Origin of the sequence: Photobacterium ganghwense, from assembly GCF_003025595.1 — a bacterium.
GTDB classification, from domain to species: domain Bacteria; phylum Pseudomonadota; class Gammaproteobacteria; order Enterobacterales; family Vibrionaceae; genus Photobacterium; species Photobacterium ganghwense.
Window position 1 is genome coordinate 1 of sequence record NZ_PYMI01000001.1, and the last position, 115,343, is coordinate 115,343.

Here is a 115,343-nt window from a genome sequence, read left to right on the forward strand (position 1 = left end):
CCCTGTAGTTGTTCAGTAATTTGGTTCAGTTTGTCCATTGCCTTTCCTTTTACGCTGCTAATTGCCATTGTTCGTAGTGCTCGCGGGCTGCCATTGCGCTGGCAATCTCGCGGTCAGTCGGTTCCCTTGGTGGAGCAAGTGGGTCTCTAAACACGCTTTGCCAGTACGCCCTTCGGTCTAAGTGGCGCAGGTATTGGCCTGCGTATTCCGATTGGGCGACGGCTCTGGCTTCGGTGACGCTGTCGGCTAACTCGGTTTCGTCGTCAACCAGGGTCATGCCCCAGCCCCTCGCACCGGCAGCCCACAGCAGAAAATCAAAGGCTTTTTGCTCGGCCTGCTCGCCGTCAAATGCCATGCAAAATACGTTTTTGGTACTGGCGTGCACCTCACGGCTTTTTATCGCCTTGCGGGTTGCCCGCATTTGGTTCTCAAGCCGGATAATACGGGCGGTCAGCTTGTTGATGGCCTGTTCGTCCTGTTTGGCTTGTTTCGCTATGGCTTTCGCCTTAATGGTTTGGTCTAGCTGTTTTTCCAGTCGCTTGAGGCGGCGGTTAATGGGCTTGCGCCATTGCTCTAACCGGTAGCCACACTCTTTGATAATTGCGGCCATGTTGTCGGCCTGAAAACTGGCGATACATTCCCACGCCGGAGCGCGGCTGCATCGGGCGATGTTGTAACGGTTGCCACGAATCAGCCCCTGGTCGGCGTTTTCGCCTTTGGCGGCATAGCCCACGGCCTTGATGATGTAACTGCCGGCAGCCATCGGTTTTTTGATGCGCTCCAGGTGCGCGAACCCTTTGCCCCACAGATTTTCGAGGCGCAGCGCCCAGGCTGGAAACAAGTTTTGTGGTACCGCCCAGTTCAGCAAAACGTGAACATGCGGGTTTGGCTCGCCGTCGTCATTGGCCGGACACTCCGCCACCCAGATGTAGTGGAAATCGGCGGCTTCACGAGTGGGACCAAACTCACTCGGCTTGCTGTGGCCAGGTATGCGCTTTTCGGTCAGCTTGGAATATTTGGCACCGGATTCGGCGTCGATTTCCTGTGTGTGGTTGGCTACCCAGCCGCGCTGGTACATTTTCTTTGCACCATCAAGGAAACGGGACACCTCTTTGCCGATGGTGGTTTCGGCGGTTTTGGTGATGGTGAACAGCTTTTCCGGTTTCAGGAACGTCGGTGTGTAGGCTCCGGCAATCATGCCGTCGGCATTCATCACTTTAACCGTGCCATCATCCAGAATATCGACGGTCGCTGCCGGGTCGTCGGCGGTGGTGTCGATGTAGCAATAGGCACCGGCAATGTGCGGGACACACTCGGCCATGTTGCGGGTAATCAAAACCGGTGTATGGTCGCCGTTTACGTCATCGGCCTCGACCATGCTGGAGAAAATGCGGGCGCGCTCGGCCTGGCTGAATGTCAGGGTCAGGAAGGTGCAGAACCCGCCGTGACAGGTCGCCACGTAGGCACCCGCCTCAAAGATTTTACTGACGGCGCGCTTGGTCAGTTTCTCGGTGAAACGCTCGCCTTGCTGCGCATCCGGCGCGGCACTGCTCGGCGTCTGGGTGTAATACTGGATTTTGCGCTGTCCTGACCAGTCGCGTTTCATCAGGCGAACCACGTTTGGCGTGATAGTTGGCTCGGCCACCTTGGATTTGCCTTTTGGCGGCAGAACGCGGGCACGGTTTCCGGCCTCAGTCAGCCCATACAGCGTGTCATGGTTGTAGTAAGCCTCAGAGCTTCCCAATTCGTCATCACGCGTTTCTAGCTTGCGCTGCTGCGCCATCAGGCGGTTTAAACTGGCCTGTTGTGGGTGTGTCGGACTTTTGCGCCCTTGGACAAGCCTATTGTTTTCGGCACTGCGTGCCGCCGCTTCGCGGAGGTGTTCGGCGTCAATCTTCGGTTGTGACGCCGCGTGCTTAACCTGCTCGCGAGCAAAGAACACATTCAGCTCATTGAGGTTATGCAAATGGTTGCTTTTCTGGTTTTTGGAACCTAAAAAACCAGCTTCATAGCTGGCTAAATTCTTTTTGGTTCGGTCAGCGGGTTGAACGGCACCCGCCACGAATAAGAGATCGTTATTTGAGAGCATCGACAATACCTTGCAAAAAGCAAAAGCTGCCAGGAAGCATGACGAGGTGCGCTCCATGATTTGTAACTAAGTCATGTGCTTGTTCCTGAGTGATAAGCTCAAACCCCTCAACGTTTTCAATATCTGCCCCTTGGGGGGCAACGAATACTTGAAGGATATTCCCAGGCCATACGACCTTACCGAATGCGGCGCAGGGTGCTGATGTGACGATCATTGCGTTACCTCTAACAGTTCACGGCGGCTTTCCGCTGCATCATTAAGAAATTGAGCCGCTAGGCGACGTTCACCGGCCAGACGGTAACTGCGCGCCAGTTGGATGCTGGCGCGAATATCATTTTTCAGAAGTTGGTAAAGGTTCATGTTCATTACAGGCCACCCATCACAGTGACAGCCTGACGAAACGCGGCAAAGATACGGCGAAACTCGGCAGCATCCGATAGAAAGAACGCCGCCCCTTCATGATCACCTTTGCGGCGCATGTCCTTGGCAATGCTCAGTGAACGGAAAAACTCCTGGCGGGCGTGATTTGCCATGTATTCAGCGGTGACAGATTTATCCAGCGGAATAGAAACCTCATGCAGCGGCATGAAAGAAACCGCCGCCCCCGAAGGGGCTTTGGTCACTCGCTTGGGGAACTGAGTTAAGGTGCTCATAGCGCACCTCCTGAAATCCAATCGAAAGAGAAAACGACATAGCCGCCTTGCTGGGCAAAATCGGTGATGTATTTGATTCGAATCACCAGGTAGCGTTTTCCATCATTTAAACGGACACGATCACCCACCTTGAAATCACGGTCATTCTTTCGAATCTCAAACGTTTTATCGCCATCCAGAATGGCTGTTAGGTATTCGGTTTTGATTTTCAGGTCATGCAGTTTCATGCAACACCCCCTTTTGCCAGTACGGCGCGGCGGGCTTGAATCTGGAAGGTGCGGCTGTAACGGAAGTCAGCACAGCCTTTCGGCAGTTGCTTGTTTGTGTTCTTCGGCTTAACGGTCGTTACGCGCAGTTGTTTGAATTGCTCTTTCAGTTTGGCGAGATGTTGCAGTCTGTCCATGTCTGTATCCCCATACAAGCAAGTGTGTGTTTTGTGCGGGGAATAGCATCTGTCAACATCGTTTCGACGTCAACATCGCTTCAACTATGGTTTTGATCATTTTGATCGCCTAGAATTTAACAAATCAAAGGGATTCAACGGGCTCGGTATGACTTACACAAATGAACTATTGGATATGGTGAAAGACAAGTATAGTCTGGAGTCAGACTACAAACTTGCTCAAAAAATAGGTGTAAGTCGTTCTCGCCTAAGCAAATGGCGAAATGAGTTAAATTCGATGGACTGGGATGTGGCTTTTAAGATCGCCGATTTGCTTGGAATGGACGATCAAAAAGTTGTCTATGGTCTGCTCGAAGACAAGTACGAAAATACAAGACTTATCAACGCTCTATGCGAAGGACGCCCCGCTTAACCGGGGCGTTTTCATATCGGCCATACTATACATAATGCGCACTGAAGCTTCGGATTGTTAAACGCCAGAATCCCAGCCATACCAAGGGCTAAAACACCGTTATTTAAGGTTTTTCTTGTGGTGCGCACTCGTAGTTTGATGAATATCATTCCTAAAGCGGTGTGCCGGTACGCTCTAACGTGGTTACGCCACAGCCGTTTCGTGGTGGTCGCCGCATGACACAGCCCCAGCAGCAAACTGTGACAAAGGAAAAGAAAAAGGAAGTCAGGAAAGCCCAAGCTAAACGTGCGAGCCGAGCATCACCACCATAATGGCTAATAAGCAAAAATGAGAAAGCGTGCTATTTTTAAAATTGTAAATAACATGATATCTCGATTTAATTAACAGTTGATACAGTCCAAGCCATGAACTTCACTTTAGCTGTTAATAAAGGCCCCTTACCGGGGCCTGTTTTTTACTTTTGTTTTTTGTGGAAATCGAGCAATAGAAACAGCGCTGGAATAAGTGAGAAAAAATAGATAAACCCAGCGAATTTGATAATGAAAATCAATGCGATGCTGAAGGTATCCGGTATTCCTTTTTGATACTCCCAGCTAACAATGACTGTTGCTATACCGACCCACCATACGAACAAAAAGCAAAAAGGCATTTGGCGTTCCCTCGCTTTTTATTTGACATTGCCTACAAAGATAATCCATCTTCTAACGAGATGGTGGCATATTTTATGGGGAACGTGAGTTGAAGTTCAATTAGTGCTTCTATTTATTTTTTGTCTCCTGACTCCCACTCTAATTTCATGATCCGCTTCTCATGCAATTGCAGCATTTCCTTTAATTCGCCCAACACCGATTCATGGGCTTTGACGGCGCGGAACAGCAGATAACACATGATGAGAGTTGGAGGTGTCACCCCCAACTCAGCAAACAGCTTGATGAGCTCTCGCATACAAAACCGTGTCAAACAGGCCGCGATGAGTGCCGCCGCAATGGTCGGAATCAGGCCGCCAATTTGCGCGCATTTTTCACCGATAGTGACCTGGACTAACTCGCTGTGCCGGTTATAAGACTAGCTGCCATGATTTTTCGTGTTTCGCGAGGAATATAGTCAAAGGGTGACAGTGTCACTATTGGATTGTATGCTTTATCCCGTAAGCTGTTTGAGGAAAACTCTTCATCCAAGGCTCCGTGGAAATTCAGATTTGTGAGGTGGCGTGCTGATAAATATCTAGTGGGTAATGCAACCGCTTTGCTTTTAGCTAAACTCTTTTGGTCCAATCTTGTAGCATTCTCTGTTTTCCAAAAGGCACTTATCAAACATCAGCGATTAGTTATGTAAAAAATGCCAGGTACAAAAAAGCCCGCTTAACCGAGAGGTTTACGGGCTTTGGTCGTTGTGATATGAATCACGGAGTTCAGTTCAGTAGTTGATAAAACTTCCTGAGTATAAATTGTCTTAGTTCGTCTTCTTTACCGCTTGATACAGACTGCAACCACATAAATTGTGACTTGGTGGACATTTTCAGGAAAGCACATGAATCGATTTTATTCTCGCTAGGTACGTTGATAAAAGCTCTTTCAAGAGAAGTTTGTATGGCAGAAGAGATAAAAATATTTGTCGACTCTAGGTAGTCGTCCAGTTTTGACAGATCTTCCAATGGTAAGCGAGACTTCCTACTCATGTATAACGTTTATAATTTTATTTTTGTTTCTAAACCAGCATTGTAAACCTTATAAAATTTAATGACAATGCAATTAATGTTGCTTTGCTTAACACTGACTCTGACCCTCACCTATCCTAATCACTTATCAGCACTTGATTTAGCATTTGTGACACCGTGACATTTTAAAAAATTACGGAGCATATATCCTATGATGCTGACCTCTTCTTGAAGGACCAACCTATCTCCTTAATTGACAGTGATTAAACGGGCTGTGTTTCATGGGTATTGGAACAACAGTGCTCACAGAGTGCTGCGTTTTGATAAATTTTTCTTGCATGTTCGCTGGCCACATGACTTGAATCAAAATAGCCGACACAAGTTATGCTTTCCGGAGAAGGTAGATGTAGGCAATCATTTCTATGTACTTCATGAATTTTAGTGTTTCTTTGTGGCTTATCACTTACAAAATATACAGAATACGTCATTTCTTACACCATATAACGTTCGATGACACTACTATTATGGCTCGGTAAACATGAAGGAATGATTACTTGCTTCAGAGAAACGTCTAAGCAAAAACTAATTTGTAAACTCTGCCAATGCTTCCATCGCTTCTTCTGCTCTCTGGCTTGGAACAAAAATATGATCGTGGTAATACGCGGCAATGACATTTGCACTGATACCCCGTTCACTTAGTTTTGATGCAACACTCGCGGTAAGCCCTACGGCATCCAGGCTTGAGTGAACGGTTAAAGTGATCATTTTGTATGTACTAGAGAAGAAAAGATCTTTATCTTCAGCCACATTTTTAGGAAGGATGATAGTTAACCCCTCTTTTTCCAAGAATGTCGCAATGGGTTGTAATGCCAACATTTCGGACAAAGTGTTTGGAACTGAACAAAAAACATATTCTTGAGGTTGGAGTTCCGGTGATAAAGACTTGAGTAACGATTCTAGCTCTAGAATTCCAGACATTGACATCCCTCTCTTTTTGCAAGACTTTGTATAAGCTAAAACACTATTCACGTTTTTCAAAGAAGTTTATTTTTTTCTTAAAACAAAAGTTATAGTGCATTAGGTGATATGTTGAAATTTATAATTCGCAATTTGCGAACCTCAAAAAAACATAAGCATCTGTTTTAAAAGGATAATATTTCTGGCCAAAATATTGCTTTAAGAGCTATATGGCTAGAAAAGGATTACGGTATATAAGGATGAGACATAAGATCAGTAAGTCTCTAATGCTTCTACTAATACTCATTCCAATGGTGCTATCGGATATGACAGTGCCAGGTAGTCACGACCAATTAAATGAGAACATAATGGATGCGTCTCAACTGTCGAATAACAATGTGTTTAAACATGTTTCCAATAGTTCTTTTATTGAAAGTCAGCGTGAAGAGTTTACTCAACTCTCAGATCTGTATGCCACCTTACAGCAGAATGAAGTCAGAAATGAACAATTGCTATTTGGTGAATCAAATAGCGCTTCTTTACTTCCCTTACCTGGTTTTTTGTTCGATACAGCCACCAGCAGTGGTACTCCTTTAATTCAATTACCTGTCATACAGTTTATGTTTCCTTTTACTGTCTCCGACTTTCTACCACAGATGTCCAATCAGGTAGGAAATATGTTTAATCATCAAAGCCACACTTCCACCGGAATCCGCTACTCTGCTTCAATAGGTAATAATCTTGCAGCAGCAGCCCCCTCACTTTCAGTATCTCCAGCGCAATCCAGCTCGGTGAACTCAGGTAATATGACATTGAGTGGCGTGGGAGGCAGCACTGCTTCACCACAGCAAATGCAAGAGGACCCTGACCAAAACGAGGCTCAAAATAATAATACAAATACCAGTTCCAGTAGTAACGAGGCTAACTATAATAAACCAGCTCCGAGTGGTAACGAGAGCAGCACGGCAGTATTACCATTAAACGAACCAATAATCACAGCGCAATCTACCCCATCCCACAAGGTGTCTAATGTTCCAGAGCCTCCTTCATGGGTACTATTTCTTTTTATAGTGATGTACATTCTTATTCAAAAAATTAATTGTTACCACGTCACTACCCTGTTACGGTCAAAGCCTAACAAAAGGCCAAGAAATTTATAAAAAACAGTCATGCCCTTTCATTTATCTGCTAATAAATCTCTTATCTTCGATGGATTAGCCTTTACTGATGATTTCATGATTAAGTGGTGGTTATAGATAAACCCAAGTTATAGTGCATTAGATATTTGTGAGTGGGTTTGGGTCACATTTCTTCTGCTCAAATTTGAGCATTTGGTTAATAATCCTCCTCCAGATAGCTTATGATTAGAAAACGGTTGTTAGTTGTTTAAGGGATTCTGCATGAGCCGCTTTCTGATTATTGAAGACAATAAGATGATGACGCATATTCTGGCGCAATTGTTACGTAAGTCGACAAAGATAGAAAAGTTGCTTTACGCCACTACTGCGCAGCAAGCATGTAGTCAGCTTAATCGGTTTGAATTCGACTGCATTTTTTTAGATTTAAACCTCTCCAAGCCATTGGATGGTATTGAGGTGCTTGAATTTATTCACTCCCACCAGCTACAGATTCCCGTAGTAATAGTCAGTACTGATAGTGAAATGGACGTCGTCAAACAAGTGATAAAGTACAATCCAAGTGATTATCTGGTGAAGCCGATTTCTCTGCAAAAAGTAAAAAGGTGTATTGAAAAGCTTCGCCAGTCTCGGCAGGTTTATTTACTGGGCTAAACTACTCTTATCTATTTTATGTTCACTCTTTTTCACTGTGTAGTCAGCTTCTTAAATGACAGCTTAGAACCATCAAAGATAAGTTTGGATAGTAAAGATTTGGCATTTTCCCCTCCATTCACATCAAACAACACGCCACATTGATTTGCATTACCAGACTTCACAATGTTCTTTGTCACTCCAGACAAACGATACGGTTCCCCGCTCGACGGATGAACCACCCGAATGCTAAGCGGCATTCCTGGCGAAAATTGCGGGCCATGAAGCTCTGTCAAAAAACAGCAACCACTGCTTGATATATCTTTAAGCTCAACAGTCAGCTTTCTGCTCCCTAGTTGAATTATCCCTGTTAGATTCACTTCATAACGTGGCTCCTGACGCAATTGCGTCAGTGTGGCCGAGACAGGAATATCCACTACGACTAAACGAACAGGGTCTGTCACGAGATGCTTAATACGTGTTTTAAGAGTGATCTGAGCACCTTCCCCATGCTCCGAGATCGCTTTAATAGTTATCCAGTATCCCTGTTGAAAGAATTCTTCGCACTCGATTTTCGATATTTTTGGAGGCGCCAGATAAATCCGGTCAAGACCATCCGACCCGATGAACGTGGTTTCAGTCCGGTACAAATGCCCTAACGGAGTTTTAACGCTCACCATAACATCAGAGCCATGACGAATCATTTTTACACTTTTCAGGCCTGGTGCGTCTTCCTCTCGCGCTCTATTGGCCAGAATTTTTTGTTTCAACATTTCCGCTTGTTGATTCATGCTAAGCCCTATGTTTTTACTCTCCGTATTCACCGATTTTAATATTAGCGGTTCCCTATTTACAATCTGCTTACTTTTATTTCTGAGCAAAAAGACATCAATTAAACATCGTTGACTCCTTTCCCGCTGTAGCTTGTGATATCACCGACGAGGTAATTTGATTGCATTCTGTATTTCATCGATTTTTACCAACCCTCATATAAAGCTATCTTTTAGTTGAATAAGATAAAAATATAAATGACAATGCTATCAAACAAAAGCAATACAATAACTTATGGCAATTACAATTAGAAACATTGAAAAACATGCTTATATGATTGAAGAGCTAAAATCTTTAACAGAAAGCAATGTCACGACAAAAGCCTTAATCAAAGGTGGCTATTTAGCCGTCGAGTTAGGAAAGACCTTGGAGGAAGAACGAAAACAGCGGCTTCTTGCCGAAGAAAGGCTCTCTGCTCTGCAGAACAAAATACAACAATATCTCGTAAGCCAAGCTGCACTGGTTGATGCCGTGAATACAGCACCCGGCAAAACCCAAGACTAAATATTTGACGATGAGTTACCCTGATTAGACCATTCATCATTTGTTTTCGTCATATACAATGAACACTCCAAAGCATTCCCATAACCTTTTGCAGAATTTGCAGGTTTTACAGCTCTTGCTTTCTAGAGGTCATTTACAGCCTCTGTTTTACCCTGGCAGTGATACCCATATGAAAAGAAACCAGTAAATGATTTTGTAGACCGTCAATATACTCGGGTGAAACTTCAAAGCTTCACCCGAACGATGTCACCCAGACGCTTATTTGATAGCTTTAACGACCAGCTCCGTGAACCCAGTTTGATTGTCCAGCTCACGACTGAAGCTCAGGTTACGATACTCGGCAAGACAAATTTCTGCCGTAAACGAAACTAGCGTTCCTTCCAGCAAGTGGCCTCCATACATCTTACCTTGCTTGTCAGCGACGGATATATGTAGGTGAACATGCTCGGGGGTTAATGTGCCGGACAGTGTCAATATTTCCAGAGGCCCGTCTAAAAGTAATGAATCTGCCTCATTCGCTAACCTAATCGTCGCGGCAGATAAGCAACCGACACCACTCAGTAAAGACCCGGCTTGAATCCCCGTTTCCTGAACATACTCTAAAATGGCATTACGTAAATCAGCACCTTGGGTTAGCCTGAAAGCATGCGGAATTAACATATGAAAGTGACCTCCCTGAAAGTCAGCCAATGCACTCACAAATTTAATCGATGAAAAAGGCTTCCGAAGAAGCCTTGATAACTCACCCATTGTAACGCCCTAGAACCAAAGACGCTCAGACATAATCACGTAGAAATATGAGTAGATTGCGCTATGCGCGTTTACCTGAACGTTTTTTGCTACCGCCAGAGTATGGAAATACGTTATGAACGCGTTGTTTAACTTTCGCGGGTACGGTTTTCGAAAAAACCAGCTTTGTGGTGAAACGGTTCTTGTAGACTTTGATTTTCCCGCTGAATGGCTGCTTATGAGCGATATCTTTACACCCATTCAGAAAACCAGCCGGAATTGTGCCTTTCTGTTTGGTGAGCTTACCGTCTTCAAACTCCATCACCATAACCGGGCGGTCTTTAAACACCAGAATAAAAACGACAATAGCCAGAACGATGACATATTCCATAGTGCACTCCCTATAAAAACACGGACGCGTTCAGTACATCGTATTCTGGGTTAACCAACAATTCTTCAGGTAAGAACACCATCTAATGGTATGAACGCAAAGTAATCTCAAATCAGTCGAGATTCAGCAACTCGTGCAGATCCTGTTTCAGGTCATGCACCTGACGACTTGCCATCTCAGTTTTACTGGACTCACTTAACAAGTATTCGATAGCATCTGACAAAGTACAGTCTAACTCACGGGATTTTTCCGCCAGTTTTTCCCATACCCGGTAGTCCAGGTCGATAGATTTCTTCCGCGTATGAACCTGCTCAGCATTAAAATGTCGCTTACGCTTGGCACGGATCGCTTGCTTCAACTTGTTGTCTAGCTCCGGTGACATATGCTTATCAATCCACTTCAGCACTCGAGTCGGTTCATGCTCGATAGCAAAAAGTTCATTGATGGCAGCCTCTGCTTCACTGGTATCGATATAGCTGGTAATGGCTTCGCCTTCCTTCCACTTCTTAACCAGATACTTCCATTTCCAACCGGCTTCCAGATTTTCAAGCTGCTGATATTTCATAGTCGTCAGAATATCTCAATATGTCTACACTTAAGAGTGACAGTGTAACCTCAGTGTATTAAAAGCACAATTCTTTTCGGTTTTAAGCATTTGTTTTTAAGCCAGTCTCGCCTGACCTGCAAAACAGCTAAATAACATCACGTCACCGCTATTATGCGGCTATTGATTCCATTATACTGCTGTCTTTTTCACACTAACGATAGAAAAGCACAAAGCCTATGCATGAAGAAACCTGGCGTACGATGAGCCCAGATTATTCCCCGTACCACGCTATTTTAGCGCAGTATGACGATCTCTCCCCCGCTGTAACAGGAACGCTGCAAGATCGCCTGAAGGATGCTGTACGCCGGTTTACTGCTATTGAGCTACAACCTCGAGTGCTTTGCATTACTGCACCCGATAACAAAGTATATCGCGATTATGTCATTGAGCTGATTAATTTAACGGCACCTCAACGCGACGAACCACCAGTGATTGTAGCGGGTGAAAATGTTACTGAGCTAAACTTGTTTGGCGCGGTCTACCCGCCTGAAGATGGCAATACGATGGCCAAACATCAGGTTAAGCATGGTTTAGTACATCAAGCTCATAATGGCTATCTGGTACTATCGATTGGGGCGATTTTATCAAACCCCGGCTTGTGGCCACGACTGAAAAGCATACTAATGAATGGCCAACTGGAATGGCAGCCATCAACGAATAAGAGGCTCTACCCACTGCCACCAGCAGAATCACTCAATATTAAGCTGGTTCTTATTGGCGATCGTTACCTCATGGCTGAGCTTGAAAATGCGGAACCGGATATCTCTTCCGGATTTAGCATGTACGGTGAATTTGAGCAGGACCTGCTGCTTAGCGAAGATAATCTGCCACAATATATGGCTTACCTGAAAGCCATCATCACCAATGCATCTCTACCGGACTTGGCTGACCAGCAAGCTCTGGAAGCCGTAATGAAAACTGGCGCCCGCTATGCCGAAGATCAGGAGCGTCTTCCTCTATGTCCTATCTGGCATCTCAGTTTGCTGAGTGAAGCCAGCATTGAGTCTCAGGGTGCGCCGATTACGGCAGAGCATATAAAAGCCTCACTGAAGGCCCGTGAGTATCGTGAATCCTACCTGCCGGAACGCGCTATCGAAGATATTCATCACGGTCAGGTATTGATTGACTGCCAAGGCCAAGAAATCGGCCAGGTCAATGGCTTGACTGTGGTTGAAGTGCCGGGTCATCCCCGTGCGTATGGCGAGCCGGCACGAATTTCCTGTGTTGTCCATTTCGGTGACGGGGATATTTCCGATGTTGAGCGTAAAGCAGAGCTTGGCGGTAACATCCATGCCAAAGGTATGATGATTATGCAGGCTTTTGTCAGCACAGCACTGGATTTGGACCAGCCGCTGCCATACTCCGCGTCCATTGTTTTCGAGCAGTCATACTCTGAAGTGGACGGAGACAGCGCATCGCTGGCTGAATTGTGCTCTTTAGTCTCAGCTTTGGCTATGCAACCTATTAATCAGCAAATTGCCGTGACGGGTGCGGTCGATCAGTTCGGCCGGGTGCAGGCTGTAGGTGGTTTAAACGAAAAGATCGAAGGTTTCTTTAAAGTGTGTGCCTATCGTGGCCTGACCGGTACCCAAGGTGTCATTTTACCGAAAACTAATTTGACTAACCTATGCTTAAATGACGATGTACTTGAAGCCGTAAAAGCGGGTCAGTTCCATCTGTGGGCTGTCGAAAGTGTTGATGATGCTCTGCCATTATTAACCGGTAAAGTGTTCCGCAGTGACGATATGGAAGCCGACACCCTTCTGGCCCGAATTGCGGTCCGGATTGATCACTTCCATAACGGCGATCACGATAATGAAGTCAATTGGTTATCGCGTATCAAAAACTGGTTTGTCCAGAACTGATCCGAGTTGTATGGCGTACATGTGTAAGCTAAATTGCCAGCATACTTTTTAAGGAGCTTAAAAGTCTGATGAAACGCCAACAATCTTATAACTACGACGAACTTGTTGCCTGTGGTAAAGGTGAGCTTTACGGTCCTGAATTCCCTTCACTGCCATCTGACAATATGTTGATGATTGACCGTATTCTTACTATCACTGACGAAGGTGGTGAGCACGGTAAAGGCTTCATCCAAGCAGAGCTAGATATTCGTCCTGACCTGTGGTTCTTTGATTGCCACTTTAAAGGTGACCCGGTAATGCCAGGCTGTCTGGGTCTGGATGCTATGTGGCAGCTGGTTGGCTTTTTCCTGGGCTGGGCTGGCGGCGAAGGCAAAGGCCGTGCGCTGGGTGTGGGTGAAGTGAAATTTACTGGCCAGATCCTGCCGGAAGCGAAAAAAGTCACCTACGAAATTCAGCTAAAGCGTGTTATCAATCGTAAGCTGATTATGGGTGTGGCTGATGGTCGCGTGCTGGTTGACGGCAAAGAAATCTACGTAGCGAAAGATCTGAAAGTCGGTCTGTTCAAAGACACGTCATCATTCTAATCAAGATTACGCTTACGAATAATAAAGAAAGGTCGCCCAGGGCGGCCTTTTTTGATCTCTGCTCTCGAAAAAAGTGACATCGTCACATGTAATACTACCGACTCTGCTAGCCAATGGGTTAACAAAGCAGGAAAAATGGCAATCACGCCCAACCTATCAATAACATACAGACCATAAAATACAGTCGGCAAAAACAGTCCATATGTGACAGCGTCACCCAAGTGCACACCTCTTCTTCAAATACTACTGAATGATTGGATGATGAATGATTGGCTGAAAGTCTGAATGTATTTGGAAAATACCCAACCTAGCGCCTCAGAACCAAGAAGCACCAACGAAACGACAGATAAGAAGTAGCAGATATGATAGAGCCCCTATTCCTGGTAGGGGCTCGATAAGGGTGATAAGACGGAGGGATTTATTTATAGAGGCCAGATTGCAGATCTTGTCTTGCTTCTCGCCAGCCACCTAGCCAATTCGTACGGGCGTCCGTAGCATGATACGGACAATCTTCGCTGGAGCGACCATTAATACCAGCTTTATAACCTTGCGATTGAGCGCGTTCCAGGCGATCCCGCTTTTGTCTCTTCATAGTTCGATCCTCATCCTTATCGGTTCAGTCACTACTATTGCATAATGATGGAGCTTTTGTGACTCCACTATTAAGAATTGGCCAAACAGACTTTCAAATCAACCCTTGAAATGAAACAGGCTCACGATTTGTGAGCCTGTAGAAGTTTTGCGCAATATTTACACAAAAATCACTTGCGACGACGGAACCCTAACCAGCCTAGCACTGTCAAAGCCAATACACCCAAGCTACCACCGCCAGAACGTTCGATTGACGCTTCCTGCGTAGGACGTGACTCAACCGACGGAGATTGTGCTGCGTCAATTGGTACCAGTTTAACCGCAACAATACGCTCGACATTTGACGCGCCGCCCTGACAGAACGACTCTTTCGTCAAATCATCGTAACCGCCTTCACATTTGTAAGCCGTCGCTGAAATGACACCCGCATCATTGATACCTGTAGCTTCAAAGATACGGTATTGATTCGCGACATCGCCTTTCACAACGCCATCGTTGGTCAAGTCATCCAGCAGATACACATCGCCCTTCTTCAGAGCAGCTGAACCAGGAATGTCAGACATTACATATGTAAACGCACGCTGGCGACGGAATCGGCCATCAACCTGGTTGACAGACTCAGCATCCAGACGACCAACAATCTGATCATTGTTGTTAATTGCCGCTGCGTAACCATTCGCACCTTTGAAGAACAAAGATGAAATGCTGCTATCCAGGAACGTTGGGCTAGCACTTGGGTTGTTATTGTCATACACAAACATACGTTCAGAGTATGAACGGTTATCAACAAGGTAATTCTTCGCGACACCGATTACCTTGTTGTTTTCATTCACGTCGGTCGCGATGCTGTAAGTCAGCTTACGCTCGCCGCCCCCGTCTTCGATATCCAGCCCAGGGATAATCTTACGGGTGAATGACTCGCTGCTGGCGGTTGTTGAACCATCTGGCAGTTCCCATACAGAAGCACGAATCGCGTAGTAATCTTTATCCGCTTCATCGATGGACGTCTTATCAATAGAGTCAGTCGTGAAACCAACCACCACTGGCTTGCCGGAAACCAGAGCAACAGCACGCGCACCTGCTTGATAGCTGCGATCGTTATTATCAGGGTCAAGCGTGCGATACTCCAATTCAGGATTCCCTTTAGCTACCCGTTTTGACAATAGATTTGCTTCAGTGTTGTTGGCAGAAGAGCCATCAACAGTCCAGAAGACCGCGTCATTAGCAAAGACGGACAACTGGCACTCTTTAGTATTGTAGAATTGTTCTAGTTTACCTGGGATCAATTCATCACAGCCACGGAATGCGCTATCACTGAAGGTCGGGTCACCACGATCACTGCGGTTATTTGGCACCTTCAGATCAGAATCATCAAAGTCACTGGGTGCAAAAGAGGCACTGCCCACCACCAGTAGTTTTCCGTCAAACTCTACCGCATCAAACGCCAGAGACTGACCTGCAGTTTTGGTCAGCTCGTTGGCTGAGCTAACCGCTCCCAAGCTCAATGGCGAACCGTTAACGTTCACAAAGCCACGTTTGGCAAATTGACGAGCATAGCGGCCGTCTTTACCAAAATACGCACTGCTGGCAATACCCAATTCGTAAGGCTGACCACTCAGATTACCTACGTGAGTCACCACAGAATTCGAAGTCTCTCGGTCAGCAACCAGATCACCCAGCGCTGCGGATGCGGAATAATTAGCGGAATCAGACGCAAAAGTCTCAACCACGCTAAACTGGTTACCATTGGTCAGTAACGCCTGTGAGTTTGCATAGAAGTTTTTAGTCCAGGCTTCTTGCTCACGAACTAAACCACCCAGCCCGGAACGGTCACCAATGTCATTGGTGTTATACCCCTTTCCGTAAAATTCGCTGCGCGCCCATGTATCACAGGTATTCGGCCCTAGATTGCGATCACAGTAACGGTACAGGCGATCTTCATCGTTGATCTCCTGATAGTTATCGCTGATGAACGGAACCACATCACGCATGCGAAGACCTTCAGCCCCGAAACGGCTTTCGCCGAAGACCTGATAGTTATCACTGCTACACCCGCCGCTGACAAAACAGTTTTCACCGTCAGCAGAAGGACTAATACCCTGACCATGATATTCAATCTGGCTGCGCGCTTTATTTTGATCTACATTCTCAGGGAAGTAATCGCGACTTGCGACAGTCGGGTCTGCGTCAATTTCTACAACCTTATAAACGGCCGCATTTGCACTTGTGGCACCGGCGATCAGTATCGCCAGTGTAGATAGCTTCAAGGTGTTATGTTGCATTAAGATTCCTTTTGCATCGCTTCAAGTTCTTCCCAACGTTCAAATGCCTGCTCAAATTCCGCTTCGGCATCAGCTAAACGGGCCAGGACCGCTTGGGTATCATTTTTGACGTCCTGGAAGAAGGCAGGATCATTGATTTTTTCCTGCAAATCAGCAATTTCATTTTCCAGTTGTTCAATTCGTTGCGGCAGGTCTTCCAACTCTTTCTGCAATTTATAAGAGAGCTTCTTAACATTGCGGGGGCGATCAGCCTGACGCTGTTTGTTGTCTTCTTTCTTCTTCGCAGTTTCAATTTGAGCCGCTTGTTCTTTGGCTCTCTGGCTGTGCGAATTGGCACGCTGTTCCTGAGCGTCATGGTAACCACCGACATATTCTTCAATGACACCATTACCTTCAAAAATCCAGCTGGTTGCGACTGTGTTATCCACAAACTGACGATCGTGGCTCACCAACAACAAAGTACCTTGGTAATTGGCAAGTATATCTTCCAAAAGTTCCAAAGTTTCAATATCTAAATCGTTGGTAGGTTCATCTAGCACCAACAGGTTGTTAGGCTTCAGGAACAACTTGGCCAGTAACAGTCGGTTTTTCTCGCCGCCGGACAAGGCTTTTACCGGTGTACGTGCACGTCGCGGATGGAATAGAAAATCCTGCAGGTAGCCCAGTGCGTGGCGCGTACGGCCATTAACGGTCACTTCCTGTTTACCATCTGCCAGGTTATCCATTACCGTTTTTTCCGGGTCCAGCACTTCGCGGTACTGATCGAAATACGCGACTTCCAGCTTGGTACCACAGTGGAAATGCCCCTGGGCTTGCAGATCGCCCAACATAATTTTCAGCAGGGTACTCTTACCGCAACCGTTCGGACCAATCAGAGCAATCCGGTCACCACGCATTACATTAAAGCTGAAATCATTAATGATTGGCTTGTCGCCGTAGCTGTAGCTGATGTGTTCAGCTTCAAACACGATCTTACCGGAGCGATTGGCTTCCTGAAGCTGCATGTCAGCCTTACCCTGCACATCTCGACGCTCGCTGCGTTCACGACGCAGTTGTTTCAGCGCACGTACACGGCCTTCATTGCGGGTACGACGGGCTTTAATACCCTGACGAATCCACGCTTCTTCCTGAGCCAGCTTCTTATCAAACTCTGCGTTTTGCTCTTCTTCAACCCGCAGCATCTCTTCTTTGGTTTCCAGGTACTTGTCGTAATCACCCGGGAAAGAAGATAAGTTCCCGCGGTCCAAGTCGACAATACGGGTCGCCATGGAACGAATGAATGCACGGTCGTGCGAGATAAAGACAATAGAGCCTTTAAACTCTTTCAGGAAGCCTTCCAGCCACTCGATAGTCGAGACATCCAGGTGGTTCGTCGGCTCGTCAAGCAGCAGAATGTCTGGATCGCACACCAGAGCTCGCGCGAGCGCCGCTTTACGTTGCCAGCCACCGGACAAATCTTTCAGCAATGTCCCTGGCTGTAACTGCAGGTGCTCCAGCACAGAAGTAATTTTGTTATCAAACTGCCACGCGTCGGCATGGTCAATTTTTTCCTGAGCACGAGCCAGCTTGGCAAAGTTTGACTCTGTTGGTTCATGAGAAATCAGATCGAGCAAGTGGTGATATTGCTTCAGAACTTGACCAATTTCAGCCAGCCCTTCAGACACAAAGTCAAACACCGTCCCTTCGGCGTCACGAGGCGGATCCTGCTCAAGGCGAGACACTCGCAGTTCAGACTGCTGTTGGATGCTACCATCATCAAGTTGAACGTCGCCGGCAATCACTTTCATCAAAGTGGATTTACCCGTGCCATTACGGCCTACCAGACAGACACGTTCGTTAGGTTGAAGAATAAACTCTGCTTTATCGAGTAAAGCATGGTCGCCATACGCCAGTTGGGCGTTACTGATGTGAATTAAAGCCATTATTGTTTAACCATGCAGCCAGCTTCTCGGCATCAAACGGCCAGCCGAGTTCCGGACTTTGTTGTTCAGAATCAGGATATTGAATTGCAAGCACAGGAATAGTGACACCGTAACGAGCAAAGAGCGTATCATCAAAGGCGATATCAACCACCTCAACGCGATTTGATACGCCGGCATGAACGAGCAGGCCATAGGCCTGCTCGCATAAGTGACACCCTTCTGTGCTATAGAGCGTAATTAGCACTTAACCTTCCTTGTGGGTAATGATCCAGCAGTTATGAATATGCTTGTTACGACCGAAATCCAAAGGCAACGTTTTATCAGAAATGTTCTGCGCTTGTAACCCAAGTGCTTCAAGTTTCTCGAAATCCATTTTGAAATGGCGCTTATTGTTCGAGAAAACAATCTGACCATTCGGACGCAGCATACGTTTCAGGTTTTCCATCAACATGATGTGGTCACGTTGAACATCAAAACTTTGATTCATACGCTTTGAATTCGAGAACGTCGGCGGATCGATAAAGATCAAATCGAAACTACCGTCCGCTTCCTGCAGCCACTGCAGGCAATCTGCCTGGATGAACTGATGCTGACGACCTACTTTACCGTTCAGTTCCATATTCTCCTGCGCCCAGCGCAGGTAGGTGTTAGACATATCAACGGTTGTCGTCGATTTTGCCCCACCGCATGCGGCATGACAGGTCGCCGAACCTGTGTAAGCGAACAAGTTCAGGAAGTCTTTCCCTTCGGCCATTTCACCCAGTTTGCGACGGGTAATACGGTGATCAAGGAACAGGCCGGTATCCAGATAGTCAAACAGGTTAACTTTCAGTTTCACGCCGTATTCATCAACGACCATGTGACGCTCAGCACTCGACAGTTTCTGGTACTGGCTCTTGCCTTTCTGGCGTTCACGGACTTTGAGTACCACTTTGCTGGTATCAACACCGGTTACCTGAATTGCAGCACGCATAACATCCATCAGGCGGCGACGTGCCGTTTCTTCAGGGATAGATTTTGGCGCAGCGTATTCCTGAATAACCAGATAATCCTGGTATTTATCAATCGCAGCGTTGTAATCAGGCAGATCCGCGTCATACAGACGGTAGCAATCCAGCCCTTCTTTGTTTGCCCACTTAGACAACTTACCGATGTTCTTTTTCAGACGGTTGGCAAAATCCGGCGCAACCTGAGTTTCTTCAAGTGTCCCTTCTTGCTCGCCTTCTACGTGTTTCACGCCACCTGCCGAGATCAGGTACGTTTTCAGCACACAGTCCAGCGCACCATTTCGCAGCTTGAATTGCTTATCAGCACGCATACGCAGGCAGCTAAGCAACTCGTTTGATGACGAGTATATCGCAGCCGTTGAACCCGCAAATGCCAGTTTCAGGCGATTACCAAACAAGGTGTAAAGAGAAATCAGCTCAGGTGTTGTACCCAGACGCTCACCGTATGGCGGGTTACACAGGATGACACCTTCTGCAAATCCTTCAGGACAAGTCAGCTGAGTCGCATCTTCCTGCTTAAATTGGATCAGTTCAGAAACACCAGCACGACCGGCATTATCACGCGCAATGCTCAGCACACGCTGATCTTTTTCACGACCAAAGAACAGTGGTTCAACGTTCGCAGGACCACGGCGAGCTTTTACTTTCGCTTCAGCATGAATTTCCATCCAGGCTTCTTTATCGAAATCGCTGATGAACTCAAAGCCCCACTGTTTACGCTTAAGACCTGGGGCAATGTCTGCCGCGATCATCGCCGCTTCAATCAGCAAAGTACCGGAACCACACATAGGATCCAGCAAAGGCTTGCCAGGAACCCAGCCAGATTTCAGAACCAGTGCTGCGGCATGGGTTTCGCGAAGAGGCGCTTTACCAGCATCAGTACGATAGCCACGCTGGTGCAGACCGCTACCGGCCATATCCAGACCCAAAATGCCGTTTTCGCCTGACAGACGCATATGAATACGGAGCTCAGGACGGACGCGGTCAATACTCGGACGAGGAAGATCAGCCTTTGTGAATTTATCCACAATGGCATCTTTTACTTTCATTGCGCCATACTGGCTGTTACGAATTTCGCGGTTAGTACCGTTGAAATCGACAATGATTCGAGTATTGAAGTGGAAGTAAGACGGCCAGTTGATAGCTGTCGCACCAAGGTACAGATCCATATCATCACGAACAGTGAATTCACCCAGTACCTGAATGATTCGTGAAGCCAGTCGTGTCCATAGACAGCAGCGGTATGCCGTACCCTGTTCCGCCTTAAAACGCACGCCGGCGTGAACAACTTTAATTTGTTGAGCACCAAGTTGCTCGAGTTCTTGGGCCAGAAGATTCTCAAGGCCACGGGAAGTGATTGCTAGATATTGATTCATGAGGTTCATTTCGCACTTATGTTGCGGTGAATTATAACTGAAAACCCTCTAAATACCTTGCACCAAAGGGATCTCCCGACCCATTTAGTTAAAAAAACAGCAATTATTTCACTCAAATTACGCTGCCCTGATTCAGCGTACAGATTCAAAGGTAATGTCAAGGGCAATTCAAGCTAAAAGATTCACCCTGAGTTCATGTCAAAGAAGAAGCAAAACAGGCCACATGAGCACTCAATAGTATACAACCCCACCCATCTGAATTGTTCACTCCGGGAAACAACAAACAATCATCACGAACGTTTCCATTTAGAAACGGTCAGGGAAACCTTAGCAAAACAACGCCCACCATCCCCTCCACAATCGTCCACCCTTAGAAACAAACAAATATAACCATTAATTATCAATGAGTTGAAATCATAAAACAACAAGATGACTACGCACTTCCTGTCTGAGGTGATTCATGCTTTCCCCGATTAATAAGTTTGTACTGACTATCACCAAAGGCGAATCAAAACAAAACACTCGTTAGTTTCCCGATTGGAAATAGTTCAGGTTTGTAACGGATATCTCTCATACATCACTTGTAATTTAATTACACGAATAAGGAAATTGAGGAAATAAAACAAATCACCATGTAGATTCAGGTGCAAAATATTGGTGTTTTTTTGCCCTCAGAAGACAAAAAGAGGCAGAAAAAACATTAAAAAAAGATAACTTTTTTAGACCCAGCTCACTAATTTTGAACATATTTTGCACAAGCAAATGGGCATTCCCTTACCTTCACGTCTGCTCAGGCAGACAGTTTTTGACGCGCAACGTCAAAAATACGCCACATGCTGACTCTGTTACTTGGTGATGCCCCGGTAATGAAATACTTCAGACCAGAGCATTGCCTTTATTTTTCCCTTAGATTCATCCTGCTTTTGTGGTGTAGAAAAGATCGCTCAAGAGCATACAATTTATCTGTCTACTAAGGCTGAGTAGGCCAACTATGTGTTGTAAACACACCCACTTCAGATATATGTGAACAAAGCGACGAAAAAGTATTTGGTAGACTTGCTGACACTCATTGGGGCTAATGTGCTTAGGGATCCACTTGAACGACGCATTAACATACCGACAGAACTCGTCCATACATGAGTATAAAAACCTAACGGCTCTATTTTCGACTTCCCTACCCTTTCTCATTAATATACAAACAGTTATGACCGCCACATGGTAAGTAACCACTCGTCTCTTTTTTGTTCAGTACATGGGGGATTTCGTTAGAAATTGCACCTGATGGTTTGGTCCGTGCATTGAGAGTCGTTCAGAGGCCATGAGTGAAAGTCGTTTTAGTGAGAGATGTCGACCATGGGTAACGAGTCAATTGAGATAGACAGGCACTCTCTCTCCAGTTGGTACACAAGCGATAGCGATTGGCTTCTGGTAGAGATTGAACTCAGGTAGCAATTGGCCACAAAATGAAGGGAGACTAGAGTACGCAGCTGTGGTTTGGTTGCCTGTGGCTGCTTAAAGTTAATGGAGGTTAATGTTTCCAGGGTTAGTTTTTCGGGGCAATGGACAAGCTTACAACTCGCTATTTTCAGCGAGGAAGGAGATATAACACTGTTTCATGTGCAGTTATCAGGCAGAAATAAAGGTAACAATTGAGCTGGTACGCGCTGGCTGTGAATGCCACGGAGAAACATTTCAGAAGGTAAATCAGCCTACCAGTGCGAAACTGACAGGCATTTCTACGTGCGCCTCGAATGCTTCCATACGGTCATTCATCACTTTGATCGTATCGCAGAACTGCATTTGCTTCGCATTGTTAAGGTTAACGGCCTCCACTTCAGCCGACATACACAGGCTGGCGTTTCCGTTATTTTCAATCACCAGGAAGTTAGCCTGGCCATCTTCCGTATACAACGTGACAACGTCACCTTCAGACGGGCAATGTGCGTTTTTAAGGTCTTTAAAAAACCAGCTTTTCGGCATCATTGGTTTATGAAAGCGGTTTGCAGCCACTGCATTCAGAGCAATTTCAACTTTGCGCGGTGCTGGCAGATCGAGCGAAGAAACGCCCTCAAGGTAGGTTTGGTAGGTACTGGCGTCGTCAACAGTAAATACAGAACGGGTAAATGCACAAGGCACCAGATTTTTGGTTGGAATAGAGACGCGAAAAATCATCTCCTCCCCTAGATCCAGCATCAGAGCGTCATGTTTTTGGTCGTAGTACCACATCCATGAATTGTTAGGTTTCAACATGTTCTCGCTCCAAAATCCGTTCGTTATACTGCTTTATCCAACGTTCGAAACAAAACTTTAGAACAATTTTACTGTGGTCAGGCCAAATAAAAAGAGGAAATAAACAGGGCTAAGTAGATGAAAAAAGGTGTAAGTTTGACAATTGCCCCTGACTTGAGTGTCTGTCATATACCTTAAACAAAAAAAAGTGCCTGCCGATGAACATCAACAGGCACGATATACATTTTTTCTCGAACCGCTTACTTCAGGTTAGAGACAATGTCCTTAACCAGTTTTGGTCCGTGGTAAATAAAGCCGGAGTAAACCTGCACCAGACTTGCGCCAGCCATCATTTTTTCTCGAGCGGCAATAGCAGAATCGATACCACCCACCCCAATGATAGGTAATGCGCCATCCAGTTCTTGTGCCAACAAACGAATCACTTCGGTGCTGCGGTTTTGAAGCGGACGACCACTCAGGCCACCCGCTTCATCGCAATGAGGCATCCCTTCAATCAGCGAACGATCCAGAGTCGTGTTCGTCGCGATGACACCATCAATTTCATTTTTGATCAGTGACTGGGCAATCTGGGCAATTTCGTGATCTTCAAGATCCGGTGCGATCTTCAATGTCAGCGGTACATACTTGCCATATTTCTCACACAGCTCTTTCTGCTTCTCTTTTAGCTGTGCCAGCAGCTCATCAAGCATTTCACCGTATTGCAAGCTTCGCAGGCCCGGTGTGTTAGGAGATGAAATATTGACTGTGATATAGCCAGCATGTTCATATACCTTCTCCATACAGATCAGGTAGTCCTCTGCCCCTTTCTCAATCGGTGTATCTTTGTTTTTACCGATATTGATCCCGATGACACCGTCATACTTTGCCTTCTTGACGTTTTCAATCAGGTTATCAACGCCCAGGTTATTAAAACCGAAGCGGTTAATAATGCCTTCGGCAGGAATGACACGAAACAAACGAGGCTTATCATTACCAGGCTGAGGGCGTGGTGTGACTGTACCGACTTCGACGAATCCAAAACCCATCGCGCCAAATGCATCAATACATTCGCCGTTTTTATCAAGGCCAGCAGCCAGACCAACAGGGTTTTTGAATTTGATACCCATCACTTCGACAGGATGATCAGGGACGTGTTGACGATAGAAGAGATCGAGAGGTGTACCGGTGAAGCGAGAAAAGTTCTGAATAGCAAGATCATGCGCCATTTCAGCGTCTAGCTTAAAAATAGCGGATCGTGCGAGGCGGTAAATCATTGTACCTCCTAGTAAAAGCCCCGTATAAACGGGAGAACATTATTCCTACTTTGTGCCACCAATTCAACGATTATTTTATAGTTTAACGATAAAAATACTCGCTACCCTATAAATTGACTGGCTAATGCAAATAATTAACAGTTTGTTTTTTAACAGAAATAGCAAACGATTAACTTACATGTTAACCAGAGATAAAAAAAGGCCACCTCACAGCTGTGGGTGGCCTGAAAATCAAACAATTTGAGCAGTTGCTATGGTTTATTCACCAATTTTGCAGAATTACATTGCCGGACGGCAGTGCAGATTCAGCAGCATCAGTTCACGCAGTGCAACAGAGAACTTGGCAAATTCATGAGTTGTACCTACCTTGAACTCAGTCAGCACGGTATTCCAGCGACGAATCGCCTTCTTGTGTTCCTTCATCCAGCTCTCAATCAGGCCTTCTGCGTCACCCCCTACTAAACCACTGCTGATAACAGCAGAAGTCAGCTGACGCTGTTGCCAATCCAGATCTTCGCGGAATGAAGCACGCGCCAGTGCCTGCCAGTGGTTTTCTACAGGCTGATTATGAACCTGTTTCAGGAACCAGTGCAGTGACAATTCAGCTCCCAGGACAAAGTACACTCGAGAGATAAGGTCGATATCTTTATCCATCTCACTGGTAATTTGTGCAATATCCATTGCTGAGTACAGGCTGCTCAGGCGCGCAATATTATGCGCCAGTTCTGCCGGTACACCCTGTTTGATCATCGATTCAGCCTGATCGTTGTGCTCTTTCACTTCTTCAGTGACAAGGTAACGTTCCAGATTTTCACGTAGTTTGCTTACTACCGGCTGGTAGAATGCAATTTGCTCTTCGATGCTTAGCTTACGGTCGCGGTTACGCAGAATCCAGCGTGTCGCACGACGCAACATACGACGGCAACGGTACATAATGTCATACTGCACATCGGCCGGTATTACGTTATCCAGCTCACGAACCTGCTCGAAGTACTGAGCAAAGTCGAAAATGGCACGGCCAACTGAGTAGGCAGATGAAATTTCGGCCACTGTTGCACCGGTTTCTTCCTGCAGACGAGTAACAAAGTTACAACCCATCTCATTCGACATCTGGTTAGCCAGAGACGTCGCAATCAGCTCTTTACGCAGTGGATGCTGATCCATTTGCGTGCGGAATCTTTCTTGCAGCTCTTTCGGGAAGTAAGCCGGCAGCAAACGCGCGTGGTACGGATCATTTGCAATTTCATCCGTTGCCATTTCTTCTTTCAGAACCATCTTGCCGTAGGCAACCAGTACTGCCAGTTCAGGGCGGGTCAGACCCATACCTGATTTTTCACGCTCAGCCAGTGCATCGTCATCCGGGATATTTTCCAGAGCGCGATCCAGCTTCCCTGCTTTTTCCATGTGATGGATAAAGCGGATTTGCTCTTTCAGCAGTTGGACTTCCTGATGCTGTGTCACGGAGATTGACTCGCTCTGACAGTATGCATCATCAAGAACGATTTCAGACACTTCGTCTTCCATACGTTCCAGCAGTTCATTACGCTGCTTGTAAGTCAGATCTCCGCCGGCAACCAGTGTGTTCAGCAGGATCTTAATGTTCACTTCGTTGTCTGAACAGTCAACACCGCCTACGTTGTCGATAAAGTCGGTATTAACACGACCACCGTTCTTCGCGAACTCGACACGGCCCAGCTGAGTCATACCCAGGTTACCGCCCTCGCCCACAATCTTCGCACGTAGCTCACTACCGTTAATGCGCAGACCATCGTTTGCACGGTCGCCCACATCAGTGTGCGTCTCAGCCTGAGATTTCACGTAAGTACCGATACCACCGTTCCACAGCAGATCCACTTCCATTGTCAGGATCAAACGGATCAGCTCATTTGGCGGCATGGTTTGCTTACGGGTGCCCAGCAGCTTCTGAATTTGTGGCGTCAGCTTGATCGCTTTACTGCGACGAGAGAAGACACCGCCCCCTTCAGAAATCAGCTCTGGGTTATAATCTTCCCAGCTTGAGCGAGGTAGATTGAACAGACGGTTACGCTCTTCCCAGCTGGTTGCAGCATCCGGATTAGGATCCAGGAAGATATGCATGTGGTTAAAGGCAGCGACCAGGCGCGTATGCTTAGACAGCAGCATGCCGTTACCGAATACATCACCAGCCATGTCACCGATACCGGCACATGTAAAGTCTGTATTCTGGCAGTCAATACCGATTTCACGGAAGTGACGCTTGACTGATTCCCAGCCGCCTTTCGCGGTGATACCCATGGCTTTGTGGTCATAACCGTTAGAGCCACCGGATGCAAATGCATCACCCAGCCAGAAGTTGTAGTCTTCCGACACTGAGTTAGCCAGGTCAGAGAACGTCGCAGTCCCTTTATCGGCTGCAACAACCAGATACGGGTCGTCTTCATCATGACGAACAACGTTCGCTGGTGGAATTAGATCGCCGTCAACAATGTTATCAGTCACATCCAGCAGCGCACGAATGAAACGTTTGTAACAACGTTGACCTTCAGCCCAGATCTCTTCACGAGTTGACAGCTGAGGCTGACGTTTACAGATGAAGCCACCTTTTGCACCTACCGGTACGATAACAGTGTTCTTAACCTGCTGCGCTTTTACCAGGCCCAGAATTTCTGTACGGAAGTCTTCCTGACGGTCAGACCAGCGCAGGCCACCACGCGCAACTTTACCGCCACGAAGGTGTACACCTTCCATATCCGGTGCGTACACGAAGATTTCGAAGAACGGAACCGGTGCCGGGATTTCAGGGATCTCAGACGGACGCAGTTTCAGTGACAGCCATGGTTTCGGCTGACCGTTTTCGTCCAGCTGGTAGTAGTTAGTGCGCTGGGTAGCACGGATCATTTCCATGTAACGACGGATAATACGATCGTCATCCAGGCTTTCTACTTCATCCAGCTTCTCATGCAGTTTTGCAATCAGATCCTGCTCTGCTTTTTCTGTGTGCTTGATTTCAGGATCAAAACGCAGTCGGAACAGCTGAACCAGATCACGAGCCAGATCATTGTGATTTGACAGCGTTTCTTCGATGTAGTGCTGGCTGAATGGGAAGCCAACCTGGCGCATGTAACGGGCAAAACTACGCAGAATCGTGATTTCACGACCTGTCAGACCGGCACACAGTACCAAACGGTTGAAGCCATCACTTTCGATTTCGCCGTGCCAGATAGCAGAAAATGCTTCCTGGAAACGATCGCGGGCTTCAGCCAGATCAATCCCTGTGCAGGCATTGTGGAGCATCGCAAAGTCCAGGATCCAGTACACGGTACCGCTCGCAGTCTTCACTTCATACGGTTCTTCACCAATCACGCGCAGGCCAAGGTTTTCCAGCATAGGCATAACGTCTGACAGGTGGATCGGCTCATCACGGTGGAACAGCTTCAGTTTCACGTAACGTGAATCGGTCGCTTCTTCCTGCGGACGGTAGAACAGCATGCCCAGCTTGTTATCTTCGCTCAGGCTTTCCAGCTGCTCGATATCCGCAACCGCGAAACCTGGCAGCATCTGCTCTTTGTATGAACGCGGGAATGCGCGGGCATAGTTTTTCGCCAGCAGCGTCCCTTGGCTTTCACCAAAGTTTGCGATCAGAGATGAGCTCAGACGGTCTTCCCAAGAAGAAGCCGCTTCAACCAGATTGTGTTCGATGGCTTTAACGTCGACATCGAAGTTATTGTTTTCTACGCGCACGATGTAATGGGTTCTTGCTAGTGGGCTCTCAGAGAAGAAAGTAGTGAATTCAACGTCCTGTTCAGAACCAAAGTATTCTTTCAGTACGCGCTGCGTCTTACGACGAAGCTCAGTGTTGTAACGCTCTTTCGTGACATACACCATGCAAGAGAAGAAACGACCGAATGGGTCGCGGCGAACAAACAGACGTAGCAAATCACGATCCTGCATACGTACAACACCACAGCCCACATCCAGCATTTCTTTTTCGCTGGCCTGGATCAGTTCGTCACGCGGATACGTTTCCATCAGGTTATTCAGCGCTTTCCAGGAGTGAGAACCAGCAGAATAGCCACTCTCTTCCAGAATACGGTTAACCTTATTGCTGATCAGAGGAATGCTCATGATCGACTGATTATAAGCCGTTGACGCGTACAGACCCGTGAAACGGTGCTCACCGATCACATTGCCATCTTTATCAAAACGCTTGATCCCGATGTAATCGGTATAAGCCGGACGGTGGATCTTCGACTTCACGTTGCCTTTTGTCAGGATCAGCAGATCCGGCTTACGCGCTTCAAAGCGGGCAGTCTCAGGCAGCTCAGACAGACGCAGTGTTTTCACCTTGCTTGACTTGCTCAGCAGGCCAAGGCCGTCTTCATTCGTCGGGCGCAGTTCATAATCACCTTCAATCGGCACCAGATCATAGTTGTGGTAACCCATGAAGGTGAAGTTGTGGTGAGTCACCCAGTCAAGGAAAGCAATCGCTTCTTCGCGCTTGTCTTTCTTAACTGGCATATTTGCATTTTTCAATTCTTCAACGATTGACTGCAGTTTTGCCTGCATCAGTTGCCAGTCATTGACGACCAGATCAACATCCTGAAGCACTTGTTCTAGTTCTTGTTTTAATGCTTCCAACTCTTGTTTGTCGTTCAGGCGGTCCACTTCAATGTGGAACAACGTCTGAAGATCGCCGTCTTTACCACACGCTTCAGTAATGACACCTTCCGCGTTGCGTTTGAAGAAATACGGGCCGTTCAGCATCAGGTGACTGGTGATACCCAGACGGTTCAGTGTCATGCGTACTGAATCAACCAGGAATGGGCGGTCCGGAGTAATAATTTCAACAACAGTGTGGGTAGACTGCCAGCCGTAACGGCTCAAAGTTGGGTTGTAGACACGTACTGAGATTTGATCAGGTTTATTTTGTACCAGGTGGTGCCACAGACTTAGTACAGCACCGTAAAGGTCAGATTCATTCCGTTGAAGCAGATCATCTTCTGCCAGTTGTCCTAACAATCGCTGAGCAAACACTTCTACTAATGACTGCTGAGGGGTCTCAATCTTGTCCTGGATTAAGCCATAAACTTTCTCAAGCAATACCGGCACTATAGGGTCAGGTGCGGTCATAGCAATGCTCCATCGTTATATTTTTACAATAAAGTATAGAATTTTTATAAAAACACTCATGAGCAGAATTGGGGATAAACAACTCACGAATGACGGGTAATCCGCGAGTGCTATTGTAGGGCCTTTTGTTGCGAAATGGTTACGTTAATATCACTGTCTGAGCAGGAAAAAATCGAATATGTGACTAAGGTAGAGATTTTGACTGGTCGGATTATCTGGGTCTGATGAAAATAGCGTCAAAATTCCCACAGGCCCTTGTCAATTGGTCTAACCATTTATTTTTAGGGTTATTTTCAGCTTTTATTCAGTTAAATAAAACTAATGCAAATTAACTGCATAACTTTTATTTTTGCTCTTTCATTAAATTCATTAGTTACAAAAATGTTATCAAGATATTAGCAGCAGTTTTATGCCAGCTTCTCCAGTGAATGGAATCGATTTTCACTGTTTACTGTTAAACGAAAACGCCCTTTTATTCCTATTTGGCTTAAAAATGGCCGCAACCGGGCCGCAGGTAACTGCAACCTTAACCCTTCATCTGTGACCACCTGGACCGTGCTGGCTGCGCCGTTGTAGTAGTTAAGGTAATTCTGATATGTGATATAGATTGAAAAAGTATACGCTTTCATGGTTTTTCCTAACTCGGCCTCCTGTACCTTCTCACGCTATGTCCAAAGAACGTTCTGTATGGCATGACGTAAGCATACCGACTGCTCAAAAAATAAAGGGCAGGTCTCCCTGCCCTTTATAACGGTTAAAACATAACTGCTAAACCATCGCGGTTAAATCAGCGTTTAAAGCCGCTGGTTTACTGTTGCAGCGCTTTTTGAACTTTCTCGTACAAATCTTTTGCCAGATTTTCCAGCTTAGCCAGTTTCTCAAGCTCAGCGCGCATCAGTGACTGGCGGGCTTCGTCATACTGACGATACTTTAGGAACGGCTCAATCAGACGAGAGGCGACCTGCGGGTTGCTGGTATTCAGCGTTGTCAGGATTTCAGTCAGGAACTGATAGCCTGAACCGTCTTTCGCATGGAAACGAACTGGGTTATTGGCACAGAAGCTGGCAACCAGACTACGGGTACGGTTCGGGTTTTTCAGATCAAACGCCGGATGCTTCATGGTTTCACGCACATTCTCCAGCGCATTCTCCGCCGGGTTCTTACCTTGCAGAATGAACCACTTGTCCATTACCAGACCATCGTGCGTCCATTTATCACTGAAATCAGTCATCTGAGCTTCGCGACAAGGAAGTTCCGCGTCATTCGCGACAGCCATCGCGGCCATGGTGTCAGTCATGTTATCAGACACCTGGTATTGCTTGCTGACCAGCTGATTACCTTGCCCAGTATGACCCAGATAAGCCAGACAGGTATTCCGCAATGCACGTTTGGCCATCGCGTCATGCTCAATGGTGTAAGCCCCCTGATTCAGGGCATGGTAGATCGCAGTAAACTCATCTTCCATTGCCTTCGCAAAAGCAACTTCCAGCTCTCCAACAACCTGGTGGATCGCATCCACATCCACCGTTTTGTACCAACCGGCAATTTCGTTTTCGTTTGGCAGTGTCAGGACTTCAGCGATGAAAGCAGGATCCAGCTTCTCATCCAGCAGCACGCCACGGAAGGCATCAATCACGGCTTCAGGCAGTTCAAACGCCTCACCCTGGCGAACGCGCTCTACATTGCGCTTAATGTACTTCGCCAATAGCATCTGACCCGCATCCCAACGTGCAAATTCGTTACGAGCATGCACCATCAGGAAAATCAGCTCGTCGTCGCTGTAATCGTATTCCAGGATCACCGGAGCAGAGAACTCACGCAGCATAGAGATCACAGGTTGCTCGTCGATGTTTTCGAACTCAAACACCTGCTCGGCTTCAGTCACATTCAGCACATGATGCATGGCTTCACCGTTACATTGTAACGGAAGAACATCACCCTGGCGGTTATACAGCTCAATATCAAATGGAATATGAAGCGGCAACTTCTCTTCCTGCTCAGGTGTTGGTGCAGTGTGTTGTTTAACAGTGACACGGTAACGCTTAACATCCGCCAGATACTCAGTATCAACCGTCACAACCGGTGTACCGGCCTGGCTGTACCAACGACGGAAACGCTCAAGGCTGATGCCCGATGCGTCTTCCATCGCCTGAACGAAATCGTCACAGGTTGCCGCAGTGCCGTCATGGCGCTCAAAGTACAGCTTCATGCCAGCCTGGAAGTTTTCTTCGCCCAGCAATGTGTGCATCATACGAATAACTTCGCTGCCCTTCTCATAGACGGTCAGGGTGTAGAAGTTATTCATTTCGATCACTTTGTCCGGACGGATCGGATGAGACATCGGGCCACGGTCTTCCGCAAATTGCGGGCCACGCATAATACGAACGTTGTTGATACGGTTAACCGGACGAGAACCCAGATCAGAGGAGAATTCCTGATCACGGAAAACCGTCAGGCCTTCTTTCAGGCTCAGCTGGAACCAGTCACGGCAAGTCACACGGTTACCGGTCCAGTTGTGGAAATACTCGTGACCAATGACCGACTCAATACCCTGATAATCGGTGTCCGTCGCAGTATTCGGGTTAGCCAGTACATATTTAGAGTTAAAGATGTTCAGGCCCTTGTTCTCCATGGCGCCCATGTTGAAGAAATCAACAGCAACGATCATGTAGATATCCAGGTCATATTCCAGACCGAAACGCTCTTCATCCCACTTCATGGAGTTGATAAGCGAAGTCATGGCATATTCCGCACGATCCAGGTTGCCTTTGTCGACAAAGATTTCCAGATCAACCACACGACCGCTTTTCGTCGTGTACTTATCACGCAGTACGTCAAAATCACCGGCAACCAGTGCGAACAGATAGCTTGGTTTCGGGAACGGATCCTGCCACTGAACCCAGTGACGACCATTATCCAGATCACCGCTGTCAACACGGTTACCATTACTCATCAGGTACGGATACTGGGCCTTGTCGGCAATCACTTTTGTGGTGTAACGCGCCAGTACATCCGGGCGATCCAGATAGTAAGTGATATTGCGGAAGCCTTCAGCTTCACATTGCGTACAGAAGGCACCGCCTGATTTGTACAGACCTTCCAGCAGCGTATTTGCTTCAGGGTTGATTTCTGTTTCGATCAACAGTTCAAACTCAGCAGGCACATTATAGACAGACAGTTTGCCCTCGCCTTCAGCAAAGTCGCTCCAGGCTACACCGTTAATTTCAATGCGCACCAATTTCAGGTGGTCGCCATCCAACTCCAGCGTCGTTGCGGTGTCTTTCTGACGGATAACCTTGCTGACCGCCAGTACTTTCGTGGCAGTGTCATACAGGTCAAATTCCAGGGAGATATCGGTGATGGTAAAGTCAGGAGACTGGTAGTCAGAACGGTATTTTGCCGTAGGCTGAGTCATCGTAGGTTGTTCGGCCATGTAAATTCCTTATTTCTATCCGCACAATTACCATAAAGGCAGAGCGAGAAGTCGCTGGCGGTTGTTTCCATTATTCTGTCTTTAACTGCGACAGACAAGAGCCACTGCCAGAATCGCTCTGAAGTTCAACACCAGATATGACAAGTGGTGAATATTCATGCAATGCAGGCAGACTTCAAACTAGTTATTCAGCTAAATGACAGGGCATCATTTTTACTATAATTAGTTTTATAAAAGATAATGGTTACCCAAAATCTTTCTCGCAGCAAGATCCTCGCATAAACATAGTGTTAACACTATGACACCAATTACCATAAAAAGTGCTTGGTAGGCTTGTCGTTGATGGCTTTTCAGCGTATGGTACTCGCCCTAAAAATTTCAACTATCTGAAACATTTTGAGGCAATCTCGGCTCAAAATAAGGTAAAATCCTCGGATTGCAAAAAACGACCAAACTAGTTATGAATCAATTAGGACACATTGGGATTATCGACTCCCTGCTTGATACCGATGCATATAAATTACATATGCAGCAAGCAATTTTTCATCAATACCCAGATATTGAGGCGGTCGCAGAGTTTCATTGCCGGAGCGAGGAAGACCTTCGTCCTTATTGCCAAGAGATTCAGGATCACATCAACCGTCTTGCCGGCCTGTCATTCACCGGTGAAGAGATTGCGTACCTGTCGACACTCAGCTTCTTTAAAGAAGACTACCTTGAGTATCTCAAGTCATTTCAGCTTAAGAGTGAGCAGGTACATATCGATGCAACCGGCGATCAGCTTGCTATCACGATCACCGGTAAGTGGCTGGATATCATTCTGTGGGAAGTCCCGCTACTGGCTATCATTTGCGAAATTCGCTGCAAACACCTCTACCCTGATGCCAGTTCAGACGACGCCCTTGCACAGCTGAAAGGAAAACTTGACCAGTTTTACCACCGTGCATCCGAGGAAGGTATTGATCTTGACGCCTTTGCACTGGTCGATTTCGGCACTCGTCGCCGCTTCTCTAAAGATGTGCATCACCATGTTGTGGATTATCTGAAAACAAACGTGGCTGAATTTAAAGGCACCTCAAACTATCACCTGGCGCGTACACGTGGTTTGACACCTGTAGGCACACAAGCGCATGAGTGGTTCCAAGCGCATCAGCAACTGTCCGGTGAACTGGCGGATTCCCAGCAACTGGCTCTGAATCGCTGGCTACAGGAGTACCCGGACTCACTGGGTATCGCCCTGACGGACTGCATCAATATGGATGCTTTCTTGCGTGATTTCGATCTGCGCTTGTCTGAGCGTTTTATTGGCTTACGCCATGACAGCGGTGACCCGATTGCCTGGGGTGAAAAGGCCATTGCTCACTATGAAGCACTGGGCATTGATCCGAAAACCAAGTCTCTGGTGTTCTCAGACAGCCTGACTCTGGACAAAGCACTGACAATTTACAAACACTTTGCACATCGCATCAATATCAGCTTTGGTATTGGTACACAGTTGACCTGCGACTTACCCGGTGTGAAAACGCTGAACATCGTGCTGAAACTGACCGAGTGTGAAGGCCGCCCTGTGGCGAAAATTTCTGACGAACCCGGCAAAAGCATCTGCCGCGACGAAGATTATCTTTCCCAGCTGCGTCAGGCTTTCAAGATTGTTGGATGATGATACAGCACCGAGCGTTATTGACTGAGGCAAAGAACTAATTACCTCTGACCGCCAATTTACGTTCAATGCTCTTCCAAAAAAATAAAAAAGGCTTGTGAAAACAAGCCTTTTTTACATCGCTATTTCACCCTAACCTTGCGTCTTTTGTTGCTTGATTCGTGTTGCTTGATTCGTATTGCTTGGTTCGGTGACCGATCAGCCAGCCACTCACCACTGTCCTCTCATAACCAATCTTTCATATGGACAACAACGCGATCAAGAAACCGTTATTCACGTTGCATGATAGCTTCCATCCCGAACAGCTTGTTAGTCAGAGTCAGGGTGTTACTGCCTAACCGGAATTGACTGTCGTGCTGGCCGTCTTCAAAAATCAGCACGATTTGATCATCTTCGATGTAGTAAATTCCGCGATGTTCGATTTTCTTGCCATTTTTGCCAGACACTTCTGCTGAAAACAAAAAGTCAGGACGAAGCGATAATGATAACTGAGTGACAGCATCTCCCACATCCTGGCCGCTGATGCGCGATGAACGCCAGTTGCCCGCCAGATGTTCAGGAGCCAGTTTTGTGAATCGCGCACCATCTAATAAAAACTGGTTGTAGCTCAGCATGTAAGTATGCTGTTGCTCAGGCTGGCCGCGACTGCGAAAGGTTACTGTTGATTCATCAATGTCGTAAATGCCGCTCCATTCTTCAACATTTCCGTCTACCTGCAACAGACGAATCACATAATGGTAGTCTGATTTAAACTTGATGTTCATTGCACGATAGCTGCTCCCTTCGCTTTCTACGCCCTCTTCCGTGTTGCTAAACCAGTACCAGTCACCAAGCAGCAACGGGTAATCAAATTCTGTCAGGTCAGCCTTTGCCTGCGCGGTGCCAGTCAAGGAAGCCAATAACATTGATACTGCCACTAACAATGATCTCACCATAGCGATTCCCTCGTGCAGAGTAAAACGGCCAGAATTTTGACATCTACCTTTTAACCCTAGCCTTCATTGCCAGGAATGGATGAGAAATATGATTAATATCACGGTTATTAGGCAAGGCGTCTCAGCTATGAGACATGGTTTTAAAATAAAAATCGGACAAGAAAGTCTGATAAATCAAATAGAAAAGCGGCACCCTAAGGTACCGCTTTCGAAGGTTATACAGAATCTGTATGCCGTTTAGCTCTGTACGCTGACAAGATCAGCGGTTACAGCAAGGGCTTCGTCCAGATACGCATCCGGCGCTTCGTAGTCTTTCGGCACATCATCCAGTTTGGCAAACGGCTGCTTGCCAAGTGCTTTCTGACGCTCGTTCAGACGAGTCAGACGCTCAGTATCTTCTTTATTCTGCTCCGCAATACGCTTCTTCTCGTTCAAAGAGATGGTGTTAATGTCCTTCTCTTCTTTATAACGATCGATGTCTTCCTGAATAAAGCCGAACTCCATATCCTTGTCGATACGTTTTTCGTGCTTGGTTTTCAGTGAAGGCAGAATCGGCGAAAAGTTATACATCTTCGAGTATTGCGCCGCTTTGATGCTGTCCCACGGAAGTGCGTTATCTTCGACGCTTTCACCGGTTTCAGACGGATCTACCGCCGTCGGGAATGGCACATCCGGAACAACACCCAGATTTTGTGTACTACCGCCGTTGATACGGTAGAACTTCTGAATGGTGTACTGAACGTGACCCAGCGGTTTATCAAACAGATCATAGATATGGTTCAGCGAACGGTGTTGCTGCACCGTACCCTTACCAAATGACTGCTCACCCAGAATGACCGCTCGTCCGTAGTCCTGCATCGCAGCTGCAAAAATCTCGGATGCTGACGCACTGTAGCGGTTAATCAGCACCGTCAGAGGACCATCGTAGTAAACACGATCATCTGAATCACCGTTGACTTTAACCCGGCCATAGCTGTCACGCACCTGTACAACCGGTCCGCTGTTCATGAACAACCCGGTCAGTGCCGTCGCTTCCGTCAGTGCACCGCCCCCGTTGTTACGCAGGTCGATCATCACCGCATCCACTTGCTCATCGCTAAGCTTCGCCAGCTCTTTCTTGGTATCTTCTGCCAAACCCACATAGAAGCTTGGGATTTCAATCACCCCAATCTTACGGCCGTGCGAGATTTTCACCTCTGACTTGGCTGCACGGTCTTCCAGACGGATTTTGTCACGGACAATTGTGACATCGTAACTTTTGGCATTGTTACCTTCAGGCAGGATCTCAAGCTTAACCTTGCTACCTTTAGGGCCTTTGATCAACTGCACAACATCATCAAGACGCCAGCCAATCACGTCCACCATGTCTTTGCCGTCCTGCGCCACGCCGATAATGCGATCACCGGCGGCCAGTTTCTTCGAGGCTGAAGCCGGACCACCAGCCACCAGCGAACGAATCACGGTGTAATCATCGACGACTTGCAGAACCGCCCCAATCCCTTCCAGAGACAGATTCATTTCTGACTGGAATTGTTCGGCGTTACGAGGAGACAAATAACTGGTATGCGGATCGACCTGACGCGCAAAAGCGTTCATGTAGATCTGGAATACGTCTTCACTGTGACTCTGAGTCAACCGCTTCAGCGCATTGTTGTAGCGCTTCTCAAGCGTTTCTTTGATATCAGGCCACTCTTTACCGGTCAGTTTCAGGTTCAGCGCGTCGTATTTAACGCGTTTGCGCCAAATCTCATTCAGTTCATTACGGTCTTTCGCCCAGTCCAGCTTGGAACGGTCGATCACCATGTCTTCATCGATATCAAATTTGATCTCACGATCAAGCTGATTCAATGCAAACTGGTATCGGTCATAACGACGCTTGAGCAGCGTATTGAACATATCAAAGGCAGCAGAGGTTTCGCCCCGTTTCAACTGATCATCGAGTTGGGTTTTCCACTTTTCAAACTGCTTGATATCTGAAGCGGTAAGGAAGCTTTTGTTGAAATCCAGCATTTCGAGATAACGATCAAACATGCCGGCAGAAAAGTTATCATCAAGTGAGAATTGCTTGTAGTGAGAACGAGTAAAGCGAGAAGCAACCCGCTTACTGGCAGTCGCATGCTGCTTTTCGGGTTCTAACTGAGGAATGTCACTTAATGAGTATTTGGCCTCAAGGGCCTGAGCTGAAGCTGCCAGCATCATGCCGGCAGCAATCAGTGAGAAACGGTATCGACATTTCATGCGTCGAACATTCTCCTTTATGAACGAAGGTGCTCCGCTTTCACTACCATGGTCAGACCATTTGATAGTCGCACTCGCACGTCGTCCTTACTAATTTCAACGATAGTCGCCGGCATGTTTCCGTTGCCCATGTTCACACTAACGTCTTTGCCGACAACAACTTCATCAGCAGCCAGTGCACGGGTCGTTTCTGCAGGCTTTTTATTTAGCTTAGTCGTTTTTTGCTTGGTGTTCTTTGGTTTAGCAGTTTTGGCGCGAATTTTTTTCGCTTTAGCTTCACCGTCTTTCTCACCCGCTGCCGCTTTCGCTTCAGCTTGTGCTTTACGACGTTCACGAACCTTGGCTTTGCTTTCTTCAAGTGCCTTTTGCGCGTGCTCAACATGTTCTTGTTCTAGCACACCGCACTCGTTGCCATCAAGGTCTACACGACTTACGCCTGCTTTCACACCGTGAAGATAACGCCAGGAAGAAGTGTATTGACGAAGCGCTGTACGCAGCTGAGTCTTGCTTACCTTCGGGTCATCACTAAGGCGCTCAGCCAGATCCTGGAAGATACCAATCTTCAGAGGCTTGGCTTCACCTTCAACAGTAAAACATTTCGGGAAACGCTCAGCAATATAGGCAATCACTTCTTTACTGTTCGTTAGCTTTTCAGAGTTTTCCATGGACTTTCCTGACACATGCGAGTCTTCCCCGCAGTTAGTACATAAATCAAAAAGAAATTGTTCCGCTATTATAATTACCTAACGCCGAAAAACCACCGAAAGCATCTAATTAGAGTCTTTTTTGTAGTTCTTCCAACATATATACCAAACCGTCTTCATCGGATTGGCTAAATCTTGATAATTTTGGACTATCAATATCCAATACACCGTATAGCTCACCATTCACATGAAGTGGAATGACAATTTCGGAATTGCTGGCTGCGTCACAAGCAATGTGGCCTTCAAACTGATGAACATCTTCAACACGCTGCACTTTGTCTTCCGCAATCGCAGTACCGCAAACACCACGGCCAACAGGAATACGTACACATGCCGGTTTACCCTGGAACGGCCCCAGAACAAGTTGATCCTCTTTCAGAATATAGAAACCTACCCAGTTAATATCTTCTAACTCCATCGCCAGCAGCGCACTAATATTAGACATATTAGCGATCAAATCAGGTTCACCTTCAACCAGCGCGACGGCTTGCTTCGTTAGTGTGTCGTAAAACCTCGTTACATTTTCCATGGCTTACTCCTTATATAGCCGTTAAAATGACACCAATATTAGTAATAGGAATCATTATCATTGTGAAAGAAAATTCGAAACAAATGATTAACTGGTCTTGGCTGATAAAGCAAGCAAAACATCATAAATCAAGACTGGTTGCTGCAAACGTTATCGCTCTTGCTGCGACTCTGATCAGTGTCCCTATTCCGCTATTGATGCCATTGATGGTGGATGAAATTTTATTGGGTAAGCCCGCCGACGGTATCCGCTTTCTGAACCTGTTTCTTCCTGAGTCCTGGCAGCAACCCACCGCTTACATTTTACTGGTTCTGCTGTTTGTAGTGCTGATGCGCATTTCCAGCCAGGCGCTGAACATTTTACAAAGCCGTCAGTTCACCCTCGTAGCGAAAGATATTACCTATAAAATGCGCCGCCACCTGATCGACAAATTGGGTCGCATCAGTATGCGTCAGTACGAAGAACGCGGCAGTGGTGGGATCACCTCTCACCTGGTAACCGATGTGGAGACCATCGACAAGTTTGTAGGTGATACTCTGAGCCGCTTCCTGATTGGTTTACTGACCGTCATCGGCACAGCCATTATTCTGCTGTGGCTCAACTGGCAATTGGGGCTGTTTATTCTGCTGGTTAACCCCCTTGTTGTTTATGCCTCTAAGCTGATGGGCAACCGCGTAAAAACGCTGAAGAAACAAGAAAATCAGTCCTTTGAGCGTTTCCAGCAGCGGCTGGTTGAAACCCTTGACGGTATTTATCAGCTTCGTGCTGCAAACCGCGAACGTGATTTTCTGGCTCAATTGAAAAGCAGCGCCAATGACATTCGCCGCGATGCCGATAAATATGCCTGGCAATCTGAAGCCGCCGGGCGTATTTCCTTCCTTTTATTCCTGGTCGGTTTTGAACTGTTCCGGGCAATGGCAATGATCATGGTGCTGTTCACCGATTTGACCGTGGGTCAGATGTTCGCCGTGTTTGGTTACCTCTGGTTTATGCTTGGGCCGGTTCAGGAACTGCTGGGCATTCAGTTTGCCTGGTACAGTGCATCCGCAGCGATGCAACGCCTGAATGGCCTGCTGTCTATAGAAGAAGAACATCGTCCGGTGCAGAAAGTCTCACCGTTTAATCGTGACAAACTGGTGGATATCGACGTCCGGAATCTACGTTTTTCATACGATGAAGATAAAGAAGTACTGCGAGGGCTGAACCTGACTATCCCTGCCGGCAAACGTGTTGCTCTGGTGGGCTCTTCCGGTGGTGGCAAGTCGACGCTGATTCAGCTGTTACTCGGTATCTACCAGAAAGACGGTGGCGAGATTCTGGTGAACGGCCATCCGATCGAAGATGTCAGCTACGAAGCCCTGCGTGACAGGATGGCAGTGGTCTTACAACATCCTGTTCTCTTTAATGATACGATGCGCCACAACCTGACTCTGGGTGGTGAGTATAGTGACGAGCAGTTGTGGCAAGCTCTGAAAATTGCCCAAATGACCGACGTAACCCAGCGCCTGACCGAAGGGCTGGATACGATCATTGGCCGTCAGGGCATCAAGCTTTCCGGCGGGCAACGCCAGCGATTGGCTATCGCACGTATGATTCTGACCGATCCTGAGTTTGTGATTCTGGATGAAGCGACTTCTGCCCTGGACACCGCGACGGAAGCGGCACTGCACACAGCACTGAATCAGTTTTTGGCGGGTCGCACGACGCTGATTGTGGCGCACCGTTTATCTGCCGTTAAACAAGCCGATGTAATCTATGTGCTGGAAGATGGTCAGGTCAGTCAAAGTGGTACCCACTATGAACTGGTCAACCGGGAAGGGCTGTATCAGACCCTGTATGGCAGCGTTCAGTCTGCTGAGCCGGTAAATTCTGAGTCACCGGCCACACTCTCAGTAGCCAGAGCTAACTTAAAATAATAATATAGCGTTCATTTTTAAGGGCTTAGTCCATTATTGTTTTACCAGTACTGATAAATCGAATGATGGGCAGGCCCTTTTTGATAAAAATTGCCCAAGCCTTAACCAAATTTTGGGATTGTTAAAGGATTAAACCCTCATGACAACAGCGAGACGATGTCCCGGTTGCGACCTGCCCGTTATGCCGCAAGTTGCCCGACACGGACAAAGCGCTTACTGCCCGCGATGCCAGACCCGGCTTTATCGCGGCAGTACTGTTCGCTTTACCGGCGAACTCGCTATTGCCTGCGCCTGCCTGATACTGTTCATTCCGGCGCATTTTTTTCCGTTGATCACCATTCGTCTGTTCGGGGTTATGATTCCGGCAACACTGCCATCCGGCACCCTGACGTTGGCCAGTGATTTTCCGGCGGTTGCTTTACTGATCCTGTTTTGCAGCTCGATTGCCCCATTTCTGGTCAGCACTGCGGTTATTACTGCCCAGCTTGGCCTGAAGTTTCGCAAGTTCGGCTTATTCCATCGCTCACTGTGGATTCTGGAACATCTCAAGCACTGGGCCATGTTCGATGTCTTTCTGGTCAGCCTGGGCGTCTCCTGCTTTAAAGTGCAGGATTATGCCGATATTTTTGTCGGCCCTGGTTTGTACTCTCTTGTGCTCCTCCAGTTACTGATGGGGATATTACTGGCGCGTCTAAGCGTCAATCGCTACTGGGAAGCCTGGCAGCCTGAGACCGACCATAAGCAAACCGAGTTTTCGTTACATTGTCACAGCTGTCATATGACACAGGGCGACCACAGCCATTGTGTGCGCTGTGGTGAATCTCTTTACAAACGTATGCCCCATTCCATCCAGAAAACCTGGGCATATTTACTGGCCGCTACCGTCTTTATTTTTCCGGCCAACCTGTATCCGATTTCAATCTTCCTCAATAACGGTAAACGTGTTGAAGACACCATTTTTTCGGGAGTCGCGACACTGGTAAAAACCGACATGGTGGGCATCGCCATCATCATTTTTGTTGCCAGTATCGTGGTACCTGTCGCCAAGATCCTTGGGCTAGGATTCATTCTGCTGACCATCCAGTTCAAGCGCAAAGTTAACCATCTGCAACGAATGAAGCTCTACCGCTTTATTCAGTGGATTGGGAAATGGTCGATGATGGACTTGTTTGTTATCTCGATCATGGTGACGCTGATTGACCGCGACCAACTCCTGGATTTCACGCCCGGCCCGGGGGCAATTGCCTTTGGTGTCGTAGTGGTGCTAACCATGCTTGCCGCTGAAAGCTTAGATTCTCGTCTGATATGGGACAACTATGAACAACGGACTCAACAACCAACAACCCGAACCGGTCAACATCAAGCGTGATCGGGGCATCTCGCCGCTGTGGATATTACCGTTACTGGCATTAATGCTGGCCGGATGGCTGATCTATCAGGCGGTCAACGACGCCGGTGAGCGCATTCGTATTCACTTCAACGATGCCGCCGGTCTGGTCGCCGGGCGCACGACGATCCGCTATCAGGGGCTTGAAGTGGGTATCGTCCGGGATGTTAACCTATCTGATGACCTGCAAAGCATTTATGTTGAGGCCGATATTTATCCTGAAGCCGTTCAGACCCTCAAAGAAGGCACCCGTTTCTGGCTGGTGAAACCCAAAGCGTCGATAACCGGTATTTCGGGGCTCGATGCACTGGTTTCCGGTAACTACATTGCCCTTCAGCCGGGTCAGGGAAAATTCGCCAATGAGTTTAGCGCGCTGGACAGCCAACCGGCAGATACCCCGGTAGGCGAAGGACTGAAAATCCAATTACGCGCCCCTAGCCTCGGTGCACTGACTATTGGTTCCCAGGTACTGTACAAACAGATCCCGGTTGGTGAAGTGTTCAACTATACCCTGAGCAAAGACCGCAAGCGCGTGGTCATCGATGTGCTGATCAAACCGGCCTATGCGAGTCTGGTCACAAATAAAAGCCGGTTCTGGAATGTCAGCGGTATGAGCGCGAACATCGACTTTAATGGTGTCGATATTCAGTTTGAAAGCCTGTCAGCCATGCTCAGCGGCGCAATCGCATTTGACTCGCCTGACGAAGGACTGGCCATTGAGGCTAATCACCTTTTCCGTCTCTACCCGGATCTCAACACTGCCGGTCGTGGTATTGCGATCAGCGTGGCTCTGCCTGAAGACAACAACATCAGTGCCAGTGGCGCACCGATTGTTTACCGTGGACTGAAGATTGGACAGATCTCAGATGTTCGTCTTGACCACGACCGCAAGAAAATCATTGCTCAGGCGGCGATTGACCCAAGCATGAGCGATCTACTGACCACTGGTTCAAAAATGCTGCTGGAAGAAGCTGAGCTTTCTCTTAACGGAGTAAAAAACATCAGCAACCTGATCCGTGGCAATTACCTGACGCTGATTCCCGGCGCCGGTGAAAGTACCCGAAAATTCGTTGCTATCAGCCAGGATGAACTGCAGGAGCAGCAACCGGGCGTGGCCACCTTCTCACTCTACGCTGAAGACAGCTATGGGATTAAGCGCGGCACCAAGATCCGCCACCGCGGCCTGGAAGTGGGTCGGGTGAAATCTGCCCGTCTGCAAGGTGATCGCGTACGTTTTGACGTGATTATCATGCCGGAATACACCGCACTGGTTCGCTCCGGCAGCCGCTTTTACATTGACGGCGGTATTCAGGCTAACCTGAGCACTCGCGGGCTGGACGTGAACATCCCGCCAGCCGATCAGCTCATTAATCAGAGCATTTCGTTTACCACCAGCGGGAGCCATAAAATTCAGTCAACGTACCCGCTTTACCGCAGTAAGCAACTGGCAACGCTGGCCGCAGAGAAAGCACAAGGATTCTCCAGCTTTACCCTGTTTGCCGAAGAGCTGCCGCCTGTTACGGAAGGTTCCCCGGTGTTGTACCGCAACATGCCAGTGGGTGAAGTGCAAAACTACGCCCTCACCCGTGACGGCGTCACCATTGGTGTTCGTATCAGTAACAGTTACCGGCATTTGATCACGCCTGACACCGTATTCTGGAATCGATCCGGCGTCGAAGTTGAAGCCGGATTATCAGGAGTGAAGCTAAAAGCCGCCCCTATTGCTGCTCTTGTTCAGGGTGGGATTGCCTTTGACAATATCAGCGGTGTGGCGAACCGGGTCGGCAACCGATACAAGCTGTACAGCAGCCTGCAGGATGCGCAGGATTTCGGCCTGCTGATTACCCTGACAGCCGACGATGCCAGAAATATCACGACCAACACCGATATTCGTTATCAGGGGGTCAATGTCGGTAAAGTGATTGAAACCCACCCGGATTTCAACACCGGCAAAGTGCTGATTAACGCCCGCCTGTTCCCGCAGTATGCGAAAACACTGGCGAAGAAAGACAGTTACTTCTGGGTTGTGACGCCAAAAATCAGTCTGAGCGGCACCAAAAACCTCGACTCTTTGCTGAGCAATTACATTTCGGTTGCCCCGGGTACCGGTTATTACGCCCAAGACTTTACCTTAGGTACATCGGAGCGCATCAATTCCGGGCTGACAGTAATTCTGGAAAGCGAAAAACGCAATTCAGTCTCTGTCGGAACCCCATTGCTATACCGTGATGTTCAGGTGGGCCAGGTGGTGGATGTTGCATTGGGCGATCTAGCAGACCGCGTGATCATTAAGGCCCATGTGGAGCCTGACTTCGATCATCTGGTACGCACCAATACCGTGTTCTGGAATGTCTCCGGTCTGGATGTGACAATCGGGTTGACCGGCGCATCCGTGCAGAGCGGTACCGTCGACAGCCTGATTAGAGGTGGCATCGCCTTTGCCACTCCGGAAGCGCAACCGCTGTTGCCGCGCGCCAAAGGTGATACCCACTATCTGCTGCATGACATTGCCAAACCGGAATGGCACACATGGCGAACTGCAATACCAAGACATTAAGTCCTTGGCATCTGTTCACATTTTATTGAAAAGGAGCGCACAGGCGCTCCTTTCTTTTACGACAAGCACCACAAGTGGTAGACTCTGCGGCCATTGCCAGATAACTGAGATTCCCATCTTGCATCCTAATATTTTTATCCCGGACGCTTTCATCGAACAAATTCGCCAGATCATGCCTGAGCACCTCAGCATGGATGAATTTATCGCTATCTGTAAAACCCCGCTTCGCCGCAGCATTCGAGTCAACACACTGAAAATCAGTGTCGACGATTTTCTAGCCCGCATAGCCGATAAAGACTGGACCCTGACGCCGGTTCCATGGTGTGACACCGGCTTCTGGATTGAACGCGAAGATGAAAACACCGTCTCACTGGGTAACACAGCCGAACACATGGCTGGCCTGTTCTATATTCAGGAAGCCAGTTCCATGATGCCGGTTGTCGCATTGCTCAAAGACAACGACCGTCTGGACTGCGTGCTGGACATGGCGTCTGCTCCAGGTTCAAAAACCACCCAAATTGCCTGTGCGATGCAAAATCGTGGCGCATTAGTGGCCAACGAACTGGCAGCCAGCCGTATTAAAGTGCTCCATTCCAACCTGCAGCGTTGCGGGGTTCATAATGCGGCGCTGACCCATTTTGACGGTTGTGTATTTGGTGGCTGGGCACCTGAAGCGTTTGACTCCATCCTGCTTGATGCTCCTTGCTCCGGTGAAGGAGCCATTCGCAAAGATGATGATGCAATGGAAAACTGGAGCCCGGAGCACGTAGAAGAAATCGCGGCCATTCAGCGCGATTTAATCATCAGTGGTTTTCAGGCGCTGAAACCGGGGGGCGTAATGGTCTATTCCACCTGCACCCTGAACCTGAGTGAGAATCAAAAAGTCTGTCACTTCCTGAAAGACACCTTCGGTGAAGCGGTGGAATTTGAATCACTGGCTGGACTGTTCGACGGTGCCGACAAAGCACTGACGGAAGAAGGCTTCCTGCATGTTTACCCACAAATTTATGACAGCGAAGGTTTCTTTGTTGCCCGTATTCGGAAGTTGGCTTCTGTCGAATCTCCGGAAGTGAAAAAACGCAAAGGCAAATTCCCGTTCAGCCAGGCCAGCCGCAAAGAGGCAGACGAGATTGCCAACCAGTTCAGGCTGGATTTGGATCTGTCGATTCCTGAGGACAGCGAAATCTGGCTAAGGGATAAAGAAGTCTGGCTGTTCCCAGCCAAACTGCATGCTCTTCTGAGTGAGATCCGTTTTCAACGTATCGGTATCAGGCTGGCAGAGACCCATAAGAAAGGCTATCGTTGGCAACATGAAGCCGTGATGACACTGGCTAGAGGCAATGAAAGCACCGCTGTGGCGCTTAATGCTGAGCAAGCCAAAGAGTGGTTCATGGGACGCGATATTCGCCCGGATATGCCTGCCGGCAAAGGCGAGGTTATTGTCACCTATCGCGACTACCCGATTGGCATCGGTAAATGGGTCAGCAACCGAATTAAAAATGGCCTACCGCGCGAGCTGGTGCGTGATACGAACTTATTTGAGATCTGATGTTCATTGCTGACACATAAAAATGCATGTTGTCACTGGCGGGTATACAGACAGTCAACAGAATCTGGCTATTAGGCTGAAATATTTGTTAACTATCAGAGTTGAATGACATTCTAAGCAGTGATACTGGCAAATTATACTGCTTGAACTACCATTGATAGTGTAATTGATCTCCATTTACTAACCAGTTAGCGCAAGGCTCTCACGAGCCATTCCCCTAAGCCCGAAACAGGAGTCGTTTCGGGCTATTTTTTACCTTGTCAGCCGCCCCCTAGCTATTCAGTTTTTTCCACCTCGTATCTGAAATCACATTAAAACGCTGTCTTGAAAACAAAATCCGCTGGGCCATCCGCCAAAAAATTAATTGAAAATCAGATAGCTACATGGATTGATTTGTAATTCAATTTTTTTGAACAAGTCGCGCGATTTTTTCCGCTATCATCCTCTGCGCCTGACTCTTATAGTTCTCATCAAGCACTACTGATTGAGATATTAAGGAATAACATCATGGCAAACGTACTCGTACTGAAATCAAGCATCCTGGGTGACTACTCACAATCAAACGGCCTGATTGATCACCTGGTTGATTCGTTACAAGGCAGCAGCATTGTAGAGCGTGATCTGGCCTCTAACCCACTGCCGGTACTGGATGGCGAGATTGCCTTTGGCCTGCGTGGCGGTGAAGAGCTGAGCCAGAAGCAGCAAGATGCATTGGCGCTGTCAGATACACTGATTGAAGAAATTAAAGCCAGCGACACCATTGTTATTGGTGCGCCAATGTATAACTTCTCTATCCCTACCCAGCTGAAAAACTGGTTTGATTTGATTGCACGCGCCGGTGTGACATTCAGCTACACTGAGAATGGACCAGTTGGTCTACTGACCGGCAAAAAAGTGATTGTGGTTACCACTCGTGGTGGTATGCACAAAGGCGGCGCAACGGATGTCATGGTGCCTTACCTGAAAACATTCCTGGGCTTTGTGGGCCTGACTGATGTTGACGTCGTGTACAGCGAAGCACTGAACATGGGTGAAGAATTGGCTGCCGAAGGCATCAAACAAGCCAAAGCAGAGCTGGATAAACTGACCGCGTAAATACGCAACACTTATCCCTCGCTATCCACCATTTTTCTATTAGGCTGAGCGTTCCATTTGCCATCGCCTTACCCGACCAGCTACCTAGCCAACATCATTCGGGTAAGGCTTTTTTCTTCCTCACTCGCAACTTTTCATTAACGCTCTACAACTTCTTCCGAAATCGTTTAAGGTCTTTCCCAATCACTAAACAAACGGAGAGCCCCATTCATGCTTTCAACCAATCCGTTTTCAGGTACTGACGCTGATCGTACCGCCATTTGGAATATGCTGGTACAGCGGGATATACAAGCTTACTGCCAGGCCAACTGGCAACTGGTAGAAAAGGACTTTTTGGCCAACGAATTCTTTGCCGTCAATGCCGGTAATCAAGCAGATCCCGGCAAATGGAACCTCGCGTTTTCAAGTCTGGAACATTACCGGGACGAATGGCTGCGTCAGGCTAAACTGGCATCAGACACTGAGTATGCTGAACCGCTGGAGGACGCTGTCCATGCTGCTACCCGGCTTGAAGAAATTGAAATTGCGGATGGCAGGGCGATTGCTCGGAAGCAGTTTAACGGCGAGATTAAGAAAACCAATGGTGAGGTAGACATTTTACTGTGGCAAACCCTGTACTATCTGAAGAAAACAGAAGACGGCTGGAAAATCTGTGGCTTTACCGGCTACCTGCCATATACGGCCTAACCACCCGCTGATTCATTGAAACAAAAAACCCGGCAACGGCCGGGTTTATTTAAGCGTTAAAGCAAGTCTCTACACGTGTATAAAAACAAGCCTCAAATTAGCGCCAGGCTTACACGTTGTGAGTGGCCAGATCAGCTTTCTTCAGCTCTTTAATGCTCTTGCTGACTTCACGGCGCTCTTTCGACAGCTCTGCACTGATGATGATGTGGTCATCCACACGATCTTCGTAATCCGCTTTCATGTTTTCGATGATTTCAACAATCTGATCGTGGGTCATGTCTGACTTGATGTAGTCCATCAGGTTTTCAAGAAGCTCAACACGCTTACGGTTGTCGCGAATTTTACGATCGTTATCCAGGATCTCGCGTTTCAGCTTGTTCTTACGGCGAGTTTGGCGAACTAGCTCTAGGATAGTGTTCATTGTTTGTCCTTATATGAATCTACAAAACCCAACTGACCCCGTTATAGCAGAAACCGCAGATGTTACTCAAGTCACATTTTAGCCAATCAGGCTGAATTTGCCCTATCTTTGATTTTTCTCAGAATTCATTAACAAATTTAATAATACCGTCTGATATCAAGTTTTTATGAAAAGGCTGTCTCTATATACAGTCTCAGGCATGGACTGTTTAACAATCTTGTATTTCCTCACTTTTATCCTGTGAATTTAAGCACAATTTTCTCAGAATTAGATTTGCATTTAGGCCGGGTATGCCTAGGCTTGAAGAGACCAGTAATGTTTGGCAGTGACGCAACACCGTTAAGAATCGCTTCATCTTGCAATACTTTCAGAAGTACAGAAGAGCAAAGGGATTCATCAGTTGTTTTCAAGGTTAAATAGTATTGGCATGTATGCAGATGTAAGTTATTCAGGAGTCACCATGTCTAAAGCAACAGGTACCGTTAAGTGGTTCAATGAAGAAAAAGGGTTTGGTTTTATCACGCAAGACAACGGCGGTGCCGATGTGTTTGTTCATTTCCGCGCCATTACTGGTGATGGATTTAAAACTCTTGCAGAAGGCCAGAAAGTCAGCTTCGATACTGAACAAGGGCCAAAAGGCTTGCAAGCGGCAAATGTAGAAAAGATTTAATATTTTGTTCATTTCTGTCGATTTTAAAAAGGGCAAATGATGCCCTTTTTTACTTTATAGCTACTTTTCAGCACAAAAATTCATTTTTATTTTCTTTTTCACTATCTTAACCTACAACCGACCTCACATTTTTCCCCTAAATCGTTATACTTTCAAAGTATTTGCTTGCCACACACTTCCGGCTGTGGCCTAATATTCCTCGGCCTGTAATGCAGTCCTATTTATGTTACAAAGTGAAATAGAAACTTCGTTCCACCGCTTTACACAGCGTCGTCCTGAAGCATTCAACGTTCTTTTGTCCATAAGTAATTCATTATGCTGGCTTAAGTGCGCAATCTAGCGTGACATCTATATTATTTTCAGGAGACACATCATGTCTAAAGCAACTGGTATCGTTAAGTGGTTCAACGACGAGAAAGGTTTTGGTTTCATCACTCAAGACAACGGTGCTGACGTTTTCGTTCACTTCCGTGCTATCACTGGTGAAGGCTTCAAATCTCTGGCTGAAGGCCAAAAAGTAGCATTCGACGTTGAGCAAGGCCAGAAAGGTCCTCAAGCTGCTAACGTAGAAAAAATCTAATTTTAGTTAGATTAAAGAATTTTTAAAGGGCGTTTTTAACGCCCTTTTTTATTTTCCGATTACCCTCGCCGCTTTCTTCTTTTCTTACCCGTTTCTTTTTCACATTCCGGGCAATCTTCATTATTCTCCCACCCTCGGTGAAATACGTCTTCTTGGCGTTTTTTAGCTTTTACTGTCTACCCTTCTCACTCCAATACCCGGGCTGACGGCAAGCGACTCTGCAAACCGTTATCAGCAAGTGGCCCACAAGTGCAACTACACGCAATTAAATGACAAGCACATAAAAACCACTCAAACAGTAACTTTTGATTTTCCAACCACCTGTCAGCGGCATAAATGTGATCCCACGCAATCTGCCACCTGGGGACATTTTTCTATAGTCAGCACGCAAACTGTTAATCAACACTTTAGGATGATCCCACAATGAAACTGACTTCAAACACACCGCTGGCAGCAGGTTTGCTGTTTACGTTAGCCACTCTGTCCGGACAAGCACAGGCCGAGATTAAAGAAATTACTCTGCTCCACACTAACGACATTGAAAGCGTGTATGAGCCTGTTGACGCCTTCTGGAATGATAATATTGAACGCATTGGCGGAATCCCTTACCTCGCCAGCCTGATTAAACAGGTACAGGCAAAGGAGCCAACCAGCTTTCTGATGGATGCCGGTGATATTTTTACTGGCTCTCTTGCCAAAAAAACGCAGGGTAAACTCTCTTTTGACCTGTACAATGCCATGGGGTACGACGTCATCACATTGGGCAATCACGAATTTGAGTACGGTTGGGAGACCCTGCGCGATACCATGCCGAGAGCCAGCTACCCTGTGTTGAATGCCAATATTGTGTATGAAAACGGTGATGTACCATTTGCCCAGCCCTACACTATTTTAGAGCGCGACGGCGTACGCATTGGCGTTATCGGCGTCATGGGTGTTGATGCATTCTACAACACCATGTGGAAAGGCAACCGTAAAGGGCTCACCATTAAAGACCCGACAGAAACGGTACAATACTGGGCCGATAAAATTCGTGATGATGTGGACATGATTGTTGTGCTGACTCACCAGAACAAAACAGCCCCCATGCAGACGGATAAAGAAGCCGATGATGAAGTTCAGCGCGGCTTTGACGAAGACTACGCAATGGCAGGCAAACTTAAAGGCGTGGATGTGATTTTCGGCGGTCATTCTGATCACGGCCTGTGGCAGCCTGTTGTCCACCCTGACACGGGCACCGTCATCGGTCTCACGTTTGGCCAGGGCAAATACTTGGGCTACACCAAGTTCTCCGTTGACACAGATAAACACGATGTGAAGCTGCTCGAAGGCAAACTGATTCCGGTTGAATCGAACAAGCTGCCACGCGATCAAAAAACAGGGGCTCTCATTGACCACGCCCGGGCAGCATACCCGCAATTGGCGCAGGAGATCGCCACCATTGACGCAACGGCATATCGCCGTTATTACCGTGAATCCAATATCGGTAACCTTATCGCAGACATTATGAAGGATGCCGGTCAGGCAGATATTGCGATGATCAGCTCTGGTAGCATCCGGGCCGATCTGAACAAAGGGCCGGTGACCATGGAAAAAGTCATGGATGTGTTCCCGTTTACCGACAAGCTGTCAGTGGTTTCCATCAACGGTGTCCAACTGAAAGAACTTATGGAGTACAGTTACACACTGCCGTACGGTCTGGCACAGTTTGCCGGTATTCAGTCAACCTATGACAGTACTCGCCCTGAAGGAAAACGCCTGATCTCGCTGAAAGTTAATGGTGAACCAGTTAAAACAGATAAGATGTACCGGGTCGCGACATACTCTTATGCTGCCAGCGGCGGAGATGGTTACCACATGTTTGCCAAAGGTCAGCTAGAGTCAGAAGGTAAGTCGGTAACTCAGGTACTGATTGATGGATTCAAACAGCGTCAAAAACTGAACGTACCTGAGATTGGCCGCCAGACAGATGTTAGCCGTGAGCTAGCGGCTGCCGGCCAGTAAGTCCTGTTGAGCCCATGCAGACCATGGGCTCAATACATTCTCCCCAGCCATGTCATCAAACAAGTTCTGTACACTAAGAGGTTTACGGTGTTTCGTAGCGAATTCAATGGTTGTAAATCCTACGGGTGCGATAATCTCGGCAATCCCGATCTCGCTCTTTACACTTATTCCGAAAGACTGGGCTATCCGGCATACCACTGTCCGCTGTGTGGTGCCTATCCTCCCGTTCTGCACAATGCTCCCATTATTCAGCTCACGAAGCAGACATATTCCCCGGTCGCAATGCATTTACACTGGCCCCGCTGTCGCTGCACACCTCAGCGTTTCGCGTTTGAGGCTAACGCCAAAGATGTACACCACGCCAACTTCGCGACAAAACTAGCCAGTCAAACACTGACCAAGCAAGAGCCTGCTCGATGGATCAAATATGGCCACACCAGTTCCGGTACGCCCCGAGTGCGCTGCCTGCAGTGTTTGGGAGTCACCAGCTTGCTCAATCCTTTGTCGCTCAGTCGCAGCCTACAGCCGCTTCTGACCGCGTTACTGGTCGCGTTCCGCAATAACGAACCGCTGGAAACAGCCCTGACATCACTTTCACTGTCGAACAAAGTCCTCTATGAAAAATTAGGCAAGCTGCAACAGTTGTTGGAACATGCCAGCCGTTGCTACGAGCGCCAATGGTTCTCCACATTACCCACTATTACCATACAGACACACAGTACGGTCAGCCATTGTCGTTCAGGATTGCAAGGTTATGACAGTACCGCATGTTGGTATCTCTCCACAGCAGAAAGCCGCACCGGTTATCAAATATTGATCAGTGATAATTTACTTCTGAATAACGTGCGTAGCGATGCTCACCAAACCGGCAGGTATTTATTGGATTATGTGGAACCGGATATGGCCGCGACTCAGTCCGTGTTTGAGAAAGCCAGGCTCACCTATGAAAGAATCATGTCGCGCAGCCAATTTGATCAACGGGGATATTGCTTACAGCAACACGCCGCCAGCAAAGAAGGTACGGTTTTGCGACCTGTTTACAGCGCCCACGCCCACATGCAGACCTTACAGGCACTGCTTCCACCCAACAAACCGTTGGCACTAGTACTTGAACATGAAAGTTTTCTTCGCGGAGCCGCCATTACCACCTTTGCCGAGTCAGTCCGTCTGCAGACTACACAGCTGTACTATTTACATGCGCTGCCTCGCTCAATACATTCAGAAGCGACCAAACACTATCTGGCAAACAACAATCAACAGCCTGTGAATAAACTGGTCAGCGATATCCAGCAAAGCAATTTACATCCGATAAATGTACAACAGAGCAATTTACAGCAGAGCGATAAACAGATTTTGAGCTGGTGGCAGGAAAGCTGGCACCAGTATGATCATTACTTTCCGGCGAAAAGTGGGTCAACAGCCTGGTCGCTGGGAATTGGCGTGCTCACCGGAAAGACTGCTAATGAGAAAACCACAAAAGGAACCGCTACCGAGCAGTTAGCTTCGTTGCTGGTACCGACACATCCGAAGTGGCATGAAGATTTCTGGTCCACATTTGAACAGTGGCTGCCGGAGCAACAGCGCCGTCGATTGTCCCATCAGCGCGTGTCACAGTGGCTGGGTATTTTCCGTTATCTCTATAATTTTTGCCAACAACCCGCCAGCAATGGAGCCGCGCCTGGTTCTAACAATCATGTTGTTCCGGCAACTCGTACTAAACCAACATTTGAACCAACGCACATCGCGAGTATCGCCGAATACATTAACAGCCAGCCCCTGAAATAATCACACTAATGATCGAACTGGGACTGGCTGTTTCTGCATCATCCTAAAAATAAGGCTAATTACTGAATACTATGCAGCTCTTTCCAATTCCCTGGATGGACCACATAGCCAAATAGTGCATGACCGCCATAAACCAGCTCTGTGCCTTCCGGAATCCATAACATCTGCCCCGGATACACCTTATGGATTTCCCCGTTGGCGGTCAGCTCAAAACACCCTTCAATGACGAAGACCACTTCGTCATACAGAACTGTCCAAGACACTTCGGCCCCTTCCCACCGGGCAAAACCAACACCAATATTGGGAGACACTTCAGGGCTCAGGGCGCGAGCCACATACGCCATACCCGGTGAATCGCCACGTACACTAAAATCGAGTGTTTGGCTATCAATCACTTTTACTTGCTTCATAGCTCACTCCGACTTTGCCATTTTGCCAGTTGAATTCGACTTTTCACGCCCATACCAAGAAGAGGTTCCGGCGGATTTAGACTTGGCATTCCTGTCACTTGCTGAATATCTTTCAACGCAGAGGAGTATTCACCCGCGACAAGGTCTGCCAATAAAGTACCGGAGATCGTCCCCCAGGCTGCGCCCACACCGTTATCGCAGGCACTGGCATAAACCCCATCATCCAGTTGACCAAAGAAGTTAGTAAAGTTACGGGAAATCGCGTAAACGCCACCCCAAGTGTGTGTAAACGGTACGTCCTCCAGCTCAGGATATCGTGCCAGGAAAACCTGCCGATGATCATTTTGGATCTGTTGTTTTACTCTATCACTCACACTGGCGCCGTACTTCGGTACATGCTTATAAGTGTTACGGATTAGAATCCGACGATCCGCCGTCATACGTAGCGTTGTACCGGCATGATCGGCAGGAGTCAGCCCCCAGTTTAACTGTCCACCGTAACGTTGCATCTCTTCATCGGTCAGTGGCCGAGTCCAGCTGGCAAATGTCATTACCGGCAGCAATCGGTTTTTCAGGTACCCAAATTCGCGGGTAAAGATACTGGTACCCAGTAGTAGCTCTGGGGTTTTCACCACACCATGATCGCCCTGCAGCACCCAATGCCCGTTTTCTTTGTACAAACGACGTATTGGTGAATTCTCAAAAACTTCAATATTCTCAGGCAGACTTTCCCCCAAGCCGCGTACTAATGCTGCTGGCTGCATCAGGTAGCCACCGGGTGTATAAATAGCTCGACTGTAATAGTTCGTCCCCAGCACTTTTGCCAGCTCAGCACCATCAACATGTTCAAACGGTTCACCTAAATCTTTCATCAGGTGTTCAAAATGGTCCAGGTAAGCTTCACCTCGAGACCCAACCGCCCCCTGGTACTTACCGACGGCCGACCACTGACAGTCAATGCTGTACTGCTTCACCAACTTCGACAGCTGTGAAATAGCAGAGCGGTTAAGGGATAACAACTTTTGCTTATGTTCAGGATTCGGATGCTCCAGCGCAAACTTGTGTGGCAAATCGATCACGAAACCTGAATTACGCCCGGAAGCTCCCTGCCCGATACGCTGGGCATCGATTAACAATATGCGGGCATAAGGGCTATGTTCAGCCAGTCTTCTTGCCATTGCCAATCCGGCAAAACCGGCGCCCAGCACCACATAATCTGTAGATACTTCGCCGTTAAGTTGAGGCTTCACGGGCGTTTGTGGCAGCGCCTGATACCAGCCACAAGTATTATCGTCATTGGGTAAGTGAATCATTTTTCCTCCACTCACGCTGCTGTTTGTTTAAGGGACAATTGTCCCAGCCATTTTGCCCGCATTGACTGAGCATGCTTGCCTAACAAGGCAAATCCGGTCATTACCCCTTCAGGTGTATAAAATGCGGCTGTCATATCTTCACCCTGTTGCTCGATGATCCATTCCCCGTAAGCAGGAGTTGAAACAGGGAAAACAGAAAGTGGCATCAACGGGGTTTTGACTATTACCGGGGTCGCCGACAGTATTACGGGAGTCACTTCACCGAGCAGACTTTTTGCCATAGACGGGATAGCCTGATTAATTGGCGCAATATACGGCTGCCAACCTTGAGATGTTTCGGCGCAATCGCCCAGCGCAAATATATGCTGGTCACTGGTTTGGCCATAGCTATTAACTATGATCCCACGTCCTGTTTCCAAACCCGCTAACTCGGCCAGTTGCACATTGGGTTTCAAACCGACGGCGCTGAGTATTAAATCGGCTTCAACCTGCTTTCCGCTGTTAAGATGTAAGAGGTAATCGGTTTGGTCTGCACTTGTTCTCTGAGACGGCTCGATAAAAGAAATGCTGTCTTGCAATGCCCACTTGACCCCACGACTTGAAAAGGTGGCTTGCAAAGCTTCGCCAAGCGGTTGCGGTATCAATCGCTCCATCGGCCACTGCCCCAGACCGATGACCGTTACGTCAAAACCGCTTTCGATTAGATCGTTGGCAAACTCGCAGCCGATTAAACCGTCCCCCAGAATGGCTACTCGTTTTTTCTCTGCCAGGTGTTGGCGAAAATGGCGATAATCCACTAAATCATTGACACTGAAAACACCGGAACAATCACCGCCGATAGGAATCGCTATTGGTGAAGCACCCGTTGCCAGCACCAAGCGACTATACGCATAAGTGCCGATATTGGTATGCAGTGTGTGATTTTCACGATCGATATGCTCGACGCGGGTATGCGGATAAATTCGAATGTTAAGGCGGCTTTCCCACTCCAAAGCACTTTCGCTTTGCAGGCTTTCGCCATCTTTACCCACAGCCAAAGCATTTGACAGAGCAGGCTTGCTGTAAAGTGCCCCATCATCTGCAGTGAACACGGTGATGGGCACATCGACTGACTGCGCCCGAAGTGCAGCGGCCAACTGGTAGCCACTGTGACCACTACCGATAATGACAATAGGTTCAACCGCAACAAACGACGATGGATTGACTTCCTGCTGTGAAGGTTGCTCGGCAGGAATCATCGATTCAGATGAACCTGACGGGTCTGCTACTACCTGTTCTGCGACAGCAGTGACATCAACAACTGACTCAGCTTCGTCCCTCGTAATTTCAATCATCTCGAAGTCAGCTTTACTTACCAGGCAATCCGGACAAAGCCAGTCATCCGGTACCTCTTCCCAGCGCGTTCCCGGAGCAATGCCATCTGCTGGCCACCCTTCAGCTTCATCATAAATCAAGCCGCAAATGATACAGAGCCACTTTTTCATCACTTTGTCTCCAAACTACCTTGTTCTGCTTTTACCGCATTGTTCTGCATTTTCCGCATTGCTCTGTCAGAGCAGTCCGGTGGCAATGAGCAACCTGCTTGTTGCAGGCTGTTCGGCACAACCTCTCCCTCACCGGTACCGACGCCTTCCTTACCCGTCCCGTTAATCAGGTTGACGCCGGGCCGGTGAAAGAGAGAATTGTTTCGGGTTACTCGTTGTCGTGTTGCAATCGAATTGCGATATTGCGGGTATGGACATAGCTGTAAATCGCCTCTTGTCCTTTTTCCCGGCCAAAGCCGGACAACCCAACACCACCAAATGGTGTTTCAATTCCACCGGCAAACCACTCATTAATGAACACCTGGCCACCACGAAGTTGCTGCGCCACCCTCAAGGTCTGATTTAGGTTTTCACCGAATACGCCAGCAACCAAACCAAAGTCGGTGCCATTGGCGATATCTACCGCTTCTTTTTCGGTTTCAAATGATGTAATAACCAATACCGGGCCAAACACTTCTTCCTGAGCAATCTGCATATCCGGTGTTGCTTCTATCACCGTCGGCGCCACGAAGTAGCCTGACAACTCTGGGGCATAGCCACCGGTCAGAATGGTCGCACCTTCCATTCTGGCTTGCTCAATCATTGCCAGCACTCGCGATTGCTGATCTTTGGAAACCAATGGTGTAATGTCCGACTGGCTTTCACCCTGACCAATACTCAGCCCTTCAGCCAATGCCACAACCGCCGCTTTCACTTCCTCGTAGCGCTCTTTTTGCACCAACAAACGCGACATTGCTGAACACACTTGTCCGGCATTGAAGAAAATCCCAGTCTGAACACTTTTCAGTAAAGTCCCCAACACAGCATCGTTGAGCACAATGGCAGCTGATTTCCCACCTAATTCCATAACCGATGGCGTAGCGCGCTGCGCCGCATCTTTGAGGATCCGCTGACCGGTTGGTACTGAACCGGTAAAGACAATCTGATCCACTTCTGGATGCTGCACCAGATGACTACCCACTTCCGACCCTTTACCACACATCAGGTTAATAGCCCCTTGTGGAAAACCAGCTTTTTCGATGGCTTTGACCAACAAGGTCATCGCCAGCGGCGAGATTTCTGGTGACTTGATAACCACCGCATTACCTGCCGCCAGTGCCGGAGCTAAAGAACGGGCGCAAATCGAGACAGGAAAATTCCAAGGCACGATCTGCACCGACACACCAAACGGCACGTACTGGGTAAAATCGACATAGTCTTTGCCAAGCGGGATCGAGGTGCCTTCCAGTTTATCTGCCATGCCTGCGTAGTATTCGAAGTAGCGGGCCGATTCCAAAAACTCATCTTTGGCATCCTGCAGTGACTTACCGTTTTCACGACAGGCCACCAGCCCGCCTTCGTCTACCATTTCGCGAATAGCGGCTGCGGCTTTCAGCATCCACCCGGTTCGGACTGCCGGGCGTACACCCGACAGCACCCCCTCATTAACACAACGGCGAGCTGCCGCCATGGCACGGTCGGCATCAGCAATACTGGCCTGCGCAATGGTTGCGAAAGGCTCTGCCGTGCCTGGGTTCATCACCGTAAGGGAACGTTCAGCATCACACCACTGACCATCGATGTAGTTAAGGTAATGCATCATGATCAGTCCTCCATGGCCGATTTCACTTGCTTCGCCAACCAAGTCTGGAAAAAGTGTGTCGGTACATCCATCTCCGGTGAGAATACGCCGCCACTAAAGCCAGGAGAGTGACGTCCCTGCTGCATCCCTTCTACAGCACCGATATCTTCACCGAACACAACACGCCATGATTCAACGGTAGCGGTACGGCAGGCTGCAAACTCATCCTTGGTTGCTTCATCGCCGACATAGAAAATGCGCAGATGCTCAACACTCTTCTCGGCAGAAATTGGCTCTATCATCATGGCAAATGCATGATCCGCCTGAATGCCCAGGAGCACGTTCGGAAACAGCGCAACATATTCCGCATGACGCAGCTTATCTTCCGGCCAACTCGGGAATTTAGGCAAATGCGTGCCTGCCGTGTCAGACAGGTTATAAGCCAAGCTACCTTGACCGGCAAAACGTTCGTCAAACAGAATGTTGTAGTGATCTTCAAGACGCGAATAGCTGTTCAGACTTGGGTGAACCCAAGGTAGGTGGTACGCTTCACAGTAGTTTTCAACGGCCAGTTTCCAGTTGCTATTTACTTCAATTTCCAGGTTTCCGCCCATATTCACGCGGCGCAACAGGCCCAAACCGTCATCCCCCAGAAAGGTCTTCCAGCGTTGCTCAAGCGGGGCAATGTGCTCCGAAAAGCTTGGAGCTTCACCTGACAAATTGACGAACACCATGTCCATCCATACAGCAGAGCGCAGCGGCTTCAGACCGTGTTTCTCACACTTAAAACGCTCATCTTTGTGTTTTGCAATTCCGCCAATGTGCGGTGTGCCTTTCAGGTTACCGTCAAGGTCGTATGTCCAAGAATGATATGGACAGCGAATCATTCCCTGTACTTCGCCTGCTTCATGCACCAATTTCATGCCTCGGTGGCTACAAACGTTGTGGAACACCTGCACTTCACCCTGACGATTTTTCATCAGCAAAAGAGGCAGATTCATAAAATCGATTGGCATGACATAGCCGTTTTTTATCAGATCAGAAGCAAATCCAATACATACCCAGGTATTGCCAAATACATAATCACGTTCAAAGGTGAAATACTCAGCATTGGTGTAGGCGTCGTTTGGCATACCTGTCGCTTCGCTGATCGGATTCAGAACGTTTTCGACCAGCTCAATAGGGATAATGGTTTGATTGACATTGCTCATATTCTTATCTCCGCAAAATAGAGTTGCTTCCAGTGCTCACAATATCGTGTCGCGTTAATGGAGAAGATTCTGGTTAACAATGCCGTAACAAACAAACGACTTTTTTGGAGGGTGTTAATGAGATTTTGTCATTGATGCATTGATCTCGAACAATTAATTTATCCACACTAATAACAAGACTATTATTTGCATGATTAATTATCATCAATTGATGATAATTAATCAGTTGAAACACATTTCCGCACTCACTACCCTTTCGAAAATTAACAATAACGTAACAACACTAAAAGCACTGAACAGCAAAGAACTGAGAGGGATGTTTATGAGAGCAACATCAGGGATACTGAAAGGGCTAAACCCTACTGTTACGATTGCATCAAAAATAGTAGTAATAGGATTTGTACTTTTCTGCGCCATTCTCGCTAATCAGGCCGGACAATATTTCGAAACGATTTCCGGCATTTTATTGCAGAATATGAAGTGGTTTTACATTGGTCTGGTGTCACTCGTTGTCGGATTTCTAATTTATTTAATGGTCAGTCGCTATGGCCATATTCGACTGGGTAAAGATGATGAAAAACCGGAGTTCAGCTATTTGTCATGGATTTCGATGCTGTTTTCCGGAGGTATGGGAATCGGCCTGATCTTCTGGTCAGTCGCCGAACCCATGTGGCATTACGCAGATAATCCATTTACGGAAGGACTGACCAATCAATCAGCAGCGACAGCAATGAGACTGACATTTTTCCATTGGGGTCTGCACCCTTGGTCAGTCTTTATCATTGTCGCACTGGCATTGGCTTACTTTTCCTACCGTAAAGATCTGCCTTTCACTCTGCGCTCCATCCTTTACCCGCTAGTGGGTGAACGTATTTACGGCCCAATCGGGCATACCGTGGACATACTGACCGTTGCAGTAACCGCCTTTGGTATCTCACAAACATTAGGCATGGGCGTTATACAGATTAATTCCGGGTTAAATCAGGCATTCGGGTTTGATATCAGCCTGGGAACACAGCTAATTATTATTGTGACGCTGTGTACCTGCGCAGTAGCATCGGTTCTGTCTGGGGTAGGTAAAGGGATACGTCGCCTGTCAGAGTGGAACATGATTCTTTCACTGTTATTGGTGTTGGTAGTGCTATACATAGGGCCAACGCGTTATATTTTAAACACGATGCTGGAAAGTACCGGTGCCTATGCGCAGAACCTTGTAGGGATGAGTTTCTGGAGTGATGCGCAGAATGATTCTGGCTGGCAAAACTGGTGGACAGCCTATTATTGGCCATGGTGGATGACATGGGCACCGTTTGTCGGCATGTTTGTGGCACGTATTTCGAAGGGACGTACGATTAGAGAACTGATTGGTGGTGCCTTGATAGTACCAACCCTGATCACTTTCCTGTGGATCTCTGTTTTTGGTGGCGCAGCACTGAAAGTGGAGCAAGATGCCCGTATCGCTTATCAAAATAAGGTTGTCGCCGCCCAAGAAGCTAACCAGCCAACCCCACCCGCTTTTACCGGAGGTCCAATTCTGGAAGCAACAAAAGCCGATACAACTCGTGCCCTGTTTACCTTGTTTGATAATCTGGATACTGACCTGTTTGGGAAACTACTTAGTACTCTTGCCTGTTTGTTGCTTGGAACCTATTTTATTACCTCGGCAGATTCCGGCACACTGGTTTTGTGTACACTTGATGCAGGTGGCGACAGTGAGCCTCCGAAATCAATTCGGATTTTATGGGGTATTATGATTGCAGCCATTGCCGGCGTGTTGCTATATGCAGGCGGACTGAAAGCTATGCAGACGGCCTCTATTATTGCAGGCTTCCCAATTGCTATCTTTATCGCGGTGATGAGCCTTACACTGTTCCATTGTATTCGCCGGGAGCCTAAACCGTGGGCAATGCTGCCTGAACATGTACACCCAGAAAAAGATAAATTAGACGGGCCAGTTGAACCATTGTCAGAACCGAAGACAGAACTGAATACTGCGACAGCAACAGCAACGGCCGTTCAAGCAAATCTGGCTGATAAACCGGATACCGATCTCGCAGTGGACCAGAAACCTCTCTTAAGTTAGCCGTTTGATTCAAAAACGATTATGTAAAACAGACGCTTCATAGCATGCGACGACATTTGCATGCGACGAAATAAAAAGCTGGAATATATATTCCAGCTTTTTATATTCAGAGCTTCAACCTTATTCCAGGAGTCTAAACCAATCCTTTTTGTCCCACTCCATCGGGTAGTTGTCGCAACAACCACTCACGAAAAAGTTTGACGCTGGATGGTATGACTCCTCTTCCTAACGGCTCCAACATTGAAAAATTCGATGGTGTCGACAGAACGTGTTCAACAGGCCTTACCAAAGCTCCACTTTGCAAATAGTCGTCAACCAGCGATCCCCAGGCCAACGCTATACCCTGCCCATTAATAGCTGCCTGCAGCAACATTGGATAATTATTAATGTTCACTCGATTTCTGGGAGTATAGTGAGGCAGACCAACAGATTGGAACCACTCTTCCCAGTTAATCCAGTCACGCTGTGATTCTTCCAGATATAAAAGGGTTTTATTAAAGACATTCTCGTGCTCGGTCGGATGACCTATTTTTTCCAGATATGTAGGGCTACACACAGGAAACACTTCTTCAGAAAATAACGTCGTCACCTTCATTTCCGCAGGCGGAGTACGACAATAAAATAAAGCTATATCGCAATCCAAACGTCGTAAGTCCAGAATATTGTCCGAAGCCAAAATCCGAAGATCAATATCTTCATGGTCATTCTGAAACTCAGCTACTTTTGGAAGCAACCATAGCGCAGCCATCGCATTGGTCGTTGCTACGGTTATCTTTTGATCACCTTGCCATTTTTTAACATCACCGGTCACTTGCGCAATGTCCATGAGTGACTGGCTAATCGAATGGTAATATTGCAGTCCGGTCGGAGTAAGATGAATACTACGATTGGCTCGGGTAAACATCGCTTTTCCAAGGTACTCTTCAAGCTGGCGAATTTGTCGGCTAATCGCCCCTTGGGTCACATTGAGTTCATCAGCTGCCATGGTAAAACTTAGGTGTCGAGCTGACGCTTCGAATGCAATTAAGCTGTTCAAAGGAGGTAACGGTTTGATTTTCATTGTACTTCCAGTAAGGCGTGTTCTGTAATTATTATGATTTCTATGCCCTTATCGGCATGAAGAACATCAGCACATTCTGAGCGGAATTCACTAAACAACAATTGATAAAAGTAAAAAAGGAGACTTGAGTCATAGTTAACCCAAGTAAATTCGCACTTTTTCGCAAGTCGCATCCTTTGACCGAAAAAGTGAGGTCAATACATAGAAAGGGTCTTAGGCAGCTAAAACCCATTACTGTATGCAAGGTTCAATGTTATCTCGTTATAACGATAGGAATTGTGCTCTTCCTATAAGCAATACACCGACCTAATTGAAGAAAACAAACAGCACACTTTGCTAGCATTTCTCAGTTTCAACGATTTCAACCGTATAAGAGATTGCAATCTTTGGCTGCAGCATCAAGCAGACATGGCAGTACTTATTGATAGCATCTGATGCAATTTCAGAAATTTGTGATTCAGACACATTGTCCCCATCAACCACAAAATGCAAATTGACGGTTTCATATAAGCGCGGCGAAGATTCTGTCAGTGTGTAAGTCACCTGATTGCGAAAAGATTTCAGGACTACACCCTGCTCTTGCAATCCCATGACGACATCCGTTGCACTGCATGTTCCAAGGGCTGACAGTAGCACTTCTGTCGGACACGGCGCAGACTGGTTATCAGCATCAATATTCAGCCAAAAGCCACCGGATGTTTCAACGTTAAACTGGCAATCCTGTTGCCACTGTATTGTCAGACTCATTTCTTCCTCGTAATACACTCTCAGATGGGTATGTGGGTACGCGTTTCGCATACCAATCGTGCCACAATGACTATCACACCATACGCACATGATTGAGTAAACGGTAATTTCGAGCAGTCTTTACTTTCTCCCCTCAGGCCTCTGAAAAACAAAGCTTCAAAGTAACTAAACGTCTGCGGCCAAGGGCTTATAATCAGCAGTAAAAACCATTGTTTGTCATAGGGGGGATTGTTAACCTGACTTTCGGTTTCGGACTCGCGTTACCAGACAAGCCACAATCGACAGCAGCAAAAACAGCCAGAACAGTGGAATCAACCCGAACGACTCCACCAATTGACCGTTTTCAGCCACATACGCACCTGTCATGTTGTATCCAACCAAACAGCCTAAACCAAGAATTAAAAAGGTCAGAGATAACCAGTATTTTTTCAAAATCGTCATGAACTACTCACTCAATAAACCGGAAAGAACAGTCCTTAAGACTTGCTGCGAGCGCCAGAGTTCACGAGCGAATACCCAGACTTCAAGGGATTGACACGGTACTGACAAAATTTGCTACTATTACCGCCTCCCGTTGTAACGTTATCGAACGGTAAGCAAGTCGCTTCCCCATCACTTTCATCGCGGCTTTATTCTTGATTACAGCCACATCACGCTAACTGGATTATGATGGAAAGATATAACTCTTCCGTTCCAGCATTAATCCGCCTCAGTTGTATCAATCTCACTTTATCAAGCTAGCTTTGATCAATCTCTTTTTCACCAGCCTTGCTTTCATTTGCATTTTCGTTACGCATCTTTCCTGAAAATCCCGTTTTCTTTTCTCTCTAATTTTCATCTACCATTTTTAAGAGGTTCATCCATGAGTCAAAACGTCATTTTTACCGGTAGCCCCGGTTCGGGTAAAACCACAGTGATTCAAGCCTTAACTCGGAGAGGGTTTAGGTGCTCGGAAGAAGTCGGTCGCGCGGTTATCCAGAGCCAACTAAAGCATGGCGGCGACGCCCTGCCCTGGAAAAATAAAGCTGCGTTCCGTGATGCGATGGTTCAAGCTGAATTGAATAACTACAACGCTTATCAAGCGCTGCAAAACACCATAATTTTTGACACCGTCTTTTTTGATCGCAGCATCATTGACTGCGTGGGTTACTCTAACCTCGAAAACTTGAGCGTTCCGGTTGAGTTAGACGTGCTCTGTCAGTCATTGACATACCACAAGCAGGTTTTCATTTTCCCGCCGTGGGAGGCCATTTTCACCAATGATGCAGAGCGTAAACAAGACTATGCCGAAGCGGTGAGAACCTACGAAGCCATGGTCGCGACTTATACCCAGTATGGCTACACACTTATTGAGGTTCCCAAAGTACCCGTCACACAGCGTGTCGCGTTTATTCTCGACAGGCTGGCTTAAAATAAAAGCGATGGGGAAATGAAACGATAAGGGGCAAGAACTGATGCTGAAAACTGCTGGTCTACCAATGGGCTAAACCAGCGGTCTCCTGATGAACCATCTCAATAGTTAAAACCAACCACTCTCTTCTGCTGTTGATCATTACTACTATTGAGCACCACTTCATTCTCTGTTTTTTGTCTGAGTGCTCAGCTATAACTAAGCGATAAGCCAACACCCACATCTAATACATCAGAAAATTTTGAGAGCTTAATTTTGTATTCCAGACTGGTACAGTGACACGGATGAATATTGCTGATTGTATTTTCTTCAAAATACTTAAGCGTTCCTTTCGATTGAAGGTCACTGGGTGAAATCAAATGAAAGCCACCTATAACATCTACAATTCGGTCATCATTACAGACTTTCTTAGCATATTCGATAATGTTGCAGATACCCGCATGGGAACAACCAGTAATGATCACTAAGCCTTCAGGGGATATATACACCAAAGAAGAGTCGTCTTTGACGTGATCATCAACCAGTTGTCCATCCTTCTCACACAAGCCGATGGGATCGATATTCTCGAAATCATTCCCCCTTTCGATTTCTCCCAGGTAGACAAGGTTTTCAGTAATCCAAACCGGTGCTTTCGATAGCTGAATGTCATAGTACTGGCTCAGTGTCTGCTTATCCAAAATCGAGCCAATGCCATCACCGTCATACTCTTTGTGTGAAAGTGCATCAGGATGGGAAATAATCATTGGCTTGTTAAAGCTAACGCCTGCATCCTGCGCTTGCGAATAATGTTTAATAAGAGGAACAAGGCCACCGGTGTGATCATTATGACCATGCGAGAGCACAATATAATTAACGTCCATCAGCGATTCATTCATTTTTTCAGCATTTTGAATGAAGACGTCTGAGTAGCCAACGTCAAACAACAACTTAACATCACCCTCTGTGATCAAATAAGAGACACCTGGCTCTCCCAGATAGTACTTATCAATAATTGTGTTGTTATCAACCAGAACTTTTAGCTCCATCCTGTGCTCCCTTCCATCATCTATCGCGTATTATTTGAACTGGCATCAAAGCATATAAAACAGAATGCGTAAATGTGCTCACCGCTATTTTCTACAGCATCTCTGTCAACTTTTCGCATACAAAAAGCACTGAGCACTGAAGCGTCTCTGACAACAGGTGATGCTCACCACGATGCAAACTTGTGTTCTGCGTGAGCAATCAATACGCCTCTACTAAAAAGATTTAAGTGATACAGCTCTCACATGAAAGCCAATGAGGCACAATTATCACGTTAATCATGCAGCATGACAGACACCTAAGAAAATAAGCACATTAACGCATACTTTGGCTATGTGATAATACGTGAGTTCAAGAAATGGATGATTGCCTTTAAACAGGCTTGTCAAGAAAAGGACCAACTGATCACGGACAAGTCACCCATTCGTTCATGATGAACATTAATGAGGGAGCCACATGAATATATTGAAAATTGCCGGAGGATTAACAGCTCTCGCTGCTGTCGCCCACATAGCGATTATTGTTGGTGGTGCGGATTGGTACAGATTTTTCGGCGCCGGGGAAGAGATGGCAACATTGAGTGAACATGGGTTTCTCTACCCTGCGTTATTAACCGGTTTGATTGCCACAATGCTTGCGATTTGGTCAGCCTATGCGTTCTCCGGGGCGGGTGTCATCCGGTTACTGCCATTTACCAATAAAATATTGGCACTCATTAGCATCGTATTTTTAGTTCGGGGGATTTTCTCGATTCCTGCGGTTTTGCTGTCTAGTTCACCCTATATGCTTGAACTAGCTGATAAAATGCCATTTATGGTTATTAGTTCTCTCTATTGCTTGCTCTTAGGTTCCTGCTTTGGGTACGGCGTGTATTGCCGAACCAAGCATCAAGGTCATGCCTAAAACATGTAGCACTAATAGTGGTACTTTTAGTTTTCGCTTTTCCTGGTAATCCGCCCTCATGCATTAACGCAGCGAGCTCTTTACTCATTATTAATCGATGAATTAAAAGTAAGTTAACTTGAACAACGTCATTCTCAGGGAATATAAAGACAGTGATTGGCCGGACACCTGTGCAATTCATGATAAAGCCCGGCTCATTGAGCTTAAAGGTTCGTGCGACGAAAGAGCATTTGTACCACTCACCACCGATGAATGTGATTTGTAGAATTTCTATTTATCCAGAAATTTTGTTGCTTGCATCAACGATAAAATTGTCGGATTTATGAGTATACCAGAGAGCGAAGTCGCGTGGCTTTATATCGCTCCCGATGAGTTCAATAAAGGCATTGACCGTAATTTTCTCAAATACGGTTTAAAGAATTATTGATGACAAAGCGATTACCTATGTTCTCGATGGTAATCACACTGCTCGCAAACTGTATGAAAGTGAAGGTTTCAAGCTTAATGCGGTATTTGATAGTACTAACACTAACAATGGCTACCCGTGCACGGTACTAAAGCTGTCACATTGAATAAATCCAAACTGTCAACCATAAGGATAGGATTAGTAAAATGGAATTTAATGAGAAAATAGTGATTAAAGCGTTGCCTGAAAATATCTATCCTTTTTATTCGCAGGTGAGCGAATGGAAAAATTGGGATCCTGACGTGGTTTACTCATCTATTGAAGGAGATTTCACCCAAGGTGCTACCGGTACATTAAAGCCCCAAAAAGGGCCAGAAGCGAAAATCGTTTTCACCGAAGTCACACACAATAAATCGTTCACAACCATTACAAAACTGCCCTTTTGTACAATCACGTTTGTACATTTATTAGAGCAAGTTGGGGCAGATACCGAAGTCACTCATGCAGTCAATTTTACGGGTTTCCTGTCTCCTTTATTTGGACAACTGATCGGAAAACAAATTAAGAGAACACTACCAAACACCATGCAAGGCTTAAAAAAGGCTGTTGAAATGTACAACGACGAACAAGCTGCATAATCATTCGACATACTGAAAGGCGATAACCTGTAACTTCCCCTACTCGAAATCATGCGGGTGGGTTCATCCACATGTTTACTGTCCCAAGCTCTTAGCCCGATAGCGCATACAACAATTATATTCCCACCAAGCATCATCCCTCATCGAACATAAGAAGCCTGCGTCATTTAAGGGCCTAGCTCATCCACAACTATCATAGCTGGCCGTGTTTCAGAGTGGCTTAAATTATCGCCGTATGTATATAGCAGGTTCTGTAGATGCTTCCAAAATCAAACCCGCACCCAACTCAAATATTTGTTATTATGAGGGCAGACAACACTTTTACCTGTGTGTATTGATAATAATGAGTAACAGCAATAACCAGCCAACATTGTTTTGGCTCGATTATGAAACCTTCGGTGCCAGCCCGGCGAATGACCGTCCGTGTCAGTTTGCGGGTGTGCGTACCGATATGGATCTGAATGTGATTGGTGAGCCGCTGGTGATTTATTGTAAACCACCCGTGGATTACCTGCCCTCTCCTGAAGCCTGTCTGATCACCGGTATTACTCCGCAGGAAGCCCACCAGAAAGGGCTGTCCGAGCCGGAGTTTATTGCCCGCATTCATGATGAGCTGTCTAAGCCGAATACCTGTGTGATTGGCTATAACAACATTCGTTTCGATGATGAAGTTACGCGCTATACCCTGTATCGCAACTTCTTCGACCCATATGCCTGGAGCTGGCAGAACGGTAACTCGCGTTGGGACATGCTGGATGTGATGCGCACCTGTTATGCGCTGCGTCCGGAAGGTATTACCTGGCCGACCAATGAAGATGGTTTTCCTAGCTTCAAGCTGGAGCACCTGTCGGTCGCCAACGGTATTGAACACGCCAACGCGCACGATGCGATGGCTGATGTGTATGCGACCATTGAGCTGGCGAAGCTGGTGAAACAGCATCAGCCAAAACTGTTCAGTTATTTCTTTGATCTACGCAACAAGCGTAAATTACAGAACCTGATCGATATCGTGGAAATGACACCGCTGATGCACGTTTCTGGTATGTTTGGCGTGGAATGCGGCAATACCACCTGGATTGTGCCGATGGCGTGGCATCCGGATAACAAGAACGCGGTAATTGCGGTCAATCTGGCAATGGACCCAGCGCCGCTGCTGGAGCTGTCTGCCGATGAGCTGCGCGAACGTCTGTACACCAAGCGAGCGGACTTAGGGCCGGATGAGTTGCCAGTGCCTCTCAAGCTGGTTCACATTAATAAGTGTCCGATTCTTGCACCGGCTAAAACCCTGCGTGCTGAAGATGCGGCGCGTATCGGCATTGACCGTGAAGCCTGTCTGAAAAACCTGCAGCTATTGAAGTCTCACCCGGAAGTGCGCGAGAAGCTGCTGGCTATCTACAGTGAAGATCGTGAGTTTACGCCGAGCGATAATGTGGATGCACAGTTATATGACGGTTTCTTCTCTGATGCGGATCGCTCCACACTGGAAATCATCCGTAAAACGCCTTCTGAAGAACTGGGTAAGCTTGAAATCAATGTCAGTGACAAGCGTATCAAGCCGCTGTTGTTCCGTTACCGCGCCCGTCACTTCCCGATGACACTGGATTATAAAGAACAGCAGCAATGGAAACATTACTGTCAGGACTTCTTTGAAGCCAAGCTGCCTGGTTACATGCAGAACCTGGAAGCTGTGGCGATGGAACACCAAACCAGTGAACGGGATATGAAGATTCTGAAAGCAGTGTATGACTATGTAGAGTCACTGGTGTAAAGAATCAGATAGTTCGCTGTTTTTATGGTTCACCGGCAGCACTAAGTAACCAACAGAAAATGCTATAAAAACTACTAGCCTCTTCCTGCAAGTGCAGCAAGAGGCTTTTTTCTAAGACAATATCCTTAGAAGTGAAATTGCGCATCCCCCCTTCACCGCTCACACTTAAATCAGACCGGTGTAATCAACACCTTATTTCCGTTGTCTATTGGCCCTGCTGCTGGGCGTATTTACCGCAAAACCAGGTTGACCTGAGATCACCTGTCAGGTTGTGCGGATTCATTAGGACACTGTCATTCATGGATTCGAAGTTTGAATTGAAGTAATTGATATGGCAACCAGAACTCTGACACGCTGTTACCGTTTTCCTGACGTCGACTTCGAGCCTGACCTGCGTTTGCTGGTGTGGAAAGACAAGTCAGAAACGTCGCTGACTCAGCATGAATCCCGCCTGCTGGAAGTGCTGTGCTATTGTGCGGGGGAAGTGATCAGCGCTGAACCTTTGTATGAAAAAGCCTTCTCTCAAATCGACCCCTACGAAGATGCCAGCGGGCAACATTATGACATCAATGCTATTTTTCATTCACTGACGGATAAGCTCAATAGAGACGGCAAACTGGCAATTCCAATTGAAGTTTTGCCCCATTATGGATTCCGTGTGCCTCTACCGGACAAAACATGCCGGACGGTACATCAGAACCAGTTGAAGCCTAGCCTTCCGGCCCCGGAAGAAGATGTCCCGCCTCCTTACGAAGAAACCCCGACCGAAAAAATCGTGAAATACAGCGTCTGGCACAAAATCTCTGTGGCAATACTGACGCTGGCCGGGGTCGCCATGATCGTGGCCTCCACATTCTGATTTTGCAATCTAACTTCCATGGTCCGAGCAGGTCATTTTAGTGTGGTCTGCGTCACATTTATTTTGTATGATGAATGTGTGGATTCCTGATAGTGAATGGCTCATGGCGTATCTCCGTTCTTTCTTTGTCATCTTTATTTGCCTGATGTTGGGCAAAGGTATTCAGGCCCTGACTGGTCTGGCAATTCCCGGCAGTATCATCGGGATGTTAATCCTGTTTACTGCCTTGTCGATGGGTTTACTCCCCGCTCATTGGGCGATGAAAGGCTGCCACGTACTCATCAAGAACATGGCACTGCTTTTTGTACCTGTCGGTGTCGGACTGATGAATTATCTGGACCTGCTGACAGATAACACGCTAACTATTTTGCTCAGTACCCTAGGCAGCAGCCTGGTGGTATTTATGGTGATTGGCATTGCTACACACTATAAGGAAAAACAATGATCTGGCTTCTGACTACCGTTGTAGTGTTTTACACCGCACGGCTTATCTCCAAACGTCTACAGCACCCGATTGTTAACCCTTTACTGATTTGTCTGCTGGTGATTATTCCGCTTCTGATGTGGTTGCACGTACCGTATGAAACCTACTTTGAGCAGAACAAATGGATTAACGCCCTGCTGGAACCCGCAGTGGTCGCTCTGGCCTTTCCATTGTACGAGCAACTAAGCCAGATTCGCGCCAAATGGAAAGTCATTTTTTCCGTGTGTCTGGTTGGCAGCGTGTTATCCATGCTGACTGGGGCGGGTATTGCTTTCATGATGGGTGCCGACGCCCAGCTGACGGCATCGATTCTACCAAAATCCGTAACGACCCCCATCGCAATGGCGGTCGCCGATCAGATTGGCGGCGTGCCTGCTATCGCTGCAGTCATGGTCATTATCGCGGGCTTGTTTGGTGCTGTTCTGGGTTATCCGCTGTTTTCCCTTTTCGGCGTGAAAGCACCTATCGCCAAAGGACTGACCATGGGCACCGTGTCTCACGCGCTGGGCACGGCAAAGGCGGCAGAAGAAAATTATCAGGAAGGCGCATTCAGCTCGCTGGCACTGGTTATTTGCGGCGTCATGACATCAATTCTGGCGCCATTATTGTTCCCACTGCTCACAGCGGTGTTTCAATAGTGCTAATGTTTCTTAGCATATTTCTTTTTAGCGTTTTCTTAAGTGCACAGGCTCAATTGATTCACTAGGATCAGCCAAACTAAGAAACAGGTAAAATGAGTGGGTAATCGAATACAATCTCTAACTCACTGATAAATATTGCACTTTGAAAATTAACTTGTGTGAACTCACTCTCAATAATGAAAACAATGAAACAAACAAAACAATAACGTGATAAATATCACACAACAAAGTAAGAACACAGCCTACAATATTTCTCCATACACAAGACGGAGTGATAACTCATGCACACTAAAGTAATGGATGCTTTAGGCGCTTTACCCGCTGATTTAGCATCGGCCATCAAACCGATCGTGGAAGCGGATCATTTTGATGCAACTCTAAGCCCTGAGGTGTTTGCTCAGTTGCTGTCACAAACTCAGATGACAGACACTGAATTACGTGTTGCATTACTTCCGCTTGCCGCCGCTTATTCAATTACCCCCATTTCGCATTTCAATGTAGGCGCAATTGTGCGCGGTTTGTCCGGCACTTTGTACTTCGGCGCCAACATGGAATTTGTTGGTACCAGCCTGTCGCAAACGGTTCATGCTGAACAATCTGCTATCAGCCACGCCTGGGTAAAAGGTGAAACTGGCCTGCAGGACATTACCATCAACTACAGCCCTTGCGGTCACTGTCGCCAGTTCATGAACGAGCTGACGTCAGCGAAAGATCTGATTGTGCAACTGCCTGAGCGCGAGGCAAAAAATCTGCAGGAATATTTACCTGAATCGTTCGGCCCTGCCGACCTGAACATCACCGATGCCCTGCTGGCAACCGTTGATCACGGCATGCACACAGAAGCAACCGAAACACTGGTTCAGGCGGCCTGTCAGGCGGCAAACCGTGCCCACGCGCCATACACCAACAATTTCAGCGGTGTTGCGCTAAAAGCCAAAGACGGAAACGTTTTTGTGGGCATGTACGCAGAAAACGCAGCTTTTAACCCGAGTCTGCCTCCGCTGCAAGTCGCTATGATCAATATGAACATGGCTGGCTACCCGCTGGCTGATATAGAGGAAGTCGCTTTGGTTGAGAAATCGGACAGTACGATCAGCCACCTAGCTGATACCCAGACCACTCTGGAAGCGCTGAATCCCGACATTCCTCTGACTTACGTCGCGGTGTAATCCATCGTAAATACGTAAAAGTCATGCTTAAAATCAGAAAAACCGCCGTAATGGCGGTTTTTTTATACTTTTGTGTCAGCAACCAAAGAAAGCGGTTTCTTATCCTTCCTCTCGCGGGTATGATTTTTCAAGTTTTTCATTACCCTATCAATTTGAATGTCACACCAACATAATCCTATTCAGGGTGCCAGCTGGATGCTGATCGCCGGACTGGCTTTTGCCCTGGTTAACAGCCTGGCACAGTATGTCAGTATCAATTTCGGCATCCCTTCAACCACTGTCGCACTCATTCAGTACGCCATTGCTCTGGTCGCGATATTCCCTTGGCTTCGGACGCTCGGGCTTCGTCGTGCACTACGCACTCAGCATTTTGGCATGCACTGCCTGCGGGTTTTCCTCGCGGTAATAGGTATCCAGCTCTGGCTATGGGCGCTTGCCTATCCGGTTCCAATTTGGCAAGGCATTGCATTACTGATGACTTCACCGTTGTTTGCCACGATTGGTTCTGGGATCTTTCTGAAAGAAAAAGTCGGCACGGCGCGCTGGGTAGCTACCCTGACAGGTTTTCTGGGGGCGATGCTGATTCTTGAACCTTGGGCCGACGGCTTTAACTGGGCCAGCCTGTTACCGGTCGGTGCCGCGTTCTTCTGGGCCAGTTACTCCCTGATGGTGAAGAAGATGTCAGCGTATGATCCACCGGCCACTATGGTGGTGTATCTGCTGATTCTGATCACTCCCTTCAATATTTTTCTGGCTGTACCTGATTTCACAATGCCCGATACTGGTTTCAGCTGGTTGTTGCTGTTCGGAGCGGGTCTGATGACAGCACTGGCACAATGGGCTATCGCTAAAGCCTATGCGGTGGCAGATGCGTCGTTTGTGCAACCTTTTGACCATGCCAAATTGCCGTTGAATGTACTGGCAGGCTGGCTGGTCTTTGGCTGGGTGCCACCAGGACGCTTGTGGCTGGGCGCAGCCATTATAATTGCCTCGGTGGCGTTCATTACTCAGTGGGAGAATAAGAAAGCGGCGGGTCAACAGGCTGCAAAAGCATAACGCTGTCTGTCGGTCGCAGTTTGATTGCATCGCGCGCTGTCTCACTTTTCTTCCCCACCGTCTGCGGGTGTCAGTAAGGGTTTTAGAATCTATGGTTTCAGAAGCTGTAGTTTCAAAAGCTGTAGTTTCAGAAGCTGTAGTTTCATAGCCTAAGCTGACTCCCACAGACGACAGGGATTGTCTTAATCCCACGACAAGTCTCACTCTCTCACCGTCTAGACTCAGACCTAATGTCGTTTGCTGAACATTCTCTGTGAATCAAACCACTCTTGATCAGCAAACACAACGTAACACCCAACCCTTCTTTCCTCTGCCCGTATCTGCGAGGTCATTATGAAACGGTTCCGCACGCTGACTATCGCTTGTTTGTCCTGCTTCAGTTTGCTTTTGGCCGCCTCCGCCTTATCCGAAACCTTTATCACAATTGGTACCGGGGGCGTAACCGGCGTGTACTACCCGACAGGAGGCGCTATTTGTCGGCTGGTGAACAAAGACAGACCGGTACATGGCATTCGCTGCTCCGTCGAATCCACCGGTGGTTCAATCTATAACATCAACAGCATTCGTGCCGGTGAGCTGGATTTAGGTATCGCGCAATCTGACTGGCAGTATCACGCGTACAACGGTACCAGCATTTTTGCCGAGAAAGGCCCGTTCAAAGCGCTGAGATCTGTCTTCGCCCTTCACCCCGAACCCTTTACCGTGGTTGCCAGAGCAGATTCAGGGATTAAAACGTTTGCTGATTTGAAAGGAAAACGGGTCAATATCGGCAATCCCGGTTCAGGACAGCGTGGCACGATGGAAGTGTTAATGAAGGCCATGGGTTGGTCGCAGTCCGATTTCAGCCTGGTCGCTGAGTTAAAAGCGTCGGAACAGTCAAAGGCCCTTTGCGATAACAAAATCGATGCCATGGTGTATACCGTGGGGCACCCAAGCGGTGCCATTAAAGAAGCCACGACGGCCTGTCAGAGTGTGATTGTGGATGTTTCAGGGCCGGTGATCGACAAGCTGATAGCAGAGAATAATTTTTATCGGGTAGCCACCATTCCCGGCGGTATGTATCAGGGAAATCCAAAAGACGTGCATACGTTTGGTGTCGGGGCGACACTGATCTCTTCAGCATCAGTGGATAAGAACATCGTTTATCAGGTCGTGAAATCTGTTTTTTCAGACTTCGAGACGTTCAAGAAGCTTCATCCCGCGTTTACCCTGCTGAAGAAAGAAGAGATGATCAAAGACGGACTGACCGCTCCCCTCCATGACGGCGCGAAACAGTATTACATTGAAGCCGGGTTAATGAAGGAATAGCGACACAACTCGCTGTTTACGGTAAATCGGACTGCGCAGAAAAGCAGGATGTCAGTAGTCTGAAACCGATAAGCTGCATACCGGTAAACAGAATCCCGGTAAACAGAATACCGAAAACACAAGAAACAAGGGAATAGACATTCCACAGCACCCTCATTCTCTCCGAAACCGGAAAGAATGAGGATGGAACTCATGCGAAAGACTCTATAGAACCGGCTCGATTATACCTCAGAGTCAGTCGCATGAATCACGGATAACAGCTATCAAAAACGGTAACGAATACCCAGCGCGCCTTCAAGATCCGCATCAAAATCTTCAACCATGTACAGTGTCGGGCCCAGTTCACCGTAAATCTCGAAACGCTCGACCGGCACTTCAAAACCAACACCGGCACGTACGCCCAGTTTATTGTGTTTGTCGTCCACATACTGCCCGCCTACGAAGGTGTAGAAATTGTTCATAGACGGATCATTGGCCAGAGAACCCAGATTAAAGGTTTTATCTACCGCCACACCAAAGTCATCCACCCCCAGCGAGAAACGCAGATCGTGATGCTTGTACTGGACACCCGACATCGGGCTACCGAAGAAGGCACCAATAGACTGAGCCGCATGAGCCGACAGCGGCAGCGCCGCTAACAAACTTAAACCTAGAATTGCTTTTTTCATGATCCACTACTTTTTATTGCTGAATTTATGCTGGGTAATCTAGCCGCAAAAATGTCCTAATTCGAGGCCAGACCGGCAGGAATGACAGAACTTTTACAATTCTGCACACCGTTTTGCAGCTGCACTTTTCAGCATACGAACAGACAAATGCTCCTCGCCTGTAGCGTGTATCAACCATGTAGATGAAATACTCTCCGCTATTCCTGTCAAGCCATTTGACTGCATCACAACAAAATACAGCCGCCGCACCTTGCCATACTTTTATCGCCTAATCTGTTTTACCATTTCTTTATAAATCAAGGGGGGATAAACAACAAAGCAGGTATACAATCACACACGCAAACGTTTGCGTATTTCATATAATCCGGTATCATGCCGACTATTCACTGACACTCGGTAAGGATTTTCGATGATTGGTTCAGCTACCCGTTTAAACGCAACCCGTGTTCTTCTGCTTGGCTCTGGTGAGCTGGGGAAAGAAGTGGCGATTGAATGTCAGCGCCTCGGCCTTGAGGTTATCGCGGTTGACCGCTATGCAGATGCCCCGGCCATGCAAGTGGCTCACCGCAGCCATGTGATTGACATGCTTGATGGTGCCGCCCTAAAAGCGGTTATTGAGCAGGAAAAACCGCATTACGTGGTACCGGAAATCGAAGCCATTGCAACAGATATGCTGGTTGAACTGGAAGCGCAGGGACTGAACGTTGTTCCTACGGCCAACGCGACCAAACTGACCATGAACCGTGAAGGTATCCGCCGTCTGGCTGCCGAAGAGTTGGCTCTGCCAACCTCGCCGTACGCGTTCTGTGATCAGTTTGAAGAGTTCACTGCAGCCATTGAGCAAATAGGCATGCCTTGTGTGGTCAAGCCGATCATGAGCTCGTCAGGCAAAGGTCAGAGCGTGGTGAAAGCCGCGGCAGACATCGAGAAAGCCTGGCGCTATGCGCAAGAAGGCGGACGAGCAGGCGCTGGTCGGGTGATTGTCGAAGGCTTTGTCGATTTCGATTATGAAATCACCTTGCTGACAGTCCGTGCTGCAGATGGCGTGCATTTCTGTGCCCCTATCGGCCATCGTCAGGAAGACGGGGATTACCGCGAATCATGGCAGCCACAGCAAATGTCTGAAGCGGCGTTGCAAGCCGCTCAGGCAGCAGCAGAAAAAGTGGTGAACGCGCTGGGTGGATACGGTCTGTTTGGCGTTGAACTCTTCGTAAAAGGTGACAAAGTGCTGTTCAGCGAAGTATCGCCCCGCCCTCACGATACCGGGATGGTCACACTGATTTCCCAGGAGCTGTCAGAGTTTGCTCTGCATGTTCGTGCTTTCCTGGGACTGCCTATTCATTCGATTACACAATATGGCCCGAGTGCGTCAGCTGTGATTCTGGCTGAAGGCATCTCTGAGAACATTCGCTTTGATAACCTGGCAACGGCGTTGGCCCGTCCGAATACTCAGGTTCGTCTGTTTGCCAAACCGGATATTCATGGTCGACGTCGTTTGGGTGTGGCTCTGACCCGTCGTGACAGCATTGATGGTGCCGTCAATGATGCCGTAGCGACCGCTGCGGATGTAAAAGTGATCCTGTAACTCAACCTTACATCAAAACTGTGCCATAAAGGCCGCACTCGAAAAAGCAGGCATTACTAATCTGGCACTAAAGCCTGGTATTTTAGCTTGCATTGAGATCTAGGCATTAAAAAAGGAGCCCTCGGGCTCCTTTTTATGATTCTGATTCGCATGATTTTACGACGGGCTCATAACCAATTCGTGATTACACTTTCAGGTTATTTAGCCACTTACCACGTAATCCGTCTTTTATAACGAAATCAACCAGGCTTCTTCTGCAAACCGGCTCACCCCACGTTGGATACGCGGATGGTTCTCATCGCCTTCTTCGCGTGACAGATGACGGATCTGGTAGCCTTCGAACAAACGCTCCACTTCTTCCTTCGCCACAGAAAACGGAGGGCCGTCCATTTCATGCTGCGGGTAATCCACTGTAACCAGCAGAATACGGCCACCCGGTTTAACCAACGACAGCAGCTTTTCCACATACATCTGACGCATTGCTTCCGGCATCGCAATCAGTGCTGCACGGTCATACACCACATCAGTCGGTTCAATGCGCGTCGAGAAAAAGTCACCGCAGTAAATGGAAATTTCATCAAACTCATACAAACTCTGGCCATTACCCAGTGGCGTTACCAGCGGGGTATACAGGTGCTCAGAGAAGTAAGCGCGAACCGCAATCTCACTCAGTTCAATGCCAATTACCTGATTGTGTTTTTCCGCCAACCAGGTCATGTCCAGTGATTTACCGCACATCGGCACCAACACGACATCTTCGCGCATTGCCTTTACCTCCGGCCAGAAGCGTTCCAGCATTGGGTTGGTATCATTCTGGTGAAAACCGATGCGGTTTGCCGCCCAGCGGCTGTGCCAAAATTCTGCATCCATTGATTTCTTCTCATTTATTCAGGCTGACTGGCACGTTTATACCAAACTTCATCCACAATGGCTAACCGAGTGACATCACGCTGCATAAAAGAAAAACGCGATGCAACGCTTACATGACCCCAGCTCTTAGACCTTCTCAGCCGCATTCTGAGACCGTTTTAGCGACTCAGCCCCTGCATCCCACAGAGTCACGGCCAGAACGCCACCAGCATCGCTTCAGAGAGCACTTATCACACAACCACGCACCATTTCGGACAATAACCAACCATCCTGGTGAAATGACTGCGCTAAATGCCAGCCAACAAAAAAGGATGCCTGGGCATCCTTCTTCGCTAATGGAATTTTGCAAGGGCAAAAATCCATTAAAAATTATTTCTCAATTTTCTTTTATGAGAGTCATTGAATAATCGATGTTATCTATCGAATTAAGAAATTCGGAATAGCTTGATCGAGTCACGACGAACAGTTACGCCACGGAAAGTTACTGGCTCCAGCAGGGTCATCAGCTGCTTAGAAACGAAGAACTTGCCACCGTAGCTACGATCGCCACCACGATTTACCCAATCTGCAAATTCATCTGCCAAGCTGAACATAGAGTTTCCAACAAGCAGAACCAACACTTTTGCGACTTCACTGTCATTCTGTTTATTAAACTCCGCGTCGCGAACTTTCTTACGATATTCCTCGACGATTCTTTCTAGGCACTCAAATCTGCTCATATACACCACCATAAAAAAAGAGGTGCGGATACTACTGCTCAAACCCAACGAAATCAACCCATTCAGCATGCTTTCATGACAGAATTCCGTGAATTTTTCTTTCTATTAACATCGGCAACCCAAATTACGCGAAAAATTAAGATTTAGGTCAAATTATTACCGCCACTTTAAAGTTATATTTTACATATAAGTTTAAAGCAATGACGTCGAAGGTGAGTCATGACTAACCAGGCCCCCTCCCCTGTACCATCCCCGGTTTTGCTGGGCAGTCTCGATACCGAATTAAAAACCATTCAAGCTATGGTGAAAATCTATTGCCGGGATCACCACGGGCCAACGCTGTGCGATAGCTGTCGCGACTTTTTACACTATGCCCACACCCGCTTGGATCGCTGTCCTTACGGTGAAAATAAGCCAACTTGCCGAATATGCCCGATCCACTGCTACAAAGCCGATTACAAAGCCCTGTCTCGCACAATAATGCGCTACTCTGGTCCGCGAATGTTGCTTCGCCACCCTATCCTGGCAATCCGCCACCTGATTGCGGAAAAAAGGCCGGTGCCAGAAAAACCGCAAGACAAAGCCTCTAATCGCCACAAACGCAAAGCACTGGAAGCGGAAAACACCAGAAACCAGAAACCAGAAACCAGAAACCAGAAACCAGAAACCAGAAAAGATAATCACACGCAGTAATCCGGCGCCGACTAGCGATTAGCCGCCAATCGCGTAAAAATCGACAACAACAAAAAAGGGTCACCCTCGGATGACCCTTTTGTTTGTTGTGAATCAGCAGCGTTTATCGGTAGTAATCAACGACCTGAATTTTGGTCGGTGAGTCATTCGCCACCAGCGCCATCGAGAAACGATTACCACCCAGCATTTGCACCGTCGAACCTTGCGAACCGGTAACACTCACCCCTTCAATTTTGTCAAAGCTACGTGTTTCGCTGTAATGCATATTCACAGTCAGTGTAATGTCTTTGTTGGATGACAGCTCAAACTGACAAATACCGGTCACGCAGTACACATTCAATTGCTCGTCCTGATACTGCATGGTTTGTACGTCTTTTACCGGGTTTGCTGTGATCTGCAATTTCTCACCACATCCGGCAAGCAGCATTGTCAGGGCACTCACAGCGACCAACGCCTTTAAGTACTTCACGAATTTTCCCTCAAAAGATAACAACTTGCCTCCAGTATACCTCAATCGCATTTGGATGCGGTCAGATAATCCGTACAGATACACCTAGTATTTATACGTGATTACAAAACAAGACACACAGTCTCAGCCTTGTCTTTCCTACACTCATCATGACTGTTTTTCTGGGCAGTCACTATTAGGACACCAAAAGGATACCCTCATGAAAACAATGAGCTACCGGCACACGCCCGATGTTCGGGGCGTGAGGATAACTATTGTTCAGCATATGGTTCTGCGTATGGCGATGTGGATGATGAATAGCTTAACTCAACGCATGATCTGGGGGCTGCTGTTATTACCTTTTGTGGTACTGGCGCAGCACCCGACGGGGAATGAAAAATGGCTGCATCCCCATAAACCTACCTCACAGGCTGAGATTGATGCCCAAATGCCGTTTTACCCCTCCCGCGCCAGCACCGGCGGGATGGATCTCAAACCCGAAATGTTTGAAGACCCGCAAGTCTGTAAAGGCTGCCATCAGGAGATTTACCGACAGTGGAGCCAGTCGGTAATGGCAAATTCCTGGGATGACCCTATCTATCAGGCGCTCTTTAAACGAGCCAGCGAAGCCACCAAGGGTGAGATCGATAATTTCTGTATCGCCTGTCACAGCCCAATCGGGATGACCAGTATGAAAGCGACCTCCGCCATGATAGGCAGTGATCAGACACTTCCGGGCGTGAACTGTGAGGTATGCCATAACATTTCTGAACTGTCAGGGCACGACAACGCCGCTTACGTCTTAACCCCCAATCGGGCAATGCACGTAAAACTGGGGCCAAGAACCGATGCCGAATCGCCGTACCACAAAACCGAATTCTCTGATTTACACACCCGCTCCGAATTCTGCTCCGTTTGCCACAATGTCACCCACCCGATGAACAGCACCCCGATTGAACGCACCTACGATGAGTGGCAGGAAAGTGTGTATAACGAGCAAGGAGTCCAGTGTCAGGATTGCCACATGACTCCAGGGCCGGGTACGTCAGACAACCCGGGTAAATCCGCCATCATGGGAAAAGATCGCAAGCACATTTACTCACATGATTTTTCCGGCGGTAACTCGACGTTACTGGAGCACCTGGGCCATTCGGAAAGTGCTCAGTTGTCCCGGGACATGCTGCGCTCTGCCGCAACCATTGAGTTCATGAACTTGCCGAGCCATGTTATTCCGGGCGAACCGGTAACTATTAAGGTCAAAGTGACTAACACCGGTGCCGGACACAAATTGCCAACCGGCTTCCCGGAAGGCCGTGAAGTTTGGATCGATTTCAGTGCTAGTCACGACAAAAACCGTCCGCTGTATCGCTCTGGTGCTGTCGTTAACGGCGAAACAGAGGCCGGAACCCGTAACTTTAAAGTCTGGCTGGGAGACAAAAACGGCGACATTGTGGATCTGAACGTCTGGGAAGTTGACCGGGTTCTGGCAGATAACCGGATCCCCCCCAAAGGCTTTGCCATTGTCGATTACACGTTTGTGGTCCCTGAGGACAGCAAAGGCAAGCTGACCCTTGCTGCCAGTCTGAAATACTGGCCTTTCTCTCAGCATTTGGTCGACGAACTATTGGGCGCAGGCAAAATGAAAGTGGATATCGTGGAGATGACGGCGGCAACCACAACACTGGCTGTCAAAAATGAGCCTTTGCCAAGTCTGATTGCTCAGGATAGCCACCATTAACTTTATTGATTGCTTTCATTCACTTAGCAATCAGCACGGCATAACGCTTAATGATAAAACTTGGTAACTAAGAATAAGCTGAGTAGCTAAGAATAAGCCGGGCAACGAAAAAGGATACTTAGTTATCACTGTCTTTAAGCCCAGCGTCCTTCGCATTTGCCCCGTGTCCCCTGAGTAATGGGGCAAATGCGTAGCTGGTCCAGCCAGGCAGTTAAAACTAAAGACATTCAAAGCTTATGCCTTCAGTTCCTTACTGGCTATTGTTGTTAACCAGCCATTCGTCACGGGTAATGCGATACAGGCAATGGCGTTTTACAGCATTAGGTTTATCCAATAAACGGGGGTGGTCAAAATCCTGCCCCGTGTTGCTCATACCAATTTTTTCCATCACCTTTTGCGAAGGAATATTTTCCAGCGTGGTAAACGCATACACTGCGTCGGCGATGTTTTGTTCGAATGCAAAACGCAAGGCTTCCCGAGCAGCTTCCGACGCATACCCATTCAACCAGTGAGATTTGGCCAGACGCCAGCCAATTTCCACAAAGGGCGTATTGGGAATAGCAACGCCTTCTTCCTGAAAATGCAGACCGACAAAGCCGATAAACTCACCGGTTTCTTTGAGCTCTGCTGCCCAGAATCCCCAGCCGCGCTGGCTAATCAGCCCCTGAATTCGGCTGGCCCCTGCATCGCTTTCTTCCCGGCTCAGCGGAGCGGGAAAATAACGCATCACCTCTGGGTCTGCGGTCATCTCAGCAAAAACCGGCAGGTCTTCAGCCTTCCAGCTTCGAAGTCGTAATCGTTTAGTTTCCAGTTCAAAAATTCGCTGCGTCATAATCAGTCCTGATGCCAAAATGTGGTGAAGTGAATGGCTCATCCCTCTTACTCATCCCTACGATGGGAGAAATTCGCTGAGGGTTCGCACAAAATGATAATGCATGGCACACTTGAGTTAACTCAGGGATCCAGAACTGGATTGAGAGCGGTAAAAACCGTAAACCGCATGGTTCAGAATACGATCGCCAACTTTTTCTTTGCGAGTTATGATGCCTTCCAGCGTCATCCCTAATCGCTCACACACGGCCCTGCTCGGTATATTGTCTTCGGCAGCAGAAATCTGGACTTTTTCCATCGCCAGTTCACTGAACGCATAATCGATCAGATGTCGGCAGCAACGTGTCATGATGCCCTTACCCTGGCAGGACTCCGCCATCCAATAACCAATCTCGGCTACCTGAAGCGTAGGATTAATGCTGTTGAAGCCCACGTTTCCAATGATCTCGCCGCGGTATTCAATTGCGCAGTTCATGGCAACGCCGTCAGCATATTTGTGCAGCGAACCTGCCACGAACTGCCGAAAATCCTCTTCGGTTGAACACACTGCCGGCCAGGCCAGCCATTGAGAAAGGTACGCTTTGTTCTCCGCCGCCAACTGGACATAGCGGGGAACAAAACGCTGGTGTACCAGACAAAGGTTTATTTCATCATCAAGCTTCCATTTGAACAAAATGCATCTCCTTTCATAACAATATTTTCACGTTATATCAGGGTATTGCATTAATCCAGTGATTTCTTGAACCGCAGTGAAGCTACAATCAGACCGATAACGGTAAAGCCTACCAGCCACACCGCATCGCGCCACAGATCGGCCAGATCGGCCCCTCGTAAAATGATCCCACGGATCAACCGAATGAAATGGGTAGCCGGCAACGCTTCTGAAATCCATTGCGCCGGAATCGGCATGGCTTCATACGGAAAAATAAAGCCGGACAGCAAAATCGATGGTAGCAGGATGAACACTGTCATCTGCATCGCTTGCAACTGGGTTTGCGCCACGGTTGAAATCATCAGGCCCAGTGTCAGGCTGGCGGCGATAAACAGCAGCGTCCCGAGCAATATCTGGCTCAGGGGGCCATTAATCGGTACATCAAAAATGAAATGCCCCAACCCGAGAATGATGGTGACCTGAATCAGACCGACAAAAATATACGGAATAATTTTGGCGATCATCAGCTCCAGCGAATGTACCGGTGTGGTAATTAACAGCTCCAGATTGCCGCGTTCACGCTCGCGCACGATGGCCGCAGAAGTGAAAAGGATCATAGTCATAGTCAGGATCACCCCTAACAACCCCGGCACAATATTAACCGCCGAGCGCCGTTCCGGGTTGAAAAACAAGGCTACTTCAAAAGTTTTGGGCGGCGGTGGCTGATAATTAACCAGCTCTCTGAGCGGCATAGTCTGAAGCTGGAGCAGTGCGGTACTCACCATGGTGTCAGAGCCGTCCACCAGCCACTGACCGACCGTACGCTGTTGTGCCACTCGCTGCGTCAAATCTTTAGGCAGCACCAGCACCCCGCGCACCAGCCCCTGATTAATGGCTTCCTCGGCTTCAGCCACCGTCGGATACCGATGGATCACATGGACCACCTGTGTCGCTTTCACCGATTCGGTGATCATCCGTCCCAGTGCCGATTCACTCTGATCAACGATCGCAATCGGGATATTACGGACATCCGTATTGATGGCGTAACCAAACAACAGCAGCTGAATGAGCGGAATCATGACAACCATGCCAAATGTAATTCTGTCCCGCGACAACTGGCGGATCTCCTTGCTCATGATGGCTTTCATTCGCAGCAGGCTCATCACACAGGCACGCAGAAATGTGACCTTCTCTTCCACTCTCATTGCCGTCCCTCCCCGCCGGTGGAGGTGACAAACACATCTTCCAGACTCGGTCGTGCCAGATTCAATTGTTCAGGACGCAGTTCAGGAAACCGACTGGTCATCCAGGCAATCGGATCTGCCACTTCTTTTCGCACCAGCACCCGCAGTCTTACGCCCAGCTGAGCGGCAGAGCGCACTTCTGCACATTTCAGCAATCGTTCCTTAAGCTGACGGAGCTGACTGGCTTCCACTTCCACCACGTTCACGCCCATTTCCTGCATCAGCCGTTCTGGCGGACCATCGGCCCGCACCACGCCAGATTCCATGATCGCCAGAGCGTGACAGCGTTCAGCTTCATCCATGTAATGGGTCGTCACCAGTATCGTGGTGCCCTGATCGCATAAATCAAACAACTGCTCCCAGAATTCACGCCGATTTTCGGGATCCACCGCAGAGGTCGGTTCATCAAGAAACAGTAGATCCGGCGCATGCATCGTCGCTGCAGCCAGTGCCAGTCGCTGGCGCTGACCACCACTCATTTCTCCGGCGCGCTGTCTGGATCGCTGATCCAGGCCATAGGTCACCATCTGCTCCTGAATACGAATCCGGCGCTGCCGCGCCGGTATGCCATAGATTTCACCGATAAATTGCAGGTTTTCAAATACCGAAAGGTCATCGTACAGCGAGAATTTCTGGGTCATGTAGCCAATACGGCGACGTAACAATTCTGCTTGTCTGGGAATCGACAAGCCAAGAACTTCCACCTCGCCAAAAGTCGAACTGAGCAACCCGGTTAGCATCCGCAATGTCGTCGACTTACCGCACCCGTTCGGACCGAGAAAACCATAAATACTGCCTTTCGGCACCTTCAGGTTCAGCCCTTCAACGGCGGTAAAATCGCCGAACTTTCGGGTCAGTCCGCTGGCTAAGATGGCATAATCACTCATCCGGCATCTCCACCTGCGCCGGCACCCCGGCAGGCAGTGAACGCGCCGAGTCCGGCAGATCAATTTCCGCCAGATACACCAGTCGGGATCGATCCTGCTCATTGAGGGCGTAGTAAGGGGTGAACGCCGGTTCGGTGGCTATCCAGCGAAGCGTGCCACTGAATGGGTCACTGACACCGTCGACATACACGGTCAGGCTATCACCAACGGTCAGTTTCACCCGATACGGCTCTGGCACATACACTCGGGCATACGGTACTGTGTCGGCCTGAATCGCCGCGACAATGGCATTGACGGGCACGCGTTCACCGACATTGTACGGCAGGCTGTCCAACACACCGTTTCGGGTCGCCACTACAGTCAAATCGTCGAGTACCTGCTCCTGCAGGGCAACTTCCGCATGGGCAGCAGCCAGCGCGGCTTCGGCCTGTTTTATATCTTCAGGGCGCTCCCCGCTGGTTAACTTCGCCAGATCTTCTGACGCTGACGCCACATCGGCACGAGCGGCATCCCGCTCTGCCCGGGCTTTGTCTCGCTCGGCGTAACTCAGCAGTTTCTGATCCACCAACCGGTTAACACGCCGGTAATTTTGCTCGGCTTCCCGTAACGTTGCTTTGACGCGTTCAAGACGGGCCGCCGAGGCCGCAATGTCTTCCGGTCGCTCGCCATTTGTCAGTCGCAACAAAAAAGCTTCTGCCTTGGCCTCTTCCGCCCGGGCCCTGGCCAGAATGGCCACTTGCTGCTTGGTGTCCAGTTTGACCAGTACCGCGCCTTGCTGGACGTAATCCCCTTCCGCTACCGGCTGCTCACGGATAATCTCATTGGCTGTTGCGGTCAGAGTGACCCTGTCACGTTCAATCGTTCCCAGTGCCTGCTTTGGTGGCTGACTGTCGCAGCCTGCCAGCGCGATCATCGCGACTCCCAGCCAGATTCCCTTTATTCCCATACGCCAACCGTGCTCTGTTGTCTATTTAGCAAAAAGTGTAGCGGGATTGCCCGTAAATAGAGTGGGTTAGATTCACACTCTGCGCATAAAGAGGTGAATGAAATGTCACTTTTACAACAACCTCTCCGTTCTGCGCATACTTGAAAGGCATCAGAAAGCTGAGAACATGCCACCGCCGTCTGACACAGGTACTCTCGCCATAACCAACTGCCACAAAACATAAAAACGCTAACAAGCGCTTTTTTGCGGGAAAAGATTGTGATACACCATGAGTCACTTTATTATCCCACCGCATAAACGTACCCCTACAGGATTTATTAATGAAAGGTATTCTCTCGATTCAATCCCATGTCGTATATGGCCATGCGGGCAACAGCTCGGCCGTGTTTCCGCTTCAGCGCATGGGCTTTGAAGTCTGGCCGATTCATACCGTTCAGTTTTCTAACCATACCCAGTACAAGGAAGGCTGGACCGGGCGCGCGTTTGATGCGCAGGACATTCACGCATTGGTCAACGGCATGTCTGCCATCGGCCAACTGGCCAATTGCCAGGCCGTGATCAGTGGTTACCAGGGTAGTGCCGAGCAATGTGCCGCGATTGAAGACACCGTCAAGAAAGTAAAAGCTGAGAATCCGGCCGCGCTTTACGTTTGTGACCCTGTGATGGGTGCCCCAGACAAAGGGTGTATTGTGGCTCCTGGTATTGCCGAGCAGCTGATCAACACCCTGATGCCAATGGCAGATATCATCGTCCCGAACCAGTTTGAACTGAGCCAGTTTGCCGGGATGGAAATCACGTCACTGGACGATGCCATTGAGGCGTGCCGTGTTGCGCTGAACAAAGGGCCGAAGATGGTAGTGGTTAAACACCTGCACAGCGTGTCGGACGAGATGTTTTCAATGATGCTGGCAACAGAAGCCGGTTGTTGGCTGGCACAACGCCCTCACCTGCCGTTTGATAAACAACCGGTTGGCGTGGGTGATCTGATTTCAGCCCTGTTCACCGGTCAGTTCCTGGCACAAGGTAATGCCGTGGAAGCTTTCGCTCACTGTAACGATGCGTGCTACGCGGTGCTGAAAGAAACCGCCGCCCGTGGCGAATGGGAACTGCAAACGATCGCGGCACAAAACGAGATCGTGACACCGGCGGAACGTTTTACCCTGCAGGCGCTGTAACCGCTTTTTTCTTGGCTAAACAGTAGCGGTAATAACGCTATCCATCATAATGCCAATCAGCAGCAAAAAGCCCTGCATTACCGCAATGCAGGGCTTTTCATTTAGAGCACAATCACTGTTCCGAGTCAGCAGGTCAGAGCCAACGCCTGACCTGTTGCAGGTATTGTGGATAAGAATCCGGAAAAACTTTTTCCAGCATACGCTCTTCCGGCTTGATCTGAAACTGGGTCAGATACCATGCAAAGCCGACACTCAGCATGATACCTGCCCCACTGGCCAGCCAGCATGACCATGCCAGTAACATCAGTAAAAAGCCCAGATACATAGGGTTGCGGGTCACACGGTACACACCTGATGTCACCAGAGCTGATGAGGCATCCGGAGTCATTGGGTTCACCGTGGTTTGCGCACGTTTGAAACTAACAACACCGCCCCATGCTACGCCAATACCCGACAGCATAAGGATTACAGCCAGCCATTTCCCGCTCGCCATCAGTCCACTGACCGGAGGAACGTACGCCGCAGCAGCGCCTACCGCAATACCAAATACCAGTAACAACACCAAAGGTGGTATACGTAACTCTAATGATTTCATCGTTTATCTGCTTCCATTCTCAAACAACTTGTAACCTTTCTGTATCTTACTTCAGGGCCTTACTTCAGGGCCTTACTTCAGTGCCGAGCTTCAGCACTTTCCGTTTTCTCTGCGCTTTCAGCATTTTTTACTGAAGCTGGGCTGGGTAAGGTCAACCTTTCTTTTTCCCTGGCACGGGTTCTGGCTTTAGCACAGCATGCTCCTCACTGCTCAGAAGGAGCTTCGCAGTATTCCTCAAATGCCTCTGCTGTATTCTCAAAACCGACTTTCTCAGCAAGCTCCCATGGGCGTTCGCACTGCTGGGTTGACTCACACCAGCTATAACCCGCCGAGGCTTTACACCCGTGTTCATCGCTGTCGCCGCCCACTTGATTGTCATCAGCCTTCTCGTTTGAGCTGGTTTCTGCGGCAGCATCCGGTTGACCCGTCGACTCTGGTACATCTTGCTCCGGGGTATTGGCTTGCTCAAGGCCGTTTGCTTGTTCAGGACTGCTGACTTGATCAGCGCCGGGCGCGGGTGATGACTGACTGTCCTGAGCCGGTTCACCGCACCCTGAAAGCATCAATGCCAACGCAAGCCATCCCGCACCATACCATTTCACACCGTTTTTGCTATTCACCTGGTTCATTTCTGACTCCTGAATATTGACCAAATTGCGATGTTAAGACACTGAATCAGTGTAGTTTTATTTTTGAAAAGAAAAAAGCCACTCGTAGCGAGTGGCTTGTTATTATTTTCGTTTAATACGGTTTTTGCGGTTTAGACAATATCCTCGGGAAACCGCAATCAGTAGTGGAACCGATCCAATACCGCGTCCGCAACTTTCTCAGCAATTAACCGGTGTGTACTGGTCGTCGGGTGTGTCACGCCCCAGAACACATAGCTGTCAGAACCGTAGGTCGCGCAGTCATTCCTCAGTGAATGACTCATCAGGTAGTCTTTCGCGGAGTTGCGGTTAATATCCAGACACGAATCCGTGGCATTACGGAAACCAAATTTCTGCGGGTTCGCGGTCAGATCTTCAAACAGACGGTACGTGTCAAACAGTGCCACATTGACCCCTGCCATCTGATACTTCATCACCTCGGCTTTCAGGAAGGTGTTGTACGCTTCGATTTTCTGTTTCACTTTCTGCGCTTCGGCAGGATCCGCATATTTAAACTGCGGTGCTTTCGACGCATCCGGCAGGTTCAGAATGACAATGTGCTGCGCGCCATTGCTGGTCAAGCGATCCATTGCCTTGGTGAAATCACGACTAACGCCTTCAACGGAGCGGTTATAATTCACGAAGTCATTCAACCCGAACTCCATCGTAAACAGCGAGTTTTCCGGTCGGTAATTCTTCGCCATCTTCATGTAGGTCAGATAAGATTCAACCTGATCATGAATCCCGGACAACAGTAAATACTGAGTGTCGCCAGCGGCTCCGCCGACGGCCCAGTTATACATTGGCAAGCCCATTTTTTCTGCCAGGTATTCCGTCCAGACAAAACCGTTTGAAAAATGGCCCAGGAACCAGGTATTGCTGTTCGGGAATGTCCATTGTGACGCGTTGAAGAAATTCCCCGTATCCGAAATGCTGTCACCCAGACTGATCACTTTATTGATTTTCTCTGGCTGGTTCGGCTTATCGTTTGTCCAGAATGTGTGGTTATAGGAATAACGCATATCTGAAGCAGAGAATGTCAGATCCCGGGTGTCATGCTCAACCCCAATGGTCTCTTCACAGCGATCTTTGATGGTTTGCTGCGGTGTGTCCGTGAAGAACATATTCATCAACGACACGGAAGAGTACCAATATCCCGGCACAGTGTAATAGCTGCCGTCCGGATTTTTCGCCCACTCCCACTGTGTGGCAGAATCATCATGGTTGTAATGCGGACGATACCAGCAACGTACATAGGTGTAGGTATTGTCATTCTGCACCTGGCTGATTTGAGCGGCGGTAATTTGCTCGGCACGTACCGGCATTTCAGTGGCCATTATGGCGTCACCGACTGGCCACTCAGCGGCGGACAACAGAGTTGCGGGTAACATTAAAGCGATGGATAAAGCTGTTTTTTTCATTCTTATTTTACGTGACATTCTTGTTTTCCGTGAATAGATATCTTGCCAACATCTAGCCTGGCAACGTGACAGCCTGACCACATAGAAAGCTGGCAGACTGTCAATGGTCATACACGTTTATGGTCGAACGGTGCTGAAATCTGTAAACCGACTGGTATACAGAATCCCAACGGGTTTCTCGGCGGTATCGTCCAGCGTCACAATGGCCGGTTTTGCATCCGAAGCGCCTGCACTGGCATCAATGGCGTTGATCGTACGGTCATGATTGACGGTATACAGAACGTCATTGGCAAAGCTGTTCGGCTCTTGCCAGTACCAAACCTGGCTGTTCGGCGCGTAATCAGCATGACACTGATTGCTCAGGGTCAGCTGACCACCTGCACTGTCGAGACAGTGATCCAGAAACTTAACGCTGCGGTAACGTTGCTCCTGGTCATAAACGAACGACTGCGATGTGGCACCTTCCACACAAGATGTGAACGAGAGCTGTTTGTCTTCTCCCACAGTCAGGCACTGCGCACTGTCCTGGCTCAGATACGTCGATTTGATCGTGACGGCATCAGCCCCCAGGAACCACGGACTGTTCCAGTCAACACTGAGCGTAAACTCATCGTGGTAAGCCAGTTTTTCAAAGTCGCGGTTTTCCTGCCAATCTGGATCAAACGAGGTTTTCTCTTTCCATAACTGACTGCCGGAGGCATAGCGACGACCAATAATCCAGCGGTTGTGGCCAAACAACGCCAGCCCCTGCACCGTGGTTTTCACGCTGATATCTGATGCTCCTTCCACCTCTGGTTTCGCTGCGACTTTGGCAACAAAATCAGGTCGCATCCCACTCACTGCCAGAGGGTTATTCTGCTTCAGCTTGTCAAAGTCCCACGGTTCACCGTATTTATCGTCATAGTCCCAGCACCAGCCATCAGCGGTTCCTAAATCACAGAACCCCTGTTCTGCCGGTACTGCTGAGCCATAACGGTTATTGACGTAACGAATACTGTAACCGTCCGATTTTGTATCGGTGACCAGAGAAAACTCTTTCTTGTTGGTAATGGTGTATTTATCGCGAAACGTGTATTCAATGTCTTTAAGCGGTATCTTTGCCGAAAAACCTAAACCTAATTTAATACTAGTGCTGGTTTCTTTTTCTATTTTTGAATCAACCTGATCCTGCATACGCGGATATAAATCATTAAAATAAATCTGTCCTGATTTCAGTTTTTCTGCATCATGGACAAGAATATCTACATTTACCGAATCGAGATATTCGTTATACACATAACTGGTACTGCTGTTATGGTTCCAGCGGTAATAAATACTGGACCAGTCATTTTCCAGCCCCATATCAATGCCTGCCCCTTCGGCCAGTACTACTTCCACATATTTATCTTTATCACCAGAGCGAGAATAAAAGGGCGACTTACTGTAATAGCGCACTTTATATTTCAGTGTTGCGTTACCATCGCCCTCACGCTCCACTGTAAAACGGCGATGAAGGACAAATTCCATGACATTGCCATTTTCTTCTGCCAGCGCACGTTTGACACGACGAGATGGGGTCTGCTCAGCAGATTGCCCCAGATCATGTTCCAGTTGCTCGACCAGATAATCGATATCCAGGTCATCCAGTAGATATATTTCACGTTTGCGAATCTCACCCGGACGGGTGATCAGTAAATAACGGGTATCAACCCCGATACCGAGCAGGCCCATCGTAAAGTGTTTGCGCTCTGCCTCATCCAGGTGACCGAGGTTCAGAGCCAGATAGTCACAATCCGCGGGAATCATCGTTTCGTTGCCAAACAGATGGCATTCCTGACGGTAGTACGCCGTCGAACTTTGAAACGCGTCTGCCACGGGGTCTGGTAAACCCTTGTTCGCTAATGCTACTTCCGGTGAAACAGAGACAGAATAAGAGGTTTCCGGAATAGCGTCGGTAGACGGAGTTACAGCCAAGGCGGGACCAGCAAAAAAGCCCCCTATCAGTGCGAAGCCAAATGCCGCTTTTTGACCACTCAAGTAACGAGCCGAGTGATGAGGGAGATGATAAAAAGGTTTGTCACGGCCGCGGAGCGTAGCGCTTCGAATAGCCCTGAATAGCGTGTTGTGTATGACCATAGTTATTTCCAAGGTTATTGTTATTCACATTCGTAAGCAGAATGTGGGCGGATTTTATGCTCCGCCGGAATATACAACTACGGGCAATATTCACATTTGAGTGACTGCTGTAAAAATTAGACAGCTTTTCAACATGCAAGCGAAAAAATGCCAACCATGCATTGAAGGGATGATTTATTACCGTCACTTTGGGTCTGATTTATCACTAATCATCAGATTTTTGGTCGAATTTATGACTCATCACAGTAAATCATGTAGTCGATTACACTGTCGATATATCAGTATCCGTTACAGGAAAAAGTGAGTCATTCAAAAAGGACAATGGGTAATTAGGTGAATGAAAAAGGAAGAGATGCCCATAAAGTTAGCCATTTGCTATCTGCTTTCAAGAGCTATCTGTTTTATGAGCCATCCGTTTTATAGCCACGGATGACTGAATTGCAAAATAATGAATCACTTAATAGCTAAATCACAGCCGCAGCCTTCATAGCGATAACACAAAGTGCGTACCAGAACGATATTCGAATCCCAGCCTGATAAAAAATTGTCTGGAGCGCACATTGCCGTCATCAATATCAGCAATTGCTTGCTTGATGCCATAACGAGATGCCAGCGACAACAATGCCGTCACCGCTTCTGACATGTATCCCTGACGCCAGTAATCGGAATGCAACAGGCAGCCGATTTCAGCTTCCGTCCGGCAGTTATTAAACGAATGAATCCCGCATGTTCCAATAACCATGCCTGACCCTTTGAGTGATACGCACCATTCAAAAGATACCCCTTTGCGGTGTAAATTCGCGACACTTTGCAGCATTTGATCGACTGTAGAAATATCGGTGAAAACCGGATCAGCCGCAAACTCCATCACCGCCTTATCGCTGTAAATTGAATATAATGCCTCTCGGTCTTCATTCTGTATGGCTCTTAATATTAACCTTTCGGTGTCGATTATCGGTAATATCATCCCTGCCTGTAATGTCATAGACTCTCCTTCCGATGGAAATTTATTTATGTGACGTCATCCGTTTTATTAAAACTAGATATTCGCAATTTTAGCGCGCTCTTCTGGTGTCGGAATACAATCACTGAATTTTTCATCCAGCCAATGGATGAAAGTATTTTCAAGTTCAGTCGGCGCCGTATCCTGTCGCAATAAAATATAGTTATATCCCGATGGGTTAAAACCAAACGGGGCAATTAAATTTCCCCGTCGAAGATCATCCGCCACAAGCGGGTAAGGCCCCATTGCAGCCCCAAGACCGTCAACCGCCGCCTGAAGCGAAAAATAAAAATGCGCGAATGTTTGCTGACTGTTATTTGCAAATCCTGCGTACCCGGTACGACTTATCCATTCTGACCAGGCTTCAGGCCGTGTTTGGGTGTGCAATAATTTCACCTGTTCGATCTTCTCTTTCATTTCATCCCAGTATCTGGGCGCAAATACCGGCCCCACCCACTCTTCCGTCAGGTGACGTTTCTGATAATCAAACACGACCGGAAAGTCATCCCGACGGATGGCCATCGCAATACCGGACGGACCTAACGTTACCGCGCCTCCCGCCGTTGACAACCGAATGTCAGTTCCGGGGTGTTCAGTATAAAAATCAGATAGCCTTGGCATCAGCCACCGCATCGTTAACGTAGGCTCACAGGAAATATCCAGGCTCTGCTGATTCAAGCCAACCACGGTTTCAACCCCTGCTTCCAACGTAGAGAATGCCTGCCCCGTATATTCAGACAGGGTTTTACCGGCTTCTGTCAGCACCACATGTCTGCCCTGACGTGCGAACAGCGTAAGCCCCAGATAACCCTCCAGCACTTTGATTTGTTTACTGACCGCTCCGTGAGTCAGATTCAACTTCTCTGCCGCTTCCGTAAAACTGCTCGACAGCGCAGCCTGATGAAAAACATAGAACGATTTTAAGTGCCTCACTGTGAATTTTTCTCACACATTGTCCGAAATCTCTTCGATTATAGTCAGCCCTGACATTGGCTACAATCACCCTCAACCTAAACATAAATACGGAGAGCAACATGGATATTTGGGGTCTGGCATTGTTGGGAATATTAATAGTGATCAGTCCAGGAGCGGACTTTGTTCTGGTTTTACAAACCAGTCTCAATGCCGGACGCAAAGCCGGTGTATGGACAGCGCTGGGAATCAGTGTAGCAATCACCCTTCACATCAGCTATTCCATGCTCGGGTTAAGTTACTTTATCTCACAAAACCCGACACTGTTTGCTGCGCTGCGATACCTGGGTGCCGGCTACCTGATTTATCTTGGAGTCAAAGGACTGCTGTCAAAGGGTCAAGCGCTACACATTGAGCGCAGAAAAACTGAGGAACAATCCGGCTTTTATTATTTCCGGCAAGGGCTGCTCTGCAATGCGCTGAACCCTAAAACGATGTTGTTTTTTCTCAGTGTCTTCAGCCAGGTCATGATGATTGACACCACCAGCCAAACCATCCCGATGTTTTATGGTTTATATATGATTGCACTTCACGGTCTCTGGTTTTCAGCTGTGGCCATGTTACTGACCTCTGATGCCTGCCAGTCATTGCTGCTGTCTGCCAAAGATCATATCAATAAACTGTGCAGCGCCGGATTAATTGCGTTTGGGGCATCATTAGGATTGCTTGGCTAACTAAATTCTGACAAACACTCAGGCTAAAAACAGCGCTGTCCAGCGACACCACAACCGTGCCTTGCCATTTTGTGCATTCTCTTGCCATTGTGTGGATAGTTTTGCCATAAGGCATCGAACAAACTCGGTGAGGTTGTCGCTGGACAGACTGGATAAGATTTCGCCACACAAGCCATTGATAATGAATAAAAAACAAACGAGACAGGCTCTATTTACGGTAAAAGTGTGACAAATGTATCAAATTGATTTTTATCTCATTGCTGAGACAGACCATTCAGCACTAGTATCAATCCCGTAGTCAGACAGAACGTTATGCGGACATCGTATAATGGTATTACCTCAGCTTCCCAAGCTGATGACACGGGTTCGATTCCCGTTGTCCGCTCCAAATGTTCACTGACTCATCACTTAAGGTTTTATGCGGTGGTGGCGGAATTGGTAGACGCGCTAGCTTCAGGTGCTAGTGTCCGCAAGGACGTGAGGGTTCAAGTCCCTCCCTCCGCACCAAACCTTGAGATACCTTTCAGATAGCACTTTTCAAAGCTGACATTCTCTGTTTGCGTTCCTCAATCTTTTTAAGATGCATCCTTGCAGCTTTCACTTTCTAGCGTTTCTGCTGTTGAATCATGGTTGCAATACCCACCAAAATGGGTGACGCATACTCATAAAACGCTTTCAACCCAGAGCAAAGGTAGTTAAGCCCAATTTCGCCTTCCGGCGTTTTGATCAACCTGTTTTTCGGGCACTCTCCCCAACACAAATTCAAGTGATCGCACGATAAACAGTAGTCAGGCAAACTATCCCGTTTTGACATGCCAAACGCTTCCTGACGAACAGAAAACACCATGTGATTGAGCTTGTGATCTCGAATGTTACCCAGCTTGTATTCCGGATAGACAAAGTGATCGCACGAATAGACACTACCATCATGTTCAATCGCGAGCGCTTTACCACAAAACTCTGAAGTTACACACAACTGAGAGGGATACCCCATGGTTTGGGCCACGGCAGTTTCAAACAGATTGACCAGTACCCGGCCCAGATCATGATTCACCCACTCTTCAAACACCCCTTTTAGAAAGTTGCCCCAGTCATCCGGGTCAACAGACCAATCGGTAACCACAGACATTGGGTGACCCGGTTTACTCAGTTCTGACCCAACCACTGGCAACATCGATGCATTCCAGAATTGTGGCGCGGTTGTTTTAAATGCATTGGCTTCAACACAAGGCGTAAACTGAATGTAGGTGGCTCCCAACTCTTTTGTCAGGAACCGATAAACTTCAAGCGGAAACTTCGCGTTGTGCCGATTCACAACAGTCAAAGCATTAAATGGCACATCATGTTTTCTCAGGCACTCAACGGCACGCATAACAGCATCAAACGTCGGTTTTCCGCTTTTTGTTACACGGTATTTATCGTGAATCTCTCTAGGGCCATCGATGGATAATCCAACCAGAAAATGATGTTCTTTGAGGAACTGACACCAGGCATCGTTCAGCGCAATTCCGTTTGTCTGCAAGTCATTATGAAGTGTTACGCCTTTTGGCTGGTATTTTTTCTGCAGCGCGACAACGTTGCGAAAGTAGTCAATACCTAACAGCGTTGGCTCACCTCCCTGCCAGGAAAACACGATTTCATTGCCATCATGACTGTTTATATAACTCTGGATAAAGTGTTCGAGGGTTTCATCATCCATACGAGGTTGTCGAGGCTGATGCAATAGCCCCTCTTTATGGAGATAGAAACAGTACTGGCAATCGATGTTGCACTTAGCTCCCCCCGGTTTCGCCATTACATGAAACTGGCGGGCATAGCGTGCTTGTCCTGATGGGTCCTTCTCTGCCGTTTTCAGTGGCACAAGAGACATTCGGGTCGTATCGCTGGTTTGCATACGTCGCATAACATTACACGTCCTGTGACAAATCGCTAATCAATACGCAGAGCCCAATCACAACCCATTCACAAAAAAAATCACAAGTTAGTGCTTGGACTCTGCGTGCAGCATCATGCTACTGCTGTGTCTTTTTCATCGCATCTTCAATGGTTTTAGCCATATCAAATGTTGAGCCACCCTGTACCGGCGGGTATTTCACCAGTGACTCAACGTGTTGCTGAACCATTTCACTGATTGGTGCCAACAGCCACGACACTTTCTGAGTCAGGTGGCCATAGGCATCGATAGAATCATAACTCTCGAACGGGTCCGCTCTCAGGTTATAGACCTTAGGCTTGGCCTGACTAACGAGGTTGTCATAGTAGTGTTCTGCAGTCGCAAAGTGGAATTTCCAAGGGCCAACCCGGACTGCCGATAGCTGACTTTCAAAGTAATAAAAGATAGAAGTGCGGGCGGATTTGTCGCTGGTACCCTGCCAGTAAGTCAGGTTATCAACACCATCAATATATTGCTTTTTCTCATCCATCATTTTCTTGCCGACATCCTTAACACCGGCAGCAGAAGCTAGGGTGGTAAACAAGTCCTGATGCCCCTGAATACCGTTGAGCGTTTTTCCGGCCGGTAAGACTTTCGGCCAACGAACCATCATCGGCACCCGGACACCACCTTCATAAGTCGTCATTTTTTCGCCCCGGAATGGCGTAGTCCCCCCATGAGGCCAGGATGAATGCTCGGGTCCGTTGTCGGTGGTGTAAATGACAATCGTGTTTTCTGCCAGACCCCGTTTTTTCAGCTCATCCAAAATAAAGCCAATATCATCATCATGCTGAAGCATGCCGCTGCCGTAGAAATCATACTCACTGGTGAAATTTTCTGCGGCATAACGCCATTTATCATTGAGGCGGGTATATAGGTGCATTCGGCTGGTGTTAATCCAGGTGAAGAATGGCTTATCGGCTTCAATGGCCTTATCAATGAACGTCAGGGCCGCCGGGATCATTTCGGCGCGGTCGAAGTCTTTCATCCGTTCATTGCCCAGAGGGCCGGTATCGGTACACTTCTGCTTACCAACCACTCCAAAACGCGGATCTTCCGTGGCATCTTCAGCCTCTGTTGCAAAGCAATGCAGTACGCCGCGGGTTCCGAATTTCTTACTGTACTCTTCTATAGAGCCGGAATAGGCTTTCGCGAAATTCTGGTAATCGCGTTGCTCATGCTCTTCCTGGGTGTTGAGGTGATAAAGATTGCCGAAGAACTCATCGAAACCATGCACCGTCGGTAAGGCAAAATTGTGGTCACCCAGATGGTTTTTACCGAACTGACCAGTGGCATATCCCGCCTCTTTCAAGACTTCAGCCAACGTTGGAGACTCTTTCTTGAGCCCCAACGATCCGCCGGGCATCGCCACCGTTGTCATACCTGAACGTATCGGATACTGACCCGTTATAAATGCAGCACGGCCAGCCGTTGAACTCGGCTGCGCATAATGATCGGTAAACTTGAGACCCTCATTGGCAATCCGGTCAATATTCGGGGTGGTATAACCCATCGTCCCCTGACCATAGGCACTCACATTCTGCCAGCCAATATCATCACCAAAGATAACAACAATATTTGGTTTATCCTGCTGCGCCAACACACTCCCCGGCAGCAAGATACCAATAACAGAAGCTAAAGAAGTTAGCCGCGTGGTACTTATGGTCTTCTCCATGTGCTCATCCTTATAGATAAGTAAATGCCAAATGACATACTCAAGCATAGACGCCAATCACAAAGGGGTAGAAGACATGGCATGGTTGGAAAGAAAAATCAGAACCAGATTCAAGAATTCAGGGCTCAATCAGTAAGCCGTACAGCGACAATGACCCGTACTCTTCCTAAAACGGCGGCCGAAGTACTTGCATCAGCAGTCTGGAAATGTGAGGTAATTAACAGCCTTATTTTATTGAATCAACCACTCAAAATAATAATGACAATAATCAATAGAAGCAGAGACGCGTTCCGCTAGCATGATGCAAAACATGGCCAGGTTACTACCCCGGGTTACTACAATGCGGACGTTAAGATATTCCTCCTATTACCTTCTGACCAAGCTGTCTTTGCTTATGGGTATTCTTATCTTCTGCCTGACCCTGCTTCTTTCCGTTGGCCATTATCACAACTACATTCATTTACGAATGAACACCTACCACGACATGCTCAATGTCATTAAAAATATTTACCTGTTAGAGCTTGTCGTCAAAAGTGAACGTCAACTGACTTCCCTCTCAGCATTACTGGACAAAACAGACATAGAGAACGGCCAGTCTGCCATTAATCACACCTGGCCAATTGTGCATAAAATCAAGATGGAGGCTGATCATTATATCTACTTCTATAACGCACAGACCGGGAACATTGACAGCTACCCAGAGTGGAAGAGACCTGACGACTTCGACCCGGTTACCCGTCCTTGGTACGCATTGATAGAACAGCCGACCGACAAACCGTCATGGATTGGCCCCTACCCGGAATTTGGCAGCGATAAACCGGTCATCAGCCTGGGACAGACCATTGTATCGACCGATGGACGCACACTTGGCGTATTGTTGGTGGACATGTCGTTGGATTCCATCCACTGTGTCATGGAAAGAGTATCCGGCGGGTTAGACGTCGCGATCTTTATGCGCTCAAAAGAAAATAACGAGATGATCTCTGTCATCAATGAACAGCTGTTAAAGATTGAGCATATTATCCCTAATGATAATTCTGTCGCGCTCAGTGGGTTAACGCAGGGTGCACTTATACTGTATTCATTACCCTACCTTCCCTGGGAAATCGGGTTATACATTCCTGCCCACCGTTTCAGGCAGGCTTTTATGAATGAACTGGTTATTCAGGTCTTACCCGTAACAGCCATCACACTCATCACTTTTCTGGGCATTCTGTTCTTACTGAAGATTTTTTATCAGGAACTCAGACTAGTTGAAAAAGAAGTCCGCCGATTAGGTAAAGCAGCTCAGCCACACTCCGTTGCCTTACCGTTTTCTTCCTGGTTTGTCGAAAAAAGCCTCAAAGCCCTGAATAAAAAACACCAAAGCCAGTATCAGACATTACGACGAGATCCATTAACCCGCGTTTTAAACCGGCGCGCCTTTGATCAAGATAAAAAGGTGTTATTAACGACTAATCAATCTTATGCTCTGATCCTGATCGACATCGATCATTTCAAGCACATCAATGACAGTTGGGGGCATCAGTTTGGCGACACCGTGCTTTGCCGCATTGCCGAACTCATCGCGTCAGTCGTCGGAGAAGATCACACCTACAGGATCGGCGGCGACGAATTCGCATGTATTGTTCCTGCTGACGTTGAACACCTTGAATCAACCCTAAACAAAATACAGCACTGTGCCAGCCACCAGCAATGGCGCGAGACAGAATGTCCGATTACATTGAGCATGGGGGCGGCAATGGGGCCCGACGAGCCAACGACTCTCTTTCAACAAGCCGATGCCGCGCTGTACCAAAGTAAACACATGGGCCGAAACTGCTGGCACCTTTCAGCAGACCAAGCTGACAACCAGACGCCACAGTGACCCATTAATAGAGTTCAACGGCAGGTTCGTTCGAGTCCAGCACGTACTAGTCAAACCGACTACGGCTATTAGCCCTCGCCTCAGAGAAAATGAAATTGTACCAGCCACAGTGTTTACCAGTACAATCCATTCCTATTGATAGAATATATCAATAAATATCTCTGCTGCTGCGAGCCAAATAACTAAAAGGCGTGTTGCGGTTCAGGAATAGTCTTGAAGGTAGCGTCAAATACGCTTCGGTCACCTTCCGACAGGTTAACTTGAAAACCCACTGCTCTCTCATAAAAGTCGTGAGCTTTAGCGTCTTCTCCAACAATGTGGCAGGCATGACTGAATACGGCATTCGTGAAGGCCTGAACCCAATCAGCCCCTTGACCATCAAAATATTCAAACGCTTTTTCTGCATATTGAACACTCAACGAAGAACCATTTACACAAAGTGCTCTTGCAACGGCCAAATAAGCCAAATGTTTGTTCTCTTCCGTCCCTATTTCTGACCAATGAAAGAGTGAAGTAAACGAAGCGGTTAAAAGCCTTTGCTTGTCTTCATTACTCAAATCACCCTCTGAAAGTGACCAGAATTCGTTGTTACTCTCTATCGCAAAATAACGATGAAAACGCGAAACATCTTCCATATTCGGCTTAGCCATAAAACATCCTTATTATTAATTTCATAATTACTTTCAGAAAAATATCAAATGGACACACTAAAACATACCTTTAAAGTATATTAAGAAAGATTTATCCATTCTGACAATGGCCTAAATTACCATACCTACACTTTTAATTTCACAGCAGGATAGATACATTGTCACTGTAAATATTAATACCAGAAAACCTCAGTGAACTTAGTAGATATTGAAAGAAAGTCTACTCACGACATTATCTATAAATACATTTTCTGATTTTCATCACATTCCATATGTTCATTCATGAAGTAATTCTAATACCACTATGTGTGAATGGCTTATCACTTCATGTCAGAAAATTTGGAATCTAACCATAATGATAAAAGATGAGAAAGAGGTATCGAGTCATTTATGAGTTTCAACTAAAACTGAGCTTTTATTTTTCTTACGAAGGCATCAACTCGAGCTTGTGATGCATTTTCACTCTTATAAAACGACAACATTTCAAACTTACATCGCTTTGCACATGCGCCCAATAGAGCCACTTTCAGTACCCTTTTCACAGGCTGCCAAAGTACAAACTTGTCCACCCACCAGGGGGAACCCAGTGTTGTTATCACCTTTACTTCTTGAAGGTTGTCTAAACAAGGTGTAATCGCGCCCAAATCTGAAGCATGATTGTAGGCATGCCCCGGAGCCCACACACGATCAAACCACCCTTTCAAAATAGCCGGGAAACCAAACCACCACGTGGGAAACACCAATACTAGTGATTCTGCTTGCTTCAACTGCGCAATTTCCTCAGCAAGTAAAGTATCATCAAAATCACTTTGATAATAACTCAGCCTCTCTTGCTGAGTTAAGGCTGGAGAAAAGCTATTTTCATACAGATCAAGTAAAGTAATCTCATAACCTTTTGACTGTAGGTGTTCAATCGTATGTTTTGCTAAATAGTGACATAAACTTTCCTTTATTGGGTGTGATACTACTATCAAACATTTCATTTATTTTCCCTTTAACTTTTAACAACGATACTGTTTATAGATTAATGGTTACTATCAACAACCAGACATTTTATACATTCTATAATCACAAAGAAAAAATCCACATGGCGTCTTATGAGGCTATACAACATTTATCATAGACGCCATCAGTGTTATAAACTTAACCAGCACATGGGTTGGTAATGGATATATCGACTATATTTATCGTAGACTCGATGAAAGAAATACTATCTTTACTCCCTTCACGCTTGTAGCTGTTTTTTGCAGTACCTTCCAAACCAATATACAAATTATCAAATAACTCATTAAATCTAATATCTATCCGTTTACCAACACTGATATTGAACCTCTCAGATGAATATGATTTAGTCGATTCAGATGTAAAATACTCATAGTTAAAATAACCATCATTGATTGCATTCCCACAAAGATAATCTGCAAACATGAAGTCTGAATAAGAATTCTGGCTTCCAAAACTATCTTTTTGACTTTTCAGTTCTCCAGAGCTAAGCCAAAATCCGTTAACGTTATCATCAATAAGGACGGTATAGGTAACGAAATCTCCTACGAGTACATGGCTAATTTCTTTTGAGGTAGTATTGTCGTTAACTCTAGTTACGATTCCTTCTACGGTAACGTATACTGGTTCAGCACAAATGCTGAATGATACGAAGAGTAATGCAAATCCTATTTTATTCATTTTAATCCCTTGTAACAAATAATCGAATGAAAGAAAAACAGTGAAAAGATGACATCAGTTAACCTTAAGCATGTATCTTAAATCAACTACATCCCTTAGATACTGTCATGGTAATACTCGGCAACAAAGAAAATAGTTAGCCTGTTTCAATCTAGCACAGTTTTTAAAAAATCAAACAAATAAGATAGAATATTAAGTTGAATTTCTTACTGATAAAAACAACCTTTATTACAAAGGCATTACCACTTCATTAAAAATCACGTCTGTAATTCTTATTTATTAATAGAAATATAATTATATGATTTCATAAAAACTAAAAAATATTAAATGGCACATAAGTAAAACATTTCAGGACAGTACTAAAATCCAAAATTACACATGTGCCAAATAGCTATTAAACGCTTCACTTGCTTAGTTAGTCAAACACAGGCCTGAAAAAACTGCGCTCATAGCTGACTATACAATTTGTTTTTTCAGCAAACTTAATAGCGGCTATGCATTCATTATCTTTAAAAGAGTCGTTCCGATATGACTCATACTCCGCAAGGCTCGGAAAAGTAAACAGAGCAAGAGCGACGTTGTTAGCACCTTCAGATGGTAGAAAATAACCATTATGCTGACCACCAAATTTGGCGACAAGCGGTATCCACATTTTTGCGTATTCTTCAAACTCACTGACCTTCGCAGGATCAATGATATATCTCAGGTAACACGTAACCATTTAATGAACTCCTTTTCGAAATTTCAGATGCTCTGCCAGCGTATAACCCACGCTACGAAAGCTTGCACTAAAAAAGCCTCTGTACGTTTCAATACTTAACCCAAAGCAGACAAAGAAAGCAATGAGTACCCATCGCTTCTGAACGCGTTATCAGGTCATTTCTACAGATATGTCCCGACAATAGACATACAATGTTGAACTGTACTTTCTTTTTCGCCTACTGGCGCCACATAGTGAATTGCAGCTTCGGCGTGTGACCTCCCCGCAAGCTTACACAATACCCATGTTGCTAAATACTGCGAGGATAAACAGCCACCTGCTGTTGCCAGGTTACCTTTTGCATAGAAAGGCTGCTCTAATACTTTGACACCCGCCTCGATAACCCAAGGTTTTGTTGTCAAATCTGTACACGCTGGAATTTGGTCTAGTAAACCCAACATTGACATCAGTAACGTTCCAGAACATTGCCCACCGATTATCTGCTTTTGCGGATTGAGGTTGAACTGCGATAACAATTGACTATCTTGCGCTATATCCCGTGTAAACACACCGCTACCAAACAGCACCGCGTCGGCAGTATGAGTAAATTCTAATGGCTGTTGAGCGCGAATGGTCACACCATTCATTGACGTAACAAACTCAGTGGGACTTGTAATTTGTACGTTCCAACCAAACTCTTTCATTCGATTTAAAATGCCGAATGCAACAAACGAATCCAACTCATTGAAGCCATCAAAAGTAAGCACCGCGATGTTCATATTGATCTTCCTTTTCCTGAATCCACATTTGGCCAGTGAATGCCAAACAGTGGGAATGACTCTTAACTACTTTGCTATTCCTGTACTAACTTTTGAGTGTAATGCTCAAAGGCAACACGCTACCGCCCCCTTGGATGGCGTCATTGCCTCCGGCTAGAACACAAGTTACCGAATGACAGTACAGTGTATCCACAACATCTGACAATCATGACTAGCACCCACAATATGCATGACAACACATAACATTAAAACCCATTATTGGCTTTGTTGACTAAATCGGCGTGAACTTTTCTGACATTCAGTGATGTGATCTTGCGACATTTACTGACAGGCCACCTCCATGGGAAAAAACACTTACCGGACAGATACCTGGAAAGAGTACAACCAAGCACAGATTAACCGCGGTTCACTGACATTCTGGATCGACGAGGAAACGATTTGCGCTTGAGTATGCTCTGAGCATCACGGTAAACGTGGACGCCTATTAGTACTCAGGCACCGCGATCATGACGGTGCTCATGGTGATGCTGCTTTTCAATATGTCACTTCGTGCTGTTCAAGGCTTCATGGAGTCAGTGTTTTCTCTGATGAAAGTACCGCTTACCAGCCCGAATTACAGCAGTATCATCAAACGAGCGAAAACGGTCGATATTCCCATCAAAATGCCTGCTCGAGGTGAAATTCGTCATCTTGCCATTGACGCAACTGGCCTGAAGGTTTTCGGTGAAGGTGAATGGAAGATGAAAAAACATGGCAAGGAACAACGCCGTGTCTGGCGAAAACTCCATCTTGTTGTTGATGCTGATAACCATCAAGTCATCTGCGAGGAACTCTCGTTATCAACCGCCACCGATGGCGAAGTCATGCCAATATTGCTCGACCAAACTTATCGTAAGATCAGACTGATATCAGGTGACGGCGCTTATGATACCAGGCTGTTCTATCAAGCGATTCAACGGAAGAAAGCACAACCCTTTATCCCTCCCAAAGTTGGAACAGCATACTGGGATCACGGTCATCCCAGAAGTGATGCGGTTGCAAACCAGCGTATTCACGGTAGCAATGAACACCCTCCAGTCGCTCAATCTCAGAAACGGTGATGCCGAGATATAAGCGGCTGCTGGCTCAACTTTAAACCAGCGTGATTACAACACTCAGGTCGGGGAAGTGCTTGCTGCAGTCCGTGCGTTGAACAAATTAACAAGGCTGGTATGCCCGTAACCCACAAAGTTAGATAAATCATGACTTATGTTGGCTAGATCTGCCGGCTTTCTGATTTGATCAACAAAGCCGACATCTGGTCAAAACTACATCAAACTGAAATCACGTCTCTTAGTGTTTGCAACTTTCAAGTTTACCAATTTTTCCGAGATATACGGAAAACCACTACGACTAGCGCTTTATTTTTTGGATATCCATACTCCCCTTCACTCATTGTTTTGTGAAGGTAGTCTATCGTAAATTCATTTCCAAATTCTTCTTCAAGACCAACTAACCGGCTTTCTAGTAGATCGCTCTCACTCAGTGCGCCATTGCCCTTTGTTAATGTACTTACGGCAGCAATATATCCAGTCTGGAGCCTGTTTTCTGATATTCCTTCTATCGCTAAGGCTTTTATTCTCTTTGCTTCTTTAATCAACTGAATTGAAAGCAGAGAGCGCTTTACTTCTACAACATGCCTTAAGTTACCTGTTTTTCTGCTGGTAATCACTAAATCAAGCTTTCCTGCGACCCTGAGATCATCTGGTGATGTCGGAAGTGACACTTTAAGTTTATCTAATACGTGTATGACTGGCATCTCCAGACGATAACCAATATTAGGGAAGAATTCAGATAGTGCCTGACCAATGTGGACATTTAAATAGTACTCAGGCATTTTTCGTATATGAACGGCGGAATATTCCATTGCATTACGTGCCGCATGTTCCAAAGCATCGAGCATAACTCGCTGTATAGCTAAAGTTGTAGCTTTACTCATAAATTTTTCCAACGTGATTGAATATCCGCCGACTCAGTAGACACTAAATAACCTTTCTTCATATCGCTTTTCATACTCTACAGACGACAACTGATTATTGGAACCATGTCTACGTTTAACGTTGTAAAACATCTCGATGTACTCGAAGATTTCCATACGAACTTTTTCCCGCGTGGCGTAGACATTTCGTTTTATTCTTTCTCTTTTTAGTAACTGGAACAAGCTCTCTGCTAAAGTATTGTCATGGCAGTTGCCCCGACGACTCATGCTTGATCAAGTCCATACTGTTTTAAGAACCTATCCCAATCATGGCTGGTATACTGGCTTCCTTGATCGGAATGTACGAGCACGTTTTCTTTAGGTAAGCGTCGCTAAATCGCCATCAAAAACGCATCCATAACCAGCTCTTTGGTAATTCTGCTTTTCATTGACCAACCAATAACTCGTCGGGAAAACAGAACAACTACTATGGCAAGATATAGCCAGCCATCGTGCGTTTTTATATATGTAATGTCAGTTACCCAAGATTGATTCGACGAATTTCGGCACTCTCATCATATTTGGCTTGATATTGGTGAACTCTGGGCCGTACGTTTAATCTAGGGATAAATACTATGTTTTGTTGTTCCTAGACGATAAACCACATCAGCCACGCAATGACCTTTTTCAGTAACCAGTTTGACGGCTTCAACTTTGAATTCTTCTAGATATCGCTTGCTGCTCATAAGCACCTCTCTGCTAGTCCATTGTCTAACTAAGGGTGTCTATCAAGTTGATGGCTATTCACCTACCCCAAAAAAGGGGGGCTGCGTTTTATCGAGGTTTAACTCAGCACTAAAGAAACGAACAAATAGTCTTATCTGATATCCGATGAGCTTAGAACAAGATTAGAGCCGGGATGGGAGAAGGCACAGGCGGCGGCGACCACCTATGCCTTTAAAGCGAGATTGTATTAACCGATTAGAGCAGGAATACCCGGAAGCTGGCCAACGACAGCAAGGGAGCCAGCGCAAATGATAAAGGCAATACCAGGAATCAGGTATTTATCTTTGCTCGATAGCTCGTTGGCGCGCTCATGGTCGCCGATAAGTCCGAGGTTATCCAACAGCATAGTGATTGCCCAACCAAAGACTGGGTTAACGAATGCACAGGCAAAAATACAGATACCTGCACTGAGTGAATCTTTATGCTTATGGATCATCTGCATACCCGCTTCAAGAAGTGGTAAGAATACACCAACAATTAGCGCAACGCGTAGAACAGGCTCCCACATTGCTAGATCCATCGGGTAACCAATTACTGCCGCGGCAATACACATTAAGCCCGTTAACAGCGCGCCACCAGGAATAGGACGTTTGGCAATTGCGGCTGGAATCATGTACGTCCCCCAAGAAGAAGCTAGGTTACCGCCACCCAATAGTGAGCCTACACCCTGACGAACAGATGCTCCGACCATCGTGTCGTCGACATCCATTAATACGCCTTTTGCTTCTTTTGGGTAGTTAAGTTCTTGAAAAACACGATGACCGAGGTAGTCAGGAGACCACATAGCGACGGCTAGCAGAGCAAATGGAGTAACGGCAATAAAGTGCTCTAGGGTTGGCCAGCCTAGTTGCCAACCGGTATTTTCACCCCACCAGTAGAATGGACTGAAATTAGGCAAGCCCGGCTTAGTGGTAAAAGCAAACTCGGCGCCCATCACATAAGCGACAATCCCCGCTAGTGCAGAACACAGTGGGATGGCCAACCAACGTTTGTTGATCTTGGCTAAGTAGGCATACACCATAACCGTTAGACCAATGACCACAAACGAAATGTACCCTTGATCCGTACTTGCAGCCCACGCTTCAGTCTTATTAATCTGTCCGATCAACCCCACTGCGCCGAGGTATATCAGCAACCCACCTCGAACCCCAACGCCAGTCAGGGTCATGAGTTTAGAACCACCTTTAGTCAAAGCGAGAATTAAACCAAAAGCACATACCATCAAACCGAGAGCCAGAGGATGTCCCCCTGCTGCAGCAATCAGAGGAATCAGCGGTATCATTGGGCCATGGGTACCGGCTAAGTTTGCGTTCGGGTTTAGGATGGCAGAAAACAGGATAACAAACAGAGCGCCCGCGATAAGCAGTTCGTAACGCACGTTTTCTGCAACGAACTCCGGAGATAAACCGAACTGAACAGCAAAGGCGGAAACCATGGCGGTTACCATCACCACTTTACCAATGGTTGCTGCTAATGCAGGTACCCAGTCTTCGATTTCAATACTGTAATCACGTGATGGCAGATGAATCCCCCAGCGACGAAAGCTCATGACGGTTAAATCATGGTTTAGAAAATCTTCTCGGTTTTCAAATTCATGCGGTTTTTTGCGCACATCCCTGTAAAAAGTCTTACCTGTATCAGACATTGAGTTATCCTTTTCATGTTTCGAAGTTGAACTATGTCAATTGGAGTTTCGCTTGGTATACAGACCCTCGACCAATACGAGACGACATCCTAAGTGCTATCGAGCACCTTTATTGATTTGAGCTTATTAAGCATGTGTTTCTACCGGTAGGAATATTAGACATTAGTCAAAGAGCAACAAAACTCTCACTTATTAAACATAAATTTAACATCGCATTGGTCGTATTGAACTTTGGGGAGTAATTTTACTAATGCAAATACGTATGAATGGAATTAAATAGATTTCATATCTCTAAATGATTTCGGGGCAAAAGTAAGTTAGACATGGCAGATCAAGATGATGTCTGCTCAAATCGTGCCAGACACATTGCTGAATTAACAATTATCACATAACCTCAGGTATGGAAAAATCGCTTAACTCAGTGTCAAGTATGAGGGTGCAGATCAGAGCCTCATCGCCTTTCTTTTCCTATCGTTTTCGATGATACTCTTGCACATTATTGTTTAGTTGGAAAACTTCATGCCTCAAGCAAATTCCGTGGTAGTACTTGACTTTGAAACCACTGGCCTTTCTCCTAATTTGGGTGACCGCGCAATTGAAATCGGTGCGGTTAAATTAGTCAATGGTGAAGTTGTCGATACTTTTCAGCAACTAATGAATCCTGGCTTCAGAGTGAGCTCATTCATTGAAAGTTATACTGGTATCACCAATAACATGTTACGTACAGCACCAAGCTGCGACGAGGTGATGGCATCGTTTAGTGAGTTCATTCTCGATGAGAACCTTATAGCTCATAACGCTTCGTTCGATAAACGATTTCTAGACGCAGAGCTTGAGAGAATCAACCGTGGTTATTCAGGAGAATTCGCTTGCTCCTTACTGGTGGCAAGACGACTGATTCAAGGTGCACCGTCACACAAACTTGGTGAGCTCGTTCGCTACAAAAACATCGACAACGATGGTGTTTTTCACCGAGCATTAGCCGATGCACAAATGACAGCCAAACTCTGGCTTCTAATGGTAGATGAATTAGAGCAATTAGGTATCGCCAAGCCTAGCTTCCAGTTTATGAAAACCGTTAGTAAAACAGCAAAAGGGAACGTGAATCTGCTACTCGCTAAAAGTCGTGCTTAACTCACTCTTACTCAAATACTTTTTGATAAAACTTTGAAAAGTATTTGATTTTAGGGTCTTCGACGTTTAAGTGAATTTCAAAAAATCAGCGACAAGGTTCGCCATCAATGTCGCGTATTTCTAAATCACAACAATCTTGACCCATTAAAAAGCATTATTGGACAATTTTGAGTTAGACCTCTTGCTCTACATATGTAACATCAGAGGAATTAGAGTACCCTTACACCTGAAATCAAGGGAGTTGATGACCTAGCTATCTAGATCATCTAACCTGAATCTTACCGATCTCATTGCTACGGCTATATAAATACTTCGGATGATATATCCAATATATATTTGGGTTATCAGAGTCTCGCGATATCCACAACTCAAGCTCTCCAGAATGAATAACAATACGCAATGTGGTTCTATCTACTGGTCGAGTTTTATTGGTAGAAATGTATATCTGATTTTTTAATGCACTGATCAATCTTTTTTCATCAAACTCAAGAGTTGTGCCTACGATAAAACTGTATTCACTCAACTGCTCTGACAGTTCATTTCTAATCATACGTTTAAGAAACAGTAATGAAAAAAAGCTGACCAACATGACACAAAACAATAGAATTATGACTTGCTTTCTTATCTTCCATTCTTTGAATAAAGCAGTAAAGAAGATTGTAAAAACACATACAGGGATAAGCGCATGTACAACCACATGCCATGTGTCAAATAGCTTGATCATAAATAACCTTATTACATAAGTCACCAGACCTCAATGTGTGTAATTTCCATTGCGCTTTATCCTTGAAAATTTACATCAATGAGAGATATGGTGACTTCTTAAGCTCATTTTCTGAAAAACATTACCAATTATAGGTATCACTTCTTCAGAGAGTAAAGTAAGCCAATAATCTATTGATTAAAAAGGGGCTCTAACTTCCCATCCCAATTAATGGTATTTACAACCCACTCATTTTTTGACTTGTAGAAAATACAATTACACCGCATAGCGTGATATTAAAACTTAATAGCATAAGTGTGCATCACAAAGCTTGAACCAGCTTTTCGGGTTCCAATAAACTCAGTTCCCAATGCAGAACCAGATCTAAATGTAAATAGTTCAAACTGAGACATTCCTTGGTGAACAAGCTTATTAATTTCTTCTTGATTAATCGGCCAATGCGGTACTAGAGTGTCTGCTAGATATTTCATTTTACCTTTCTCGAACAACTTAGCTGAACTATGACATAGTTCTTTGATACCATCTAAATCTGGCACACTAGCGGTTACTTTTGTGGCAATTCCTAACAATAAAATCGCAATATAGACTCTCAAGATCAATGCTCCCTTTATCTTGAACTCTTAATCGACCTCAGCATGCATTCTTTGAATGCAGCTTGCTAACACCATTAACAATCAATATGCAACTAGGTTGGATTAAATACAAGTTTGATTAAGAAATAGTGAGAGCACTGATTACAATTTTTCAACCCTATCTTTTGATTTACGTATAAATTCCTCTATATCGGAACATTTCTTGATTTTTTAAGTCTCAACTCACTTATACGCTGTTTACTGTCAAACTAACCTGACCTGCTCCCCGCTTTCTAATCCAGCTAAAACTTAGTAATGTTCATCTTATAAAAAGGAAGGTGAATATGAAGAAGCAATTCAACGAACAGCAGATCATTGCCATTCTCAAGGAAGCGGAAGCGGGTCTGCCCTTCAAAGAATTATGCCGCAAGCACAATATTTCCGATGCCACATTCTACCTATGGCGTAAAAAGTACGCGGGCATGGATGTTTCCGATGCCCGTCGCTTGAAAGCATTGGAAGATGAGAATGCCAAGCTCAAGAAGCTCTTGGCGGAATCCATGCTTGATGTTGATGCTTTAAAAGCGGCTCTTAACCAAAAGTATTGACCGTCGGAGACAAGCGCAAGGCTGTGCATGCAATGCAGGAAGTCACCACGATTTCGGAGCGCAAAGCCTGTCTGCTCGTCGGTATAAATCGCGCATCGATGAGATACCAACCTCAATCTAAAGAGAGTGATGTGGAGCTGTCGGCTCGTATACAAGAACTGGCACTAGAGAGAAAAAGGTTCGGATATCGCCGTATTCACCATCTTCTTCGGCGGGAAGGGACAGAGGTTAATCATAAGCGTATTTACCGGTTATACCGAGAGTCTGGACTGACCGTCCGTAAACGGAAGCGAAGGAAATCATTATGTGTCGAGCGAGAGCCACTTTTACTTCCCTCACTGCCCAACCATACCTGGTCGATGGACTTCGTCATGGATGCACTCAGTTCTGGTCGTAGGATAAAGTGCCTCACTATCGTTGACGACTTCACAAAGGAGTGCCTGGATATTACTGTTGCATCAGGAATTTCTGGAGATGAGGTGGTCGCCATACTTGAGTCTATTGCAGCTTTCCGTGGTTATCCTGAGACTGTTCGAACAGATCAGGGGCCAGAGTTTACGGGTAAAGCCCTCGACCAATGGGCTTATAATCATGGTGTCATTCTGAAGCTGATACAGGCTGGTAAGCCAACCCAGAATGCTTATATCGAAAGCTTTAACGGCAAGTTCAGGGACGAGTGTTTTAACGAGCATCTGTTCAGAGACTTGAGCCATGCTCGTAAACTGATCAGTGACTGACGCATTGACTACAATGAAAATCGGCCGCACTCATCAATTGGATACCTAACTCCCTCTGAATTTGCAGTACTGACACGTTCAGGGCTAAACAGTAACGTAACTGACATTACTAAAGAAGTGCTGGATTAATTATTGGGGGCAGGTCAAACCTTCACCGGTAAGAACCGCTTAATCAAGTATCTAACTCATTTTGGGGCAAAACTGATTTAGCCGTTTTTATTACATCACCTCTTGACCACCTAATGTGACTTAACATCTCGTTGAAATAGCTACATGACTTTCATATTGAATATGTTTACAACACAAATATCCTTACTACTGCTACATCAGAATCTTTAAGTAGGCACTGAGGTGTCATTTCTAATACCTTACTGTTCACTTAATTGAAAACAGAAAATCAAAAATCATATGGCCAACCCGTCTCATCCAATGGCATGTTGACCCTACGACTTACCACGGAAACTGTTCTAGAAAGCATCTATTTATTGTTGGATAGCAAACGCACATCAACCGTGCCGTGTACCTGGCATACATGCCGTAACACAACATCTCAGTGTAAATGATTAACAATAAGCCCAAGAAACCCGCTTCTAATGGAAACCCTGATTCAACCAGCTAACGACTTCACATCAGTCTCAATATTTTGAAAGGGCTTTATGTAAGACTAGAAAGCACACAGCTTTTCCCATTTACTCCCATTTTCCCATTTAATCCCAAGGTGGAACAAAAACCACACTGAACTGAGACAGTAAAGATAGCTTAAATACTGACGTGTTTTTGCCCACACCACCTTAAATTACTGTATAAGACAGTTATATCAATGTGATGATCATAAAAAATTCATCACAAATATTCGCCTTTATTTCTCGCTAAACCTGGATTGCCTTGATCTCCTACCTGTTCAAAAATTAACAAAAAAACCATTATTTATCAATATTTTAAAATCATCTCCATAATCCCATTCAGCCGGACAGAATCCAAAATGAGACTGGAACTGACACACAAAAAACACTTGCATCAATATCCGAACACAACTACTGTATAGACATACAGCATGTATAAATAAACACTGTGAGGATGATGGACTATGGCAGCTTACCTTGAACACTTACATTCAATCTCTGCTTCTCAAGCTTATAAGGCAACTTTTACGGCGCAGACTGCTGCCCCATCGTCTCCGAAAGCTGTTAAATGCCCGATTGAAGTCTGCTTTTCAGACCGTACACAAACGCAACTGGCGTATTTTCTTCGTATCCTGAAACAGGCCAGCGAACAGAATCGTTGGATCATGTTTATCGGACAAGAATCCCTGGTGGATAAGAATTTGCTGAAAAGCGCTGGCATTGATCTGCACAAAGTTCTGGTGCTGACCAATAAGAAAGGAAAGAGTGATCAGGCTCTGATGGCACAAGCACTACGTTCAGGTAACTGTAGCGCGGTAATCGCTACGGGTGAGATTGAAGCCTTCACCAGTACCGATATTCGTGACGCTTCCGATTTTGGTGCCAGCTATGCCTTTGTAATTAATCGTGATAGCAAAAGCCAAATCACTTTTCATTGATCAAAGCGGCACATTTACTCCCTGTTTATAAACTTTTCGTGCCATCCTTTTGATAAAGCCATTTGCAAACGCTGATGGCTTTTTTGATCCAGTACAATGAATAGTGTTTTTAACTACTCATTACGTGACTTACATCACCTTAGGCGTGTAAGTTCATAGAATTACCTCATAATAGACCCGAAAATATCCTGCAATAAGAGATTAATACCGGATAGAAAAATGGATAACAAACTGGGTTTAGGCTCGCTAACCGCCTTAGTCATCGGCTCTATGATAGGTGCCGGAGTGTTCAGCTTACCGCAAAACATGGCAGCGGTTGCCAGTCCGGCTGCGGTCATCATTGGCTGGACTATCACCGGCATCGGAATGATCTTTCTTGCTCTGTCTTTTCAATATTTGGCTGAACAAAAGCCACATATTGTCAGTGGAGTATTTGGCTATGCACAAGCGGGTTTCGGTGACTTTATCGGCTTTTGTTCAGCCTGGGGGTACTGGTTAAGTGCAATGCTGGCAAACGTTTCTTATCTGGTCATCGTATTCAGCACCCTGGGAATGCTTTTCGACCAGCCAGATAACATTTTGTTTGGTCAGGGCAACACCTGGTTGTCAGTCATTGGTTCCTCGGTCTTATTGTGGATGGTTCATTTCCTGGTTAAACGCGGGGTACAGACCGCAGCACTGATTAACCTCGTGACCACGTGTGCCAAACTGATTCCTCTGTGCCTGTTTATCATTACTGCCCTCATCGCGTTTCGCTGGGACATTTTTGTTTTTGACTTCTCGGGTCTGCACTTCGGCGAGAGCCACAATCTGATCACTCAGGTTAAATCCACCATGCTCATTACAGTCTGGGTCTTTATCGGGATTGAAGGTGCTGTGGTGGTGTCAAACCGGGCACGCCATCGCCGTGATATTGGTCGCGCCACTATTCTGGGTCTGCTGACCGCCCTGACTATCTATGTGTTTGTCACGTTATTGTCGATGGGAGTTGTTAGCACAGAGACATTAGCTAGTTACCAAAACCCGTCAATGGCGAAGGTACTGACCGAAATCCTAGGCCCATGGGGAACGTATATTATTGGTGGTGGCCTGCTGATTTCGGTTTGCGGTGCATTTCTCAGCTGGACAGTGCTGGCTTCGGAAGCCCCTTATCTGGCAGCAAGAGACAACATGTTCCCGAAACGCTTTGCGGAACAAAATGAGGCCGGTAGCCCAATCAAATCCCTGATGCTGACAAACGTCTGTATTCAGCTCTCACTGCTATTTGTGATGTTTGCCGGCAGTACATACGACACATTGCTGGCCATCGCCTCAGAGATGATCCTAGTTCCCTACTTCCTGGTAGGAGCCTACACTCTCAAGCTGGCGCTGGAACAAAAAAATCGCGGCAAACTCTTGTTTGTCGGTATTGCCGCCAGCTTGTACGGCCTCTGGTTACTGTATGCTTCAGGCCTGAACTACCT

99 protein-coding genes, 2 tRNA genes and 3 pseudogenes (1 of these 104 running past the window's edge) are annotated in these 115,343 nt (G+C 47.0%); 41 read left to right on the forward strand and 63 right to left on the reverse strand.

Translation table 11 applies throughout. The features are described 5' to 3' along the window. Positions 1–49 precede the first annotated feature (49 nt). The 6 genes from C9I92_RS00005 to C9I92_RS00025 are packed head-to-tail and all read right to left on the reverse strand — an operon-like array spanning position 50 to position 3,145. A complete protein-coding gene (locus tag C9I92_RS00005) occupies positions 50–2,089 on the reverse strand; it encodes a hypothetical protein (RefSeq protein WP_047886730.1) in 2,040 nt (679 codons plus the stop codon). Next, entirely contained in the window at positions 2,076–2,303 is a 228-nt protein-coding gene (locus tag C9I92_RS00010) for a hypothetical protein (protein ID WP_047886729.1), read from the reverse strand. The genes C9I92_RS00005 and C9I92_RS00010 overlap by 14 nt, the downstream gene beginning before the upstream one ends. Then, a complete protein-coding gene (locus C9I92_RS25305) occupies positions 2,300–2,455 on the reverse strand; it encodes a hypothetical protein (RefSeq protein ID WP_157038328.1) in 156 nt (51 codons plus the stop codon). The genes C9I92_RS00010 and C9I92_RS25305 overlap by 4 nt, the downstream gene beginning before the upstream one ends. Next, positions 2,455–2,742 carry a hypothetical protein gene (locus C9I92_RS00015; RefSeq protein WP_047886728.1) on the reverse strand — a complete coding sequence of 96 codons (288 nt, stop codon included), beginning with the start codon at positions 2,740–2,742 and terminating at the stop codon, positions 2,455–2,457. Before C9I92_RS00015 ends, C9I92_RS25305 begins: the two co-directional genes overlap by 1 nt. Continuing rightward, entirely contained in the window at positions 2,739–2,969 is a 231-nt protein-coding gene (locus C9I92_RS00020) for a DUF3850 domain-containing protein (protein ID WP_047886727.1), read from the reverse strand. The genes C9I92_RS00015 and C9I92_RS00020 overlap by 4 nt, the downstream gene beginning before the upstream one ends. Next, complete coding sequence (locus C9I92_RS00025) at positions 2,966–3,145, reverse strand: hypothetical protein (protein ID WP_047886726.1); 180 nt, start codon at positions 3,143–3,145, stop codon at positions 2,966–2,968. The genes C9I92_RS00020 and C9I92_RS00025 overlap by 4 nt, the downstream gene beginning before the upstream one ends. Positions 3,146–3,293: 148 nt before the next feature. On the opposite strand from C9I92_RS00025, the gene C9I92_RS00030 reads away from it, so the two are divergent. Next, a complete protein-coding gene (locus tag C9I92_RS00030; RefSeq protein WP_047886725.1) occupies positions 3,294–3,557 on the forward strand; it encodes a helix-turn-helix domain-containing protein in 264 nt (87 codons plus the stop codon). Positions 3,558–4,319: 762 nt separating this feature from the next. Here the strand turns inward: C9I92_RS00030 and C9I92_RS00040 are convergent. Then, positions 4,320–4,502 carry a hypothetical protein gene (locus C9I92_RS00040; RefSeq protein WP_047886723.1) on the reverse strand — a complete coding sequence of 61 codons (183 nt, stop codon included), beginning with the start codon at positions 4,500–4,502 and terminating at the stop codon, positions 4,320–4,322. A 1,294-nt stretch (positions 4,503–5,796) separates the two neighbouring features. Beyond that, on the reverse strand, positions 5,797–6,192 hold the full coding sequence (locus tag C9I92_RS00050; protein WP_047886743.1) for an ACT domain-containing protein: 396 nt from the start codon (positions 6,190–6,192) through the stop codon (positions 5,797–5,799). Between the two features lie 347 nt (positions 6,193–6,539). On the opposite strand from C9I92_RS00050, the gene C9I92_RS00055 reads away from it, so the two are divergent. After that, positions 6,540–7,331 (forward strand): hypothetical protein, encoded by a 792-nt coding sequence (locus C9I92_RS00055; RefSeq protein WP_146149646.1) that lies wholly within the window; start codon positions 6,540–6,542, stop codon positions 7,329–7,331. Between the two features lie 240 nt (positions 7,332–7,571). Next, complete coding sequence (locus C9I92_RS00060) at positions 7,572–7,961, forward strand: response regulator (RefSeq protein WP_047886720.1); 390 nt, start codon at positions 7,572–7,574, stop codon at positions 7,959–7,961. A gap of 32 nt (positions 7,962–7,993) precedes the next feature. On the opposite strand, the gene C9I92_RS00065 is transcribed toward C9I92_RS00060, so the two are convergent. Beyond that, positions 7,994–8,731: a PilZ domain-containing protein gene (locus tag C9I92_RS00065; RefSeq protein ID WP_146149647.1), complete on the reverse strand. Its 738-nt coding sequence runs from the start codon at positions 8,729–8,731 to the stop codon at positions 7,994–7,996. 274 nt (positions 8,732–9,005) lie between these two features. Here C9I92_RS00065 and C9I92_RS00070 point away from each other — a divergent pair, with 274 nt between their 5' ends. Continuing rightward, entirely contained in the window at positions 9,006–9,275 is a 270-nt protein-coding gene (locus tag C9I92_RS00070) for a hypothetical protein (RefSeq protein WP_047886719.1), read from the forward strand. Positions 9,276–9,533: 258 nt separating this feature from the next. Here the strand turns inward: C9I92_RS00070 and C9I92_RS00075 are convergent, their stop codons facing one another. The 3 genes from C9I92_RS00075 to matP form a co-directional block, all read right to left on the reverse strand. After that, positions 9,534–9,935 (reverse strand): PPC domain-containing DNA-binding protein, encoded by a 402-nt coding sequence (locus tag C9I92_RS00075; RefSeq protein WP_047886741.1) that lies wholly within the window; start codon positions 9,933–9,935, stop codon positions 9,534–9,536. A gap of 151 nt (positions 9,936–10,086) precedes the next feature. Further along, on the reverse strand, positions 10,087–10,395 hold the full coding sequence (locus tag C9I92_RS00080) for a DUF3634 family protein (RefSeq protein WP_047886718.1): 309 nt from the start codon (positions 10,393–10,395) through the stop codon (positions 10,087–10,089). Between the two features lie 112 nt (positions 10,396–10,507). Next, on the reverse strand, positions 10,508–10,960 hold the full coding sequence (gene matP, locus C9I92_RS00085; protein WP_047886717.1) for a macrodomain Ter protein MatP: 453 nt from the start codon (positions 10,958–10,960) through the stop codon (positions 10,508–10,510). Positions 10,961–11,178: 218 nt separating this feature from the next. Between matP and C9I92_RS00090 the strand changes: the two genes are divergently transcribed. Together C9I92_RS00090 and fabA are read left to right on the forward strand one after the other, a co-directional pair. Next, positions 11,179–12,867 (forward strand): AAA family ATPase, encoded by a 1,689-nt coding sequence (locus C9I92_RS00090; protein WP_047886716.1) that lies wholly within the window; start codon positions 11,179–11,181, stop codon positions 12,865–12,867. Between the two features lie 68 nt (positions 12,868–12,935). Next, the gene (gene fabA / locus C9I92_RS00095; protein ID WP_047886715.1) at positions 12,936–13,451 is read left to right on the forward strand and encodes a bifunctional 3-hydroxydecanoyl-ACP dehydratase/trans-2-decenoyl-ACP isomerase; all 516 of its coding nucleotides are present in this window, start codon (positions 12,936–12,938) and stop codon (positions 13,449–13,451) included. A gap of 418 nt (positions 13,452–13,869) precedes the next feature. Here fabA and rmf read toward each other — a convergent pair whose 3' ends face one another. The 10 genes from rmf to pepN all read right to left on the reverse strand — a co-directional run bounded on the left by rmf (position 13,870) and on the right by pepN (position 32,674). After that, positions 13,870–14,043, reverse strand: a complete 174-nt coding sequence (rmf, locus tag C9I92_RS00100; protein WP_084712662.1) for a ribosome modulation factor — start codon at positions 14,041–14,043, stop codon at positions 13,870–13,872. Positions 14,044–14,212: 169 nt separating this feature from the next. Beyond that, positions 14,213–16,324, reverse strand: a complete 2,112-nt coding sequence (locus C9I92_RS00105) for a DUF3466 family protein (RefSeq protein ID WP_047886714.1) — start codon at positions 16,322–16,324, stop codon at positions 14,213–14,215. Next, a complete protein-coding gene (uup, locus tag C9I92_RS00110) occupies positions 16,324–18,246 on the reverse strand; it encodes an ATP-binding cassette ATPase Uup (protein ID WP_047886713.1) in 1,923 nt (640 codons plus the stop codon). Before uup ends, C9I92_RS00105 begins: the two co-directional genes overlap by 1 nt. Beyond that, on the reverse strand, positions 18,224–18,490 hold the full coding sequence (locus C9I92_RS00115) for a glutaredoxin family protein (protein ID WP_047886712.1): 267 nt from the start codon (positions 18,488–18,490) through the stop codon (positions 18,224–18,226). Before C9I92_RS00115 ends, uup begins: the two co-directional genes overlap by 23 nt. Continuing rightward, entirely contained in the window at positions 18,491–20,629 is a 2,139-nt protein-coding gene (gene rlmKL / locus C9I92_RS00120; RefSeq protein WP_047886711.1) for a bifunctional 23S rRNA (guanine(2069)-N(7))-methyltransferase RlmK/23S rRNA (guanine(2445)-N(2))-methyltransferase RlmL, read from the reverse strand. Between the two features lie 1,704 nt (positions 20,630–22,333). Continuing rightward, on the reverse strand, positions 22,334–22,879 hold the full coding sequence (locus C9I92_RS00125) for a cell division protein ZapC (protein ID WP_047886710.1): 546 nt from the start codon (positions 22,877–22,879) through the stop codon (positions 22,334–22,336). 239 nt (positions 22,880–23,118) lie between these two features. Further along, complete coding sequence (gene pyrD, locus C9I92_RS00130; protein WP_047886709.1) at positions 23,119–24,132, reverse strand: quinone-dependent dihydroorotate dehydrogenase; 1,014 nt, start codon at positions 24,130–24,132, stop codon at positions 23,119–23,121. A 279-nt stretch (positions 24,133–24,411) separates the two neighbouring features. Beyond that, positions 24,412–29,241, reverse strand: coding sequence for an NAD-glutamate dehydrogenase (locus C9I92_RS00135; protein ID WP_047886708.1), 4,830 nt, complete (start codon positions 29,239–29,241; stop codon positions 24,412–24,414). A 407-nt stretch (positions 29,242–29,648) separates the two neighbouring features. Beyond that, positions 29,649–29,870, reverse strand: a complete 222-nt coding sequence (locus C9I92_RS00140) for a DUF2835 domain-containing protein (protein ID WP_047886707.1) — start codon at positions 29,868–29,870, stop codon at positions 29,649–29,651. A gap of 179 nt (positions 29,871–30,049) precedes the next feature. Then, on the reverse strand, positions 30,050–32,674 hold the full coding sequence (pepN, locus tag C9I92_RS00145) for an aminopeptidase N (protein WP_084712661.1): 2,625 nt from the start codon (positions 32,672–32,674) through the stop codon (positions 30,050–30,052). A gap of 460 nt (positions 32,675–33,134) precedes the next feature. On the opposite strand from pepN, the gene pncB reads away from it, so the two are divergent. Next, positions 33,135–34,334, forward strand: a complete 1,200-nt coding sequence (pncB, locus tag C9I92_RS00150; protein WP_047886706.1) for a nicotinate phosphoribosyltransferase — start codon at positions 33,135–33,137, stop codon at positions 34,332–34,334. Between the two features lie 269 nt (positions 34,335–34,603). Here the strand turns inward: pncB and C9I92_RS00155 are convergent, their stop codons facing one another. The 4 genes from C9I92_RS00155 to C9I92_RS00170 form a co-directional block, all read right to left on the reverse strand. After that, positions 34,604–35,269, reverse strand: coding sequence for a lipocalin-like domain-containing protein (locus C9I92_RS00155; RefSeq protein WP_047886705.1), 666 nt, complete (start codon positions 35,267–35,269; stop codon positions 34,604–34,606). A gap of 237 nt (positions 35,270–35,506) precedes the next feature. After that, complete coding sequence (gene prc / locus C9I92_RS00160; protein WP_047886704.1) at positions 35,507–37,507, reverse strand: carboxy terminal-processing peptidase; 2,001 nt, start codon at positions 37,505–37,507, stop codon at positions 35,507–35,509. 17 nt (positions 37,508–37,524) lie between these two features. Further along, positions 37,525–38,172 (reverse strand): RNA chaperone ProQ, encoded by a 648-nt coding sequence (gene proQ, locus C9I92_RS00165; RefSeq protein ID WP_047886703.1) that lies wholly within the window; start codon positions 38,170–38,172, stop codon positions 37,525–37,527. A gap of 109 nt (positions 38,173–38,281) precedes the next feature. Next, positions 38,282–38,740 (reverse strand): GAF domain-containing protein, encoded by a 459-nt coding sequence (locus C9I92_RS00170; protein WP_047886702.1) that lies wholly within the window; start codon positions 38,738–38,740, stop codon positions 38,282–38,284. A gap of 83 nt (positions 38,741–38,823) precedes the next feature. On the opposite strand from C9I92_RS00170, the gene C9I92_RS00175 reads away from it, so the two are divergent. From C9I92_RS00175 to C9I92_RS00200, 6 genes are all read left to right on the forward strand, one after another. Beyond that, positions 38,824–40,656, forward strand: a complete 1,833-nt coding sequence (locus tag C9I92_RS00175) for an ABC transporter ATP-binding protein (RefSeq protein ID WP_047886739.1) — start codon at positions 38,824–38,826, stop codon at positions 40,654–40,656. A gap of 139 nt (positions 40,657–40,795) precedes the next feature. After that, a complete protein-coding gene (locus C9I92_RS00180; RefSeq protein ID WP_047886701.1) occupies positions 40,796–42,025 on the forward strand; it encodes a paraquat-inducible protein A in 1,230 nt (409 codons plus the stop codon). Then, complete coding sequence (locus tag C9I92_RS00185) at positions 41,973–44,600, forward strand: PqiB family protein (RefSeq protein ID WP_047886700.1); 2,628 nt, start codon at positions 41,973–41,975, stop codon at positions 44,598–44,600. The genes C9I92_RS00180 and C9I92_RS00185 overlap by 53 nt, the downstream gene beginning before the upstream one ends. A 118-nt stretch (positions 44,601–44,718) precedes the next feature. Then, the gene (rsmF, locus tag C9I92_RS00190; RefSeq protein ID WP_047886699.1) at positions 44,719–46,149 is read left to right on the forward strand and encodes a 16S rRNA (cytosine(1407)-C(5))-methyltransferase RsmF; all 1,431 of its coding nucleotides are present in this window, start codon (positions 44,719–44,721) and stop codon (positions 46,147–46,149) included. Between the two features lie 507 nt (positions 46,150–46,656). Continuing rightward, entirely contained in the window at positions 46,657–47,244 is a 588-nt protein-coding gene (locus C9I92_RS00195; protein WP_047886698.1) for an FMN-dependent NADH-azoreductase, read from the forward strand. A 210-nt stretch (positions 47,245–47,454) separates the two neighbouring features. Further along, a complete protein-coding gene (locus tag C9I92_RS00200; protein WP_047886697.1) occupies positions 47,455–47,931 on the forward strand; it encodes a hypothetical protein in 477 nt (158 codons plus the stop codon). A 109-nt stretch (positions 47,932–48,040) separates the two neighbouring features. On the opposite strand, the gene C9I92_RS00205 is transcribed toward C9I92_RS00200, so the two are convergent. Further along, entirely contained in the window at positions 48,041–48,352 is a 312-nt protein-coding gene (locus C9I92_RS00205; protein ID WP_047886696.1) for a DUF496 family protein, read from the reverse strand. A 460-nt stretch (positions 48,353–48,812) separates the two neighbouring features. Here C9I92_RS00205 and cspE (C9I92_RS00210) point away from each other — a divergent pair, with 460 nt between their 5' ends. The 4 genes from cspE (C9I92_RS00210) to C9I92_RS00230 all read left to right on the forward strand — a co-directional run bounded on the left by cspE (C9I92_RS00210) (position 48,813) and on the right by C9I92_RS00230 (position 53,391). Further along, positions 48,813–49,022 carry a transcription antiterminator/RNA stability regulator CspE gene (cspE, locus tag C9I92_RS00210; RefSeq protein ID WP_047886695.1) on the forward strand — a complete coding sequence of 70 codons (210 nt, stop codon included), beginning with the start codon at positions 48,813–48,815 and terminating at the stop codon, positions 49,020–49,022. A 373-nt stretch (positions 49,023–49,395) separates the two neighbouring features. Further along, complete coding sequence (gene cspE, locus C9I92_RS00215) at positions 49,396–49,602, forward strand: transcription antiterminator/RNA stability regulator CspE (protein ID WP_047886694.1); 207 nt, start codon at positions 49,396–49,398, stop codon at positions 49,600–49,602. A gap of 423 nt (positions 49,603–50,025) precedes the next feature. Continuing rightward, positions 50,026–51,606: a bifunctional metallophosphatase/5'-nucleotidase gene (locus C9I92_RS00220; protein ID WP_047886693.1), complete on the forward strand. Its 1,581-nt coding sequence runs from the start codon at positions 50,026–50,028 to the stop codon at positions 51,604–51,606. Positions 51,607–51,693: 87 nt separating this feature from the next. Beyond that, the gene (locus tag C9I92_RS00230) at positions 51,694–53,391 is read left to right on the forward strand and encodes a hypothetical protein (RefSeq protein WP_146149648.1); all 1,698 of its coding nucleotides are present in this window, start codon (positions 51,694–51,696) and stop codon (positions 53,389–53,391) included. 59 nt (positions 53,392–53,450) lie between these two features. On the opposite strand, the gene C9I92_RS00235 is transcribed toward C9I92_RS00230, so the two are convergent. The 5 genes from C9I92_RS00235 to C9I92_RS00255 all read right to left on the reverse strand — a co-directional run bounded on the left by C9I92_RS00235 (position 53,451) and on the right by C9I92_RS00255 (position 59,430). Further along, positions 53,451–53,801, reverse strand: coding sequence for an ethanolamine utilization protein EutQ (locus tag C9I92_RS00235; protein WP_047886690.1), 351 nt, complete (start codon positions 53,799–53,801; stop codon positions 53,451–53,453). Continuing rightward, the gene (locus C9I92_RS00240; protein WP_047886689.1) at positions 53,798–55,114 is read right to left on the reverse strand and encodes an NAD(P)/FAD-dependent oxidoreductase; all 1,317 of its coding nucleotides are present in this window, start codon (positions 55,112–55,114) and stop codon (positions 53,798–53,800) included. The genes C9I92_RS00235 and C9I92_RS00240 overlap by 4 nt, the downstream gene beginning before the upstream one ends. Before the next feature lie 11 nt (positions 55,115–55,125). Further along, positions 55,126–56,598 carry an FAD-dependent oxidoreductase gene (locus tag C9I92_RS00245; RefSeq protein ID WP_047886688.1) on the reverse strand — a complete coding sequence of 491 codons (1,473 nt, stop codon included), beginning with the start codon at positions 56,596–56,598 and terminating at the stop codon, positions 55,126–55,128. 208 nt (positions 56,599–56,806) lie between these two features. Continuing rightward, entirely contained in the window at positions 56,807–58,240 is a 1,434-nt protein-coding gene (locus C9I92_RS00250; protein ID WP_047886687.1) for an aldehyde dehydrogenase family protein, read from the reverse strand. Positions 58,241–58,242: 2 nt separating this feature from the next. Then, the gene (locus C9I92_RS00255; RefSeq protein WP_047886686.1) at positions 58,243–59,430 is read right to left on the reverse strand and encodes an aromatic ring-hydroxylating oxygenase subunit alpha; all 1,188 of its coding nucleotides are present in this window, start codon (positions 59,428–59,430) and stop codon (positions 58,243–58,245) included. 322 nt (positions 59,431–59,752) lie between these two features. Between C9I92_RS00255 and C9I92_RS00260 the strand changes: the two genes are divergently transcribed. Further along, entirely contained in the window at positions 59,753–61,513 is a 1,761-nt protein-coding gene (locus tag C9I92_RS00260; RefSeq protein WP_047886738.1) for a BCCT family transporter, read from the forward strand. Positions 61,514–61,646: 133 nt separating this feature from the next. Here C9I92_RS00260 and C9I92_RS00265 read toward each other — a convergent pair whose 3' ends face one another. From C9I92_RS00265 to C9I92_RS00275, 3 genes are all read right to left on the reverse strand, one after another. Next, positions 61,647–62,573 carry a LysR substrate-binding domain-containing protein gene (locus C9I92_RS00265; RefSeq protein ID WP_047886685.1) on the reverse strand — a complete coding sequence of 309 codons (927 nt, stop codon included), beginning with the start codon at positions 62,571–62,573 and terminating at the stop codon, positions 61,647–61,649. Positions 62,574–62,909: 336 nt separating this feature from the next. Next, entirely contained in the window at positions 62,910–63,320 is a 411-nt protein-coding gene (locus tag C9I92_RS00270) for an OsmC family protein (protein WP_047886684.1), read from the reverse strand. Positions 63,321–63,551: 231 nt separating this feature from the next. Continuing rightward, positions 63,552–63,761 carry a DUF3955 domain-containing protein gene (locus tag C9I92_RS00275; RefSeq protein ID WP_047886683.1) on the reverse strand — a complete coding sequence of 70 codons (210 nt, stop codon included), beginning with the start codon at positions 63,759–63,761 and terminating at the stop codon, positions 63,552–63,554. A 421-nt stretch (positions 63,762–64,182) separates the two neighbouring features. On the opposite strand from C9I92_RS00275, the gene C9I92_RS00280 reads away from it, so the two are divergent. Continuing rightward, positions 64,183–64,731 (forward strand): AAA family ATPase, encoded by a 549-nt coding sequence (locus C9I92_RS00280; RefSeq protein ID WP_047886682.1) that lies wholly within the window; start codon positions 64,183–64,185, stop codon positions 64,729–64,731. Between the two features lie 188 nt (positions 64,732–64,919). Here C9I92_RS00280 and C9I92_RS00285 read toward each other — a convergent pair whose 3' ends face one another. Further along, complete coding sequence (locus C9I92_RS00285) at positions 64,920–65,756, reverse strand: MBL fold metallo-hydrolase (protein WP_047886681.1); 837 nt, start codon at positions 65,754–65,756, stop codon at positions 64,920–64,922. 454 nt (positions 65,757–66,210) lie between these two features. Between C9I92_RS00285 and C9I92_RS00290 the strand changes: the two genes are divergently transcribed. The 9 genes from C9I92_RS00290 to C9I92_RS00330 all read left to right on the forward strand — a co-directional run bounded on the left by C9I92_RS00290 (position 66,211) and on the right by C9I92_RS00330 (position 74,986). Further along, on the forward strand, positions 66,211–66,657 hold the full coding sequence (locus C9I92_RS00290) for a hypothetical protein (protein WP_047886680.1): 447 nt from the start codon (positions 66,211–66,213) through the stop codon (positions 66,655–66,657). Positions 66,658–67,269: 612 nt separating this feature from the next. Further along, the gene (locus C9I92_RS00295) at positions 67,270–67,701 is read left to right on the forward strand and encodes an SRPBCC family protein (RefSeq protein ID WP_047886679.1); all 432 of its coding nucleotides are present in this window, start codon (positions 67,270–67,272) and stop codon (positions 67,699–67,701) included. 343 nt (positions 67,702–68,044) lie between these two features. After that, positions 68,045–69,469 (forward strand): exodeoxyribonuclease I, encoded by a 1,425-nt coding sequence (gene sbcB / locus C9I92_RS00300; RefSeq protein ID WP_047886678.1) that lies wholly within the window; start codon positions 68,045–68,047, stop codon positions 69,467–69,469. Positions 69,470–69,800: 331 nt separating this feature from the next. After that, complete coding sequence (locus C9I92_RS00305; RefSeq protein WP_053061916.1) at positions 69,801–70,328, forward strand: hypothetical protein; 528 nt, start codon at positions 69,801–69,803, stop codon at positions 70,326–70,328. A gap of 103 nt (positions 70,329–70,431) precedes the next feature. Then, entirely contained in the window at positions 70,432–70,773 is a 342-nt protein-coding gene (locus tag C9I92_RS00310; RefSeq protein ID WP_047886676.1) for a CidA/LrgA family protein, read from the forward strand. Continuing rightward, positions 70,770–71,450, forward strand: a complete 681-nt coding sequence (locus C9I92_RS00315) for a CidB/LrgB family autolysis modulator (RefSeq protein ID WP_047886675.1) — start codon at positions 70,770–70,772, stop codon at positions 71,448–71,450. Before C9I92_RS00310 ends, C9I92_RS00315 begins: the two co-directional genes overlap by 4 nt. 284 nt (positions 71,451–71,734) lie before the next feature. Next, positions 71,735–72,622 (forward strand): cytidine deaminase, encoded by an 888-nt coding sequence (cdd, locus tag C9I92_RS00320; protein WP_047886674.1) that lies wholly within the window; start codon positions 71,735–71,737, stop codon positions 72,620–72,622. 156 nt (positions 72,623–72,778) lie between these two features. Further along, positions 72,779–73,678, forward strand: a complete 900-nt coding sequence (locus C9I92_RS00325) for a DMT family transporter (RefSeq protein ID WP_047886673.1) — start codon at positions 72,779–72,781, stop codon at positions 73,676–73,678. A gap of 333 nt (positions 73,679–74,011) precedes the next feature. Further along, entirely contained in the window at positions 74,012–74,986 is a 975-nt protein-coding gene (locus C9I92_RS00330) for a TAXI family TRAP transporter solute-binding subunit (RefSeq protein ID WP_047886672.1), read from the forward strand. 263 nt (positions 74,987–75,249) lie between these two features. Here C9I92_RS00330 and C9I92_RS00335 read toward each other — a convergent pair whose 3' ends face one another. Further along, on the reverse strand, positions 75,250–75,654 hold the full coding sequence (locus C9I92_RS00335) for a hypothetical protein (protein WP_047886671.1): 405 nt from the start codon (positions 75,652–75,654) through the stop codon (positions 75,250–75,252). Between the two features lie 409 nt (positions 75,655–76,063). Here C9I92_RS00335 and purT point away from each other — a divergent pair, with 409 nt between their 5' ends. Beyond that, on the forward strand, positions 76,064–77,239 hold the full coding sequence (gene purT / locus C9I92_RS00340) for a formate-dependent phosphoribosylglycinamide formyltransferase (RefSeq protein ID WP_047886670.1): 1,176 nt from the start codon (positions 76,064–76,066) through the stop codon (positions 77,237–77,239). A 228-nt stretch (positions 77,240–77,467) separates the two neighbouring features. On the opposite strand, the gene C9I92_RS00345 is transcribed toward purT, so the two are convergent. Together C9I92_RS00345 and C9I92_RS00350 are read right to left on the reverse strand one after the other, a co-directional pair. Further along, the gene (locus C9I92_RS00345) at positions 77,468–78,109 is read right to left on the reverse strand and encodes a thiopurine S-methyltransferase (protein ID WP_047886669.1); all 642 of its coding nucleotides are present in this window, start codon (positions 78,107–78,109) and stop codon (positions 77,468–77,470) included. 425 nt (positions 78,110–78,534) lie between these two features. After that, positions 78,535–78,828, reverse strand: coding sequence for a hypothetical protein (locus tag C9I92_RS00350; RefSeq protein WP_039461086.1), 294 nt, complete (start codon positions 78,826–78,828; stop codon positions 78,535–78,537). Positions 78,829–79,047: 219 nt separating this feature from the next. Between C9I92_RS00350 and C9I92_RS00355 the strand changes: the two genes are divergently transcribed. After that, positions 79,048–79,521 (forward strand): nitrous oxide-stimulated promoter family protein, encoded by a 474-nt coding sequence (locus C9I92_RS00355; RefSeq protein ID WP_047886668.1) that lies wholly within the window; start codon positions 79,048–79,050, stop codon positions 79,519–79,521. A gap of 103 nt (positions 79,522–79,624) precedes the next feature. On the opposite strand, the gene C9I92_RS00360 is transcribed toward C9I92_RS00355, so the two are convergent. Continuing rightward, positions 79,625–79,990 (reverse strand): hypothetical protein, encoded by a 366-nt coding sequence (locus C9I92_RS00360; protein WP_053061915.1) that lies wholly within the window; start codon positions 79,988–79,990, stop codon positions 79,625–79,627. A 199-nt stretch (positions 79,991–80,189) separates the two neighbouring features. On the opposite strand from C9I92_RS00360, the gene C9I92_RS00365 reads away from it, so the two are divergent. After that, positions 80,190–81,707 (forward strand): multiheme c-type cytochrome, encoded by a 1,518-nt coding sequence (locus tag C9I92_RS00365; RefSeq protein WP_242551805.1) that lies wholly within the window; start codon positions 80,190–80,192, stop codon positions 81,705–81,707. A 250-nt stretch (positions 81,708–81,957) separates the two neighbouring features. Here the strand turns inward: C9I92_RS00365 and C9I92_RS00370 are convergent, their stop codons facing one another. From C9I92_RS00370 to C9I92_RS00390, 5 genes are all read right to left on the reverse strand, one after another. Continuing rightward, on the reverse strand, positions 81,958–82,539 hold the full coding sequence (locus C9I92_RS00370) for a GNAT family N-acetyltransferase (RefSeq protein ID WP_047886735.1): 582 nt from the start codon (positions 82,537–82,539) through the stop codon (positions 81,958–81,960). A gap of 117 nt (positions 82,540–82,656) precedes the next feature. After that, positions 82,657–83,211, reverse strand: a complete 555-nt coding sequence (locus C9I92_RS00375; protein WP_047886667.1) for a GNAT family N-acetyltransferase — start codon at positions 83,209–83,211, stop codon at positions 82,657–82,659. 50 nt (positions 83,212–83,261) lie between these two features. Next, positions 83,262–84,356 (reverse strand): ABC transporter permease, encoded by a 1,095-nt coding sequence (locus tag C9I92_RS00380; protein WP_211263843.1) that lies wholly within the window; start codon positions 84,354–84,356, stop codon positions 83,262–83,264. 35 nt (positions 84,357–84,391) lie between these two features. Beyond that, positions 84,392–85,321 (reverse strand): ABC transporter ATP-binding protein, encoded by a 930-nt coding sequence (locus tag C9I92_RS00385; RefSeq protein WP_047886665.1) that lies wholly within the window; start codon positions 85,319–85,321, stop codon positions 84,392–84,394. Next, positions 85,314–86,267 (reverse strand): HlyD family secretion protein, encoded by a 954-nt coding sequence (locus C9I92_RS00390; protein WP_047886664.1) that lies wholly within the window; start codon positions 86,265–86,267, stop codon positions 85,314–85,316. Before C9I92_RS00390 ends, C9I92_RS00385 begins: the two co-directional genes overlap by 8 nt. 320 nt (positions 86,268–86,587) lie before the next feature. Between C9I92_RS00390 and pdxY the strand changes: the two genes are divergently transcribed. Continuing rightward, positions 86,588–87,442, forward strand: coding sequence for a pyridoxal kinase PdxY (pdxY, locus tag C9I92_RS00395; protein WP_047886663.1), 855 nt, complete (start codon positions 86,588–86,590; stop codon positions 87,440–87,442). 133 nt (positions 87,443–87,575) lie between these two features. Here the strand turns inward: pdxY and C9I92_RS00400 are convergent, their stop codons facing one another. The 6 genes from C9I92_RS00400 to C9I92_RS00425 form a co-directional block, all read right to left on the reverse strand. Continuing rightward, a complete protein-coding gene (locus tag C9I92_RS00400) occupies positions 87,576–88,037 on the reverse strand; it encodes a methyltransferase family protein (RefSeq protein ID WP_047886662.1) in 462 nt (153 codons plus the stop codon). Positions 88,038–88,240: 203 nt separating this feature from the next. Beyond that, complete coding sequence (locus C9I92_RS00405) at positions 88,241–88,666, reverse strand: hypothetical protein (protein ID WP_047886661.1); 426 nt, start codon at positions 88,664–88,666, stop codon at positions 88,241–88,243. Positions 88,667–88,824: 158 nt separating this feature from the next. Next, positions 88,825–90,105, reverse strand: coding sequence for an SGNH/GDSL hydrolase family protein (locus C9I92_RS00410; RefSeq protein WP_047886660.1), 1,281 nt, complete (start codon positions 90,103–90,105; stop codon positions 88,825–88,827). Positions 90,106–90,222: 117 nt separating this feature from the next. Further along, a complete protein-coding gene (locus C9I92_RS00415) occupies positions 90,223–92,121 on the reverse strand; it encodes an RICIN domain-containing protein (RefSeq protein ID WP_242551806.1) in 1,899 nt (632 codons plus the stop codon). Between the two features lie 583 nt (positions 92,122–92,704). Then, entirely contained in the window at positions 92,705–93,205 is a 501-nt protein-coding gene (locus tag C9I92_RS00420; RefSeq protein WP_242551807.1) for a GNAT family N-acetyltransferase, read from the reverse strand. Positions 93,206–93,259: 54 nt separating this feature from the next. Further along, on the reverse strand, positions 93,260–94,156 hold the full coding sequence (locus C9I92_RS00425) for a LysR family transcriptional regulator (RefSeq protein ID WP_047886659.1): 897 nt from the start codon (positions 94,154–94,156) through the stop codon (positions 93,260–93,262). Positions 94,157–94,257: 101 nt separating this feature from the next. On the opposite strand from C9I92_RS00425, the gene C9I92_RS00430 reads away from it, so the two are divergent. The 3 genes from C9I92_RS00430 (at position 94,258) to C9I92_RS00440 (ending at position 95,376) form a co-directional block, all read left to right on the forward strand. Then, positions 94,258–94,869, forward strand: coding sequence for a LysE family translocator (locus C9I92_RS00430; RefSeq protein ID WP_047886658.1), 612 nt, complete (start codon positions 94,258–94,260; stop codon positions 94,867–94,869). A 314-nt stretch (positions 94,870–95,183) separates the two neighbouring features. Next, positions 95,184–95,257, forward strand: a tRNA-Gly gene (locus C9I92_RS00435). A 32-nt stretch (positions 95,258–95,289) separates the two neighbouring features. Beyond that, a tRNA-Leu gene (locus C9I92_RS00440) sits at positions 95,290–95,376 on the forward strand. Positions 95,377–95,473: 97 nt separating this feature from the next. Here C9I92_RS00440 and C9I92_RS00445 read toward each other — a convergent pair. Both C9I92_RS00445 and C9I92_RS00450 read right to left on the reverse strand, forming a co-directional pair. After that, positions 95,474–96,739, reverse strand: a complete 1,266-nt coding sequence (locus tag C9I92_RS00445) for an anaerobic sulfatase maturase (RefSeq protein ID WP_207103700.1) — start codon at positions 96,737–96,739, stop codon at positions 95,474–95,476. 142 nt (positions 96,740–96,881) lie between these two features. Beyond that, positions 96,882–98,477, reverse strand: coding sequence for an arylsulfatase (locus C9I92_RS00450; protein ID WP_047886656.1), 1,596 nt, complete (start codon positions 98,475–98,477; stop codon positions 96,882–96,884). 394 nt (positions 98,478–98,871) lie between these two features. On the opposite strand from C9I92_RS00450, the gene C9I92_RS00460 reads away from it, so the two are divergent. Then, the gene (locus C9I92_RS00460) at positions 98,872–100,344 is read left to right on the forward strand and encodes a diguanylate cyclase domain-containing protein (protein ID WP_047886654.1); all 1,473 of its coding nucleotides are present in this window, start codon (positions 98,872–98,874) and stop codon (positions 100,342–100,344) included. A gap of 182 nt (positions 100,345–100,526) precedes the next feature. On the opposite strand, the gene C9I92_RS00465 is transcribed toward C9I92_RS00460, so the two are convergent. The 5 genes from C9I92_RS00465 to C9I92_RS00485 form a co-directional block, all read right to left on the reverse strand. Beyond that, complete coding sequence (locus C9I92_RS00465; protein ID WP_047886653.1) at positions 100,527–100,994, reverse strand: hypothetical protein; 468 nt, start codon at positions 100,992–100,994, stop codon at positions 100,527–100,529. Positions 100,995–101,395: 401 nt separating this feature from the next. Continuing rightward, positions 101,396–101,977, reverse strand: coding sequence for an NAD(P)H-dependent oxidoreductase (locus C9I92_RS00470; RefSeq protein WP_047886652.1), 582 nt, complete (start codon positions 101,975–101,977; stop codon positions 101,396–101,398). A 160-nt stretch (positions 101,978–102,137) separates the two neighbouring features. Then, positions 102,138–102,677 (reverse strand): hypothetical protein, encoded by a 540-nt coding sequence (locus tag C9I92_RS00475; RefSeq protein ID WP_047886651.1) that lies wholly within the window; start codon positions 102,675–102,677, stop codon positions 102,138–102,140. A gap of 415 nt (positions 102,678–103,092) precedes the next feature. Next, positions 103,093–103,398 (reverse strand): NIPSNAP family protein, encoded by a 306-nt coding sequence (locus C9I92_RS00480; protein WP_047886650.1) that lies wholly within the window; start codon positions 103,396–103,398, stop codon positions 103,093–103,095. 161 nt (positions 103,399–103,559) lie between these two features. Next, positions 103,560–104,156 carry a DJ-1/PfpI family protein gene (locus C9I92_RS00485; protein WP_047886649.1) on the reverse strand — a complete coding sequence of 199 codons (597 nt, stop codon included), beginning with the start codon at positions 104,154–104,156 and terminating at the stop codon, positions 103,560–103,562. A 340-nt stretch (positions 104,157–104,496) separates the two neighbouring features. Between C9I92_RS00485 and C9I92_RS00490 the strand changes: the two are divergent. Next, positions 104,497–105,377: pseudogene (locus C9I92_RS00490) on the forward strand (IS5 family transposase). 133 nt (positions 105,378–105,510) lie between these two features. Here the strand turns inward: C9I92_RS00490 and C9I92_RS00495 are convergent. The 3 genes and pseudogenes from C9I92_RS00495 to C9I92_RS00505 all read right to left on the reverse strand — a co-directional run bounded on the left by C9I92_RS00495 (position 105,511) and on the right by C9I92_RS00505 (position 108,544). Next, positions 105,511–106,134, reverse strand: a complete 624-nt coding sequence (locus C9I92_RS00495) for a hypothetical protein (protein WP_047886648.1) — start codon at positions 106,132–106,134, stop codon at positions 105,511–105,513. Between the two features lie 33 nt (positions 106,135–106,167). After that, positions 106,168–106,667, reverse strand: a pseudogene (locus C9I92_RS00500) (IS3 family transposase); the annotation flags it as partial. A gap of 419 nt (positions 106,668–107,086) precedes the next feature. After that, positions 107,087–108,544, reverse strand: a complete 1,458-nt coding sequence (locus C9I92_RS00505; protein ID WP_047886647.1) for a DUF3360 domain-containing protein — start codon at positions 108,542–108,544, stop codon at positions 107,087–107,089. A gap of 519 nt (positions 108,545–109,063) precedes the next feature. Between C9I92_RS00505 and C9I92_RS00510 the strand changes: the two genes are divergently transcribed. Then, entirely contained in the window at positions 109,064–109,678 is a 615-nt protein-coding gene (locus tag C9I92_RS00510; RefSeq protein WP_047886646.1) for a 3'-5' exonuclease, read from the forward strand. A gap of 262 nt (positions 109,679–109,940) precedes the next feature. Here C9I92_RS00510 and C9I92_RS00515 read toward each other — a convergent pair whose 3' ends face one another. Both C9I92_RS00515 and C9I92_RS00520 read right to left on the reverse strand, forming a co-directional pair. Next, the gene (locus C9I92_RS00515) at positions 109,941–110,402 is read right to left on the reverse strand and encodes a hypothetical protein (RefSeq protein WP_053061913.1); all 462 of its coding nucleotides are present in this window, start codon (positions 110,400–110,402) and stop codon (positions 109,941–109,943) included. 275 nt (positions 110,403–110,677) lie between these two features. After that, positions 110,678–110,995: a hypothetical protein gene (locus tag C9I92_RS00520; RefSeq protein WP_047886645.1), complete on the reverse strand. Its 318-nt coding sequence runs from the start codon at positions 110,993–110,995 to the stop codon at positions 110,678–110,680. Positions 110,996–111,318: 323 nt separating this feature from the next. Here C9I92_RS00520 and C9I92_RS00525 point away from each other — a divergent pair. The 3 genes and pseudogenes from C9I92_RS00525 to C9I92_RS00535 form a co-directional block, all read left to right on the forward strand. Further along, a pseudogene (locus C9I92_RS00525) lies at positions 111,319–112,448 on the forward strand (IS3 family transposase). Between the two features lie 958 nt (positions 112,449–113,406). Then, positions 113,407–113,880 carry a cell division inhibitor SulA gene (locus tag C9I92_RS00530; RefSeq protein WP_047885470.1) on the forward strand — a complete coding sequence of 158 codons (474 nt, stop codon included), beginning with the start codon at positions 113,407–113,409 and terminating at the stop codon, positions 113,878–113,880. Positions 113,881–114,099: 219 nt separating this feature from the next. Then, positions 114,100–115,343, forward strand: partial view of a basic amino acid/polyamine antiporter gene (locus C9I92_RS00535; RefSeq protein ID WP_047885471.1) — the 5' portion only. Its footprint extends 169 nt past the window's final position; the window shows 1,244 of its 1,413 coding nt (coding positions 1–1,244); it begins with the start codon at positions 114,100–114,102; the stop codon falls past the right edge of the window.

Coding starts and splice junctions, on each gene's coding strand:
- C9I92_RS00005 (WP_047886730.1), bottom strand. CDS start 2,089: ATGCTCTCAAATAACGATCTCTTATTCGTGGCGGGTGCCGTTCAACCC.
- C9I92_RS00010 (WP_047886729.1), bottom strand. CDS start 2,303: ATGATCGTCACATCAGCACCCTGCGCCGCATTCGGTAAGGTCGTATGG.
- C9I92_RS25305 (WP_157038328.1), bottom strand. CDS start 2,455: ATGAACATGAACCTTTACCAACTTCTGAAAAATGATATTCGCGCCAGC.
- C9I92_RS00015 (WP_047886728.1), bottom strand. CDS start 2,742: ATGAGCACCTTAACTCAGTTCCCCAAGCGAGTGACCAAAGCCCCTTCG.
- C9I92_RS00020 (WP_047886727.1), bottom strand. CDS start 2,969: ATGAAACTGCATGACCTGAAAATCAAAACCGAATACCTAACAGCCATT.
- C9I92_RS00025 (WP_047886726.1), bottom strand. CDS start 3,145: ATGGACAGACTGCAACATCTCGCCAAACTGAAAGAGCAATTCAAACAA.
- C9I92_RS00030 (WP_047886725.1), top strand. CDS start 3,294: ATGACTTACACAAATGAACTATTGGATATGGTGAAAGACAAGTATAGT.
- C9I92_RS00040 (WP_047886723.1), bottom strand. CDS start 4,502: ATGCGAGAGCTCATCAAGCTGTTTGCTGAGTTGGGGGTGACACCTCCA.
- C9I92_RS00050 (WP_047886743.1), bottom strand. CDS start 6,192: ATGTCTGGAATTCTAGAGCTAGAATCGTTACTCAAGTCTTTATCACCG.
- C9I92_RS00055 (WP_146149646.1), top strand. CDS start 6,540: ATGGATGCGTCTCAACTGTCGAATAACAATGTGTTTAAACATGTTTCC.
- C9I92_RS00060 (WP_047886720.1), top strand. CDS start 7,572: ATGAGCCGCTTTCTGATTATTGAAGACAATAAGATGATGACGCATATT.
- C9I92_RS00065 (WP_146149647.1), bottom strand. CDS start 8,731: ATGAATCAACAAGCGGAAATGTTGAAACAAAAAATTCTGGCCAATAGA.
- C9I92_RS00070 (WP_047886719.1), top strand. CDS start 9,006: ATGGCAATTACAATTAGAAACATTGAAAAACATGCTTATATGATTGAA.
- C9I92_RS00075 (WP_047886741.1), bottom strand. CDS start 9,935: ATGTTAATTCCGCATGCTTTCAGGCTAACCCAAGGTGCTGATTTACGT.
- C9I92_RS00080 (WP_047886718.1), bottom strand. CDS start 10,395: ATGGAATATGTCATCGTTCTGGCTATTGTCGTTTTTATTCTGGTGTTT.
- matP (WP_047886717.1), bottom strand. CDS start 10,960: ATGAAATATCAGCAGCTTGAAAATCTGGAAGCCGGTTGGAAATGGAAG.
- C9I92_RS00090 (WP_047886716.1), top strand. CDS start 11,179: ATGCATGAAGAAACCTGGCGTACGATGAGCCCAGATTATTCCCCGTAC.
- fabA (WP_047886715.1), top strand. CDS start 12,936: ATGAAACGCCAACAATCTTATAACTACGACGAACTTGTTGCCTGTGGT.
- rmf (WP_084712662.1), bottom strand. CDS start 14,043: ATGAAGAGACAAAAGCGGGATCGCCTGGAACGCGCTCAATCGCAAGGT.
- C9I92_RS00105 (WP_047886714.1), bottom strand. CDS start 16,324: ATGCAACATAACACCTTGAAGCTATCTACACTGGCGATACTGATCGCC.
- uup (WP_047886713.1), bottom strand. CDS start 18,246: ATGGCTTTAATTCACATCAGTAACGCCCAACTGGCGTATGGCGACCAT.
- rlmKL (WP_047886711.1), bottom strand. CDS start 20,629: ATGAATCAATATCTAGCAATCACTTCCCGTGGCCTTGAGAATCTTCTG.
- C9I92_RS00125 (WP_047886710.1), bottom strand. CDS start 22,879: ATGTTGAAACCTAACAATTCATGGATGTGGTACTACGACCAAAAACAT.
- pyrD (WP_047886709.1), bottom strand. CDS start 24,132: ATGATTTACCGCCTCGCACGATCCGCTATTTTTAAGCTAGACGCTGAA.
- C9I92_RS00135 (WP_047886708.1), bottom strand. CDS start 29,241: ATGACCGCACCTGACCCTATAGTGCCGGTATTGCTTGAGAAAGTTTAT.
- C9I92_RS00140 (WP_047886707.1), bottom strand. CDS start 29,870: ATGAAAGCGTATACTTTTTCAATCTATATCACATATCAGAATTACCTT.
- pepN (WP_084712661.1), bottom strand. CDS start 32,674: ATGGCCGAACAACCTACGATGACTCAGCCTACGGCAAAATACCGTTCT.
- pncB (WP_047886706.1), top strand. CDS start 33,135: ATGAATCAATTAGGACACATTGGGATTATCGACTCCCTGCTTGATACC.
- C9I92_RS00155 (WP_047886705.1), bottom strand. CDS start 35,269: ATGGTGAGATCATTGTTAGTGGCAGTATCAATGTTATTGGCTTCCTTG.
- prc (WP_047886704.1), bottom strand. CDS start 37,507: ATGAAATGTCGATACCGTTTCTCACTGATTGCTGCCGGCATGATGCTG.
- proQ (WP_047886703.1), bottom strand. CDS start 38,172: ATGGAAAACTCTGAAAAGCTAACGAACAGTAAAGAAGTGATTGCCTAT.
- C9I92_RS00170 (WP_047886702.1), bottom strand. CDS start 38,740: ATGGAAAATGTAACGAGGTTTTACGACACACTAACGAAGCAAGCCGTC.
- C9I92_RS00175 (WP_047886739.1), top strand. CDS start 38,824: ATGATTAACTGGTCTTGGCTGATAAAGCAAGCAAAACATCATAAATCA.
- C9I92_RS00180 (WP_047886701.1), top strand. CDS start 40,796: ATGACAACAGCGAGACGATGTCCCGGTTGCGACCTGCCCGTTATGCCG.
- C9I92_RS00185 (WP_047886700.1), top strand. CDS start 41,973: ATGAACAACGGACTCAACAACCAACAACCCGAACCGGTCAACATCAAG.
- C9I92_RS00195 (WP_047886698.1), top strand. CDS start 46,657: ATGGCAAACGTACTCGTACTGAAATCAAGCATCCTGGGTGACTACTCA.
- C9I92_RS00200 (WP_047886697.1), top strand. CDS start 47,455: ATGCTTTCAACCAATCCGTTTTCAGGTACTGACGCTGATCGTACCGCC.
- C9I92_RS00205 (WP_047886696.1), bottom strand. CDS start 48,352: ATGAACACTATCCTAGAGCTAGTTCGCCAAACTCGCCGTAAGAACAAG.
- cspE (WP_047886695.1), top strand. CDS start 48,813: ATGTCTAAAGCAACAGGTACCGTTAAGTGGTTCAATGAAGAAAAAGGG.
- cspE (WP_047886694.1), top strand. CDS start 49,396: ATGTCTAAAGCAACTGGTATCGTTAAGTGGTTCAACGACGAGAAAGGT.
- C9I92_RS00220 (WP_047886693.1), top strand. CDS start 50,026: ATGAAACTGACTTCAAACACACCGCTGGCAGCAGGTTTGCTGTTTACG.
- C9I92_RS00235 (WP_047886690.1), bottom strand. CDS start 53,801: ATGAAGCAAGTAAAAGTGATTGATAGCCAAACACTCGATTTTAGTGTA.
- C9I92_RS00240 (WP_047886689.1), bottom strand. CDS start 55,114: ATGATTCACTTACCCAATGACGATAATACTTGTGGCTGGTATCAGGCG.
- C9I92_RS00245 (WP_047886688.1), bottom strand. CDS start 56,598: ATGAAAAAGTGGCTCTGTATCATTTGCGGCTTGATTTATGATGAAGCT.
- C9I92_RS00250 (WP_047886687.1), bottom strand. CDS start 58,240: ATGATGCATTACCTTAACTACATCGATGGTCAGTGGTGTGATGCTGAA.
- C9I92_RS00255 (WP_047886686.1), bottom strand. CDS start 59,430: ATGAGCAATGTCAATCAAACCATTATCCCTATTGAGCTGGTCGAAAAC.
- C9I92_RS00260 (WP_047886738.1), top strand. CDS start 59,753: ATGAGAGCAACATCAGGGATACTGAAAGGGCTAAACCCTACTGTTACG.
- C9I92_RS00265 (WP_047886685.1), bottom strand. CDS start 62,573: ATGAAAATCAAACCGTTACCTCCTTTGAACAGCTTAATTGCATTCGAA.
- C9I92_RS00270 (WP_047886684.1), bottom strand. CDS start 63,320: ATGAGTCTGACAATACAGTGGCAACAGGATTGCCAGTTTAACGTTGAA.
- C9I92_RS00275 (WP_047886683.1), bottom strand. CDS start 63,761: ATGACGATTTTGAAAAAATACTGGTTATCTCTGACCTTTTTAATTCTT.
- C9I92_RS00280 (WP_047886682.1), top strand. CDS start 64,183: ATGAGTCAAAACGTCATTTTTACCGGTAGCCCCGGTTCGGGTAAAACC.
- C9I92_RS00285 (WP_047886681.1), bottom strand. CDS start 65,756: ATGGAGCTAAAAGTTCTGGTTGATAACAACACAATTATTGATAAGTAC.
- C9I92_RS00290 (WP_047886680.1), top strand. CDS start 66,211: ATGAATATATTGAAAATTGCCGGAGGATTAACAGCTCTCGCTGCTGTC.
- C9I92_RS00295 (WP_047886679.1), top strand. CDS start 67,270: ATGGAATTTAATGAGAAAATAGTGATTAAAGCGTTGCCTGAAAATATC.
- sbcB (WP_047886678.1), top strand. CDS start 68,045: ATGAGTAACAGCAATAACCAGCCAACATTGTTTTGGCTCGATTATGAA.
- C9I92_RS00305 (WP_053061916.1), top strand. CDS start 69,801: ATGGCAACCAGAACTCTGACACGCTGTTACCGTTTTCCTGACGTCGAC.
- C9I92_RS00310 (WP_047886676.1), top strand. CDS start 70,432: ATGGCGTATCTCCGTTCTTTCTTTGTCATCTTTATTTGCCTGATGTTG.
- C9I92_RS00315 (WP_047886675.1), top strand. CDS start 70,770: ATGATCTGGCTTCTGACTACCGTTGTAGTGTTTTACACCGCACGGCTT.
- cdd (WP_047886674.1), top strand. CDS start 71,735: ATGCACACTAAAGTAATGGATGCTTTAGGCGCTTTACCCGCTGATTTA.
- C9I92_RS00325 (WP_047886673.1), top strand. CDS start 72,779: ATGTCACACCAACATAATCCTATTCAGGGTGCCAGCTGGATGCTGATC.
- C9I92_RS00330 (WP_047886672.1), top strand. CDS start 74,012: ATGAAACGGTTCCGCACGCTGACTATCGCTTGTTTGTCCTGCTTCAGT.
- C9I92_RS00335 (WP_047886671.1), bottom strand. CDS start 75,654: ATGAAAAAAGCAATTCTAGGTTTAAGTTTGTTAGCGGCGCTGCCGCTG.
- purT (WP_047886670.1), top strand. CDS start 76,064: ATGATTGGTTCAGCTACCCGTTTAAACGCAACCCGTGTTCTTCTGCTT.
- C9I92_RS00345 (WP_047886669.1), bottom strand. CDS start 78,109: ATGGATGCAGAATTTTGGCACAGCCGCTGGGCGGCAAACCGCATCGGT.
- C9I92_RS00350 (WP_039461086.1), bottom strand. CDS start 78,828: ATGAGCAGATTTGAGTGCCTAGAAAGAATCGTCGAGGAATATCGTAAG.
- C9I92_RS00355 (WP_047886668.1), top strand. CDS start 79,048: ATGACTAACCAGGCCCCCTCCCCTGTACCATCCCCGGTTTTGCTGGGC.
- C9I92_RS00365 (WP_242551805.1), top strand. CDS start 80,190: ATGAAAACAATGAGCTACCGGCACACGCCCGATGTTCGGGGCGTGAGG.
- C9I92_RS00370 (WP_047886735.1), bottom strand. CDS start 82,539: ATGACGCAGCGAATTTTTGAACTGGAAACTAAACGATTACGACTTCGA.
- C9I92_RS00385 (WP_047886665.1), bottom strand. CDS start 85,321: ATGAGTGATTATGCCATCTTAGCCAGCGGACTGACCCGAAAGTTCGGC.
- C9I92_RS00390 (WP_047886664.1), bottom strand. CDS start 86,267: ATGGGAATAAAGGGAATCTGGCTGGGAGTCGCGATGATCGCGCTGGCA.
- pdxY (WP_047886663.1), top strand. CDS start 86,588: ATGAAAGGTATTCTCTCGATTCAATCCCATGTCGTATATGGCCATGCG.
- C9I92_RS00400 (WP_047886662.1), bottom strand. CDS start 88,037: ATGAAATCATTAGAGTTACGTATACCACCTTTGGTGTTGTTACTGGTA.
- C9I92_RS00405 (WP_047886661.1), bottom strand. CDS start 88,666: ATGAACCAGGTGAATAGCAAAAACGGTGTGAAATGGTATGGTGCGGGA.
- C9I92_RS00410 (WP_047886660.1), bottom strand. CDS start 90,105: ATGAAAAAAACAGCTTTATCCATCGCTTTAATGTTACCCGCAACTCTG.
- C9I92_RS00420 (WP_242551807.1), bottom strand. CDS start 93,205: ATGACATTACAGGCAGGGATGATATTACCGATAATCGACACCGAAAGG.
- C9I92_RS00430 (WP_047886658.1), top strand. CDS start 94,258: ATGGATATTTGGGGTCTGGCATTGTTGGGAATATTAATAGTGATCAGT.
- C9I92_RS00445 (WP_207103700.1), bottom strand. CDS start 96,739: ATGTCTCTTGTGCCACTGAAAACGGCAGAGAAGGACCCATCAGGACAA.
- C9I92_RS00450 (WP_047886656.1), bottom strand. CDS start 98,477: ATGGAGAAGACCATAAGTACCACGCGGCTAACTTCTTTAGCTTCTGTT.
- C9I92_RS00460 (WP_047886654.1), top strand. CDS start 98,872: ATGGGTATTCTTATCTTCTGCCTGACCCTGCTTCTTTCCGTTGGCCAT.
- C9I92_RS00465 (WP_047886653.1), bottom strand. CDS start 100,994: ATGGCTAAGCCGAATATGGAAGATGTTTCGCGTTTTCATCGTTATTTT.
- C9I92_RS00470 (WP_047886652.1), bottom strand. CDS start 101,977: ATGAAATGTTTGATAGTAGTATCACACCCAATAAAGGAAAGTTTATGT.
- C9I92_RS00475 (WP_047886651.1), bottom strand. CDS start 102,677: ATGAATAAAATAGGATTTGCATTACTCTTCGTATCATTCAGCATTTGT.
- C9I92_RS00480 (WP_047886650.1), bottom strand. CDS start 103,398: ATGGTTACGTGTTACCTGAGATATATCATTGATCCTGCGAAGGTCAGT.
- C9I92_RS00485 (WP_047886649.1), bottom strand. CDS start 104,156: ATGAACATCGCGGTGCTTACTTTTGATGGCTTCAATGAGTTGGATTCG.
- C9I92_RS00495 (WP_047886648.1), bottom strand. CDS start 106,134: ATGAGTAAAGCTACAACTTTAGCTATACAGCGAGTTATGCTCGATGCT.
- C9I92_RS00505 (WP_047886647.1), bottom strand. CDS start 108,544: ATGTCTGATACAGGTAAGACTTTTTACAGGGATGTGCGCAAAAAACCG.
- C9I92_RS00510 (WP_047886646.1), top strand. CDS start 109,064: ATGCCTCAAGCAAATTCCGTGGTAGTACTTGACTTTGAAACCACTGGC.
- C9I92_RS00515 (WP_053061913.1), bottom strand. CDS start 110,402: ATGATCAAGCTATTTGACACATGGCATGTGGTTGTACATGCGCTTATC.
- C9I92_RS00530 (WP_047885470.1), top strand. CDS start 113,407: ATGGCAGCTTACCTTGAACACTTACATTCAATCTCTGCTTCTCAAGCT.